The following is a 113,681-nucleotide window of genomic DNA, read 5'->3' as shown; positions in this document are numbered from 1 at the left end:
ACGGCGGGCCGGTGAAGCTGAGCGAGCCGCACGGCCTCCTCCCCGTCGCTCGCCTCGGCGACGACCTCGATCGTCTCGTCTGAACCGAGGATCGCCCGCACGCCGGCGCGAACCATCGCCTCGTCGTCGGCGAGCAGCACTCTGATGGTCACGGTGTCCCTTCGGGGTCGGGCCGGACCGAGCCGGTGGGAATCAGGTCCTTGGTCACCAGCACGCCTCGGTGGAAGCACAGCCGGTAGGCGTAGGTGATGGAGAACGGCGCGTCCGGCCGGTAGTAGCGGCAGTCCCACTCCTTCGGCTGCACCAGTCTGCCGCTCGGAGGATCGACCATCTGCATCGCCGGCAGCCGCTGCTCGACCTGGTCGGCGGGCTGCCCCAGCCGGATCGCGTCGAAGTCCGCCGGCCGCAGGATCGAGCTGTACCCGACGACCATGTAGTAGCCGAGAGCAACCAATCCGACGACGACGCCGATCACTGCCGGTGCGGCCAGGGCGGTGATCAACCCGCGCCGCGCGTTCCGCCGTACGGTCGCGCGCTCGTCGGCGGTGGCAGACTCGACCGCCGCCTCCACCCGTCCACCGGCTCGCGGAATCCTGGCCACCACCTCGAAGCCGCCGGTACTGCGAGCCTCGGCAGTCAGGACACCACCCACGAGCCGAACCCGCTCAGCCAACCCCGCCAGGCCTCTCCCGCCTGAACCGCCGCCGGTCGGCGCAGCGTCGGCCGTTCCAGCAGCACCGGGTCGAGCAGCACCGCCGGCCCGAGAGGCAGCGCCGGGCCGAGAGGCAGCGCCGGGCCGAATAGCCAAGGAGGTCCGAGCCGCGTCGCCACTTCGAGCAGCATCGGCATTGCCAGGTGAACGGTGTTCGGTCATGCGCCCCACCGTGGCCGCCTGACCCTCGCTCCCGCCCGTCCGAACTTCACCCACGGCTGCGCTGTTCGCCACCCGCACGACGACCTCATCGCCCGGATGCGAAACCGCGACGGTAACCTCGGCGCCAGGCGCGTGCTTGCTGGCATTGGTGAGCGACTCCTGCACCACTCGATGAACAGCACGATCCACCATCGGCGACAGCTCGGCGGTCCCTTCCTGCACGAGCTTGACGGCCAGCCCCGAAGCGGCCGCCCGGTCGACCAGTTCGGCCACGGTCTCCAGCGCCGGTACGACCGAGGCTTCACCCTCCCGCAGTACGCCGATGATCTCGCCGAGCCGTTCGGTGGCAGTCGCCGCTGCCTCCCGCAGTTCGGTGGCGGCGCGGCGATGACGTTCGGGCAGCTTCGCGTCGACCTCCAGCGCGGCGGCCCGCAACGCGATCAGACTCAGCTCGTGACCGACCGAGTCGTGCATGTCCTCGGCGATCCGGGAGCGCTCTCTGAGTCGCTCCTGCGCGATCTCCAGCCGGTGCTCACGCTCGATCCGCTCGGCGCGATCCCAGCCGGCGGTGGCCAGCAGCGCCTGCTGCGCGCGGTACCGGCCGACCAGCCAGGGCAGGACGACGACCAGGAGCGAGAGCAGCAGGACCAGCAGCCAGTTGAGCACGGCCTCGGCGGCCGGGACATCGGGATGGAGCACCAGGCCGAGGACCAGCAGCCCGGAGAGCTGCGCGCAGGACATCAGTACGAACTGCCGCAACTGCGTCTCGCGCCGCCCGGAAACGTAGCTCAGCAACGAGATCGCGGGGACCAGCGCGATCGGAACGCCGAGCGTCGTGTCGAGACTGAGGGCCAGGATCACCACCTCGGTGGCGATCACCAGACTCAGGCCGAGCACCGGCCGCGAACGCCGGTTCAGCACGGCCAGGCCGATGACCGCGACGCAGATCGCCTGCATCCAGACCGGGTCGCGCCGTGCCCCGCTCTCCAGGAGCACCAGCACGGAGAGGCCGGCCCACAGGCCGAGATCTCCCGCACGGGTCCAGTTCACACTCCGACGCTACACAGAGAGCGCTCCCCGCAGTACTGCCGAAAGTCAGGTTCCGTTGCGATCGGCATCGACCAGCTCGAACGGGACCAGTGAGACCTTCGGCACCGACTCGCCGCGCAACTGGGCGAGCAACAGGTCGACGGCCTGCCGGCCCATCTCGCGCTGGTTCTGCCGGACGTGCAGGAACGGCGGACCGGCAATTGGGTCGCCCGGTGAGTCGAAACAGCTGATCACCAGCTCACGCGGCCGGCCGAGTGCCCGGTCCAGCATCCGGGCCAGGTTGTACTCGCAGGCCACGAACGCGGTGACGCCGGGGAAACGGTGCCGGAAGGCGCGGATCAGTTCGAGGTCCGAGCGAACGCTCTCCGGCGTGAACGAGCCGGGCAGCGTACTGCGCAACTCCGTCAGGTGATGTGCGTGATAGCTGCCAGGCTTCTGCTCGGCGAAGGCCGACCGGAAGCCTTCCAGCCGGTCCTCGATACTCGAGGTGTTCAACGGTGGCGGAGAAACGAAGGCGATCTGCCGGTGCCCGCGATCGAGCAGACGTTGGGTCAGGGCACGGGAGGCGGCCACGTTGTCGGTGTGCACGGCGGACACCGGAATGCCGGACAGGTGCCGGTCGACCAGGACAATCGGGAACCCGTCCAGCACCTGGCGCAGCAGACTCGCGTTGTAGAAGTCGCCGTGCACCGGGAAGACGATCAGTCCGTCCACCTCGCCGGACGCGACCAGCGACTCGACTGCCTGTTCCTCGTCCGCCTGGCGGCCGCGCGTACGCCGTACGATCAGGTTCGCGCCCGCCGCCGCGCTGCTCTCCTCGATCGACTGCAGCAACTCCAGCCCGTAGGCCTCCGAGACATCCGGTATGAGAAGGGCGATCGTCCCAGGGACGTTGCCGCGGCGAGCAGGCCGTAGTGCGCCCTTGAGCGGCGTGGTCACGCCCTCCAGATCCGGCAGATGCTTCACCACGAACGAGCCCTTGCCGCGGATCCGCTCGATCAGCCCGGCTTCCCGCAGTACCTCCAAGGCCCGCTTGGACGTGATCCGGCTGACCTCGAACTGCGCCGCCAGCTCCATCTCGGACGCCACCCGGTCCCCCGGTCCGAGCACGCCGCTGCGGATCTCCTCGAGCACGTGCGTGCTGATCCGCTCGTACAGCGACTCCACCGTTCCCCTTCCGCTCGACCGAGTTGGTATACCAAACCAGTCCAGTGCCGCTCAGGCAAGCGACCTGCCGCTGCCGGACCGCTACCACGTTCGAAGGCCTTTCCGGGACGGTCGCGGACTGACAACATGCCGCCATGGAGCGTCCTGGGGTGGGATTCGCGACCCGGCCGGTGATCGGTGTCGCGGCGGTACTGGCAGTGGTTCTGACGGTGCTGTCCGGCCGCTACGGCTTCCACCGCGACGAGCTGTACTTCCTCGCGGCAGCCGACCACCTCGCCTGGGGCTACATCGATCAGCCTCCGCTGACACCGCTGCTGGTCCGCCTCTCGACAGCCGTCTTCGGCGAGACCCCGATGGGCGTGCGCGTCATCTCCACCCTCACCAGCGCGGCCACCGTGGTCGTGGTCGCCTTGATCGCCCGGGAGTTCTCCGCGGATCGCCGAGCTCAGCTCCTGGCGGCCGTTTGCGCCGCTGTCTCCGGCTTTCTGCTGGGCGTCGGGCACCTGGCCTCCACCGCGACGTACGACCTGCTCGCGTGGATGGTCATCTTCCTGCTGGCCGTCAGGCTCCTCCGCACCGGCAACCCTCGCTGGTGGGTCGCACTAGGTCTGGCCACGGGCATCGCCCTGCAGAACAAGTACCTCGTGGTGCTGCCGCTAGCTGCCCTGCTGATCGCGGTACTGATCACAGGCCCCCGCTCGGTACTGCGAACCTGGTGGCTACCCGCCGGCGTCGCGCTCGCCGCCTTGATCGCCGCGCCCAATCTGATCTGGCAGGCCACCCACGACTGGCCCCAGCTGACAGTGGCCGGCGGCATCAGTGAGGACGACGGCACCGAGAACCGGGTCATGTTCATCCCGCTGCAGATCCTGCAGCTCTCGCCGTTCCTGGTCCCCATCTGGGTGGCGGGCTTCCGTCGTCTCTGGCGCACCCAGTGGGCTCGCCCGGTTGCACTCGCCTACCCGGTGCTGTGCGCCGTAGTACTGGCGCTTGGTGGCAAGTCGTACTACGCCCTGCCGCTCCTTCTGGTGCTACTGGCCGCTGGGGCCCAGCCCACCATCGACTGGCTCACCACGACTGGCCGCCGCGTCGCGCTGGCTAGCGGGCTGGTCCTGGCAGGTCTGACCTCAGTGGTCTTCACCCTCCCGGTACTGCCGGCTTCAGCCGTCAACGTCGTCCTCCCAGTCAACAAGGAGCAAGGAGAGCAGCTCGGCTGGCCGGAACTCACTAGTGCGGTCGCGGACGCTTGGCGGCAACTGCCTGACGACCAGCGCGCCCGTGCAGTCATCCTCACTACCAACTACGGCCAGGCCGGCGCCCTCCTCCAGTACGGCCCGGCCCACGGCCTTCCGAAGCCCTACTCCAACCACATGAGCTTTCACGACTGGTCCCGCCCCAGCGACATGCAGGACGGCCCAGTCCTGCTGGTGGAACAGGAACGCGACCCCGCCTTCGAAAATCACTTCACCAACTGCACTCAAGTCGGCAAGGTGGACAACGGCATCGACGCCGACAACGAAGAACAAGGCACAGCGACCGTCCTCTGCACCGGCACGAAGACCCCTTGGTCGCAACTCTGGCCGACGCTGCGCCGCCACTACTGAAGGCAGCCCCCATGGCGAAACGCAACTACCTCGTCGAAGGCGGCTCCGGCACCGGCAAGAGCTCGGTCTGCCGCGAACTCCGCAGACGCGGCTACCAAGCCGTCGACGGCGACAACGAACTCGCCTACCAAGGCGACCCCGAGACCGGCGCCCGAACCGAAGGCCCCGGCCGCCACGAGAACCACCTCTGGGACGTCGACCGGGTCCGCGAACTCGCCGCGGACACCACCCACGAAGTCACCTTCTTCTGCGGCGGCTCAAGAAACTTCCCCAAGTTCCTGTCCGTCTTCGACCAGGTACTCGTCCTGGACGTCGACACCGAAACCCTCGAGCGACGACTGGCCGACCGAGCCACCGACGACTGGGGCGGCACCGACGAGCAGAAACAACACATCCTCCGCCTGCACGCCACCAAGGAAGACCTCCCACCCGGCACGGCGATCGACACCGCCCGACCGCTCACCGAAGTGGTGGACGCCATCCTCGAAGCCACCAATACCTAGGCCGACAGAAAAGCCGTGGCGGCGGGTGCGCGGGCGTAGTACGCGAAAAGCCGGTTCCCAGGGGAACCGGCTTCGGATCTCGGGTGGGCGATACTGGGTTCGAACCAGTGACCTCTTCGGTGTGAACGAAGCGCGCTACCACTGCGCCAATCGCCCGGATCTGCTTGCGCCGTACTGTGTTGCGGGTGAAACCATAGCGCATTGATCCGCGACGTACGAATCGGGCCGGGCTACTCTTGCTGCAAGACGGAGACCCCGTCGCGTTGGAGACGTGATTGTGACTTTTTCGCACGACACCGAGCACGCGCTCGGCACGCTGGTCCGGCTGGTGAACACGCTGCCCGGGCCGAACAGCCAGGTCGACACGATGGAAACGCTCGAGGACCTGGAGAAGTTCGTCCACGACCGCGAGTTCAGCGCGGTGGGCCATCTGACCGAGACCGATCTGCAGGACGTGCGGGGACTGCGGCCGCTGTTCGCGCCGGTGTTCACCACCGCGTCGGACGCCGAAGCGGCCGCGATGATCAACGCGATCGTCGCGAGCGGCACCACCACGCCCCGGCTGACCAACCACGACGGTCACCCCTGGCACATCCACTACTCCCGGGACGGTTCGTCGCTGCGGTGCCGGATCACCGTCGAGTGCGGGATCGCGCTCGCCCAAGTGATCTCGGCCGGCGAGCGGGAACGACTGCGCCGCTGCGAGGCACCGGACTGCGACGACGCCCTGATCGACCTGTCGCGGAACCGCTCCAAGCGGTACTGCGACGCCCGCACCTGCGGCAACCGGCTGCACGTCGCGGCCTACCGCGAGCGCCGCAAGTCCGCAGGCGAGTAGCAGCGACAGAGCGACCGGAGTCCGAGGACTCCGGTCGCTGACGTTTCACCACGAACTGCTGCGCGACCTAAGGGTCGAGATCCTCCGCCGAACGCTCGGCGAACACCTTCGCCACCGCCGCGGTCACCTCACCCGGTACTGCGAGGTCGCGGTCGTCCGCCCGGTGGATCGCCTGGACGTCGCGCGTGGTCGAGGTGAGGAAGATCTCATCCGCCTCGGCCAGCCGGCTCAACGGCACATCGCGCTCGACTCCCCCGAACCAGGCCAGCACCAGATTGCGGGTCACGCCGGACAGCGCACCCGACCGCAGGGTCGGCGTGACGAGCTCGCCGTCGAAGACGCAGAAGATGTTCGTGCCGGTGCCCTCGCACAGGTCGCCGACCGTGTTGGCGAAGATCGCCTCACTTCCGCCGCGCGCCTTGGCGTAGGCGAGAGCGCGGACGTTCTCGGCGTACGACGTGGTCTTGAGCCCGGCGACCGCGCTGCGCTCGTTCCGCACCCACGGCACCGTCACGATGGCCGAGGTCGGCGCTGGACGCTCGATCGCCTCCGCCGCGATGACCAGCGTCGCGCCCGACGTACCGCGGTCCGACGACAGCGGCGAGACACCGCCGGTGTAGGTGATCCGCAACCGGCCGAACTCGATGTCCGGGTCGGCCTTCACGACCGTCGCGATCGCGTCGCGGATCTGTCCGAGGTCGGGCTCCGGCAGGCCGAGGCCGGTCGCCGAGACGACCAGGCGGTTCAGATGCCGGGTGACCGCGAACGGCTGTCCGTTCACGATCTTCAGAGTCTCGAAGACCCCGTCGCCCGTGGTCAGGCCGTGGTCCAGCGGCGAGACGGTGGCGGATTCGTCGCCGAGAGCGCCGTTCAGCCAGATGATCATGCGTGCTCCTTCCAACCGGAGACACCTTATGCCGCAGGGTTTCCGGGGCCCGTCACGGCGTCCGTGAGTGACCGGCCGATGACCACTGGTGGGCCGGCTGGTGACCCCCGTTTTTGAACTCCGGCGCAGGTGCGCTAATGTTCTTCTCGCACCGAGGGGAACGAAAAGCCCGGTTGCAACGCGAACGTAGCTCAGTTGGTAGAGCGCAACCTTGCCAAGGTTGAGGTCGCCGGTTCGAACCCGGTCGTTCGCTCGGAGAGGGCCATTTTCTTGGTCATGGAGTCGGTAGGCCAGCATCCTCTCATTGGTGGAGTGGCCGAGAGGCGAGGCAACGGCCTGCAAAGCCGTGTACACGGGTTCGAATCCCGTCTCCACCTCGAAACAGCCTGACTGAGCAGCACCCAGCTTGGACGATTGGCGCAGCGGTAGCGCGCTTCCCTGACACGGAAGAGGTCACTGGTTCGATCCCAGTATCGTCCACGAGAGCGATGAGCGATCTGTGTCCGCCAGAGGTAGGCGGAGCGGGTCGCTCTCGTCATTTGTGCGGCTGCGCTTCGCTTGCCGCGGGCGGGGGCTTCGCCACCCGCACCCCCCTTTGCGGGGGCTGGCTAGGCGGTCGGCTGACCGGCGGGGGTTGAGCTGGGCGGTTCGCTGACCGGCGGGGGTTGGGTTGGGCGGTCGGCTGGTCGGCGGGGTTGGGCTGGGTGGTCGGCTGACCGGCTGCGGCTCGGGTTGTTCGTGGTGAGTGATGATGCTGACGTCAGCTGGCCAGCCAGTTGCCTCCTGTCATGAGGTCTCTTGTCTTGAGTTCGTTGACCTCTCTCCATGCCTGGATTTTGGTGGGCGTGATTCTGAAGAACGGGTAGCCGGCGGGGCGGGGGTCGAAGCCGGCCTTCTTCGCGAACTCGTCACCTGTTTCGGTGGCGACTTCTTCGAGCAGCTCCGCGGTGCCGGTGATCAGTACTACGTCGCGGGTTTCTCCGATCGACAGGTGGACCAGGGGCTCGCTTGGAGGTTGAGGCTGGTCGGGTTGGTGCGGGCGGTGGAGAGTAGGAGGGTCTCCTCGGTCCATAGGAACGACAGCGGCATCAGGTACGGCGTACCGTCGGCTGAGGCGGTGGCTACCCAGGCGTCGACGTCGGTGTGCAGGCGGTGGAGGGTGTCGGCCTTGCGGACGTCGGGCGGGCGGGGCGGCAGGGTCATGCTGGGTCCTCCTTGGTGGATCGGCTGTTCACATTTTGCTGCTTCGTGGGGGCCTGAGAGAGGTCTCGCCAACTTGAGAACTAGTGAAACGGGTGGGACTGGTGGGGTCGAAACTGGGCTCAAGTAGGTGACTCGGCAGCGGCCCGCTATTGATTTCGAACTTCGCCAAAAGTGCGCTACTGTTCTGCTCTCGCACCGAGCAGGTCGAAGAAGTTCGAACAGCTCGGAGCGATGCGAACGTAGCTCAGTTGGTAGAGCGCAACCTTGCCAAGGTTGAGGTCGCCGGTTCGAACCCGGTCGTTCGCTCGGTACAGGTCAGTAGGCTGAGACTCTGTGGTGGAGTGGCCGAGAGGCGAGGCAACGGCCTGCAAAGCCGTGTACACGGGTTCGAATCCCGTCTCCACCTCGAAACACCCTTGTGAATATGGACGATTGGCGCAGCGGTAGCGCGCTTCCCTGACACGGAAGAGGTCACTGGTTCGATCCCAGTATCGTCCACGAGAGCGATGAGCGATCTGTGTCCGCCAGAGGTAGGCGGAGCGGGTCGCTCTCGTTGTTTGTGCGGCTGCGCTTCGCTTGCCGCGGGCGGGGGCTTCGCCACCCGCACCCCCTTTGCGGGGGTTGGGTTGGGCGGTTCGCTGGCCGGCGGGGATTGGGCTGGGCGGTCGGCTGACCGGTGGGGGTTGGGTTGGGCGGTTCGCTGGCCGGCGGGGATTGGGCTGGGCGGTCGGCTGACCCGTGGGTATTGGGTTGGGCGGTTCGCTGACCAGCTGGTGCTGGGCTTGGCCGTTGACTGACCGGCTGAGCTGAGCTTTGCGTTTTGCTCGCTTGCTGTGCGTTGCGTTGAGTCTGAGGGGGTTACATCCTCAGGTGGGAGCCTCCGTTGAAGTCCAGGACTGTGCCGGTGGCGAACTCGGCCTGGGGGGATGCCAGGTAGAGGATTGCTGCTGCCACTTCTTCGGGGGCGGCGACTCGTTCGAGGGGGCTTTCGAGGCGTCTGCGGTCGTAGCCGTCTCCGGAGAGCGCTTTTGCGGCCATGTCGGTGGTGGTCCAGCCGGGGGCTATGGCGGTGACGGCTATGCCTTCTGGGCCGAGGGATCTGGCCAGGGACTGGGTCAGGGAGACCAGGGCTGCTTTGCTGGCGCCGTACGCCGGCTGGTTGGGTTCGCCTCGGAAGGCGCCGCGCGAGGAGACGTTGACGATGCGGCCGCCTCGGGACATGTGGCGAATGGCGCACCACGCGGTGTTGGCGGGGCCGAGAAGGTTCACGCCGAGAGCTTCTGCCCAGGCTGCTTGCCAGTCCTCGTAGGAGGTCTCACGGATCGGGTGGGGACCGTAGACGCCGGCGTTGTTCACCAGGACGTCGAGGCCGCCGAGAGCTGAAGCTGCGTCGTCGACCATTCGCTGGACGGCTGCCGGGTCTGCCAGGTCTGCGTGGGCGAGGACGTGTCCCTCCCCCGGCAAGGCGTCCAGCACTGCCTGGGCGGCGACCGGTGAGGAGCTGTAGTGGACGGCGACTCGGTCGCCTTCAGCGGCGAAGGCTTTCGCGGTGGCGGCGCCGATGCCGCGGGAGGCGCCGGTCACCAAGACAGAACGATCCATGAGAGCGAGTCTTGCACTGCGCCCAATGGCTCACGGCCGGGGTTTGACGTCCCGCCGGTAGTCCTTTGTCTGCCGGACCCACGCCTTGCGGGCCTCGGCTTGCAGCCGGCTGTCCGCGCGACGAGCCATGTACGCCGCCTCGCGCTGCAACCTCACCCAGCTCTCGTACCGCCTGACCGCCAGCGTCCCGTCGTCCAGCGCCTGCCGTACTGCGCAGCCCGGCTCTGTCACGTGCACACAGTCCTTGAAGCGGCACTGGTCAGCCAGGGCGGTCACGTCCGGGAAGGCAGCCGACAGTCCCCCGCCAGCCTCCTGCAGCCCGATCCCCCGCAGCCCTGGCGTGTCGATGACGACTCCCCCGCCGGGCAGCACGATCAACTCCCGGCGTACCGACGTGTGCCGGCCTTTGCCGTCCTCCCGGATCGCCTGAACGTCCAGGAGCTGCACGCCGGCCAGCGCGTTCACCAAGGACGACTTGCCGGCTCCGCTCGTACCGAGGAGAGCCATGGTCGCATCGCCGTCCAGCAGCGCCCTGACGTCCTCCAGCCCCTCCCCTGTCGTCGCGCTGCAGACCAGTACGTCCGCACCGGGGGCGGCAGTCGCCACGTCCTCGGCGACTGTGTCCGCGTCGATCACCAGGTCGGCCTTGGTCAGTACGACGACCGGCCGGGCGCCGCTCTCCCAAGCGAGGGCGAGGAAGCGCTCTATCCGGCCGATGTTGGGCTCGGGGTGCAGACCGACCACGACGGCGACCACGTCGATGTTGGACGCCAGAACTTGGCCGCGCGAACTACCGCCGACTTCGGCCCGCACGATCGCAGTACTGCGTGGGGCGACCGCCTCGATGGTGACTCGGTCGTCGGGCCACTGCCGCAGGGCGACCCAGTCGCCGGTGCACGGTGTCGCCTGAGGGTCGGTGGCGATGGCGGCCAGTACTGCGCCGGACCAGCTGGCGCGGACCGGGCCGTCTTCGGTCAGGACGGTCGAGAGTCCCTTGTCGACGCGGGCAACTCGGCCCGGTACGAGCTCGTCGGAGAGGGTTGCGAGGTAGTCGGCCGTTGGGGTGTCGAGGCCCAGGGCCCGGAGTTCTGCTGACATCGTGCGACGAACCTTTCGGGAGGTCCGGCCGCGAGTTCAGCTCAGCGGACGGACGAAGCGGGAGAGCAGCGGCCCGAGGGCCTGATCAGAGGTCATGCGGGGTCATCTCCCTTCCTTGGTTTGGTCGCTGTCGCGATGGGTTCAGCGTAGGTCGTCGGGGTCGGGCGGCGCACCGGGTTTTCCTACCGGGGTTGGTGTCCGTCGCTCTTCGCCGGGTGAGGCGGATGGTTCCGCTGGTGCTGGTGCCGGGGTGGCCGGCGTGGTGGTGGCTGGGGTTGCGGGTGCACCGCCAACGGAATTGGCCGGCCCCGATGCGGGTGCGGCGGCGCGGTCGCTGGACGTCGTGGTCTTCGGCGGGGTGACGGCCGGTGAGGTCTCGACTCGTGGGGACTGGGGCGACGTGCTGGCCGGTGGGGGCTTCGGTGAGGTGTCGACCGGTGGTGGGTCGGTGGGTGTTGCGGGGGTGTCAGGCTGCTGTGGTTTGGGCTGGCCGAGGGCTTCGATCGCCTTGGCCATCTTCACCTCGGGGCGTTCATCGTCCGGCGCCTGGTCTTCTTCGTGGTGGGCCTTCGAGTCCGCCTTCATCACCGGCTCGGAGAGGTCCGCCGCGTCTTTGCGCGCCTTGTGCGGCCACATTCGGTCGACCACCGCGTTCAGCGCGGCCCCGATCAGTACTGCGATCGCCGTCAGGTACAGCCACAGCAACACCGCGATCGGTGCCGCCAGCGGTCCGTAGATCGACGTTCCGCCGACGGTGGTCTGCAGCGTCCAGCGCAGCAGGAAGCTTCCGAGGATCCACAGCGACAGCGCCAGGAACGAGCCCGGCAGGTCCGACACCCACGGGGTCCGGACCGGCACCGACAGGTGGTAGAGCGTGTTCAGGAAGCCGGCCGAGAGGATCGTGACCACGGGCCAGTACAGCTGATTCAGGAAGTCCACCCGAGCCGGCAGCAGTGCGTCGACCGCGCTCGGTCCAGCCAGCACCAGCGGCAGCACGATCACGCCGATGATCAGCGCGACGCAGTACAGGGTGAACGACAGCGCCCGGGTCTTGACGATGCCGCGGCGGCCGCCCATCCCGTACATGATCGTGATGGTGTCGACGAAGACGTTGAGGGCGCGGCTGCCCGACCACAGGGCCAGCAGGAAACCGATCGAGATCACGTCGAACCGGCCACCGCTGCCGAGAACGTCGTCCAGCGTCGGCACGATCACCTGCTGCACCGAGTCGGCGGTCAGTGCCCGCTCGGCCAGCTGGATGATCTGGATCTTGACGTCCTCGATCGTCTCCAGGTTGAACTGGTTCGCGATGAAACCGATGCTGCCGGCCAGCCCGAAGATCAGCGGCGGCAGCGACAGGATCGCGAAGAACGCCGCCTCCGCGGCCAGACCCGTGACCCGGTAGCGCAGACAGGTGCCGACCGTCTGGGTCAGCAGCCGCCACGTCGTACCGGGAAGTCGTCGGGCCCATACGAATGAGACGGAGGTCTCGGACCCAGAGCGTGCCATACCGCTTACCGTACTGACATGGCGGACCCAAACGCTGCAACGAATCAGGCTCCCCCACTGCAAGGGGTGAACTTCTTCACGCGGGACACCGCACTTGGTGACTCTCTGCGTCCGTTCGCTGACCTGAACGACCATCCCGGCCTGACTGCCATCGGTGAACTGGCCGGCAGCCAGGAAGCGCTCTCTCAGGCCCTGCCTGCCAACCAGAACTCCCCCGTACTGCGGACGCACGACCGCTACGGTCACCGGATCGACGAGGTCGAGTTCCATCCGTCGTGGCACTGGCTGGATGGAGAAGGCCGTCGGATTCGGCCTTCAGGCAGCGCCTTGGACCAGTGACCAACAGTCACCACACCTCACCCGCGCGGCCGGCTTCTACCTCTGGTCTCAGGTCGAGCCGGGCCACGGCTGCCCGATCTCCATGACGTACGCCGCCGTCCCGGCACTCCGCGCGGACCCGAAACTCGCAGATGAGTGGATCCCGCGACTCGCCGCCACGCAGTACGACGCCCGCCGGCTGCCAGCTGCTGAGAAGGCGGGAGCCCTGGCCGGGATGGGAATGACCGAGAAGCAGGGCGGTTCCGACGTCCGGGCCAATCTCACCACCGCCACCCCGACCGGGTCTGACGGCGAGTACCTGCTCAACGGGCACAAGTGGTTCTGCTCCGCGCCACAGGTCGACGTCTTCCTCGTCCTGGCCCAGGCTGCGGACGGCCTGACCTGTTTCGTCGTTCCCCGGGTCCTTGCCGACGGCAAGCGCAACGCGTTTGCCCTGCAGCGGTTGAAGGACAAGCTCGGCAACCGGTCGAACGCGTCCAGCGAGGTCGAGTTCGACGGCACGATCGGCTATCGGCTCGGCGACGAGGGGGCCGGCGTCCGGACGATCATCGAAATGGTCGCCGCAACTCGGCTCGACTGCGTGCTCGGGTCGGCCGCGTTGATGCGTCGCGCGCTGGTCGAGGCGACCTGGCACACCGCACACCGCAGCGCGTTCGGCAGCCTGCTGAAGGACAAGCCCGCGATGCGGAACGTACTGGCCGATCTCGCCATCGAGAGCGAGGCAGCAACCGCTCTCTCGATGCGTCTGGCCGCGGCGGTCGACGCCTCGCTGGCCGGGGACCAGCAAGCTGCGGCGTTCCGTCGGATCGCGCTGCCGCTGGCCAAGTTCTGGGTCTGCAAACGGACGTCGTTCACGGTGGCCGAGGCGCTGGAGTGTCTCGGCGGCAACGGGTACGTCGAAGAGAGCGGTCTCCCGCTGTTGTTCCGGGAGTCTCCGCTGAACTCGATCTGGGAAGGCTCCGGCACGGTCAACGCCCTCGACGTACTGCGTGCGCTCCGCCGTCCCGAGTCGCTGGAAGCCTGGCTGCTGGAGGTCGGTGCCGCCCAAGGCGCCGATCATCGCCTGGACGCGGCGGTGACCGACGTACTGGAAGCGCTCTCTGACCTGGAGGGTGCCGAAGCGGGTGCCCGGCGGCTGGCCGCCCGGATGGCCGCGTGCCTGCAGGCATCGCTGCTGGTCCGGCATTCGACGCCCGAGGTGGCCGACGCGTTCGTCGCGTCCCGGCTGGCCGGCGACTGGGGTGGGGTGTTCGGAACGCTGCCGCGCACCACGCCGCACGGTCCGATCCTCGACCGCATCCTCTGACGCCCGCCGCACACGCTAGGGTTACCAAGTCGCGACTGGCGCTGAGGTGGGATCGACCACCGGGGAGCGAAGAGACCGCCGGCACCGTGCGCCTGGGTGCCGCGACCTTGTCACAGGGAAACCCTGTGCGACCTCAGGAGAGAGACGAAGATGACTCAACCCTCCGACGCCGCGACGGCGTCGGCCGCGTACCGCAACGCGCTCGAGGTGATCGGTGCGGTGGAACCCACCATCGCCGGCGCGATCAGGGCCGAACTGGCCGACCAGCGCTCCTCGCTCAAGCTGATCGCGAGTGAGAACTACGCCTCCCCCGCGACCCTGCTGACGATGGGCAACTGGCTCTCGGACAAGTACGCCGAGGGCACCGTCGGGCACCGCTTCTACGCCGGCTGCCAGAACGTCGACACCGTCGAGCAGACCGCCGCCGACCACGCCAAGGCGCTGTTCGGCGCCCCGCACGCCTACGTCCAGCCGCACTCCGGCATCGACGCGAACCTGGTCGCCTTCTGGGCGATCCTGGCGCACCGGATCGAGTCGCCCGCGCTCGCCGAGGTCGGCGCCAAGCACGTCAACGACCTCTCCGACGAGGACTGGGCCAAGCTCCGCAAGGCGCTCGGCGACCAGAAGATGCTCGGCATGTCGCTGGACGCCGGCGGTCACCTGACCCACGGCTTCCGGCCGAACATCTCCGGCAAGATGTTCCACCAGAGCTCCTACGGCACCGACCCCGAGACCGGCCTGCTGGACTACGACAAGGTCGCCGCGACCGCTCGTGAGTTCAAGCCGCTGATCCTGATCGCGGGCTACTCGGCGTACCCGCGCAAGGTGAACTTCGCCAAGATGCGCGAGATCGCCGACGAGGTCGGCGCCACCTTCATGGTCGACATGGCGCACTTCGCCGGACTCGTGGCCGGCAAGGTCTTCACCGGCGACTACGACCCGGTGCCACACGCCCACGTCACCACCACCACCACGCACAAGTCGCTCCGCGGCCCGCGCGGTGGCATGGTGCTGTGCCAGCCGGAGTACGCCGACGCCGTCGACCGCGGCTGCCCGATGGTGCTCGGTGGCCCGCTCAGCCAGGTGATGGCAGCCAAGGCCGTCGCGCTGGCCGAGGCCCGCCGCCCCGAGTTCCAGACCTACGCGCAAAACGTCGCCGACAACGCGGTCACGCTGGCCGAGGGCCTGATGAAGCGCGGCGTCAAGCTGGTCACCGACGGCACCGAGAACCACCTGGTGCTGCTGGACGTCTCGTCGTACGGGATCACCGGCCGGCAGGCCGAGTCGGCGCTGCTCGACGCCGGCATCGTCACCAACCGCAACGCGATCCCGCGCGACCCGAACGGCGCCTGGTACACCTCCGGCGTCCGGATCGGTACGCCGGCGCTCACCACGCGCGGGTTCGGCGGGGACGAGTTCGACAAGGTCGCGGAACTGATGGTTGACGTGCTTTCCAGCGTCACCCCGACCACCACGGCGGCCGGCGCGCCGTCCAAGGCGAAGTACGTGCTCGCCGACGGGGTGGCCGACAAGGTCCGCGCCGCCTCCGCCGAACTGCTCGACAAGCACCCGCTGTACCCGGGTCTCGACCTGAACTGAGCATGACCGAAGCGCCCGCCCTGGCTCCTCTTGGGCGGGCGCTTTCTCTTCCCACGCCGCTCCTCCGTCGCGGCTCCCGCCCACCCCTGGGTCGCGGCTCCTTCGTCGCCGCTCGACTGCAGCTGAGCCCGCTGGGGATTGCCATCGGTGGTTGGTGGTTCCCGTTGGTGGCTGGCGCATTGAGCGCGATGCAGGTGGCCGACGCCCCTGGCGGAGATGCTGGTAGCCGGAGCTTCTCGTCCGGGTGAACCGGTCACCGAGCCGCTGCGGCAACTCCCGTGCCTCGCCGCCTCACTCGCGACTCCTCCGTCGCCGCCCAACTCCAGGTTGACCCGCGGGAATCGTCATCGGCGAGTGGTGCTCGCCGGTTCGCGCTGAAGGGTGGGTATTGGCTCGATGCAGTTGGCGGATTTGACGCCCGCTGGGTACGGCGTGCACCAGCGGCAGGTCGGCGAACTGCAGACCGATTCAAGTCAGCCTTGAAGACACCTACCGCAGTTCAGCGCCCACCCCGCCACCGCTGAGCGGCGGCGAAGGAGCCGCGACCCAGGGGTGGGCGTGGGAAGAAAACTCAGCGAGTCAACGCATAAACAGCAATAGCAGCAAAGTCATCCGCAGGCTCCGACGCCTGCCATGACCGCACATCATCGACGTACCGCGACCCACGCCCCGTGAACTGCTCGAAGGTATCCACCCCATCGGCAGGGCACGGCTTCATGTTGTCCAGGTTGTCCCCCAGGCCGTCGGTGAAGAGGTCCGCGGAGTTGGGGCCGTTCACCACGCCGCCGGTGAGCGGGCGGCCGACGATGTTGGCGATCTGGTGGTGGGGGCAGCGCTCGGTGGCTTCGCCGACGCCGACCATGAAGGAGACGCCCCACGGGTTGGCGCCGAAGTTCCAGTTGAGTTGGCCGGTGCCGAAGCCGTCGTAGCGGCGATCGCCGGTCACGGTGCGGTACAGGCGCGCGGTCGCGGCCAAGCCGAAGGCGTGCGGGACGGCGTCGAAGTTGTCGTACTGCGCCCCGGCGCCGAAGGGGTCCGTCGCGGCTCGCTTCGTCCCGATTTCCAGCTGAGCCCGCAGATCGTCCTCGAGCGCCTTCACGTTGACCGGCACGCGACGGTCGGCGCGGGCGGCGCGGATCAGGTCCGCGTGTGCGAGAGCGCTCACGTCGTACAGGTTGAGGGTGTCGCCGCCGGCTTCGTGCTTGCGGTACTCGCCCGACCAGTACTCCGCAGTCTTCAACCAGCCCCGCGCCCTGGGATCGCGCAGCTTCTGGGCCGCCAGCGCGAGTTCCGCGGCGCCGAGCTCGAGGTCGTCGCGCCAGTTGCTTTCCGGGTAGAACGCGAACGGCAACGAGGTGACCAGTTGCTTCACGTCAGTTGTCCGGGCCTGGGCGAAGATGGCCGCCGCGGTCTCCAGATGACGCCGGGCCCGGGCGGGCGAAGTACGGGCTTCGACCTGCGCGGCGAGCGCGAAGGCGGCGGCAGTGCGGCCGGCGAGGTTCGGGCTGATCGGCTGACCCGGTGCGGCCGCGCGGAAGACCGGGCGGTTCTTGATCAAGTGATGACCAGGGGCGTTGTCGAGGTCGTCCGCCTCGGGCAGCCGCCAGATGTCGTGGTCGCCGATGAAGGTGCCCTCGACGTTCCCGGTGCCCGCGCCGACCTGGATGTAGAGCGTCTTGGTCCGCTCGTCCCACATCTTGTCCAGCCATGCCAGACCGTGCCGGGCTTCCTTCACCAGCGTGGGATCCGGCCACCGGCCGTCGCGAGCCGATGCCCAGAGCAACGAGTCCGAGTACGCCGCGATATGCGTGAACTTGAGGTAGTCGCCCGCGTCGTACCAGCCGCCCTCGACGTCCACCGGTCCGCCGATCTTGCGCAGTTCTCCGACGCTCTGATCGGTGTCGGGACCGGCGAAGACCGGCCAGTCGTAGACCGACGCGGCGCGGTCGGTCAGGTGAGCCGGCTTGCGGTTAAGGGAGCCGGGCACGACGTCGGCGCCGTCGCGCTGCTCGGTGAAGAAGTTGACGGCCTTGTCCTTGGCGCCGTTGAGCAGCCGCCGGTCCGAGCCGACTTCGAAAGCCGGTGAGGTGGGCGCTCCGGCCACCTTCACGCGGTAGGTTCCCGGCCGCCACAGCGCCGACAGATCCAGCTTGTACACGTGCTTGTAGGTGTCGTTCCAGGTCCCCGTGTCCTGCCCAGCGCGCCCGCTGAGCACTCGGCGACCACGACTGTCGACGACCTCGAACCGCGTTCCGGGCGCTGCCTGCGACGTCATCAGGTACGCCGATTGGCCGGGCGCGCCGGTGTAGCCGAGTTGGTTCACCCGGATCAGCGCCGTACCGGCGGCAGACCCAGTACCGGCCTCGGCGGCAGCGATCGGAGTCACCGCCAATCCGGCGGCCAGGGTGAACGAGATGACGCGGCGGAACGTCCCCATTGCGGGCTCCTCAGGTGATAACCGTTAGGAAACCTTCCTATTGGTTGGCGGACACGGTAGCGCAGCCGCGCGGCGGAGTACACGGTCTAAGGAGCGCCCGATACTCACACCGGCCCTCACGGCTTCGCCGGCACCGCGTGAGCGAACACGAACACCCGCTCCACACCCTCGCCATCACCAGGAGCCTCGACATACTCCTGGATCAAGGTCTGCAGGCGCTCAGACAGCTCATCGAGCCGCTCAGGTGTCACTGTGACCCAACTCTCGATCGCGAAAGCAGCGTCCAGCCAGGCCTCGTCGTACTCCGCGCGATCCTCGAACCACGCGCGCACTTTCGAGGCGTGACGGACCAACTCGGCCTCCTCGGCGGAGGTCGCGACCAGGTCGGCGGCCGGGCCGCCGGAGGTAGCAGCAGACGACTGCGGGTACGACGCGTGCGCAGTACGCCACCACCGCTCGCGACGACTCTTGGCCAACTCGGGCGCCTCCACGATCACGCCTGCCGCAGCGAGAACCTTCAGGTGGTGACTGATGTTTCCGACCAGTTCCCCCGTCGCCTCGGCCAGCCGGGACGCCGTTGCTGGACCCTCCACGGCGATCAGATCGATCAGCCGTCGGCGGAGCGGGTGATGGACGGCGGCGATCACCGAAGCGTCGGCCGTACGGCGGTTCGCGGGGCTCATACTGCCGAGGGTAACTTCGACAAGATTCCTTGCACAAGAGTTCTTGCTAGTTATCTTCCACGCCTGAAACAATCAGCAGCAACCTGGTCGACATAACCACATTCTGAGATCGCATCTCACGATGCAGGAATGGGAGTTGATTTACCGGCCGATCGCGCTGAGCATTAACACCATGCTCGCTGCCCGCTCGACTCATCTCGTAGGTCGGATTCACGTCGACCTCGGTCGTATGCGCAGCGCCATCTGTCGTCCTTCGATGCTCTGACAGCCACCCCGCTCGAACATCTGCTGGGTGCGCACCGCGCAGACCAGATCGAATCGATGACGCTTCGAGCTAGCTCTCGCGGACGCACCTGTCTCTAGGACAAGGACACCGTTCCGGATGACTGGCGCCTCCCCCCGGGAAACCGGCACCACCCGCAAGCCCGCCCGCCCCCGCAAGGGCAAGGGCGAAGGCCAGTGGGCGCTCGGCTATCGCGAGCCACTGAACAAGAACGAAGAGAACAAGAAGAACGACGACGGCCTGAACGTCCGGGCCCGGATCGAGAACGTCTACGCCCACGGCGGGTTCGACTCGATCGACCCGGCCGACCTGCGCGGCCGGTTCCGCTGGTGGGGGCTCTACACGCAGCGCAAGCCCGGGATCGACGGCGGCAAGACCGCCACCCTGGAGCCCGAAGAGCTGGACGACAAGTTCTTCATGCTCCGGATCCGGATCGAGGGCGGCCAGCTCAGCGCCGAACAACTGCGGGTGATCGCCGAGATCTCCAGCACCTACGCTCGCGACACCGCCGACATCACCGACCGGCAGAACATCCAGCTGCACTGGATCCGGGTCGAGGACATCCCGGCCATCTGGCAGAAGCTGGAGGCGGTCGGGCTCTACACCACCGAGGCCTGTGGCGACGTACCGCGGGTGATCATCTCCAGCCCGGTCGCCGGGATCGCCGCGGACGAGATCATCGACCCGACCCCGGCCATCGACGACATCGTCGAGCGTTACATCGGCACCACCGAGTTCTCCAACCTGCCGCGCAAGTTCAAGACCGCGATGACCGGCCACCCGTCGCACGACGTGGTACCGGAGGTCAACGACATCAGCTTCGTCGGCGTCGTCCACCCCGAACACGGTCCGGGCTTCGACGTCTGGGTCGGCGGCGGCCTGTCCACCACGCCGATGCTGGCGCAGCGCGTCGGCGCCTGGGTCCCGCTGGACGAGGTGCACCTGGTCTGGAAGGGCGTCGTCGGGATCTTCCGCGACTACGGCTACCGCCGGCTGCGCAACCGCGCCCGGCTGAAGTACCTGATCGCCGACTGGGGCATGGACAAGTTCCGCGAGATCCTGGAGAGCGACCAGTACCTCGGCTACCGGCTGATCGACGGCCCCGCGCCGGAAATCCCTGCTGTGCAAGGCGATCACGTCGGCGTTCACCAGCAGAAGGACGGCCGGTACTACGTGGGCGTCGCGCCGGTCGTCGGCCGGGTCTCCGGCAGCTCGCTGGCGAAGGTCGCCGAGGTCGTCGCCGCGCACGGGTCGGACCGGATCCGGACCACCGCGCAGCAGAAGTTCATCGTGCTGGACGTCGAGGAGTCGAAGGTCGAGTCACTCGTGACCGCGCTGGCCGACCTCGGCTACCAGGCCCGGCCGTCGGCCTGGCGGCGCAACACGATGGCCTGCACCGGGATCGAGTTCTGCAAGCTGGCGATCGTCGAGACCAAGGCCCGGGCGGCCGAGCTGATCACCGAACTCGAGGAGCGGATCCCCGACCTCGACGTACCGATCACGGTCAACGTCAACGGCTGCCCGAACTCCTGCGCCCGGATCCAGGTCGCCGACATCGGCCTCAAGGGCCAGCTGGTACTGGATGCCGAGGGCAACCAGGTGCCGGGCTACCAGGTGCACCTCGGCGGCGGGCTCGGGCTGGACGCCGGCTTCGGGCGCAAGCTGCGCGGTCACAAGGTCACCTCGACCGGTCTCACCGACTACGTCGAACGCGTCACCCAGAACTACCTGAAAGAGCGGTCCGAGGGCGAGCGCTTCGCCCAGTGGGTCGTCCGGGCCGAGGAAGGAGCACTTCAGTGAGTGAGCGCGCTGCACCGTTGTACTGCCCTTACTGCGGAGACGAGGATCTTCGTCCTTCGGAAGAAGGCCATGGCGCTTGGGAGTGCCGGCCTTGTGCACGGGTCTTTCAGCTGAAGATGATCGGACTGCGGGTGAGCGTCGAATGAGCGGTTTGAAGGAACTCGCCGAAGAGGCGAACGAACGACTGGCCGACGCGTCGGCGCTGGAGGTGCTGGCCTGGGCGCGGGAGACCTTCGGCGACGAGCTGGTGGTGACGGCGTCGATGGCCGATGGAGCGCTCCCCCACCTGGCGGCCGAGGCGGCGCCCGGTGTCGACGTCCTGTTCCTCGACACCGGCTACCACTTCGCCGAGACCATCGGGACCCGCGACGCGGTCGCCGCGACCCTGCCGATCAACCTGATCAACGCCATCCCGAAGCAGACCGTCGCCGAGCAGGACGCGGAGTACGGCAAGGACCTGTTCGCCCGCGAGCCCGACAAGTGCTGCGCGCTGCGCAAGGTCGAGCCGCTGAACCGGGTGCTGTCCGGCTACAAGGCCTGGGTCACCGGCGTACGCCGGGAAGAAGCGCCGACCCGCGCCAACACCCAGATCGTCGAGTACGACGAGAAGCGCGACATGGTGAAGCTCAACCCGATCGCCCCCTGGACCCAGGACGACCTGGACGGCTACATCAACGACAACGGCGTCCTGGTCAACCTGCTGCAGTACGACGGCTACCCGTCGATCGGCTGCCAGCCGTGCACCAAGCAGGTCGCCCCGGGCGAGGATCCCCGCAGTGGCCGCTGGTCCGGCCAGGGCAAGATCGAATGCGGGCTGCACACATGACCGCGGCGATCGAAGCACCCATGGTGACCGAGCTGGACGCCCTGGAGAGCGAGTCGATCTTCGTTTTCCGTGAGGTGGCGGCGGAGTTCGAGCGGCCGGTGATCCTGTTCTCGGGCGGCAAGGACTCGATCGTGATGCTGCACCTGGCCCGCAAGGCGTTCGCGCCGGCGCCGGTACCGTTCACGTTGCTGCACGTCGACACCGGTCACAACTTCACCGAGGTCCTCGACTACCGCGACCAGACCGTCGCTGCTCTCGGGCTGCGGCTCGAGGTCGCGAAGGTCGAGGACTACCTGGCCGACGGCCGGCTCAGAGAGCGCTCCGACGGCACCCGCAACCAGCTCCAGACCATTCCGTTGCTCGACGCAATCAACGGGCACCGGTTCGACGCCGTCTTCGGCGGCGGCCGCCGCGACGAGGAACGCGCTCGCGCCAAGGAACGGATCTACAGCCTCCGCGACGAGTTCGGCCAGTGGGACCCGCGCAACCAGCGACCCGAACTGTGGTCGCTCTACAACGGCAAACACAAACCGGGCGAACACGTCCGGGTGTTCCCGCTGTCGAACTGGACCGAGCTGGACATCTGGAACTACATCGCCCGCGAACAGATCCCGCTGCCGAGCATCTACTACGCCCACGAACGCGACGTGTTCGAACGCGACGGCATGCTGCTTGCCGTCGGCCCCTACTCCCAACCACGCACCGGCGAAACCGCCGAGAAAAGGCTGGTCCGCTACCGGACCGTCGGCGACATGTCCTGCACCGGCGCCGTCACCTCGACCGCCACATCGGCCGAACAAGTCGTGATCGAGGTCGCCGCCAGCGAGATCACCGAACGCGGCGCCACCAGAGCCGACGACCGGGCCAGCGAGGCCGCCATGGAAGACCGCAAACGAGAGGGGTACTTCTGATGAGCACCCCGATCCAGCGGCAACTCCTCCGGCTGGCCACCGCCGGCTCCGTCGACGACGGCAAGTCCACCCTGGTCGGGCGGCTGCTGCACGACTGCAAAGCGATCCTCGCCGACCAGATCGCGCACGTCCAGCACGTCTCCTCCAGCCGCGGCACCGGCGACTTCGACTTCGCTCTGCTCACCGACGGCCTGCGCGCCGAACGCGAACAAGGCATCACCATCGACGTCGCCTACCGGTACTTCGCCACCGAGAAGCGCTCCTTCATCCTGGCCGACTGCCCCGGCCACGTGCAGTACACCCGCAACACCGTCACCGGCGCCTCCACCGCCGACGTCGTCATCATCCTGGTCGACGCACGGCACGGAGTACTGGAACAGACCCGGCGCCACCTCGCCGTGGCCGGCCTGCTCCGGGTGCCGCACGTCGTCCTCGCGGTCAACAAGATCGACCTCGTCGGCTACGACGAAGCCGTCTTCAAAGGCATCGCCAAGGACGTCTCACAACTGGCCAACCAGCTCAACATCAGCGACGTCCAGGCCATCCCCGTCTCCGCGCTCGTCGGCGACAACATCGTGGAGCGCTCTCCAGCCACCGCCTGGTACGACGGGCCGACCCTGCTCGACTACCTGGAAAGCGCAACCGGCCGCGACGACACCTCCAGCCGGCCACTGCGCTTCCCCGTCCAATACGTCATCCGCCCCCAAACCGACGACCAGTACCGCGACTACCGCGGCTACACCGGCACCGTTGCCTCCGGCACCGTTTCTGTCGGCGACGAGGTCATTGTGCTACCGGCCGGCCGGCGTACCTCGGTCTCCGGCATCGACCGCGCCGTCATCAGCGCTACCGGTACGGCGGTCGCGGAGCGGCCCTCTGCGGTCGCCGGTGAAGCCGTCACCGTCCGGCTCGCCGACGACCTCGACGTCGCCCGCGGATCAGTCATCGTCGCCGCCAACTCCTCCCCCGGCACCCGCCGGGAACTCCTCGCCACCGTGTGCTGGCTGTCGGACCGCCCACTGACCGTGGGCGCCCGGCTGCTGATCAAGCACACCACCACCACTGCCCAGGCGATCGTCACCAAGATCAACGGTGCGCTCGATCTGGACACGCTCGGAGTCATCGACGCCACCGGGCTCGAACTGAACGACATCGGCAAGGTGCAGCTCAAGATCGCCGCACCACTGGCCGCTGACCCGTACTCCAGCAACAACATCACCGGATCATTCCTGCTGATCGACGCCCACGACGGATGGACCCTCGCGGCAGGAATGATCGACGACGAAGAAGGGGAACTGCTGTGACCGCACCAGCGCTCGTAGTCCTCGCCCACGGCAGCCGCGATCCGCGATCGGCCGCCACCGTCCACTCGCTGGTCAAGTGCCTGCGCGAGATGCGGGACGACCTGCGGATCGAAGCCTCCTTCCTCGACCACTGCCCGCCGACGCCGTACCAAGTGATCGGCAAGCTCGCCGCCGAGGGAGTCGAGGAGGTCGTGATCCTGCCGCTGCTGCTGTCCAGCGCCTTCCACGCCCGGATCGACATCCCGGCCGTGCTGGACGAGGTCCGCAGCCGGTTCCCGGACCTGCGGATCATCACCTCCGACGTCCTCGGGTACGACGACACGCTGCTCGACGTACTCGACCGCCGGATGCGCGCCGAGCTCAAGGACGGCCGGGTCCGCGAACTGGACGCGCTCGTCCTGGCCTGCGCCGGCTCGAGCGACGCTCAGGCGAACGCGGCCATCACCCGGCTCGCCAGGCTCTGGGGCCAGCGTCACAAGCTGCCGGTCACCGCTGCCTTCACCACGGCCGCCACCCCGAGTCCGGCCGAAGCCGTTCTCCAGTGGCGTCTCGAAGGCCGTCGCCACGTCGCGGTCGGCTCGTTCTTCCTGGCCCCCGGCATCCTGCCGGACCGGGCCGAATCGACCGCCCGCAAGGCCGGCGCCGTCGCCGTCTCGCGCCCGCTCGGCGTGAGCGCGGAAGTGGCCCGGCTGGTCCTCCTCCGTTACGGCGTGGCCGGTCTGGACCTGCTCACCCTGGAGCCGGCCCCTCGTCCGGTCCTGCTCCGCCCGGAGTTGGTCCGCACCGCCTGATCGAACGACTCGGAACCCCGCCGGAATGCACGTCGTCCGGCGGGGTTCCGGCGTCTTCAGCAGGTCAGGTCGCGGCCAGCCGGCCTTTCTCGGCCTCCACGTCGAAGTCGGCGGCCGGCCACTGCGGGTCGAGGTCCTTGAGCGTCTCGAGCAGCAGCGTGGTGACTGCCCAGTTCCGGTACCACTTGCGGTCGCTGGGAATCACGTACCACGGCGTCGCGGCGTCGTTGCACTTCTCCAGCGCCGCCTGGTACGCCTCGGCGTAGTCGGGCCACAGCTGGCGCTCGTCGACGTCACCGGGGTTGTACTTCCAGTGCTTCGTCGGGTTGTCGAGGCGCTCCTGGAGGCGAATTTTCTGCTCCTCCGGCGAGATGTGCAGGAAGCACTTGAGCACGGTCACGCCGCTCGCGGCCAGCCCGGCCTCGAACTCGTTGATCTGCTCGTAGCGGCGGTTCCAGACCGGCGGCGCGACCAGCGTGCGGACCCGCGCGATCAGCACGTCCTCGTAGTGCGAGCGGTCGAAGATACCGATCAGGCCTGGTTCGGGCAGTGCCTGGCGGATCCGCCAGAGGAAGCCGCGCCGCTTCTCCGCCGGGGTCGGCGCCTTGAAGGACGTGATCCGCAGGCCTTGCGGGTCCATCAGCCCCGCACCGTGCCGGATGACGCCGCCCTTGCCCGAGGTGTCCATTCCCTGCAGGACCAGCAGCACACTGCGCTCGCCACCCTTGCGTCCTTCGGCGAACAACCGCTCCTGCCAGTCCGAGACCTCGGGCCCCAGCGCGTCCAGCGCGAGCTTGCCCTCGTCCTTGGTGCCGGTGAAACCGGTGGTCGCCCGGGTGTCCCAGTTGCTCAGGTCGACCGGCCCCTGCGGAACCCGCAACTGGTCCAGCAATCTGCCGCCGGCCACGTCGTCCGGCTTCGGAATCTTGTTCTTCGCCATTCGCACATCCTGCCTCATCACCGACCCCCAGCAGGGCGAGGACACCGGCTGCCTGGCCCGGGACCGATCGGCGCTCGTGACTGCTCATGCCTCAGAACCACGACGCTGGGCCGCCGGACCGAGCAGGACCACTCAAACCGGCTGGTCCATCCCGACGTTCGCCAGCGCGATCAGCCGGGAGAGCGCTCGCAGGTACTTCTTCCGGTACCCGCCCTTCAGCATCTCCGCGGTGAACATCCGGTCGAGCGGCACTCCCCCGGCGATCAGCGGGATGTCGCGGTCGTACATCCGGTCCGCGAGCACGACCACCCGGAGCGCGACGTTCTCGTCGGACAGTTCGCGGATGTCCGTGATCCCCACCGTCGTCACCCCGTCGAGCAGAGCGCCGTACTTGCTCGGATGCAACTGAGCCAACTGGCGATACAGATCGACGAAGTGGTCGCACGATGCACCCGATCGCTCGGCCGCGGCCTGCTCCACCCGCTCGTCGGGCCAAGGCTCCGGCGCGACAGGCAATCCGCGATGGCGGTAGTCGGGACCGTCGATCCGCCGTACGTCGAAGTGGCCCGCCAGCCCCTGGATCTCCCGAAGGAAGTCGGTCGCCTGGAACCGTCCCTCGCCCAGCTTGCCCGGCAGCGTGTTCGACGTCGCCGCCAGCTCGACCCCGGCCTCGACCAACTGGCCGAGCAGCCGCGAGATCAGCACGGTGTCGCCCGGATCGTCCAGCTCGAACTCGTCGATGCAGATCAGCCGGTACGCCGACAACGCCTCGACCGCGGTCCGCAGACCGAGCGCACCGACCAGGTTGGTCAGCTCCACGAACGTGCAGTACATCTTCGGCCCGGCCGACTCGTGCCACAGCGAGGCGAGCAGGTGGGTCTTGCCGACGCCGAAGCCGCCGTCGAGATAGAACCCCGGTTTGCGCTCAGGGAGCGCTCTCCCGCCGCCCAGCCTTGCCCACGCGGAGCGCTTCCTGCGCGGTTCCGAGAGCGCCAGCCCGCGCTTTCGCAGTACGGCCAGAGCTTCCGCCTGGCTCGGCTCGGCCGGATTCGGGCGGTACGTGTCGAAGCGGACGTCGGCGAACCGCGGGGGTGGCACGCACTCGGACAGCAACCGGTCCGGGCTCACCTCCGGCCGGCGCTCGCTGAGTCGGATCGGCATGCCCTCACCCTACGAGAGGCCTTGACCTCAACTTCTCTTGAGGTCATAGCTTCGGCTCACCAACGGTCGACTGAGGAGAGCTGATGTACGCCGTACGACTGCACGAGTTCGGTCCCGCCGAGAATCTGACCTACGAGGAGGTGCCGGATCCGGTCCCGGTGGCCGGCCAGGTCAGGATCTCGGTCGAGGCGGCCGGTGTGCACTTGATAGACACGGCATTGCGCGCCGGCACAGCAGGCGGCGGACCGGTCGCACCGCCGGTGTTGCCGACCATCCCCGGGCGGGAGGTGGCAGGCACGGTGGAGTCGGCCGGGCCGGGCGTCGACGAGTCGTGGATCGGGAAGCGCGTCGTCGTACACCTCGGACAGGCACCAGGCGGGTACGCCGAACTGGCGGTGGCCAAGGTCGAGTCCCTGCACGAGATCCCCGACCATCTGGACGGCGCGGCCGCTGTCGCCACCATCGGCACGGGGCGTACGGCCGCCGGCGTTCTGGAGCAGGCAGCGCTGGACGCCGACGACGTCGTACTGATCACCTCAGCAGCCGGCGGCATGGGCAGCCTCTTCGTCCAGGCAGCGCGCAACGCGGGCGCCTACGTGGTTGGCCTCGCGGGTGGAGCGGACAAGACCAAGCTGGTGCGCGACCTTGGTGCACAACTGGCGATCGACTACACCAGGACGGGTTGGCCCGGGCAGGTCGAGGACGAACTCGATGGGCGGGAGGTGACCGTCGTACTGGACGGAGTGGGTGGTGAGAACGGCCGGCAGGCCTTCCAGCTGCTCGGCATCGGTGGGCGGGTGCTCATGTTCGGCTGGTCCGGCGGTGGTCCGATCCAGCTCACTACGGAGGACCTGATGGCGCGCGGCCTTAGCGCGACGTGGGCGATCGGCCCGAAGCTGATGCGCAAGCTCCGCGCCTTGGAGACCGCCGCGCTCCAGGAGTCGATCGAGGGGCGGTGGGCTCCCCTGCTGACGAAGTACCCGCTGACCAAGGCCGCCGACGCGCACCGCGCCCTCGAGAACCGCGAGACCGTCGGCAAAGTCGTGCTGATCCCCGCTTGACCTTCACACCGTGTCAAGCCTCAGGGTGGAGCCATGTTCACCATCGGAGACTTCGCCGCCTTCGGCAGAGTGTCGGCGCGGATGCTGCGGCACTACGACGCGATCGGGCTGCTGCGGCCGGCCGGCGTCGACGCCGTCACCGGCTACCGGCACTACACGGCCGACCAGCTCAGCCGCCTGAACCGGATCGTCGCGCTCAAGGACCTCGGGTTCACTCTCGAACAGGTCGGCGACATCGTCGACGCGAAGGTCGGTCCGGAGGAGCTGCGCGGCATGCTGCGGCTGCGCCGGGCCCAGTTGGAGGCCCGGCTGTCGGCCGACGCCATCCGCCTCGATGCCGTCGAGGCGAGGCTCCGGATCATCGAGAAGGAGGGGTTCATGTCCACCGAAGACGTGGTGCTGAAGGAGATTCCGTCCGTCCGGGTGGCGGAGCTGTCCGCCGTCGCCGCCAGCTACGAGGGCGTCGACATCGGCCCGGTCATCCAGCCGCTCTACGGGCAGATCTGGGAGCGGATGGGCGCTGCCGGAGTACAGGCGGCCGGTCTGCCCATCGCGTACTACGAACAGGGTGACGGCGAGAGCGTGCTGGTTCATGCAGCCGTGACGGTCAGCGCCGATCAGATGGCCGGTCCTGACTTCCAGGTCGTCGACCTGCCCGCGTTGCCGACCGCGGCGACGATCGTGCACCGGGGGGCGATGAGTGAGGCCGACCAGACCATGCAGATCCTGGCCCGCTGGATCGACGACGGCGGCTACCGCAGCGTCGGCTACGCCCGGGAGGTGTGCCTGGCGTTCGACCCGGAGGACGAGTCGAAGTGGGTGCACGAGTTCCAGATCGAGGTCAGCCGCCCGTAGCGGGAGCTGACGGACGCAGAGCGCCCCGGACCGCCTGGTGGACGGTCCGGGGCGCTCTGCCGCTGGCTACTTACCAGATCGTGTACGCGAAAGTGGCACGTCCTGTCGCTCCGCCACTGTCGGTTCCGGTCACTGTCGCCGTGTAAGAGCCGCGAACCGCCGGCGTACCCGAGATCACTCCGGCCGCGCTGATCGACAAGCCCGCAGGCAGGCCTGTCGCCCGGAAGGTGATCGGTTTGCCGGCGCTCGAGGTGGCGCGGATCTGCAGCGGGAAGGACGAGAAGCCGACGAACCCGTACTGCGAACCCGGGTTCTGCACGGTCACGGTCCCGGTCGAGGAGCCCGTCACCGTCAAGCTGTACGTCGCTTCGTGGCTGACCGCGCCCGTTCCCTTCACGACCACCTGGTACGTACCGGCCGGAGTCGAGGCCGTCGTTGCCAGAGTGAGCGTGGAGGAGCTGCCCGACTGCACCGTCGACGGTGAGAAGCTCGCCGTCGCCCCAGCCGGCAGCCCGCTCGCCGACAACTGGACGGACTGCGCGTCACCGCTGGTGGTCGTCGTACCGACCGTCGACTGCACCGAGCTGCCCGGGGCAACCGACCCCGAGGCCGGGCTCAGCGAGACCGAGAAGTCGCTACCGGTCGGCGGGACATCGCCGACCGCGAGCTTCCACAGTCCGTACGCCGCGGCGTCGGCGCTCCGGTCGAGCACCGTGGCCGAGATGTTGGCCGGGTACTTGTCACAGGACGCGTGGTAGCACGGGTCGTACGCCGAGTTGGCGGTGCCGCCCCACTTCTGCGCCTGCGCGGTGGTCTTGCGGGCACTCGCACCCGCGGCGACACCGCTGGTCGGGATGCCCGCGTTCTTGAACGAGGCGTCGTCGGACCGGCCGGCGCCCTCGGTGTTCTCCTCCGGCTGCAGGTTCAGGCCGTCGTAGAAGGCCTTCAGCACCTTGCCGGTCTCGCTGGTGATGTTGTTGACGAAGTACCCGGCGTTGGTCGAGCCGACCATGTCGAAGTTGAAGTACGCCTTGATCTTCGACCGGTCCGCCGAGGCCAGCTGGTTGACGTAGAACTCCGACCCGTTCAGGCCCTGCTCCTCGTCGGTCCACCAGCCGAACCGGACGTGCTTGACCAGCGACGGCTTGTCCTGGGCGAGCCGCAGGGCGACCTCCAGGATGGCGGCCGAGCCGGACGCGTTGTCGTTGCTGCCGGCACCGGAACTGACGCTGTCCAGGTGCGCCCCGAGCATGATCACCTGGTTGGTGTCACCGCCGGGGAAGTCGGCGATCAGGTTGTCCGACGGGTACTGGCAGTTGGTGCAGCGCTGCTTGACGACCGTGTAGCCGGCGTCGCGCAGCTTCTGCTCGATGTAGCTGACCGACGCGGTGTAGCCCGCGCTGCCGGCCCGGCGGTTACCGCCGTTGTTGTCGGCCGCCTGCTGGAGCGCGACCAGGTGGGCCTTGACCTTCTCCACGTCGATGTCCGGTACGCCGGCGGGCGGGGTGGTACCGCCGACGGTGAGCCGGTACGTCGCGGTCTTGTCCACGTCCGTGCCGTCACCGGTGATCGTCACGTTGTACGTGCCGGTCGCGGTGCTGGACGTGGTGGCGATCCGGAGCGTCGAGGAGTTGCCCGACTGGACCGAGCTCGGGTCGAAGGTCGCCGTCGCGCCGGTGGGCAGACCGGTCGCGGTGAACCGGACCGTCTGGGCCGAGCCGCTGCCGATCACGGTGTTCAGCGTGGCCGACACGGCCTCGCCGGGCTTGACCGAACCGCTGGCCGGGGACACCGACAGGGTGAAGTCGCTGCCGCTCTGGATGCAGGTCGCCTCGTTCGACTGGGCCGCGACGGAGACGGCGTCCCAGGCGGCCTTCACCTTGCCGTGCAGGGCGCAGGTGCTGTCCAGGTTCTTGGCGGCGTTCAGCGTGGTCGAACGCCACTTGCCGTACGACATCCCGGACGTCTTGCTCAGCATGGCGTTGTAGAACACCTTGCCGGCTTCCTTGATGCCGATGCCCGTCAACGTGGTGTTGTTGCAGGTCGGGCTGGTCGGCTGGCCGTTGGTCGGGTTGGTGCCCTCGGCCAGCAGGTAGAACCAGTGGTTCATCGGGCCGGCGGCGGCGTGCACCGACGACGGCAGGCTGCTGGAGTTGCAGTTCGGGTGACCCGAGACCTTGGACGGGTTGTACATGTACCGGATCGGGCCGGCGCCGGTCAGGTTGATCGTCTCGCCGACCTCGTAGTCCGGCTTGTCGTTCGGGTTGTTCAGGTAGGACTCGGTCAACGCCCCCCAGATGTCGGCGACCGCTTCCTGTGACGGGTGACCCGAGATGCCACCCGGCGTGTACGCGTCCAGACCGTGGCCGTACTCGTGGGCCACCACATCGGTCGCGGTGATCCAGTTGCGGGCGTTGTTGTAGCCGAAGACGACACCGTCGGTGTTCGACCCCGCGCCCCAGTAGGCGTTGGTCTCGTTCAGCCCGACGAGCGCGTCGGCCCACTTGCCCTGGCCGTCGAGCCCGTTGCGCCCGTACCAGTTCTTCAGCATGTCCCACTCGCCGGCGGCGGTGTACATGACGTCGGTGCAACCGGCTTCCTTGTCGGTCTTCGACGTGCTGCCCCACACGTCGTCCGCGCCGGAGAAGGTGGCACCGTTGGAGTGGTCGCCGCAGCGCAGGCTGGGGCGGGCCGGGTCGGTCATCGTGTAGGTCGAGCCCGACCGGGTGGTGCCGATGGTCAGGTTCGACCCGTTCCAGATTCCGGTGCCGGTACCGGACGCGGTCTGCTCGATCGAGTGCACGACCTTGCCGGTGCGGGCGTCGACGTACACCTTCTGCCGGCTCGCGTGGTCGTCGTGCCGACCTTCCACGATCGCTTCCCAGGCGAGTACTGCCTTCTTGCCTCCGGCGTACACGACCAGGGTCGGGTCGCCGGGAGCCGGCTTGCCGTGGTCGACGGACTTGAGGGCCGCCTTCTTCGCGGCGGCCTTGGTGACGACCGGCGTACGGTCGACCTTGATGACATCTTGCTGAGCCACGGTCAGGCTCTTGGCGTTGCCCTGGGCATCGGTCGTGACGACGAAGTCGCCGCCGATCACGGCCAGGTCCTGGTACGTCCGCTGGTAGCTCACGTACTGCAGGCCCCACGGGGTACTGATCTCCTGCTGGCGGACGAACTGGTCGTCCGGGCTCGCCTTGAGTTCGGCGACCCGGCCCTGGACCAGCTTGTCGGCGGTCTTGACCGCCGCCGCTCTGGGATTGACGGGCGGTTGGGCTTGTTGAGCGTCGGCCGCGGGCATCTTCATGGCAACGACCGCGGTGGCGGCGGCTGCCAGGCTCAGCACGCAACCGGCTGCGACAGTGCGCAGGGCTGTGCTCTTCACTCGGACACTTCCTCACTGAGGGGGCGGGTGCCCCCGCCACCGGCCGGGGGGCTGCAATCCACAGCCGGACGATGGCGGGGGCGAGGATGCCTGGGTCCGCTGGGCAGGTGGATGAACTCCTGGCGTCCTCTGTGGGAAGAGATTGACACCTGCGAGTTATGGCTGTGATATCCCAGCAGGGCATAACCTCACCGCTATGGAGCTGGAACTTCGTCATCTGCGAGTGGTCTGCCGCCTTGCCGACACCGGCAGCGTGTCGAAGGCCGCGGCCGGGCTGGGCGTCTCACAGCCGTCTTTGACCGCCCAGCTGCACAGAATCGAGGACGCGATCGGCGGCATCCTGTTCGAACGCGGCCCGTACGGCGTGGTCGCGACACCGCTCGGGAAGCACGTTCTGGGCCGCGCGCGGGCGATGCTGGCCGACATGGACGAGCTGGTCGGCAGCAGCCGGCGTTATACGTCCACGTCCGCCGTACTCCGTCTTGGCGCTGTGCGCACGGTGATGTTCGGAGCGTGGCTGTCCCGCCTGGAAGAGCTGCTCCCCGACCGCCAACTCGCCACCCAGGTGGACGCCTCGTGCGCAGTACTGACGGACCTGCTGGCCGCGGACGTGGTCGACGTGGTCATGCTCGGCCGGTGCGACGACGCGTACGCGCCACCGTGCCCACCCGGAATCCGTGAGCAGACGATGGTCTGGCCGGAGCCCTTCGCGGTCGCCCTCCCCGCCGACCACCGGCTGGCCGGCAAGGAAGCGGTGGCGCTCGCAGATCTCGCCGACGACATCTGGATCTGCCCGCCGGCCGGCAAGGAGGACGGCGACCTCGCCTACCTCCGCAGCATCTGCGAGTCGGCCGGCTTCACCCCCGAGTTCCGCTACGCCAACCTCGACACCTCCGAGATCGAACAGTTAATAGGTGCCGGCCGAGGCATCAGCCTCTGCGCCCCCACCGTCCGCGAGATCCCCAACACCGTCGTCCTCCCCATCACCGGCCACCCACTGCTCTGGCGCCGGGCCCTCCGCTGGCGCGCCGACAGCACCCCCCAGGAAGACATAGACCGAATCCACCAGGCCTTCGTCGACGTCTACACCCGAACCATCGCCACCCACGCCGCCGCCCGCCCCTGGTGGTCCGCCAATCCAGGCGCCCACCCGACGGTCCACCAGCCGTAACCCTGTGGACAACCTCCCCCGGCTCCGGCAGCCGGCGCCCTAGAATCCCCCCGTGGAGATCCTGCCAAGCCAGTCCGAGGTGTTCCTGCTCGCCGACACCGACCGCCGCGTCACTCCCGACGGCCCAGCACTGATCGGACGCAACGGCAACCGGCGGGAGATCCCCCAGAAGGTCGCCGAAGCGATGGAGTTCGTCGAAGCCGCCATGCAAGCCGGCTTCGCCGTGCAGATCACGGCACTGCGCCACGAACTTCCCATCGACGAGGCAGCGGACGCTGTGTCGCTGGGGCGCGACGAGCTACGTCTGCTGGTCAGCCAGGGTGAGATCCCGTTCCGCTCGTCGGAGTACGTGGACTGGGTACGACTGGCCGACGTACTGGCTCTGAGCGCTCGCCTGGACGCCGATCGCGAGAAGATGCTGCAGTCCTTCGCCGAGGAGGAGCCGTGGGACGACGACGGCTCGCCGAGCAACGGCTGACCTCGATGGCCACTGTTCGTACTGCCTTCCTCGACGCGAACGTCGTCCGCGGCCAGCTCACCACCGACATCATGCTGACGCTGGCGGCGGAGCGCCTCTACCGCCCGAAGTGGTCGCCGGAGGTGCAGGCCGAAGCCATCCGCAACAAGCCGCCCGGAGCCAGCGAGCAAGCGGTCACCGGCCGGTTCGCGCAGATGGACAAGGTGTTCCCCGCCGCGATGACGACCGGGTACGACGAACTGACGCCGCAGATGCGGGCCGACGAGAAGGACAAGCACGTCCTCGCCGCCGCCGTCCACAGCAAGGCCGACGTCCTGGTCACCGAGAACACGAAGGACTTCGACCCACCGCGCAGCGGAAGTCACGCGATGAAGGTCGAACGAACCTCCGAGTTCCTGAACCAGGTGCTCGACGACAACCCGGACAAGGTCGTGCGCAGCCTGCAGAAGATGGTCGCCCGCAACCGTCGTACTCCGCAGACGATGCCCGAACTCATCGACAAGATGGCGACCCAACAGGACCTCGAGGGGTTCGCGCACAAACTCAACGGCATCGTCCCGCCCGAACAACGCGGAACCCACCCGAACCTGCAGACGACACAAGCCGCCAAGGCTGCGCTCGACGGGGTCGCGTCACCCACCAAGGCGGCCGAGAAACCTGGGTCTGCACCTCAGGCACGTAAGGCCGGCGCGAGCGGACCGGAGAAGTCGGCCGACAAGGAGCTGTAGCGGCAGGATCAGATGGGTGGTTCTCGGTCGGGTGCCGTCGCGACGGGGATGTGGATAACCTCCGGCCTGCGAGATGGCTGGCGCTCTAGGATCAGCCCATGGACGTCATGCCGAGCCGGACCGAGGTCTTTCTGCTGACCGAGGATGAGCGTGATCTCGTGCGCGATGGCGCGGCGCTGGTGAGCCCGGATGGGACACGGCAGGACATCCCGCCGAAAGTGCACGAGGTGATGGCGTTCGTTGAGGCTGCGCTCCGGCAGGGGTATGCCCTCCAGATCACTCCGCTGCGGCAGGAAGTGCCGGTGGATCAGGCCGCAGACGCTATCTCGATGTCCCGTCGGCAGTTCCGGCAGCACGTCGGGAAGGGCGAGATCCCGTTTCGCACCAGTGAGTACGTCGATTGGGTGAAGCTGTCCGATGTGCTCGCCTTCGATGCCCGGCTGAAGGCGCAGCGTGAGGAGGCGCTCCAGGCGCTGGCGGACGAGGAGCCCTGGGACGACGAGCCGCCGACAGTTCGCTGATCTCCGATGGCGAATCCTCCTGTCGCGTTCCTCGATGCCAATGTGCTTCGCGGTCAGCTCACGACGGACGTGATGCTCAGCGTTGCTGACAGCAAGCTCTTCGAACCGCAGTGGTCCGCCGAGGTACTGGATGAGGTGAAGCGCAACCGTCCCGCCGGTGTGACCGCCGAGCGTGCCGACGGCCGGCTAGCTCAGATGGCGAAAGCTTTTCCCGAAGCGTTGATCACCGACTATCAACACCGGATGTCTGACATGCGAGCGGACGAGAAGGACAAACACGTCCTCGCCGCCGCCGTTCACGGTGAAGCGGACGTCCTGGTGACGGACAACGTGAAGGACTTCGACCCGCCGGCCACAGGCTCGAACGCCATGCCGGTCGAACGCACCTCGGAGTTCCTCGGCCGGCTCCTCGCCGAAGAACCGCAGCTCGTGGTCGACTCGATGGAGAAAATGGTCGCCCGCAACCGCCGAGCGCCGCGGACGATGCCTGAGCTGATCGACAAGATGGTGACCCAGCAGGATCTCAAGGAGTTTGCGCACAAGCTCAACGGGATCGTCCGGCCTGAGCAGCGTGGGAGTCATCCTGATCTGCAGGCGGTGCGGGCTGCCAAGGTGGCGCTTGATGGGCTTTCGGCGCCAACGCGGACTGCTGGTGAGACCGGAGTGGCATCGGAGGGTCGCAGAGGTGGCGGCAAAGGGACGGAGAAGTCACCGGGTGCGGAGCTCTGACGGGGGCCGGACGCCGTGGTGAGGCGGCCGTCGCCAGAGAGGCTGACGATCCCGGACGTACGCCGGTGTCGCGTTCGCGAGAGCTAGCTCGGGTCGGTCCAAGTCAGGTGGTAGGTGACTGCGCCGAAGCGGATGTGGTCGCCGGGGCGGACTTGGACGGGGGTGGTGATGCGGAGGCCGTTGAGGTGGGTGCCGTTCATGGAGCCGAGGTCTCGGAGGAGCCAGCCGTTGTCGGTGGGGCGGAGTTCGGCGTGGAAGCGGGAGACGGAGAGGTCGGCGAGGCGGAGGGTGGCGCCGGGGACTCGGCCGATGCGGACTGTCGGGGAGCCGGGTGGGGGCAGGGCCAGGCCTTGGGGGCGGACGGGCGTTGCCGCGGGGCGGAGCGCGAGGGTCAGGCGGGGGACGCGGGCGAGCAGGCGGTTGAGGAGCTGGATCGCTCGGGGCTCGGTGCCGGGGAGGTCGTGGGTGGCGTTGGCGAGTTCGCGGCGGCTCTGAGCCCGGAGTACGAAGTTCATCCGGCGGATGAAGGTGTCGTGGGAGAGGCGGCCGGAGCCGGCGCCGTCGCGGAGGATCGCCAGGGCGCGGTCACGCTCGGCGTCCGAGGGACGCGCCAGCTCGATCCGTTCCGCCGTCATCTCTGGATTGTCCGCGCCCCCGGGTTCACCTGTCCAGCACGGTCAGCCGGCGGACGCCTCCGGGCGGGCGGTCAGTACGTCGGCGAGGTCGAACTTGATCGGCTCCTCGAGCTGCTCGTAGGTGCACGACTCCGGCGTACGGTCCTCGCGCCACTGCACGAACTGCGCGGTGTGCCGAAAGCGCACGCCTTCCATGTGGTCGTACTTGACCTCGACCACCCGCTCGGGACGCAGCGGTACGAAGCTGAGGTCCTTGCCCGCCTGCCACCTGCTTCCTTCGGCGTTGCGTGGAGTCCGGTTGCCCTCTTCCTGCTTGGCCCAGGCCCACGGGTGGTTGTCGAAGTCGGTGACGTACTCCTGCATCTCCACGAACAACTCCTCGCGCCGCGCCATCGGGAACGCGCCGATGACGCCGACGCTCGCGAGCACCCCCTCGGAGTTGTAGAGCCCGAGCAGCAGCGACCCGATCCGGTTGTCGCCGCTCTTGTGCAGCCGGTAGCCGGCCACGACACAGTCGGCGGTCCGGACGTGCTTGATCTTGAACATCGTCCGCTTGTCCGGCTCGTACAACCCGTCGAGCGGTTTCGCGATCACGCCGTCCAGCCCGGCGCCCTCGAACTGGTGGAACCACTCCGTCGCGGTCGCCTGGTCAGTGGTCGTCCGGGTCAGGTGGATCGGCGCCGCGGCCTCGGCCAGCGCCTGCTCCAACGCCTCACGCCGCTCGGCGAACGGCCGCTCGGTGTAGTCGGTGTCCCCCAGCGCGAGCAGGTCGAACGCGACGAAGCGCGCCGGCGTCGTCTCCGACAGCATTTTGACCCGGGAGGCCGCGGGATGGATCCGCTGTTGCAGCGCCTCGAAGTCGAGCCGGTCCCCCGACGCGCCGACCACGACGATCTCGCCGTCGATCACGCACCGGTCGGGCAGGTTCGCCTTGAGCGCCTCGACCAGCTCCGGGAAGTACCGCGTCATCGGCTTCTCGTTGCGGCTGCCGATCTCCACCTCGTCACCGTCGCGGAAGATGATCGAGCGGAAACCGTCCCATTTCGGCTCGAAGCTGACGTTTCCGTCCGGGATCTGCTTGATCGGCTTCGCCAGCATCGGCGGGACCGGCGGCATCACGGGGAGCAACATGACGCCATTCTGCCCCCAAGTCGCTCATTGCGGGGGCATGATGGGGGCATACCGACTGGTTCGAACCGGAGGTACCGAGATGTATGACGTCGTGCTGCTCGTGGAGCAGGAACTGACCGAACCCGATGCCCGCCGCGTGGTGGAGCTCCATCAGGACCTGCCCGAGCCGGTGAAGTACCACGTGGTGGTGCCGTGTCACAACGCCGAGGCCGGCGTGGAGGCGTCCATCAGCGCGCTCGGGACGGCCGATCTCTACGGGCCGGGACTCGCCGACCAGCGTCAGGATCTGGCCGAGGCGCAGAAGGCGATCGACAGCGAGGCCAAGGACTGCACTGGCCGCAGCGTCCAGCGGCTGCGCGATCTCGGTCAGCAGGCCGACGGCGGGATCTCGCACGACCGCCCGATCGAGGCGCTCACCTCGACGGTCGAGAAGGTCGGCGGCCGCGAGGTCATCATCCTCACCCGGCCGCACATCGTCGCCGAGTTCTTCCATCTCGACTGGACCAACTCGGCCCGCCGCCACCTCGGCGTACCGGTTCTCCACTTGCTCGAACAGGACGAGAAGCGCAAGAGCTAACACCTCGTACTGCGCGCCGCCGCGCTGAGGCCGGCTGCGTCAGTGCAGGAGGAGGGCCGCGTAGGTGCAGCCCGCGGCGAGGGCGGCGAACAGCAGAGCGAGTGTCGTTCTGAGGCGGTGCTGGCCGACCTTGCCGTAGTGGCGGCCGTCCTCGGAGTGGTATGCCAGCTTGTAGCCCGTGTAGCCGGCGGCCAGTACGAGCGCGAGCTTGATCACTCGGCAACCCTCCCTGACGACCTCACACGGACAACCTCAGACGCCTGCTGCTGAACCCGACTGGGCGAACTGGGTGTGGTACAGATCCGCGTACTCGCCGTCGAGGGCGAGCAGCTCGTCGTGGGTGCCGCGCTCGACGATGTTGCCGTGGTCAACGACCAGGATCTGGTCCGCGTTGCGCACGGTCGACAGCCGGTGCGCGATCACCAGTGACGTCCGGCCTTCGAGGGCAGTGTCGAGCGCCTGCTGGACCGCCACCTCCGACTCGGAGTCGAGGTGAGCCGTCGCCTCGTCCAGTACGACGACGTGCGGTGCCTTCAGCAACAACCTCGCGATCGCCAGGCGTTGCCGCTCGCCACCGGAGAGCCGGTGACCGCGATCGCCGACCACCGTGTCCAGACCGTCCGGCAACGACGAGACCAGCTCCCAGACCTGCGCCGAGCGGAGTGCCTCCACCATCTCCTCGTCGGTCGCGCCCGGTTTGGCGTAGGCCAGGTTGGACCGGATGGTGTCATGGAACATGTGCGCGTCCTGGGTGACATAGCCGATCGTGTCGTGCAGCGACTGCAGCGTCACCTCGCGGACGTCGTGACCGCCGATCTTCACCGAGCCACCGGTCACGTCGTACAACCGGGCGACCAGGTTGGTGATGGTCGTCTTGCCCGCGCCGGACGGACCGACCAGGGCGACCATCTGGCCGGGCTCGACCTCGAAGCTGATGTCCTCGATCACCTGCGCGGAGGCTCGCTTGTCGAGCACCGCGACGGACTCCAGGCTCGCCAGCGACACCTGGTCCGCGGTCGGATAGGCGAACGACACCTTGTCGAAGCTGACCGAGGCGGCGTTGTCCGGTAGCGGCCGGGCGTCCGGAGCGTCCTGGATCATCGGCTTCAGGTCGAGCACCTCGAAGACGCGCTCGAAGGAGACCAGGGCGGTCATCACGTCGACGCGTACGTTCGACAGGGCGGTCAGCGGGCCGTAGAGGCGCCCGAGCAACGCGACGAGCGCGAGCAGAGTGCCGACCGTCAGCGTCTCCCGGACGGCGAGGTTGCCGCCCACGCCGTACACGAGCGCGGTTGCCAGCGCCGCGACCAGGGTGAGCGCGGTGAAGAAGACCCGCCCCAGCATCGCGATCCGGATCCCCAGATCCCGAACCCGCCCCGACTGCACGCTGAACCGCGCGTTCTCCAGCTCCGGCTTGCCGAACAGCGTCACCAGCAGCGCGCCGCCGACGGAGAACCGCTCGGTCATCGCCGTCGACATGTCCGCGTTGAGCTGCATCTGCTCGCGCGTCATCGCGGCCAGCCGGCGGCCGAGATACCGCGCCGGCAACAGGAAGACCGGCAGCAGCAGGATCGCCACCACGGTCAGCTGCCAGCTCAGCAGCAGCATCGCGCCGACCACGAGGATCAGGCTGATCACGTTGGACACGACGCCGGACAAGGTCGAGGTGAAGGCCTGCTGTGCGCCGATGACATCGGTGTTGAGCCGGGAGACCAGGGCGCCGGTCTGCGTCCTGGTGAAGAACGCGATCGGCATCCGCTGCACGTGGGCGAAGACCTGCGTCCGCAGGTCGTAGATCAGGCCCTCACCGATCCGCGCCGAGAACCAGCGCTGCATCAGTCCGAGGGCGGCCTCGATGACGGCCAGCAGAGCGACCACCAGCGCCAGCGAGGTGACCAGACCGCCGTTGCCCTTGATGATGCCGTCGTCGACGATCTTCTTGAACAGCAGCGGCGAGGCGATCACCAGGACCGCCGAGACCACCACCAGCAGCAGGAAGAAGGTGATGTGCAGCTTGAACGGTTTCGCGAACCGCAGGATGCGCCGCAGCGTGCCCTTGGCCAGCTTGCGATCCACCACCGACGCGTCCTGCCGCCGCCAGCCCATCGCACCGCCGGTGCCGCCACCCATTCGCATCCCTGAAGACATCCGGTCCCCTCCCCGCAATCAACTCGTCAACCTTGACAACACTTGAGGTCGTCCGAAACTTCCCGCCCGGCGCCGGTCAGCCGAACTGGGCGATGAGCTCCTTCAGCCGCCGCGTCTGCGCCTCGCGCTCGGCAGTCAGCTGTTCGTCGTACGAACGATCGGCGGCGCCCAGCAGCAGCGCCTTGGTCTCCCGCACCGCGCCGACCAGCGGCGACAGCACCGCCTCCGACAGGTCCTTCACCGTCCCAGCCAACTCCTCGCCCGGTACCACGATGTTCGCCAGCCCCAGCTGGAGCGCCTCGTCGGCCTCGACCCAGCGCGACGTCACGCAGATCTCCAACGCCCGCGAGTACCCGACCAGTTGGACCAGCGGTTGCGTCCCGCCCAGATCAGGCACCAGCCCGAGCGCCGGCTCACGCATGCTGAACTTCGCGTCCGGAGTAATGACTCTCAGATCGCACGCGAGCGCCAGCTGGAAACCGGCTCCAACCGCGTGACCCTGCACCGCGGCAATGCTGATGATCTCCGGCCTGCGCAGCCAGGAGAAGCCCGCTTGGAAGTGCGAGATCAGCTCTTGCAACTCCGGATCGGGTTTCTTCCCGAGCGTAAGCAGCGGCTCCTGACCGTCGACCGGCTCGCCCATCATCAGGTTGCGGTCGAGCCCGGCCGAGAACGACTGCCCCTCCCCCGACACGACCACCACCCGCACGTCGCCGGACAGCGACGCGCCGAAGTCCGACAAGGCCGCCCACATCGCCGGAGTCTGCGCGTTGCGCACCTCCGGCCGGTCCAGCACCACCCGGGCAACAGGCCCGTCCACCGTCAACCGCAGTCCGAGATCGCTCATGCCAGTGAACATACGGCACCTCGCCGCGGTTTCGGTGCGGCGATCGTCACCTGTGGAAAAGCCCCTAGGCGAGCGACACCAGGTCGGCGTAGTCGTTGGTCCAGAGGTCCTCGACGCCGTCCGGCAGCAGCAGGACACGCTCGGGCTCGAGCGCCGCGACGGCACCCTCGTCGTGGGTGACCAGCACGATGGCGCCGGCGTACGAGCGGATCGCGTTCAGTACTTCGGTGCGCGACGCGGGGTCCAGGTTGTTGGTGGGCTCGTCGAGCAGCAGCACGTTCGCCGCCGAGACGACGAGCGTGGCCAGCGCGAGCCGGGTCTTCTCGCCGCCCGACAACACACTGGCCGGCTTGTCCGCGTCGTCGCCGCTGAACAGGAACGAGCCGAGCACCGACCGGGCCTGGGTCTCGTTGAGGTCCGGCGCCGCGGTCTTCATGTTCTCCAGCACGGTCCGGTTGACGTCGAGGGTCTCGTGCTCCTGCGCGTAGTACCCGAGCTTGAGGCCGTGGCCGTCGATCACCTCACCGGTGTCGGACTTCTCGATCCCGGAAAGCACCCGCAGCAGGGTGGTCTTGCCGGCGCCGTTCAGACCCAGGACGACGACCCGCGAGCCGCGGTCGATCGCCAGGTCGACGTCGGTGAAGATCTCCAGCGACCCGTACGACTTCGACAGCTCCCTGGCCATCAGCGGGGTCTTGCCACACGCGGCCGGGGTCGGGAAGGTGATCTTCGCCACCCGGTCCGAGGAGCGCTCGGCCTCGAGCGAGGACATCAGCTTCTCGGCCCGCTTCAGCATCTGCTGCGCACCCGCGGCCTTGGTCGCCTTGGCGCGCATCTTGTTCGCCTGGTCGACCAGCTGGGTGGCCTTCTTCTCGGCGTTGGCGCGCTCGCGCTTCCGCCGCCGGGCGTCGGTCTCGCGCTGGGTCAGGTAGGCCTTCCAGCCGACGTTGTAGACGTCCATCTCGGCTCGGTTGGCATCCAGGTGGAAGACCCGGGTGACGGTGTCCTCCAGCAGGTTCACGTCGTGGCTGATCATGATCACGCCACCGGGATAGCTTTTCAGGAAGTCGCGCAGCCAGACGATCGAGTCGGCGTCCAGGTGGTTGGTCGGCTCGTCCAGCAGCAGCGTCTCCGCCTGGGCGAACAGGATCCGGGCCAGCTCTACCCGGCGCCGCTGACCACCCGACAGGGTGCCCAGTGGCTGCCCCAGCACCCGATCGGGCAGGCCGAGGTTGGCGGAGATGCGGGCCGCTTCGGACTCGGCGGCGTACCCACCGGCGGCGTGCAGGTCGGCCTCGGCGCGCTCGTAGCGCCGCATCCCCTTCTCGCGCGTCTTCTCGTCCGCGCTGGCCATCGCCTTCTCCGCGTTGCGCATCCGCCGGACCACCTCGTCCAGTCCGCGCGCGGACAGGATCCGGTCGCGAGCCAGGATCTCGAGGTCACCGGTCCGCGGGTCCTGCGGCAGGTAGCCGATCTCACCCGACGACGAGACCGAACCGCCGGCCGGCAGACCCTCGCCGGCCAGGATCTTGGTCAGCGTCGTCTTCCCGGCGCCGTTCCGACCGACCAAGCCGACCTTGTCCCCCGGGTTGACGCGGAAAGAGGCAGGCGAAAGGAGTTGCCTGGCCCCGACACGTACCTCGAGGTTGGAGACAGTGATCATGGCGGCGCAGGTGTCCTCAGGTCGGGGGTCCAGCACATCGGGTCGGCTGAACGGAAGCAGGCCGGCAGGGACGCGTCACAAGGCGCCCTCTTGCAGCGACGAGGTCTAGTGTATGCGGTGTGAAATTCAACCCTGACGCCGACTTGGACACCAGTGGCGTGGAAGACACCCGCGGCAGCGGTGGCGGAGGCGGCCGGCTCCCCGGCGGCATGGGCATTCCGGTCGGTGGTGGCATCGGCGGCGTCGTCCTGCTGATCATCGTCCTGCTCCTGAACGGCGGCCTCCCCGGTGGGGGCGGCGGCGCCGACGAACCGGCCGTCCAGAACACGGCGGCAGGCAACCTCGACTCCTGCAAGAAGGGCTCGGACCTCACCTCCAACAAGGACTGCCGGTTCGTCTTCTACCAGAACTCGATCCAGAACTTCTGGGCCGCCGAGCTGCCCCGCCGGGGCAAGAAGTACGTTCCGGCGCCGATGCGCGTCTTCGACAACTCGGTGAACACCGGTTGCGGCCCCGCGACGGCGGCGGTCGGCCCGTTCTACTGCCCGCCCGACAAGCGGGTCTACCTGGAGCTCGGGTTCTTCAAGACCCTGCAGACCGACCTCGGGGCCCGGGGCGGCGACTTCGCCGAGGCGTACGTCGTGGCGCACGAGTACGGCCACCACATCCAGAACCTCTACGGCATCCTCGGCAAGATCAAGTCCCGCGAGGGACCGGAGTCGGACTCGGTCCGCTCCGAGCTGCAGGCCGACTGCCTGGCCGGCATCTGGACCAACCACGCGACCAAGGTGCCCAGCAGCGGCGGCAAGCCACTGATCACCGAACTCTCCGAGGACGACATCGCTCGCGGCCTGGACGCTGCCGCGTCCGTCGGGGACGACCGCATCCAGGAGAAGACCCAGGGTCAGGTCAACCCGGAGAGCTTCAGCCACGGCACCGCCGAGCAGCGGATGAAGTGGTTCAAGATCGGCATGGACTCCGGTGACATGACCACCTGCGACACCTGGTCCGCCAGTTCGCTCTGATCCATCCAACAGAAACCGCCCCGAGAGGAGATCCTCTCGGGGCGGTTCTCGTTGGTGCCGGTACTACGCGACCGCGGCGGGGCGGTGGTAGCCCGGTAGGAGCTCGTCGACCAGGGCGTCGGTCTCGGGCTCGGCGCCGCGGGGGCCGCCGTGCTTGGCGAGGGCCGAGTACATCTGGCCGGCGACGTTGGAGACGTCGTTCGTCGTACCGAAGTGCGCGGCCAGGCGCAGGGTGGCTCGCCACAGGTCCTCGGAGGCCGGTGAGAAGCTCAGGCCGGTCTGCAGCGCCGTACGGGCCAGGTTGCCGTCGTTGTGGCTCAGGCCCGCTTCTGCCAGCTTCAGTGCCGCGTCGACGACTGCCTCGGCCATCTTGCGCTCGATGCCGGAAGCAGCGAGCCAGGAGTAGCGTCCGGCGGGCAGGTTCGACCAGGACTGCCCGTGCACCAGGCTCAGAGCCGTCGACAGCGGAGCGCGCGGGTCGTCCATCAGCGACGCCTGCTTGGCCAGCGTGCGGAAGACGTCCCAGTCGACCCGGACGATGCTGCGGTTGAGCAGCCAGCGGCCGGACTCGTCGGCGTACATGGCGTCGACGCCCACCCACTTGCGGGTGTGCTCCAGCGCCGCGTTGCGCAGCTCGTCGCTGATCCCGCGCGGCCAGATCGCTCCGGCCAGCACGTTCGGGTGTACGCCGTAGTCCTGGCTGGCCAGGAACGCCACGATCTCCGTCGACAGCGCGACCCGACCCGGGTCGAGCTCGCCACTGGCGTCCACCTCGACCGGACCGAGCAGATCGACCTCGACCGGCGCCGGACGGGTCAGGTCGGCCTGGGAGAACTCGTACGCCGGCAGGTCCTGGTCGCCGCGCCGCTTGTCCAGCGCCTCCGACTCGGCCACACCGAACAGCGCGACCAGATCCGCGAACTGGGACGGGTTGATGCTGTGGGCATCGACCTCGAGCCCGAGCAGCCGGCAGACGGCCTGGTTCTTCTCGTCCACCACGAACCGCCACGGTGAACTCATCACGTCACCGACGACGACCACCGCGACACAGCGCTTCGGGTCGTTGGCCAGCCGGGCGAGCTGCTGCTCCTCCTCCGGCGACGGCGGCGCCGACATGAAGATGATCTCCGGACCCCACAGCATCGGGTCCGGGTGAGCCAGCCGGGCGTCGGCGACGCTGGTGGCGTCCCGCCGCTCGCAGGCCTGCACCTGGGCGTCCGTCCGGCGCGTCACCTCGCGCAACGCGTCGTCCAGTCGCACCCAGTAGCTCAAGCGGCTCGGCGCCAGCGTCGACAGGTCGTCGCCGAAGCCGATCATGCTGACGTGGGCGCCTTCGGACCACAGGTTCGTGGCCAGCTCGGCCGCGAGCGAACCGACGACGTCCCGGGAGGCGTTCGTGACGCCGCCGAAGCTGACGATGCCGTCGGCCGTGTCGAGATCGACCAGCACGGTCGCCCCGTCGGCGTTGCGGCCGAGGGTGACCAGAGTCGGGTACGGCGCGGGCGCGTCCACGTCGCCCTCCGGCGCGTAGGCGCGGCGCAGTACCCAGCGGGTGCCGTCGGCGATGGCCTGCCACGGGCCCGGAGGTGCCGCCGGGGACTCCCCCGGCTCCAGCACGAGCGTCAGCGCGCGATCGGTGACCAGAGCAGCCACCACGGTCGGCATCACGCGGTTGTCGCTGGTCAGTGTCGCGCCGAGTGAACGCAGAGCGTTGTCGACGAAACGAGCAGTCGGTACGTCGGACGCCAGGCGCAGGCCGATCTCGGTCTGCCGATGCCCGGCCGCCTTCGGACCGGGGCCCTGGGCCCAGCCCCGACGACGCCTCAGCGCGAGGGCGAGACCAGCGGCGAGCAACGTGGCGCCGAAGCCGTAGATGCCGGCCTGAGTGGTGTCGAACCCGGCGTCCTCGACCGGGGTCCCGGCCTGCACCGGCTCATCCTGCTCGGCGGACGCCTTCTCGCCCGCGCCCGTCTCGGAACCCTGCTGACCGGTCTTGGCGGTCGGGTCGTTCGCGGCGCTGCCGATCCCGATCGACGAACCCGCCTCGGCCTGCTGCTGCTCGAACCAGCGGCTGCCGGTCGCGTTCGTGCCCTGCTCGGCGGTCCGCGTTTCGCTCGACGCGTTGGCCTTCGCGGTCGGCTTGGCGCTGGGCCTCGCGGTCGGCGACGTCTTGGTCGCCGCCTTGTGGTCCACGTTGACGAGCACGGTGTGCACCCCGGCGCCCTTGGCGTCGGCCGGCAACCGCACCTGCCAGCCCGGCATGATCAGATCCGGGTTGGTCAGCCGGCGCCCGTCGGGCTGCAGCTTGTTCTTGTTGAGCTCGTAGATCTCCTTGTACCGCCGGCCTTCGCCGAGGTAGCGCTCCGCGATGTCCCACAGGCAGTCGTAGTTGCGGCCCTGCGGCGGCTTGACCTCGGTGTACTTCACGACCTGACCGGCCTGGTCGTTGTTCGTCCGTACGCCGGTGTGCGTGCGCTTCACCGACGGCGCGCCGACCTGGACCGTGCTGCGCGGCTCGTTCTGCCGGAACGCGTCCTGGGCGGCGCTGCTGTCGTTGCCCTGGGAAACACTCACCGAGGACGGGTTGCCGAGCGGCGCGGAGGTGACCGCGGTGGCGGCCGGCAGCGTGACGCTGGCGGCCCCCGCGATCAGCACGACGCCCGAGATCAGCCGGCGGGCCAGCGTCTGCGAACCGCCACCCAGCGGCACCCGCGGCGACAGCCCGTGCCCCTTGATCTCGGCGATCGCCTCCGCGACCAGGCAGACGACGAAGTGCAGCCAGGCCAGCCAGACGAAGAAGGTGATGATGCCGATGATCGTCTCGGCGGTCAGCTGGTTGACCAGGAAGTCCCGGTCCGGCACCTGGTCCGGCCACGGCGTACCGAAGAACCGGAGCAGCACGTACGGAACGCCACCCACGATCGCGACGATCGCCAGCAGCGAAGCCAGCCCCTTGAGCCGCTCCCCCGCCCCACCGCTCGACCGCTGCGGCAGCCGCGCGTTGCGCACCGGCTCACCCGTCTTCACCATCGTCGTGCCTCCCTTACCCACCGATGGACTGCAATTCCTGCACAGGCAGGCGTTGTACCGCGTTGATGTCGGCGGTGCCGACCGGGATCCAGTTCGGCCCGCCCTTCCAGTAGGCGACCGTCCAGGTGATCGTCAGCTTCACCGTGTACATCCCGTCGGGCTGGTTCGCGCTCGACCGCTTGTACTTGTGCGAGCAGGTGCTCATCTGGGAGAACGGGTCGGCCTTCTCGTCGTAGCCGTCGAAGTTGTCGTCGAGCTTCCCGACGCCCATCCGGCACTCGAAAGGCGGCGTTCCGTCACCCGGATCGACCTTCATCATCGTCACCAGACCGCGCATGGTGAGGTTGTGGGTGAGGTCGTAGAAGGCACTGTCCAGCTCCGGGTCACCCTGGGTGTTCTTCAGGATCATGGAGCTTTCCCGCGTCAGCGAGAAGTACGCCGGGACGTTGACCCGCGGGGTGTAGGTCGGCTTCACCTGCAGCGCCGGGTCCGGGTAGGTGCTGCCGAACTCGGCCCAGAACGGTTCCATGTAGTCGGTTCTGCGGCACTGCTGCCGCTCGTCACCGGACACCGGGACGATCGCTCGCTCCAGGTGGACGCCCGTACCGCCATTGACCGTGTCGAGGTCGTAGTCCTCGATCGTTACCCGGAGGACCCAGGTCTTGCCCTCCGGCGGTGGCCCGAGCTTGATGCCTCGGGGAACGTCGAAGTCGCGGCAGGGGATGAAGATGTTGTTGCCGAGCCGTTGCTTCCAGGTCGGCGGCGGGGGGCCATCACCGAAGTAGGCGGCGCCGGAACTGCAGAAGGCACCGAAGCCCACGGAGTTGACGTACATGCTGCAGACCTTGTCGCCCGAGGTGATCGTGTCCGCCGAGGCGGTCGACGTCGGGTAGACCGCCAGTAGTGCGACCACTGTGGTGAGGGCGATCAGCCCTCGGCTCACTCGGTTGCGCATCCTCACTCCAGAGTCTTGTCCTACTGGCAGGTTATCTTCGACCAGGGGCATCATGCCCGGTGAATTGTGTCCCGTCACGCGTTTCTGTCAACGATTCTGTTTCGATCTAGGCCGGAAAACGCACCTTTGCGCAATTCACGCCGGTTGACGGTGCCAACTGGTAAGGCAACCAGCCCAGGCCGGTACGGATCATGTCGATCACCTGCGGTGCACCCTTCGCGGCTACGACCCAACTCTTACTGCCGGGATTCCAGTACTGCGTGGTCTGGGAGCGGCACAGCTTCACCCTGATCACGTCGGGCGGCTGCGGCGAGGTGCCCATCACCACCACGCTGCCCGGTGGTTTCATCACCCAGCCGTTGCGCTTGGCTTCGTCGATGCCCTGCTGGACATCGGCGTAGAAATAGGCCGGGAAATTGTTCTTGATGATGTCGGCGTCCCGGGCGACCAGTGCACTGAAATAGACCGGGTAGCTCTTCACGAGGCCTTGGACGGCGGGGTTGCTCGCGAAGTTCCCGGCGACGACGGTCACCTGCCCCTTGGCCGGGGGCGGCGGAGCGGCAGTGGTCACCGGGGCTGACGGCTTCTTCGTCGGGGCGGCGGTGGGCTGCGCGCTCGGCGTACCGCTGAGGGTGATGGTGGGAGCGTCGCCGCCTTCGACCGGCACCGGCATCCCGCCGTCCTCCGAACTGCCACCGCAGGCGGACAGCAGCAGGGCCGCGGACAGCAGGGCGGCTGGGATGGCTGTACGTCGCACGACGGAGGCTCCTAGGCGGTCGGGGCGGATCATCAGTTGGCTGCCGGGGGCACGGAGTTTTGCGGTACTCCGACGGGCGCGCCACCGCCAGGCGGTTTGGTCGGCTTGGTCGAGACCGGAGGTTTGGTCGAGCCCGGCGGCTTGGACGGACTCTTCGTCGGCACCGATCTCGTCGGCGCCGTCGTCTCGGTGTCGTCGGAGTCGGTCGGCGACGGGGTGATGCTGGGGGTACAACTCCTCGGCAGCGGGAACGGGAGCGTCCATGGCGGGGTCGAGGCGCCGATGGTCCAGTTCGACGGGCACGGAATGTCCAGTGTCGGCGGGACCGCCGTGCTGGTGACCGGGATCTGTCCCGGACCGTCGGTTCGGGTGCCGATCACGATCGGCGGGATCTTCGGGCTGTCGTCGGCCTTGGTGACACCTTGCTCCGGGTGGGCTTCGCCGCTCCCGCTGGCGTTCAGGTTGCCGATGCCGACCATGCCGAGGAAGGTGGTCTTGTTGCCGATCACGACCTCGACCTTGACGGCGTCGTCGGTGAGTTCGGTGGTGCCGCACTTCTGGACGGCCTTGTCGTTGGAGACGATCTGGGCGCAGAAGGCCGAGACCGCGGTGCCGGCCTTGAGGGTGTCGATCCTGGCTTCGGCGCTGTTGAAGACGATGGTGGCCGCGCCGACCCGGGCGGCTTCCTGGGCGTAGCCGATGGCGCGGGACTTGGCGCCGAGCTGGCGGCCGCCGTCGATGACGAGGCCGGCCAGGGTGAAGATCATCACCGCGAGGATCGCGACCGCGGGGCTGAGCGCGCCGCGGTGGTTGCCGGGGGCATCGATTCGGACGAAGGCGGCGAGCTGCCGCCAGGGTGCGGACCGCCGAGCGCGGGGGCGGGCCGGCGTACCGGCCGCGCCGGGGTCAGGGCTGGCTGCCATCGCGGACACCTCGATAGGGGTCGACGGACGAGCTGAACCGCTTGGTGATGGTGGTGTTGCCACCGATGCCGAGCAGGCCGAGGTCGTGGTAGTTGATCGTGCAGGTCACCTCGACCGACAGCGCCGTACCGGCCGCGAAGCCGGTGGTGATGGTGCCGCCGGCCGAGTCCTGGCAGGACTTCACCGCCTGGGCCATCGTGCGGGTGACCGCGGCGTCGACCTGGCCCTGGGCGTCGCCCAGGGAGCGGGACTGGCTGGCGGACCGGGCGCCGTCGCGAGCGGCGTTCTCGAGCAGGGACGACGTCTGGAAGTAGCGTCCGCAGGCCAGCAGGAACATGAACAGGACCAGCAGGAGAGGCGCCAGAATCACCATCTCCAAAGCCATCGTCCCGCGTTCACCGCGGCGGGTCCCCAGGGTGGTCATGCCTCACTCACTTGTCGTCTGCTTCGAAGACTTCGATCGGGCCGGTGGCGGTCCGGCTGACGGTCAGTTTCAGGCCGGGGACCAGGGAGATGGTCTCACCGGTGACCGTGAACGACACCATTCCCTCGGGGCTGTTGTAAGCGGGCGGCAGCACCACGGCCTTGCCGAGGCTGTTGCCGCCCAGCTGGGACGCGTACGCCTCGATGTCGGCGCGGACCTTCTCCCCGATCGCGCCGGTGTAGAGCGGCGGCTGGACGAGTCTCAGCCGGGAGACCCCTTCCTGGGCCGCGTTCAGCGCGACCGACCGGCCGTAGAGCCACAGCGCGGTCTGGATGGAGACGAAGATCAGCGCCAGGATCGACGGCGCCAGGATCGCCAGCTCGAGCGAGGAGGCTCCTCGCTCCGAGCGGACCCGGCGCCGTTGACGAGAGCGTGACCGCGGCAACTCCTCAGCCGTTCTGGATCTCACCGGTGCGCTTGGTGATCACGTTCTTGACCACGACACCGATCGCCAGCGCGGCGGCCACCAGGATGGCCGAGATGATCGCCCACTCCAGCGCGGAGGCACCGAGCTCGGTGCGGGCGCCGCGGGCCCGGGCGTCGCGGCCACGGGCGCGTTGGGTGTGGGCCCGAGCCAGCGCGTAGCCGACCATCGCGCGCAAGAACTGCGTTTCCACGTTCATCCGGTAAACCCTCCGAAACTCGTTGTGTCACTCCTGAGCCCGATGCGAGCCTCAGTATGCCTGGTACGACGGACGAAAACGCCGGACGGATCCTTGTTCCCCGTCAGCACCGTCCCTAACTTCCCAGCTCGACTGCCCAGCTCAACTGCCCAGGATCGCCGCGCCCGCGGGATAACCGAGGAACAGCATGAACGCCGCGCACATCACCAGCTGCGCGACCAGCATCGACTGCGACCGCTCACCGGCCTTGCCCTCGACGTCGGCCAGCTCCTTGCGCCGCAGCGACGCGGCCCGGGCCAGCAGCGAGGAGCGGATCTTGGCGCCCTCGTCACCGGCCAGCGCTAGCGCGGAGGCCAGGTCCCGCATCTCCTCCACGCCGAGGTCCTCGCCGAGCCGGGCCATCGCGTCCCACGGCGTGATGCCGATCAGCCGCGCGTTCGCCAGCGCCTGCCGGATCCTCGCCATCGCCCAGTGGTCGCCGATGGTGGAGGCCGTCATCAGCGCCTCCGGCAGTCCCCGGCCACCGGCCAGGTTCATCGCGACCAGGTCCAGGAAGCTGCCGACCACGTGCCGGAAGTCGCGCCGGCGCGCCTCCGCCTCCTGGCGCAGCGCCAGGTCCGGCAGGAAGAACGCGAACGCCATCGCGCCGAGGGTGACGACCGCGGGGGTCGCGCCCGGCGGCGCGAACCCGAGCATCGCGAACATGACCAGGACGAACGGGATGAAGATCAGCGCGCCGAGGGCGAAGAAGACCTTGGTGGCCAGCATCGCGGCGAACGGCTGGTTCATCACCGCGAGGTCGCGGCGCAACCGCCCGAAGGCCCAGCCGCGCGCGTTCGCCTCGGCCTCCAGCCGTTGCCCGAGCGTGCTCCGGGCCCGGTCGATGCCGCCGAGCACCCGCTCCCCCGCGGCGCTGGCGGTGGCGGCACTGACGTACCCCGCCCGGCCGGCGTCGATCCGCGCGATCGTCGAGAGCACGTTGGCCCGCGGCCGGATCAGCAACCGGATCAGCAGGTAGACGCCCGCGCCGACCAGACCACCCGCGATGAAAGCGCCGGTCATCCGCCCACCACCTCCATCCGCTCGTCGCCGCTGCGCTGGGCCCGCCGGTCGTCACTGCGGATCAGGAACCGCTCCGGTACCTCGATCTTGGCCAGCTTGCGCAGCCAGACCAGGCCGACGGCGTACAGGGCGATCACGATGAACAGCACGAACTGCCCGACGAAACTCGTGTACGGCGAGACGTAGGCCGGGTTGAACAGGATCAGCGCGGCAGCCACCAGCAGCGTGATCGCCACCACCACCTGGACGCTGCGCCGGGTGGACCGTCGCTCCGCCGCCACCTTGCGCCGTACGTCGAGCTCCTCGCGGGCCGAGTCGGCCAAGGCGCTCAGCACCTCGCGCAGACCCGGACCGCGCAGCCGGGCGTTCAGCACCAGGGCGGCCACGATCAGGTCCGCGGACGGGTCGTTCAGGTCGTCGGCGAACCGCATCAGTGCCGAGGGCAACGGTTCGCGGATCCGCAACCGGTCGACCAGCAGGTTGAGGCTGGGCTTGATCGCGGGGGCCGCGTTGACCGCGGTGGCCGGGATCGCCTGCTCCAGACCGACCGCGCCGGCGATCGTGTCGCGGAGCGCCTCGGTCCAGGTGGCCAGCGCTTCCAGCCGCTCGATCGCGCGGCGTTCCTCGCCCGTGCCACCGAAGAACCGGTCGGCCAGCGCTGCGAGCAGCCCGAGCGCCGCCGCCAGCACCAGCCAGCGGGTGACGACGAGGACGATCAGGCCGACCGCGACGCCGGTACCGAGGCGGATCAGCTGTTTGCGGCCGTCGACGCTGCCGCCGCGCTGGAACAGCGACGGGGTCGACTCACGCGGCTCGGTACCGCGGATCGCGACCACCAGCAGCAGGATCGCGCCGCCGACGACGGCGCCGCACAGCAGAGACAACAGGGTCTGGCTGTCCATCACGTCCACCGGCCGTGCACGAGCGGCTGGTAGCCGAAGTGTTCGAGCTCGTCCATACAGGCGATCGGCGCGTGCGGCTGGGCCCGTCCGTCGGCGCCGGGAGCGAACACCTCGCCGGACAGCACCCGGCCGTCCCAGCCGGTCACCTCGCGGATGCTCTCGACGTAGCGGCTCATCGTGCCGCCGTGCTGGTAGTCGTTGTGCTTGCGGACGAACACGACGAAGTCGAGCGCGCCCGAGATCAGCATCTGGGTGGCCTCCATCGGCAGCCGCTCGGTCGCCTGGATGGCGTAGGTGCTGATCCGGTTGAACACCTCCATCGAGCTGTTCGAGTGGATCGTCGACAGCGAGCCGTCGTTGCCCTGGCTCATCGCGTTCAGCATCGTCACGATCTCGTCGCCGAGCACCTCACCGACGATCACCCGGCTGGGGTTCATCCGCAGCGAGCGGCGGACCAGGTCGGCCATGCTGACCTCGCCGACGCCCTCGGAGTTCGGCAGCCGCTCCTCGAACGCGACCACGTTCGGGTGCAGGTCCTTGAACTCCCCCAAGCCCAGCTCGAGCGAGCGCTCGACGGTGATCAGGCGCTCGTGCGGCTGGATCTCGTTGGCCAGGGCCCGCAGCAGCGTGGTCTTGCCGGAGTTGGTGGCGCCCGCGATCATCACGTTCTTGCGGGCCGCGACGGCGGCCTTGAGGAAGGAGGCGATGTCGGCGGACATGGTGCCGTTGGCCACCAGGTCCTGCAGGAACACCTTGCCGAGCCGGGATCGCCGGATCGAGACGGCCGGCCGTGACGTCACGCCCATCACGGCCGACAACCGCGATCCGTCGGGCAGTCGCAGGTCGAGCTGGGGGTTGGCCGAGTCGAACGGGCGGCTGGTCAGACCCGCGTGGGCGGCGAGGACCTGGATCAGCTCGATCAGTTCCTCGTCGTTGTCGGCCACCGGGCCGGGCCGTTCCTCCCGGCCGTCGCCGTACTGGATGAAGACCTGGTCGCAGCCGTTGATGTCGATGTTCTCGACTTCGAGGTCGTCGATGAGCGGCTGCAGCCGGCCGACTCCGAACAGCGCGGAGTGGATCGCGCCGGCGATCTGCGCGTCGTCGTCGGGGGTGGGCGGCGTACGCCCCTCGGCCAGTTCGTACCGGGCGTGGTCCTCGAGCACCTGGACGATCAGGGATCGCGCGTACTCCCGCTCGTCCTCGGCACTCATCGGCTGTACGCCGTTGGCCTGGTCGCGCCGGCGCTGCTCGTTCAGCCGCTCCGCCACCTGCACCCGGAGCTTGCGGACGAGTTCCTGATCGGCGCTCATCGGCCCTCCCAGGCGCCGTCCGGCGGGAACGCCGCCTGGGCCATGTCGAAGTCGTGCTGGGTCGGCATGGCGACCGCCGCCGCCATCTCGGCGGCTATGTCGGTCGCTGTCCGGATCAGCGGCGTACGGTCCAGGCGGCCGTGCCCACGGCCGTCGAAGAACGCGGCGCCGGCCGGGTCGTGGGCCAGATGCCAGCGGTACTGCACCGGCACGGCCATCGCGTCCAGCACGGACCAGACCTGCTTCACGCCGTCGCGCCGCTTGGGGTCGGCGATCACGATGACGCCGAGCTTGGCGTCGACGTGGTGCACGAGCTGGCCGAGCCGTTCCCGCAGGTGCGCCACCGAGGAACCGGTCGCGGTGCAGACCATCACGACCAGCCGAGCAGCCTGGACCACCGGCAACTGCGGTGAGGCCGGTCCGATCCGGCCACAGTCGGCGATGACGTCGGCGCTGAACATCTGGTTGAAGGTGATCCCGAGCGGCTCCCACAGGCCGCCCATGCCACCGATCTGCTCGGGCGAACGCACCCCGACCATCACGTCCAGGCCGCCGTTGAGCTGCTGGCTGTGCGCCAGGATGACGTCGTCGTCGAGGCCCTTGCGGCCCGCGGCCGCCAGGCTGACCAGGCCGCGGTCGGAGTTCAGCGGCTGGCCACCGGGTGCCGTCATCCGGATCGCCACGTCACTGCCGGCCGGGTCGCACTCGGCCAGCAGCACCTGCCGCGGCCAGAGCGCGCCGAGCACCAGGCTGGTGGTGGTCACCCCGGGCGAGCCCTTCGCGCTCGCCAGTGCGACGAGTGCCATCAGCGGGCTCCGTCGATCGGGACCTCGGTCGGCGTGTCGGCCGACAACTGAACCAGTACGAGGGTCTTGGAAGCGGCGGCCGAGGCGACCCCGACCGCCTTCGCGGTCGGCACCTCGATGGTCACGTTCAGCGTGGTGTTCGCGTTCGTCGTCTTGTCGGAGATCCCGCCCGACACGTCGATCACCCGGGCCGCGGTGACCAGCGTGGAGGAGGTGCCGCCGGGCTGGTTGGCGGCCGGCACCTGGATCACCTGGACGATGGCGCCACCGGCGAACCCACCGGCCGGTGCGCGGCCGCCCTCGAGGGTGACGCCGACCAAAGCTCCGCCGGCCGGGATCCGGTCGCGCGTGACGCTGTCCTTGCTGAGGTACTGACCGGGGTAGAGGTAGCTGGTCGCGTACTTACCCTCCACCGACTTCCACTCGGAGTACTTGACCAGGCCGCCGGTCTTGCCGGCCAGGTCTCCCCTGGCCAGCATCTTCGCCGTGATCTGCTGCCCGGGCTGGATCGTGGTGTTGGCAGCGACCGCGACATAGTCCTGCCGATCGCCGCTGCGCAGCGCGATCAAGGCGGACCCGGCGGCGCCGAGCAGGATCAGGATCACCGCCAGGGCGGCCAGCGCGGGGCGGCGCTCACGGCTGCTGGGAAGTCGGTTGGAGCCACCGACCGGAGCCTTGGAACCGCGGGCACCGGAGGGCGAGGGATGCGTGGGGGACGAGAAACTCACGCGCCTACCGTAATGGTCCATAGGGACCAAATGGACCGGACGGGCACGCCGTTACCTCTTCGGTGCGCGTTGGGCGACGTGATTGCGCTCATCCGGTCCGAGCAGTTCAGCGAATGCGCCCGGCCCTCCGTGCAACTGGTCCAGATACGAATAGAGGCCCTGTAGCGCTCGCCCGAGCTCTCCCTGCCAGTCCTCGGCGCCCGCCAGTTCCGCGGCCAGCCCACGTCCCTGGGCCAGCGTCACGGCCGCGTTCACGGGCTGGTCGAGCCGCACCAGCGTGTCGTAAACCGGATCGGCGTCCGGCGTCGCCAGATCGACCGGTACGCCGTCGTCGTCCAGCAGCACCGAGCCCGTCCGGGCCTTCCCGAGCACGCGCTGAATCGCTGCGCCCAGCTCAGCCCGCTCCGGCTCTGGCAGCAACTGGTCGAACCCGGCCCCGCCGTACAGCTCGTCCAGGTAGCCGCAGAGAGCCGTGAACAGCTCGATGCCGTCATAGGCCTCGCCCTCGGCCAGTTGGCGCAGCTGCGCTATCAGGCTGCGCGCCTCGGGAACCGTCCACTGGGAAGGAGAGAGTTTCACGTTCATCGCGTCCACCCTGACACGGCACCGGCCGAAACTCAGCACCCTCAACCGGAAGCCGGATTGAAATCTTTTACCGGTTGCCCGGGGGAACCCGGGAGGCTACTTTGCGGTCACACTCACGTCACCGACGAAGGAGCCGACCGGATGAGCACCCCTGGGCAGGGCGACCTGGCAGAGGCCCGCGCGCGGGAGGCTCTCGGCATCGCGCTGGGCGTAGTCGCGCCCTCAGGCGTCCGGCTACGCGACGGGCGGTTCCGGCTGGACGCGAAAGAGGTGCTGCCCGCCGAAGCAGTCACCGGGCTCGACACCCGACTCCGTCGCCGGGCCGCTGACCGAGCCAGCGACGAGCGACTGCTGGCGGAATCGGTGGCGCTGGTCGGTGCCGAGATCGCGCGAATCCGCGGGCTGGAGCCGGCGGATGGCGCGATCGCCGCACTCGATCGCCTGCTGCACATTCCCGGTCTGCAGGAGGCGCGGCGGGTCGAAGCCGAGGCAATGTTGCGGAGCGTCCTGGAGAGCGCGGCCGTGCACTCCGAGACCGCTGCGGCCCGCCTGGCCACCCTGCCGGGCCAATCTCGTCAGGTCGGACCCAGAGACCTGGTTTCGGCCGCCCGCCAGATTCAGCGTGGCGCCCAACTGCTGAGCCACCAACCGGCCGCTGTGGCAGCACAATCCACCGGTACCGCGCTGCCGATCACGCCACCGCCCCGCTCTGCCGGGCGGCACCGAGCGCAGGTCGGCGCCAGACATCGCCGCGGGCCGGACGCGCGAACCACGACCCCTCAGGTCCGCGGCTCCGGACTCGTCACCGGGATCGGCGGCCGGCCGGCCCTGGATCCCGACCTGACCGAAGGCAGCGCTCTCGCGGCCCTGCGGCAACTCGGCCAGGCGGAGCTGGGCGGGATGATCACGAGCAGGCCGGCGATCGATGCCCAGGCGCGGCTCGCGGTGCTCGACACGGCGGTCAGCGACGCGCCTCAACACGTCCGGGTCGAGATCCTGCCCACCGGCCGCGGCCTCGCGGCCGAAGGCCGGCTCCGGTCCGGCACCCAGAACGACCCGCACATCCTCCGTCTCTCACCGCGGCTCGCCGATGAGCAACTGGCCCAGGTCTGGGTCCATCAGCTCAGCCAGCTGACCCAGCAGCTCGACCCGACGAACGCCGGGCAGCGGACCGGCGTACTGAGCAAGCTCCGGTCGGTTCTCGGTCACGAGAAGCGGGACCGCGGCCTGAACGCCGACTATGCGTCGTACCGTTTCCTGACCGCCTCGTGGCACCGGGCACGAGCGCAGGTCGCCGCCAACGGGCGGCCCGCCGGCCCGCACAGCGTGGCCGATCTGGAACGCGATCTCGAAGCCCTCGCGACCTCGATCCGCAAACGAGGCGGTGTCGCCCCCGCACTTCCCTGGGCAGCTGACGCGATCCACGTGCCCGGCGCTGCCGCGGCCGGAACGGTGGCAGCCCTCGCTGTCCGGGCGGAGGCGACCGCGCTGGCGCCGTACACGCCGGCCGCGTTGCGACTGCAGGTTGCCGATGCCGTCAGCGGCTTGCAGTCGGAGGTTCAGGAACTCGAGGGACTGGCCACCGCGAAGGAAGACAGCTCGACCGCGGCCGGAACCGAGGCTCTGACCCTGACGGCCGATGCAGCGATCGAGCGGACCTTCAAGGACAAAGGTGCGCCCGAACGAGCCCGTGTCATCGAAGGCAAGGCCTCGGGTGCCGCGCGGAAGACTGTTCGCCATACGCAGCTTGCCGAGGGTTACCGCAACGCTTCGGTCGCCGCTGCGGAAGCCCTTGCCAGTCAGCGGAATCTGCTGGCAGAGCTCGATGCTGCGATCGCCGATCCGAACCGGCCTCAGGCCGCGATCGCCACGCTGGCCAAGACGGCTGTGGAGAGGGCGGACGCGTACCGCACTGCCGCCGACGAGGCATTGCCGGTCAAGGACGTGCTGCACACCGGCGTACCGGGTGGGCGGCCGCCCGCTCTGCCGGTCAGTGAGATCGACCAGGTACTTGGCGCCCACGGCATCTCAGCGCGGCTCGCCGACGGCACTGGACCTTTGCCGCTGCCGGACGCGGCGTACCGGCGGGTGCTTTCACCCGAAGGGATCGAGTTCACGGTCGGGGGCAGTCCGGACTCCGATGTCACCGAGCTGGCGCAGGTCCGGCTCAGGCTGAAGCCCCGCGACATCCGCGAGAACCTGGATCGCGACTACGAGCTGGCCGAGCAGATGTCGGGCACCATCGGCGACGGTGGGCAGAGCATCTCGACTACCGCCGCACACTCGGCCAGTGCCGGCTTCGGCGTGAACGCGAAGCCGGTGATGGAGCTCGCACCGCCCGGCAGCACGGTCCAGTTGCTGTCCCAGGTCGCCGCGCCGCGCGTCGACGTGTCGTCGGGATGGGCTCACAGCGAGTCGAGCAGTTCCAGCTCGCACGACAAGCAGGGCGCGGTCGACGACGACCGGGGCGAGTCGGTCCAGGTCGGCTGGACCGGTGAGTGGGAGATCGAGGTCCGCGCGTCCGCGACCGATCCGTGGCGGCCGGCCCAGACCTTCGACGCGGGCAAGCAGCTCACCTGGGTGTCTGCCGCCTACACCGTCAAGCCGCCCGCAGAAACCGTCACCTTGGCCGAGCTCGGCCGGGCCGACGAGATCGAACCGGCCTTCCCGCGCCACACGGTCACCCACATCGACGGCCTGAACTCCGTCCGGGACCGGTTGGTAGCGGGCGGCCGGGAACGGTTCGGCCCGATCGACAAGGTCGCGTACGAGCAGATCAACGGCCTGGTGACCGAGAACGTGAACCGGCTGCTGCGGCAGACCAGCAGACCAGGTGGGTACGGCCGGGAGATCGTCAGCGCCGGGGAAGGCGCCTATCACGTGCAACTCGAGCTCGAGCCGATCTGGAGTACGGCGAAGCTCAGCGGCGAGGCCAGTCCTGATCTCTGGCAGGAAGAGGTCCAGGTCGGCTTCAACAGCGTCAGCGCGAGTCAGGGCTTCAGTTCGTCGGCCTCAGCGTCGCTGGGCGTCAGTGGAGGTTTCAAGGATCTGGGCGCCACCTCGCTGGATCTCGGCCCGAGCGTCTCGGCCGGCCGCGCCGTTTCCCGGCAAGGCGGGCTGAACGTCAGCGCGACCTCGATCACCCCGGTGGTGCATCGCAACCAGGGCCCGACCCAGGGAGTGGTCGTCGGCTTCGGCGTACGGGCGACGCTGCGCAAGCTCGGCGACCCCAAGGCCGAGCCGGTGGTTGTCAGCGACTTCTGCGACGCCAGGCTGCGGGTCCCGGAGAGCGACCTGCTGCGCGCAGGTGGTCGGGTCGACAAAGCCGCCGTACTGCGCAACGCGGACGGCACGCCGCGCCTGAACCAGGACGGCAAGTTGTTGCTGCGAGGCGACCCCGAGCCGGCCACCGGCGTCCAGACACTGCCGCCCGTGATCGGCGCTGGCGAGAGGCAACTGCGCGGCGCCGGCCAGGCCCTCGTGCAGGACTTCACCGGTGACCGCGAAGCACTGGAGCAGACGCTGGCCAACCTGAGCCGCGAAGGCCTCGTGCCCCCGCTCGACCGGAACTTCCAGCCTGTCCTCGACCAGAACGTCAAGCCCGCGTACGGCGCGCATCCGTCCGACCGGCGGCTGCGGTCGGGGCAACTGACCAACTACGACCGGGTGATCCAGCACCTCTCGGCCGAGCGGCTCGAAGCCGGCTACAACCAGGCTGCGCAGAGCGGCATCCCGATGGTTCTGATCGACCAGCGGACCGGCCGGGCGCCGCAGTACCGGACGTTCCGGATCGCTGTCGTCCAGGACTTCCAGGACGTCAACGGCGAAGGCACCAGTACGACGGACAACGTCGTACGACTCGGTATCGCCTCCGATGCCAGTGGCCGCTCAGGTGGCCGATCGAGAGGCGTGCCGCTGTCAGGCGGAGCGGGCGTCGGCGATGGCCCGGAGGAGGGAGTTCGCGGCCTGGCCGGCCGGATCGGTCTCAAGCTCAGCCGGAACGCGCTCGGACGCAGTTTCAGCTGGTCGGCCGGACGCCGGGTCAACCGTGTTTCGCTGACCGAGAGCACCGGGCCGGTGGACAAGTTGCGCACCGGGCATCGCATCCTCGTCACCGAGATCACCCGCGACGGTGACTCCGCCGCCCTGGCCGACGCGCGCGGCAGTGCCAAGCTCTTGATCGACAGCGCACTGACCCGCGCCGCCGAGCCCGCCCACGCCGCCCAGCCCAAGGCGCCGAGTGCGGCCGCGGTCAAACAGTCGATGCCGGTGCACGTCGATGCCGGCAACCCGGTCGACCGGATCGCCTCCGCGGTCGACGCGCTCGAGCTGGGATCGAGCAGCTACCTCGAGCTGCACGCGATGCTCGCACCGGACAGCCTGGTCGCGCACAACGAGTGGATGAACGGCGAGTACCGGCTCCCGCTGACGATCGTTCCGCCGGCCGGGAACCCGGTCGACGCGGTCCGGCAGGGCACCGTACTCCCCCGCGGCTACAGCGTGGTGGTGCGCGGCGAGGCGATCGACCGGACCTTCGTCGCGGTCACCGAGCAGAACTCCGGCGACATCAACTTCACGATGAAGGACACCAGCTTCACCTCGGGCCGGTCCGCCTCGGGCGGGGTCGGAGCCGACGGTGGTGGTGGCCCGGTCCGGGCGGACGGCGCTTCGGTGGCCGGCAGCGCGAGCGTCGCCCGCAGCGGCGGGCGGGCCCAGTCGACCACCAACAGTCAGACGATGGGCGAAGAAGGCCTGCTCGTCAATGTCGGTACGCACTACCAGTCGCTCGATCGCTATCGGCTGGTGGCCGAGATCTCGGATGCCGAGGGCAACCTTGTCCACAGCGTCCCACTGCAGGACGCGAAGGCGCTGACCACGACGCCAGAACGTCGCGCGCTGCGGCTCTACGGGCAACGCGAGCTGGATCTGCCGTTCCCGGTCGTCGAGGATGCCGCCGAGCGGTACCTGGCCGGCAAGCTCAAGATCAGCCCGCGGGACGCCGCTGCCTTCGTCCGCCGCTACAAGCAGGAGAAGGCCGGGGTGTCGACCGGTCTGGCGGCCGAGCACACCGACGAACGGCTCTCCGAAAGAGTCCTCGACCACGCCAAGGGCGAACAGACCCCGGCGCCGCCCGCGGCGCTGCGCCTCGACGAAACGCTCAGCGACGTCGAGCAGACCGCCGGCCGGCAACGCGAGATGACCCTGCCCCCGCAGTACGACGTGGGCTTGGCTTCGAGCCAGATCGAGGACATCAGCCCGCCCGGGCGGCCAGGCGAGCAGGTCGACCTGCTCAACCCGGCCCTGCGCCAGGTGGAGGAGCTCGCGCCCGGCCTGCTGGCGACGAACTCGATGCTGCGGTCCGCGCTCACCAGCGACCTCGGCACCGACGGGTGGCACGGCCACCTCAACGACATGTACGGCGTGCGTGGTTTCGTCGCCGAGATCGAGGTCCCCGTCGCCGGCCAGCCGAACCCGGACCTGATCGTGGTCCGCGTCAACGGCCGGTACGCCGGTCCGATCCTGGTCGACGGCACCCCGGAGCTGCCCGAGGTCGACGCGATCGGCCTGAAGCAGAACTACGACTACGTCGGCGAGGACCAGTCGGTCTCGCACACGACGACCTACTCGGCCGGCGCGGAGGTCAAGGGCTCGATCGACACCTCGCTCTCCGCCGGCGCCTCCACCGCGCGGACCCGCACCGTCGCCGCCAAGCGGGGCAGGCTGAACACGCATCTGGATCGCACCGGACACTTCCAGCAGGCGGAGATCCAGCGCGACGCCACCTTCGAAGTCCAGGTCTCCCGTGTCCACAACGCGGGCGCGGCGACGATGGCCGGATTGCGCTGGCGGATCAACCGGACGCTGCCGTCCGAACAGACTGTTCATGCCACCCCGGCGACGGTTCAGGCGCGGATGACGCTGATGGTGCCGCGCGAGCTGCTCAAGCCGGCCGACCCGGACCAGGTGGCGCAGCCGCAGCAGTCGGTCGTCGAGATCAGCCCCGATCACCGCTCGTCCTCGTTCCGGTTCCCCGACGGCGCCGCGGCGGAGGCGATGATCCCGCACGGCAAGGGCCGCCCGGCCGGTGACCAGCTCTACCAGCAGATCCGGGCGGCGATGGTCGAGCGGATCGGCGAAGCGGCGATGCGCGACCAGCAGGTCGCTCTGGAGGGTCAGCTGAGCCCGACTGCGCTCTGCGCGGCGGTCAAGCGGCTGACCGGCGACCGGGGTCTGCAACTGACCCCGATCGCCGACCGGGGCAACGGACGCACGGCGTACGTCGTGGTCGTGAAGGCCAGGCCGCAGAGCTGGGAGCTGCAGGACAACCCGCTGCCGGGCGGCCAGAGCGGTCAGGTCGCGCGCAGCCAGCACAGCACCGGAGTCACGACGACCGGCAACCAGTTGATGGCCACCGGGAACGGTGGCGCGGGCGGCGGCCCGTTCAACGTCGGTGGCTCGGTCGGCAAGGAACTCAAGGAGCAGGGCTCGGACTCCCACGGCACCCGCTTGGAGACCAGCCGTTTCAGCGAGGGCGACCTGGCCACCGTCGAGGCGTCGATGGCCTACAGCGTGACGGTTTACGAGGTGGCCGACACCGGCCGCGGCGTACCGAAGGTCAAGGACACCGAACAGCTGCCGGAGCAGGCCGAGGCCGTCTACTGGCTCAAGATGCTGCAGCACGAGGCGCTGGACGGGATTCGCCAGCTCGAGACCGGCGCCACGGTCACCCCGCAGCTCGCGGCGGTGACTCCCACTCCGGCCCGGGCCGAGCTGCGGCAGACGGAGTACGGGGTGGATGCCGCTGGCAACAATGTCCACCAGCCCTACCGTCCGTTGCTGACCGCGCTGAACAAAGCGGTCGCCGAGAAGCGGACGGTGACGCTGGCCGTCCAGGAAGCTGACGGGGCCGAGCGCAACTATCTGGCCGGCAAGGACGGGACGCTGCGTGAGGTCGGTGACGGCAGCGGCTATGCCGAGGCGTTCTCGACGTTGCACCCCACGATCGCGCTGATGTGTGAGGGCCGGGTCGACCTGCGGGCGCTCCACAACAGTCTGCCGAGGACCGAGTCGTTCAACGGCAAGGTGACCGAGGCGCTCGAACGAAGCGGCGTACCGCTGTCGATGCTGAAGGGTCTCGATCACTCGGCGACCGTCCGGCACCTGGCTGCGAAGCCAGGGCAGGGCGAACGTCAACCGATCGGCGGTGCCGCGACCGGCCGGGCCGCAGCGGCTCCCGGGCACGGGCCCTCGCTGGCCGGTCCGTGAGGCGAGCAGCGGGCATGATGGTGCGAGACGACGAGAGGGACGGTATGGCGTTCGCGGTGGCACGCACGAGGGACGAGGCTCACCTCTACCTCGAGCTGCAGCCCTGCCCGGACTGCGGTTCGGCCGAGGCACCCTGGGAACACGCCCTGGTCGAGATCGACGGTGAGCTGACCATCAGCTACGCGGCGACCTGTCCCGGCTGCGCTGCCGAACGGGAGTACCTGTTCGGGCTGCCTGCCACGGAGACGCCGACGGGGTCCTGGCCGACCTTCGGTGGGCCCGAGCCGTCGGAGCTGCTCGACGCCGGTCAATGGCTGGCCGTCGCGGACCAGGCGGCCGGGGCGGTGCCAACCGACCCCACGGCGGCCGGGCAGGCGCTGGCGATCGCGCGAGCGGCGGTGGAGGAAGTCATCAAGTTCGTCCCGCCCGGGCAGGACGTCGTACCGGCGGACGAGTTTTGGACCGGCACCGGGCGGCAGGTGTTCGAGGCCGAACCCGGTAGGTTCCGGCTGGTCCGCCTGCTGGTGGTGCGTGACACCTATCACGAACTCGGCCGAGAAACAGGAGCGAGATAACCGATGCTGACCGCAAGGACCCTGACCGAGGCGCAGACCTACGTGAGCCTGCTGACCGCGGCCGACGAGACCGCGCCGGCCACCGCCCCGGACCCGATCGAGCCTGGCCCGAACGTGACCCAGGGCCCGGACGCCTGGCTGCTGGCCACGACGGCGGGCGAGATCGCGGTGCCATACGCCTCGGAGGACGCGGCCCGCAAGATCGGCGCGCGCTTCGGCCTCGGGGTCTCTTCGCTGATCGACGCCGCGCAGTGGGCCTTGGTGGCGGCATCCTTCGCCCGCCGGGCGCTCACCGCTGACCTCGCCTACACCGGCGAGCCGGACCAGGACCGGACCAGCGTCGAGCTGAACTGGGAGTTCGCCGCCGACGCGGTCGGCGAAGCGCTGAAGTTCCTGCCGGAGGGCGCCGAGGACGCGCCGGAGTCGGCCGTCTGGTCGGAGCTCGGTACACAAGCCCGCGCTCAGAGCCCCGAGCTGGTGACCCGCGGGAAGCTGGTCGACGACCTGGAGTACTACCGCGGCACCCTCGCGGACTTCCGGGCGCTCTACGGCCCAGCCGTCTGACGCCGGCCGGGTCCCGCTCAGCCGGGCCCCGCTCAGCCGGGCCCGGTCAGGCCGGGTCCGGGTCCGGGTCGGTGAGCTCGATCCGGATGGCGCGAGCGTCCACGCCGGCCTGCTCCAGCACCTTCTGCCGGGGATCTGCCACCCCCAGAAACGGCGGCCGGACCAGCGGCCGGAGCGCCTTCAGCCGCGGGTCCTCCAGCACGGTGTCGATCGCCTTGCGGTCTCCCCCGCACACCAGTACGTCGAGCTTGGCCGGCGCCAGGATCCGTACGGCGACCTCGGTGGCGGCGTTGAACGCCTCCCGCGCCTGGTTGTCCCGGCGCCGCGCGAATCGCTGCTGCGACCAGCCGCCTGCCTTGGTGGTCCCCTGGACGTGCCGCGACCCGACCTTGGAGTCCACCAGCTTGCTGCCGTCGAAAACACCGGCGCCGTAGCCGCCGCGGCGTACCAGGAGGAGGCCCAGGCGGCGATCGGTGAGAACGTGCGCGACCAGACCGGCCGGCGTCAGCTCTTCCAGCGGGCCGAACGGTACGTCGATGTCGGCGCGCGACCCGTCCTCGGCCAGCGCGGTCAGCTTCGACGGCGTCACGGAGTACGCCGTGTCGCCGTGGCGCTCCGCGAAGCCCGCCAGCCAGCGTTCGAGCCGCTCAGGGCCGATGGAGACGATTCGGGTCACCCGGCGACGCTAGCGCATCCGGGCAGGCGAAAGCCCGGGCCACCTGACCCGGGCTTCCACGGCTTCCGCAGTTGACCTCAGACGTTGAAGCCGAGGGCGCGCAGCTGCTCGCGGCCGTCGTCGGTGATCTTCTCCGGGCCCCACGGCGGCATCCAGACCCAGTTGATCCGGAAGTCGTTGACCAGGCCCTCCAGCGACATCCGGGTCTGGTCCTCGATCACGTCGGTCAGCGGGCAGGCCGCCGACGTCAGGGTCATGTCGATGATCGCGGTGTTCGCGTCGTCCACGGTCACGCCGTAGATCAGGCCGAGGTCGACGACGTTGATCCCCAGCTCGGGGTCGACGACGTCCTTGAGCGCCTCGGTCACGTCCTCGACCGCCACCGGGGTGGTGCCGGCCGTCTTGCCGCCGGCACCGGCAGCGGCCGCTTCGAGGTCGACCTCGGGCAGCTCGATCTTCTCGTCGGTCTGGTCAGACATTGGTGGCTCCTTCTTTGTTCGCCTCGGCCTTGGCCAGCGCCTGGGCGGTGGCGTCGCGCCAGGCCGACCAGCCCAGCAGCGCGCACTTCACTCTTGCCGGGAACTGCGCGACACCCGCGAAGGCGACGCCGTCTTCCAGAACCTCTTCGTCGGGCTCCACGTTCCCGCGGCCCTGCATCAGCTCCAGGAACTTCTCGTAGGCCGCCATCCCCTCGGCGACCGGCTTGCCGATCACCAGGTCCGTCATCACCGAGGTGGAGGCCTGGCTGATCGAGCAGCCGACGCTCGCGTGCGTCACGCCGGTCACCGTCTCGCCGTCCAGCTCGACGCGCAGCGTGACCTCGTCCCCGCAGGACGGGTTCACGTGGTGCACCTCCACGTCGTACGGGTCGGTCAGGCCCGCGTGGTGCGGGCTGCGGTAGTGATCCAGGATGATCTCTTGGTACAGGCTGTCGAGCTGCATATATCAGTCCACCTTGAAGAACGAACGGACGAAGCCGAGGCCGTCGACGAGCGCGTCGATCTCGCCGGGCGTCGTGTACAGGTAGAAAGACGCTCTGGTCGACGACTGCATTCCGAACCGCTCGTGCACCGGGCGCGCGCAGTGGTGCCCGGCGCGGACCGCGATACCCCGGGTGTCCAGCACGGTGGAGATGTCGTGCGGGTGCACACCGGCCAGTTCGAAGCTGATCGCGCCACCCCGGTCGACGTTGTCGGTCGGACCGAGGATCTTCAGCCCCGGCACGGTCTGCAGGCCTTCCAGCGCGTACGCCGTGATCGCCTGCTCGTGGGCCGCCACCTTGTCCATCCCGATCCCGGCCAGGTAGTTCAGGGCCGCGCCGAGCCCGACCGCCTGCGCGATCGGCGGCGTACCGGCCTCGAACCGGGCCGGCGGCGGGGCGTAGGTCGAGCCGGTCATCCGGACGACCTCGATCATCTCGCCCCCGCCGAGGAACGGCGGCAGCTGAGCGAGCAGGTCGTAGCGGCCCCAGAGCACCCCGATGCCGGTCGGGCCGACGGTCTTGTGACCGGTGAAGGCCAGCAGGTCCGCGCCCAGCGTGGAGACGTCGACCGGGAACTGCGGCACCGCCTGGGAGGCGTCGACCACGACCGTCGCGCCGACCGCGTGGGCCTTCGCGGCGATCTCCCTGATCGGGTTGATCGTGCCGAGCGCGTTCGAGACCCAGGTCAGCGAGACCACCTTGGTGCGCTCGGTCAGCAGTTCCTCGATGTTGCTCAGGTCGAGGCGGCCCTCGTCGGTGACGCCGAACCACTTCAGCGTCGCGCCGGTCCGCTCGCAGGCCAGCTGCCACGGGACGATGTTGCTGTGGTGCTCCATCTCGCTGATGAGCACCTCGTCCCCCGGCTTCAGCGCGGCCCCGAGGCTGTAGGCGGCCAGGTTGAGCGCCTCGGAGGCGTTCTTGGTGAAGACGATCTCATCACGGTTGGCCGCGCCGATGAAGGCCGCGACCTGGTCCCGGCCGCCCTCGTACGCCGCCGTCGCCTCCGCGCCGAGCTGGTGCATGGCGCGGGCGACGTTGGCGTTGTGCAGCAGGTAGTGCTCCTCGATCGCCTTGACCACCTGGGCCGGCTTCTGCGAGGAGTTCGCCGAGTCGAGGTAGATCAGCGGGAAGCCGTTCGCCAGCTCCCGCGCGAGGATCGGGAAGTCCGCCCGGACCGAGTTCAGGTCCAGCGGACTGCTGAAGGTCCGGGCGTCCGTCATGCCTTGGCGCCTGTCTTCAGGAAGCGCTCGTAGCCGTTGGCCTCCAGCTCGTCGGCCAGTTCCGGGCCGCCCTCTTCGGCGACCTTGCCGTCGACGAACACGTGCACGAAGTCCGGCTTGATGTAGCGCAGGATCCGGGTGTAGTGGGTGATCAGCAGAACACCCTTGTCACCCTTCTCGGCGAACCGGTTGACGCCGGTGGAGACGATCTTCAGCGCGTCGATGTCCAGGCCGGAGTCGGTCTCGTCCAGGATCGCGATCTTCGGGTCGAGCAGCTCCAGCTGGACGATCTCGTGCCGCTTCTTCTCACCACCGGAGAAGCCCTCGTTCACGTTCCGGGTGCCGAAGTCGGCGTCCATGTCCAGGTCGGCGAGCGCCTTGTTGACGTCCTTGACCCAGGTACGCAGCTTCGGTGCCTCGCCGTCGATCGCGGTCTTGGCGGTGCGCAGGAAGTTCGACACCGACACCCCGGGGACCTCGACCGGGTACTGCATGGCCAGGAACAGGCCGGCCCGGGCGCGCTCGTCGACGGCCATCTCCAGGACGTCCTCGCCGTCCAGCGTCACGGTGCCGCTGGTGACGTTGTACTTCGGGTGGCCGGCGATCGAGTACGCCAGCGTGGACTTGCCGGAACCGTTCGGGCCCATGATCGCGTGCGTCTGACCACCGGCGATGGTCAGGTCGACGCCGCGCAGGATCTCCTTCGGGCCGTTCTCGGTGTCGACCGACACGTGCAGGTCGCGGATCTCGAGTGTCGCCATGAGGTTTCTTCTATCTCCGTCTTTACTAGGAAGCTGTTAACTGGCGCTGTTCAAGGGGTTTTTGACGTCGACCAGCAGATCGTCGCCGTCGACGCGGACCGGGTAGACCGGCACCGGGTCGTAGGCCGGCAGGCTGAGCGGCTCGCCGGTCTTCAGACTGAAGCGCGAACCGTGCAGCCAGCACTCGATCTCGCAGTTGCCGACATCACCTTCGGACAGCTGGATCTGCGCGTGCGAGCACTCGTCGCGAATCGCGAAGTACTGGCCTTCGCTCTTCACGACCGCCACCTCGACGCCGCCCACCTCGGCCGCGAAGACTCCTTCGTCGGAGAGGTCGGCGACGGCGCAGGCGCGTTCGAACGAGTCACTCATGATCAGGCCTTGGCCGCCGCGCTCAGCTCGGCCGTCCGGGCCAGCTTCTGCTCGATCGCCTCGTGCAGGTGCTCGACCACCTCGGTGACGCCGATCCGGCCGATGATGTCGTTGAAGAAGCCGGACACCACCAGTCGCCGGGCCACGTCCTCGGGGATGCCGCGGGCCTGCAGGTAGAACAGCTGCTCGTCGTCGAACCGGCCGGTCGCCGACGCGTGGCCGGCTCCTTCGATCTCGCCGGTCTCGATCTCCAGGTTCGGCACCGAGTCGGCGCGGGCGCCGTCGGTGAGCACCAGGTTGCGGTTGAGCTCGTAGGTGTTGGTGCCCTCGGCCGCCGCGCGGATCAGCACGTCGCCGATCCAGACCGAGCGGGCGTCGTCACCGGCGAGCGCGCCCTTGTAGAGCACGTTGCTCTTGCAGTTGATCGCCTCGTGGTCGACGAAGAGCCGGTTCTCGTGGTGCTGACCGGACTCGGCGAAGTACACCCCGAGCAGTTCGGCGTCGCCACCGGGACCGGCGTACCGGACGTTGGTGGAGAGCCGGACGATCTTGCCGCCGAGGGTGACGGCGACGTGGCTGAGCTTGGCGTCGCGGCCGACCACGGCGTCGTGCTGGCCGACGTGGACCGACTCGGAGTCGCCCTGCTGGATCGAGACGACCCGCAGGTCGGCGCCGTCACCGACGACGATCTCGACGTTGGCGCCGTACTCGCCGCTGCCGGTGTGGTCGATGATCACGGTCGCCCGGCTGTGCCGGCCGGCCTCGATCACCAGGTGACCGTAGCCACGGCCGCCCAGGCTCGCGACGTTCACGTGCACCGGCTCGGACAGCTCGGCCTCGACCGGGATCCGGACGGCGGTCGCGCCGTCGGCGTGCGCCCAGGCGACGGCCGCGATCCGGTCCTGCGGGGTGAGCGCCTTGACCGCGTCGGCGGCGAGGCTCTCGATCACGACGCCTTCGGGGCCGCGCGCGTCGATCTTCGGGGTCTCGGTACCGGCCTCGTCGGCGAACAGCGCCTTGAGGGCCTTGATCGGGGTGAAGCGCCACTCCTCTTCACGGCCGTTCGGCACCGGGAAGTCGGCCACGTCGTACGACGTGGTCCGCTCGCTCCGGGCCTGCAACGGCACCGGGGAGCCCGGCCCGTGGGAGTGCGCCTGGTTGCCGGTGGCGACCAGGGTTTCGGTGGCTGACATCAGCCGACGGCCCCTTCCATCTGCAGCTCGATCAGTCGGTTCAGTTCCAGCGCGTACTCCATCGGGAGCTCGCGGGCGATCGGCTCGATGAAGCCGCGGACGATCATCGCCATCGCCTCGTCCTCGGCCATCCCGCGGCTCATCAGGTAGAAGAGCTGGTCGTCGCTGACCTTGGAGACGGTCGCCTCGTGCCCCATCGCGACGTCGTCCTCGCGGACGTCGACGTACGGGTAGGTGTCGGAGCGGCTGATGGTGTCGACCAGCAGCGCGTCACAGCGCACCGTGGACTTGCTGTGGTGCGCGCCCGGCGCGACCTCGACCAGACCGCGGTACGAGGTCCGGCCGCCACCGCGGGCCACCGACTTCGAGACGATCGAGCTCGACGTGTACGGCGCGTTGTGCACCATCTTGGAGCCGGCGTCCTGGTGCTGGCCCTCGCCCGCGAACGCGACCGACAGGGTCTCGCCCTTGGCGTGCTCACCCATCAGGTAGACGGCCGGGTACTTCATCGTCACCTTGGAGCCGATGTTGCCGTCGATCCACTCCATCGTCGCGCCGGCCTCACAGGTGGCGCGCTTGGTGACCAGGTTGTAGACGTTGTTCGACCAGTTCTGGATCGTCGTGTAGCGGCAACGGGCGCCCTTCTTCACGATGATCTCGACCACGGCGGAGTGCAGCGAGTCCGACTTGTAGATCGGCGCGGTGCAGCCCTCGACGTAGTGGACGTAGGCGTCCTCGTCGACGATGATCAGGGTCCGCTCGAACTGGCCCATGTTCTCGGTGTTGATCCGGAAGTAGGCCTGCAGCGGGATGTCCACCTTGACGCCCTTGGGCACGTAGATGAACGAGCCGCCGGACCAGACCGCCGTGTTCAGCGCGGCGAACTTGTTGTCGCCGACCGGGATGACGGAGCCGAAGTACTCCTGGAACAGCTCCGGGTACTCGCGCAGGCCGGTGTCGGTGTCGACGAAGATGACGCCCTGCTCCTCCAGGTCCTCGCGGATCTGGTGGTAGACGACCTCGGACTCGTACTGCGCGGCGACGCCGGCGACCAGGCGCTGCTTCTCCGCCTCCGGGATGCCGAGCCGGTCGTAGGTGTTCTTGATGTCCTCGGGCAGTTCTTCCCAGCTGGTCGCCTGCTTCTCGGTGGAGCGGACGAAGTACTTGATGTTGTCGAAGTCGATGCCGGACAGGTCGGCACCCCACGACGGCATCGGCTTGCGGTCGAAGAGCTTCAGGCCCTTCATCCGCAGGTCCAGCATCCACTCCGGCTCGTTCTTCAGCGTGGAGATGCCGCGCACCACGTCGGTGCTGAGGCCACGCTTGGCGATCGAGCCGGCAGCGTCACTGTCGGACCAGCCGAACTTGTACGTGCCGAGCCCGTCGAGCTCGGGGTGAGCGGTTTGCGTCATCTTGCAGTCCTCGCAGATTCGCTGTCGGAAACAGGAGAAACCGGCACCGGGGCACCGGGGATGTGAGTGGTACAGACACCGTCGCCGTGGGCGATGGTGGCCAGCCGCTGCACGTGACGGCCGAGAAGCCGGGAGAACACCTCGGTCTCGGCCTCGCACAGCTGGGGGAACTGCTCGGCCACGTGCGCGACCGGGCAGTGGTGCTGGCACAGCTGCTCGCCGGCACCGGCTTGCTGGGTGGACGCGGCGTAACCGTCCGCGCTGAGGGCGTTGGCCAGGGTCTGCGCCTTCTCCCCCTCGGGCACCGCGGCCAGCAACTCGCGGTACCGGTCCTCCACCTCGGCCACCCGTCGCCGGGCGAACTCCACGACGGCCTCGTCGCCACCGGACTCCGCGATGAAGCGGAGGGCGGTCGCGGCCAGGTCGTCGTAGGCCTGGTGGAAGTCGTGCCGGCCGGTGTCGGTCAGCACGAAGACCTTGGCGGGGCGGCCCCGGCCACGGGGACCGTAGACACGCTCCTCACGGCTCTCGACCAGGCCCGCTTCGAGCAGGTGGTCGAGGTGCCGGCGGACCGCCGCCGGGGTCAGCGCGAGTCGCTCGGCCAGCACCGCGGCGCTGGACGGCCCGTTGGTCAGGATCGAGCGGGCGACCCGGTCCCGGGTGGACTCGTCCCGCGCGACAGCGGTGCCCGAGGGCGCCGTACCGAGCTGTGCGGGAGTTTTCACAACATCAGTGTCACCTAATTGCCGGAGCCCTTCAAATAAGGCTGCCCTAACCGGTTCGCAGCTCCCAGGCGGGCGCGGCGGCGCTTGGAGGGTGACCGTGAGCAGCGTCACGTCGGGGCGTTGACTACCCTGCACATGTGCCAGTCGCGGTGGAGATCGACAACCTCGTCGTCCGGTACGGCGAGAAGGCCGCTGTGGACGGGCTCAGTCTCACCGTAACCGGCGGAACAGTGACGTCCGTGCTCGGCCCCAACGGAGCCGGCAAGACGACCACGGTGGAGAGCTGTGAGGGCTTCCGCCGGCCCGACTCGGGTACGGTCCGGGTGCTCGGGCTCGACCCGATCGCCGACCACGACGAGCTGATGCCCCGGATCGGGGTCATGCTGCAGGAGGGTGGCGCCTGGTCGGGCGTCCGCGCGCTGGAGATGCTCCGGTACGTCGCCTCGCTGCACGCCCATCCCCTGGACCTGCCGGGGCTGATCGAGCGGCTGGACCTCGGGACGTGCGGGCGTACGCCGTACCGGCGACTGTCGGGCGGCCAGAAGCAGCGGCTGTCGCTGGCGATGGCGATCGTCGGGCGGCCGGAGATCGTGTTCCTGGACGAGCCGACCACCGGCCTGGACCCGCACGGCCGCCGGGAGATCTGGCAGCTGATCCGGGACCTGCGCGACGACGGCGTGACGGTCGTGCTGACCACCCACGCGATGGACGAGGCAGAGCAACTGTCCGACCAGGTGCACGTGGTGTCGGCCGGCAAGGTGATCGCCTCCGGCAGTCCCGACGTACTGACCGAGCACGGCGCCAAGTCGCTCGAAGATGTCTACCTGGCGCTGACGGCTCGGGAGAGTAAGTGAGTACGGACCAAGTGACCACTACCTACGTACCGCGCCCAGGTTCGGCTTCTTGGCCCCGCAAGGTCTACTCGCACGCAGTGATGGAGTTCCGGCTCCTGCTGCGCAACGGGGAGCAGCTACTGCTCGCTCTGGTGATCCCGCTGGGCCTGCTGCTGCTCCTGGGTGGCACTGGGCTGGGCGATCGGCTGCCGCTCGGCAATGGCCCGACCGTGGATCTCGCAGTACCGCGGGTGCTTGCTCTGGCCGTGCTGTCGACGTCCTTTACCTCACTGGCCATCGCGACTGGCTTCGAACGCCGGTACGGCGTCATCAAACGACTCGGCGCCTCTCCCCTGTCCCGGACCGGTCTGCTGGCCGGGAAGATCGGCTCGGTCCTGGCGATCCAGGTGGTCCAGCTGGCCGTACTGATCGCGGCCGGCTTCGCCTTGGGCTGGAAGCCGGTCGGTGGAGTTGCAGCCGCTTTCGGCGTACTGCTGATGGTGCTGTGTGGCACTGCGGCCTTCGCTTCGCTCGGGCTGCTGATGGCCGGAGTACTGCGCGCCGAAGCGACGCTGGCCGCCGCGAACCTGCTCTACCTGCTGCTGTTGGTGGGCGGCGCGATCATGACGCCTGTCGAGGAGTATCCGGAGGGCATGCAAGGCGTAGTACGGCTCCTGCCGAGCGCCGCCCTCGCCAACGGGCTGGCGAACGCCACCCTGGAAGGCGTCGTACCGTGGGCCGCCGCACTCTCCCTGGCGTTGTGGGCAGCAGTGCTGGGCTACCTGGTGTCAAGGACCTTCCGATGGGATTGAGCAGCGACTTCTCTAGAGTGTGCCGGTGACTACGGAAGCCCCCACCCACCCCACTGAGCCCGTCACCGGATTCTGGCGACTGGTGCCAGAGCCGAGCCTGGACGTCGTACGACGCTGGGGCTGGGCCTCTGTCGTCGTCAACATCGGCATCGTGGTGACCGGCGGGCTGGTGCGGCTCACCGGGTCGGGATTGGGCTGCCCCACCTGGCCGCAGTGCACGGACGAGTCGTATGTCCCGCACGGCGAGCTGGGAATCCACGGCGCCATCGAGTTCGGCAACCGGCTCCTCGGGTTCGTCGTAGCGGCGGTCGCGATCTGCACCTGGCTCGTCGTGATGCGCTACCGGCCCCGCCGTACGGACCTGCGCCGACTGGCGACCGCGGCGGCCCTCGGAGTTCCCCTGCAGGCCGGTATCGGCGGGGTGAGCGTGCTGACCGGGTTGAACCCCTGGATCGTCGCCACGCACTTCCTGGTCTCGTGCCTCATCATCGCGTTGACAGTCGCGATGATGAGGCGATCTCGCACCAGCCCCTATCCACACACTCCCCCGGTGGTCCGCGCGCTCGCGACCGCTTCGGTGGTGGCAGTCTGGCTGGCCGTTGCCCTAGGCACCCTTGTCACCGGCGCCGGCCCGCACTCCGGCGACCCCGAAACCGGCCGCAACGGCCTGAACGAGACCGTGATCAGCCAGTTGCATGCTGACGTCGTGTTCGCCTTGCTGGGCGTCACTGTCGCGCTGGTCATCGCCACTCGCGTCACGGCCACCTCCCGCACCCTCCGCAAACTCGCCGCCTGGCTGCTGGCCGCCGAACTGCTGCAGGGTGTGGTCGGCTTCACGCAGTTCTTCACCGGCCTGCCGTGGGTGCTGGTGCTGATCCACATGTTCTTCGCCGCCCTGCTGATCGCGCTGGTGACCGCGGTGTACGGCGAACGCGGTACGCCGGCTACCTGATCCGGTACTACGGCCCGCCTCGCGCCTCCTCGGTCGCCGCTTGGCGTCGACGCGGCGGTGGTCGCGGTGGACGGGCTGGCTCAGTGGCGGTTGAGAAAGCCGGAGTGGCTGCCTGGAACGTCAAGCCTGCAACCAGATGCGGACACGGAAGCCGCGAGCACAACTGCAAGAAGCAATCACCGCAGACAACCGCGTTGCGGAGTGTCGGAGCATGAGGCTCAAGCACTTGTGCCTGCATGGACTACCCCACACCGAGACGCGACGCAGGAGTGACCGGACTCCGCTCCGAGGCGCGACGCAGGAGCGGCGAAACCCGCAACGAGGCGCGACGCAGGAGCGACGAGCCCACCGCCCCGCGCGCCACCTAACAGTCGCACCTTGCCCCGCACCCACCCACCGCGACGCAGGAGCGGCAACCCCAAGGGCGGGCGGGGGTAGAGCGCCGACGGAGGAGGCGCGACGTGGGCGGGCTACCTGAGCAGCGGATCGATAGCAGCAGCGATGAACAGCAGCGCCAGATAGATGTTCGAGAAGTGGAACAACCGCATCGGCCGCAGGGCCGGGCCGTCGGCGCCGGTGTTGGCTCGGGCCAGCAGGCCGAAGGCTTCGCGGAGGAAGACGACGCCCAGGATCACCGCGGCCAGCGGGTAGACCCAGCCGGTGTTGCCGACCGGCCAGAGTGCGAGCGAGGTGATCACCATGACGATCGAGTACGCCAGGATCTGCCGGGCGGTCTGGACCGGGGTCGCGACCACGGGCAGCATCGGGACGTCGACCGAGGCGTAGTCCTCGCGGTAGCGCATCGCCAGCGCCCAGGTGTGCGGCGGCGTCCAGAAGAACACCACGCCGAACAGCACCAGCGGGGTCCAGGCCAGCTCGTTGGTGACCGAGGTCCAGCCGATCAGGGTCGGGAAGCAGCCGGCGATCCCGCCCCAGACGATGTTCTGCACGGTCCGGCGCTTCAGGATCATCGTGTAGCCGAAGACGTAGAACGCGTTCGCCGCCAGCGCCAGCAGCGAGGACAGCCAGTTGACGAAGAAGCCGAGCTCCAGCGTCGCCAGGACGCCCAGCACGACACCGAAGGCGGTCGCCGAGCGCGGGCTGACCGCGTGCCGGGGCAGCGGGCGACGGCGGGTGCGGCGCATCTGCTCGTCGATGTCGCGGTCGAGCACGCAGTTGATCGTGTTCGCGCTGCCGGCGGCCAGGATGCCGCCGATCAGCGTGGCGGCGACGACACCCAGCCCGGGGACTCCCCCGGCGGCCAGGAACATCACCGGCACGGTGGTGATCAGCAGCAGCTCGATGATGCGCGGCTTGGTCAGTCCGACGTACGCCTTCACCACGTCGCGCACCGACGGACCGGGCATCTCAGGGGATGGGTCCATCGGGAGCGGCGCCGGGTACGACGTCGTCGCGGCTGGACGCGGGTCGACGGCCGTCACGAACACCTCGAAAACTCATGGTTGACGCCGGGGACCGGCGCTGACGGTTCGACAGTCTACGACGCCCCGTAGGACTGCTCTGCACCCACCCGTACCCGGGTGTCGCCCGGGGTACCGGACGGGACGTGGGAGACGCCCGGGACCGGCGGGAACAACGACAGGCCGGTTCGAGTTGCGGAGGTATGAAGGGCACCGGGCGCCTGGGCGAGTAGGCTCGCTCACGGTGACGCACGGGGCGCGACGGCCTGTGGACGCTAGCGTCCGGCCGGACCCTCGAGCGCCATTACCGCAGTGTTCGCAGCCATCGAGAGGAGCGCCGCCGGCGTGACGGAGAAGACCAGCCCCAAGCTTGACTGGACCGAGCTCGACAAGCGCGCGGTCGACACCGTGCGGGTCCTCGCGCTGGACGCGGTGGAGAAGGTCGGCAACGGCCACCCCGGTACCGCGATGAGTCTCGCCCCCGCGGCGTACCTGCTGTTCCAGAAGGTGATGCGGCACAACCCCGCCGATCCGCACTGGGCCGGCCGTGACAGGTTCGTGCTGTCGGCCGGGCACTCCAGCCTGACGCTCTACATCCAGCTCTACCTGAACGGTTTCGGCCTCGAGCTCGACGACCTCAAGTCGCTGCGCACCTGGGGCAGCGCGACCCCGGGCCACCCGGAGTACAGCCACACCCCCGGCGTCGAGACCACCACCGGTCCGCTCGGCCAGGGTGTCGGCAACGCCGTCGGGATGGCGATGGCGGCCCGCCGTGAGCGCGGCCTGCTCGACCCGGAGACGGCCAGGGGCGAGAGCCTGTTCGACCACCACATCTACGTGATCGCCTCCGACGGCGACCTGCAGGAGGGTGTCTCCTCGGAGGCCTCCTCGCTGGCCGGTCACCAGCAGCTCGGCAACCTGACGCTGATCTACGACGACAACAAGATCTCGATCGAGGACGACACCAACATCGCGTTCTCCGAGGACGTCGCCGCCCGCTACGCGGCGTACGGCTGGGACGTCCGCGACGTCGACTGGACCAACGGCGGCACCGGCTACGAAGAAGACGTGCAGGCCCTGTACGACGCGATCCAGGCCGGCAACGCGGTCACCGACAAGCCGAGCTTCATCCGGCTCCGCACGATCATCGGCTGGCCCGCCCCGAACGCGCAGAACACCGGCAAGATCCACGGGTCGGCCGCCGGCGCCGACGAGGTCGCCGCGACCAAGTCGATCCTCGGCTTCGACCCCGAGCAGAGCTTCGAGGTCGCCGACGAGGTGATCGCCCACACCCGCGGCGCGGTCGACCGCGGCCAGGCGCTGCAGGCCGAGTGGACCACCCAGTACGACGGGTGGCGCACCGCCTCCCCCGAGCAGGCCGCGATCTTCGACCGGCTCGACCAGCACGAGCTGCCGGCCGGCTGGAAGGACGCCCTGCCGAGCTGGGAGGCGAGCGAGAAGGGTGTCGCCACCCGCTCCGCCTCCGGTGAGGTGCTGACCAAGATCGCGCCGGAGCTGCCCGAGCTGTGGGGCGGTTCGGCCGACCTGGCCGGCTCGAACAACACCACCCCCAAGGGCCAGCCGTCCTTCATCCCGGCCGAGCACGCCACCAAGGAGTTCCAGGGCGACGAGTACGGCCGCGTCCTGCACTTCGGCATCCGCGAGCACGGCATGGGCGCGGTCCTGAACGGCATCGCCCTGCACGGCGGCACCCGCCCGTACGGCGGCACCTTCCTGGTCTTCAGCGACTACATGCGCCCGTCGGTCCGGCTGGCCGCGCTGATGAAGCTGCCCGTCACCTACGTCTGGACCCACGACTCGATCGGCCTCGGCGAGGACGGCCCGACCCACCAGCCGGTGGAGCACCTGGCTGCCCTGCGCGCGATCCCGGGTCTCGACGTCGTCCGCCCGGCCGACGCGAACGAGACGGCCGCCGCTTGGGCCACCATCCTCGAGCACACCGACCGTCCGGCCGGCCTGGTGCTGACCCGTCAGAACGTGCCGGTCTACCCGCGCGGTACCGACGGCTTCGCGACCACGGAGAACGTGCACAAGGGTGGGTACACGCTGCTCGACACGGACGGCACGCCCGACGTGATCCTGATCGGCACCGGCTCCGAGCTCCAGCTCGCCGTCGAGGCGAGCAAGACACTGGCCGCCGAGGGCATCAAGGCCCGCGTCGTCTCGCTGGTGTCGCGCGAGTGGTTCGACGAGCAGGACGACGCCTACCGCGACTCGGTCATCCCGGCCGGTGTCCGCGCCCGCGTCTCGGTGGAGGCCGGCATCAAGCTCGGCTGGCGTGAGCTGGTCGGTGACGCCGGGCGCAGCGTGAGCCTGGAGCACTACGGCGCCTCGGCCGACTACAAGCGCCTGTACTCCGAGTTCGGCATCACCGCCGAAGCCGTCGTCCAGGCCGCCAAGGACAGCATCGCCGCGGCAGCCGAGCTCGGTGGCAACGGTGTGCCGGCAGGACGGGCGGCGGCCGGACCGGTCGGACCGGCCGACACCTACGCCGCCCCCAAGAACTGAACACCCCACAACAGAACATTCGGAGGGCTTCGGACATGACCGATCGTTTGAAAGACCTCGCCGACGCCGGCGTATCCATCTGGCTCGACGACCTGTCCCGGCAGCGGCTGACCAGCGGCAGCCTGGCGTCCCTGATCCACGACCAGCACGTCAGCGGGGTGACCACCAACCCGACGATCTTCGCCAAGGCCATCTCGGACAAGAACGCCTACGCCGAGCAGGTCGCGACGCTGGCCGCCGAGAACATCTCGACCGACGAGGCGATCCGGGCCATCACCACCGACGACGTGCGCGACGCCGCCGATCTGTTCAAGCCGGTGTACGACGACACCGACGGGGTGGACGGCCGGGTCTCGATCGAGGTCGAGCCCGGTTTCGCCCGCGACACCGAGAAGACCATCGCCCAGGCCAAGGAGCTGTGGGAGACCGTCGGCCGGGAGAACGTCTTCGTCAAGATCCCGGCCACCAAGGAGGGCATCCCGGCGATCACCGAGACGCTGGCCGCCGGGATCAGCGTGAACGTGACGCTGATCTTCTCGCTGGACCGCTACAAGGCCGTCGCGGACGCGTTCCTGACCGGCCTGGAGAAGGCGATCGACAACGGCCACGACGTGACCAAGCTCGCCAGCGTGTCGTCCTTCTTCGTCAGCCGGGTCGACACCGAGATCGACAAGCGGCTCGACGCGCTCGGCACCGACGAGGCCGAGGCGCTCAAGGGCAAGGCCGCGATCGCCAACGCGCGGCTCGCCTTCGAGGCGTACGAGGAGATCTTCTCCTCCGACCGCTGGCGCGAGCTCGAGACGGCCGGCGCCAAGCCGCAGCGCCCGCTGTGGGCATCGACGGGAGTCAAGGACCCGGCGTACAAGAGCACCCTGTACGTCGAGGAACTGGTCACCGCCGGGGTCGTCAACACGATGCCCGAGGCAACGATGAAGGCCTTCGCCGAGGAAGGCGAGGTGCGGGGCGACACCGTCCGCGCCGACTACGACGCCGACCGCAAGGTGATCGCCGACCTGGAGCAGCTCGGCATCTCCTACGACGAGGTGGTCCAGGTGCTCGAGGACGAGGGCGTCAGCAAGTTCGACGTCTCCTGGACCGAGCTGCAGGACACCGTCACCGCGGCCCTGAAGGCGGCGGCCAAGTGACCGAACCGCTCGCAGTCAAGGCGTACGGCGAAGGCTGGCGCGAGGTCGTCGACCGGCTGGTCGAGGAGAAGATCGCTTCCCGGATCGCGGCCAAGGACGCCACCACGTGGGGTCCCGAGGCCGAGGCGGAGTCGGCGATCCGGCTCAGCTGGGTCGACCTGTACGACTCGTCCCGGCCGCTGCTGGCCGAGATCGAGGCGCTGCAGGCCGATCTGCGGGCCGAGGGCCTGGACCGGATCGTGCTGTGCGGGATGGGCGGTTCGTCGCTGGCTCCCGAGGTGATCACCCGGACCGCCGGCGTCGAGCTGGTCGTGCTGGACTCGACCAACCCGAACGTCGTCGCCCGCGCGCTGGCCGGTGACCTGCAGCGCACGGTCGTCGTGGTCTCCAGCAAGTCGGGCGGCACGGTCGAGACCGACTCCCAGCGTCGCGCCTTCGTGAAGGCGTTCGACGACGCGGGCATCGACTCCTCGAGCCGGATCGTGGTCGTCACCGATCCCGGATCGCCGTTCCAGAAGCTGTCCGAGGACGAGGGCTACCGCAAGACCTTCCTCGCCGACCCGAACGTGGGCGGCCGCTACAGCGCGCTGACCGCGTTCGGCCTGGTCCCGTCGGCACTCGCCGGCGCCGACGTCGCCGAGCTGCTCGACCAGGCCGCCGAGGCCGCTCCTGCTCTGCAGGCGGACGACGCGGACAACCCCGCCCTCATCCTGGCCGCTGTGCTGGCCGCGAGCCCGGGCCGCGACAAGGCGATCATCGCCGCAGGCGGTTCGTCCATCGTGGGCTTCCCGGACTGGGCCGAGCAGCTGATCGCCGAGAGCACCGGTAAGAACGGCACGGGTGTCCTGCCGGTCGCGGTCAAGGGCAACCACGCACCGGAGCTGCACAGCGGCGCGGGCGACCTCGTCCACGCACTGCTGGCCGCCGACACCAGCTCGGCCAGCGTCTCCCAGGGTCCGCCGACCGTCGTCACCAGCGGCTCGCTCGGCGCGCAGCTCCTGCTGTGGGAGACGGCGACCGCGGTCGCCGGCTACCTGCTCGGGATCAACCCGTTCGACCAGCCCGACGTCGAGAGCGCCAAGAACGCCGCTCGCGGTTTGCTGGACGCGCAGCCCGAGCCGGAGGCAGCAGCCTTCGTCGACGGCGCGATCGAGGTCCGCGGAACCGACGGCCTGCTCGACGGTGCCGACACCGTCGGGGCTGCCCTCGACTCGCTGCTCGGCCAGCTGGCCGACGACGGCTACGTCGCCGTGATGGCCTACCTGGACTCCGAGCGCGACGAGAACCTGATGGCCATCCGGCCGGCGCTGGCCGACCGGACCCAGCGGCCGGTCACCTTCGGCTGGGGACCGCGCTTCCTGCACTCCACCGGGCAGTACCACAAGGGTGGCCACCCGCAGGGTGTCTTCCTGCAGATCACCGGGTCCGAGTCGGCCGACGTCGAGATCCCGGACCGCCCGTTCAGCTTCGGCACGCTCATCTCGGCCCAGGCCGCGGGCGACGCCGGCGTACTGGCGGAGCGCGGCCGGCCGGTACTGCGGTTGCACCTCACCGACCCCGCCACCGGTGTCGAGCAGCTGATCTCCCTACTCAATGCAACTGACAAATCGGAGGACGGCGGCGCATGACCGCAGAGCTCGACGAGGAGTCGGCCGGCCCGGTGAACCCGCTGCGGGATCCCCAGGATCGTCGGCTCCCGAGGATCGCCGGGCCTTGCAGCCTGGTGATCTTCGGCGTCACCGGTGACCTGGCCCGCAAGAAGCTGATGCCGGCGGTGTACGACCTGGCGAACCGGGGCCTGTTGCCGCCCGGTTTCGCCCTGGTCGGCTTCGCCCGGCGTGACTTCAGCAACCAGGACTTCGCCCAGATCGTGCACGACTCGGTCAAGGAGCACGCCCGGACCCCGTTCCGCGAGGAGGTCTGGCAGCAGCTGGCCGAGGGCTTCCGGTTCGTTCCGGGTGACCTGACCGACGACGAGGCGTTCAAGAAGCTGCGGGAGACCGTCGACGAACTCGACGTCAACCGCGGTACCGGTGGCAACCACGCGTTCTACCTGTCCATCCCACCGGGGCTCTTCCCGCAGGTCGTGCAGCAGCTGAACGAGCACGGCCTGACCAAGGAGACCCCGGGATCGTGGCGCCGGGTGGTGATCGAGAAGCCGTTCGGGCACAACCTGCAGAGCGCGCGCGAGCTCAACCGCGTCGTCGAGTCGGTCTTCCCGCCCGAGGCGGTCTTCCGGATCGACCACTACCTGGGCAAGGAGACCGTCCAGAACATGCTGGCGCTGCGGTTCGCCAACGCCATGTTCGAGCCGGTCTGGAACAGCCACTACGTCGACCACGTGCAGATCACGATGGCCGAGGACATCGGCATCGGTGGCCGCGCCGGGTACTACGACGGCATCGGCGCCGCCCGTGACGTGATCCAGAACCACCTGCTCCAGCTGCTCGCGCTGATCGCGATGGAGGAGCCGGTCAGCTTCGACGCGTGGTCGCTGCGGCAGGAGAAGAAGAAGGTGCTCGCGGCGGTCAGACTGCCGGAGGACCTCAGCCTGCACACCGCCCGCGGTCAGTACTCGGCCGGCTGGGCCGGTGGCACCAAGGTCAAGGGCTACCTGCAGGAGGACGGCATTCCCGCCGACTCGGCGACCGAGACGTTCGCCGCGCTGCGCGTGGACGTCGACACCCGCCGCTGGGCCGGGGTCCCGTTCTACCTGCGGACCGGTAAGCGTCTCGGCCGCCGGGTCACCGAGGTGGCGGTGATGTTCAAGCGCGCGCCGCACCTGCCGTTCACCAAGACGGAGACCGAGGAGCTCGGCCAGAACGCCCTGGTGATGCGGATCCAGCCCGACGAGGGCATCACGATGCGGTTCGGCGCCAAGGTGCCCGGCACCATGATGGAGATCCGCGACGTCAACATGGACTTCGCCTACGGCGGCTCGTTCACCGAGTCGTCGCCGGAGGCCTACGAGCGGCTGATCCTGGACGTGCTGCTCGGCGACCCGCCGCTGTTCCCGCAGCACACCGAGGTGGAGCTGGGCTGGAAGATCCTCGACCCGGTGATCAACTACTGGGCCGAGAACGGCCACCCGGAGCAGTACGACTCCGGCGCCTGGGGCCCGGACTCCGCCCACGAGATGCTCGCCCGCGACGGACGCGCCTGGAGGCGGCCATGATCATCGACCTCACCGGTACGACGTCGAGCGAGATCGCGTCGGCACTGTTGCGCGCCCGCCGGAACGCCGGTTCGCCGGCGATGGGCATGGTCGGCACCATCGTGGTGGTCGTCGACGAGTCGTCCCACCACGACGCCATGAAGGCGGCCAACGAGGCCGGCCGCGAGCATCCCTCCCGGGTGCTGGTGGCCATCCTGCGTCCCGGCCGGGGCGCGGGCGGTCTGGACGCCGAAGTACGGGTCGGTGAAGGGGTTCCCGGGGAAGCGGTGCTGCTGCGGCTGCACGGCGACCTCGCCAGGGTGCCCGAATCCGTCATCACGCCGCTGCTGCTGCCGGACTCCCCCGTCATCGTCTGGTGGCCGGGTGGCGGGCCCAAGGTTCCGCACGAGGACCCGCTGGGTGCGCTCGGCCGTCGCCGGGTGACCGACGCGGCAGCGACCCGCCGGGCCGCTGTCGACTTCCCTGCGCGGGCTGCCGGCTACGCGCCGGGCGACACGGACTTCGCGTGGGCGCGGTTGACGCCGTGGCGGGCCTTGATGGCTGCTGCGCTCGACCAGTACCCGACCAAGGTCAGCGGCGCCGAGGTGGTCTCCGCCAAGGGCAACGCGAGTGCGGATCTGATGGCCGCCTGGCTGCAGTGCCGCCTCGGAGTACCGGTGGAGCAGCGGAACTCGCGCGGTCCGGGCATCACCGCGGTCCGGATGTTCACTCCGGCGGGCCCGATCTCGTTGACCCGGCCGGACGGCTCGGTCGCGACGTTCAGCATTCCCGGTCAGCCTGACCGGCCGGTGGCGCTGAAGCGACGCAGTACCTCGGAGCTGCTGAGCGAGGAGCTGCGGCGGCTCGATCCGGACGACGTCTACGCGCAAACGCTGGCGTGCATGGTCAAGCGAGACACCATGCCCGAGTCGTCCAAGGTCGTGAGCGAGGCCGATCGGCGATCCGCGCAGAATGCCGCTGAGAAGGCTGCCTACCGGACGGCGAAGGCGCCGGGCAAGGCGGCTTCATCGGAGCTGGAGGCCAAGGCGGCCGGTTCTGGGCGGAAGGCCGCGGCGTCCAAGAAGGCAGCCGGGAAGAAGTCGCCGGCCGTCAAGAAGGCGAGTGCGGCGGCCAAGTCGGCGCGCAAGTCGGTCGCGGTCAAGAAGGCTGCGTCGGCCGCTGCTCCGGCGAAGAAGGCTGCGGCGGCGTCGAAGACGGCTGTGGCGAAGAAAACGGCCAAGAAGGCCACCGGCAAGAGGGTGGCCGGGCGTTCATGAGCGAGCCGTCGATCCTGATCAACCGCGACGCCGAGGGCCTCGCCCACGCCGTCGCGGCCAGGCTGATCACCAAGCTGGTCGACGTCCAGAGCAGTGGCGGGGTCGCGCAGGTCGTGCTGACCGGCGGCCGCGTCGCTGCGGTCGTCTATCGGGCAGTGGCCGAGTCTCCTGCCCGGAGCGCGATCGACTGGCGCCGGGTCGAGTTCTGGTGGGGTGACGAGCGTTTCCTGCCCGAGGGAGACCCCGAGCGCAACGAGACGCAGGCGTGGGACGCCTTGCTGTCCCACGTCGATGTCGACCCCGCGCTGGTGCACGCGATGCCGGCCGACACCGGCCAGGGAGCCGAAGCCGCCGCGGCGGCGTACGCGGAGACTCTCGCGGCGACGGCCGGGGTGGAGGACGGCGACGGCGTACCGGCGTTCGACGTGCTGATGCTGGGCGTCGGGCCGGACGGGCATGTCGCATCGCTGTTCCCGGAGAACCCGGCACGGGTCGTCGTGGAGACATCGACGGTCGCGGTGTACGACTCCCCCAAGCCGCCACCGACCCGGGTGTCGCTGACCTTCCCGGCGCTGGCGAACTCGCGGGAGACCTGGTTCGTCGTCTCCGGCGAGGACAAGGCCGAGGCGGTCGCCGATGCCCTGTCCGGCACCAGTGACCTTCCCGCCGCGATCCCGACGGGGATCGACCGGACGTTGTGGATCCTCGACGAGGCAGCCGCCTCGCGACTCTCGCGCGGCTGACTCGGCAGGTCGGACCGCCACCACACCTCAACCTGCGGAACGTGCCCGCCAGCACACCCGTGGACGCTCCGCAGACAGCAAGCGGCCGAGGTTGGTGTGTGGCGGCGGTCCGGGCTCGCCGCCCTCAATCGGGCTGGCAGGATGACGGCTATGACGACCTTCGGAGATCTGCACACCCGGACCAGCGGCTTCGTGATGCCGAACGCCTGGGACGCCGGGAGCGCCGTGCTGCTGGCCGAGGCCGGCTTCCCGGCGATCGCGACCACGAGCGCCGGGATCGCCTTCTCACTGGCCAAGGGCGATCACACCCTGCCCGACGGCGCGCCATCGGTCTCGCGGGAGCAGATGTTCGAGCGGATCAAGCAGCTCACCGAGGCTTCCGGCGTACCGGTGAACGGTGATCTCGAGGACGGGTACGGTGAACACCCCGAGCGGGTCGCCGACACCATCACCCTGGCCCGCGAGGCAGGCCTGGCCGGCGGCAACATCGAGGACTACGACGGCCACACCCTGTACGCCGAAGCGCTGTCCGTCGAGCGGATCGTCGCCGCCAGGGAAGCAGCCGGCCCCGACTTCGTCCTGACTGCCCGGACCGACGGTCAACTGCTCAGATCACCTACCACACTGGCGGATTCGATCCAGCGCGCCAACCTGTACCGCCAGGCCGGCGCCGACTGTCTCTACGTCCCCGGGGTGAACGACCTGGCTGCGATCACCACCCTGGTCCGGGAGATCGACGGCCCGCTCAACGTCGTACTCGGCCTCGGCAGCAGCGACCTCACCACCCACGACCTGCTGGCGGCGGGCGTCACCCGCATCAGTCTCGGCGGCAGCATCGCCCGAGCGGCGCTCGGGTTCGTCCGCGCCGCGGCCCAGGAACTGCTCGGCCCAGGCACCATCGGGTTCGCGGCACAGCAGATCCCTCAGAACGAATTGAACGAGCTCTTCGCGGCGCGTTCACGCTGACGCGAACCGGCCCGCGGCGATCGAGGATCAGCGGGGGCCGGTCTACGCGGTACCGGAGTCAGAAGATGACGTCGCCGCGGGCACGGCGGGCGCGGAGCTTCTGCAGCGCCTCGTCCAGGATCTCCGCGGCTTCGGTCTCGCTGCGGCGCTCCTTCACGTACGCGAGGTGCGTCTTGTACGGCTCGATCTTGGTGGGGGGCGGCGGATTGTTGACGTCGGTGCTGGTCGGCAGACCGCACCTCGGACAGTCCCAAGCCTCCGGGACAGCCGCCTCCACCGCGAACACCGTCGCGGTCTCGTGCCCGTTGGCACAGAAGAAGACGACCCGCTGGCGGGGCGCGGTGTCGCCGCGCTCCGCCTCACCCATCGGTCCGGCACCTACCCGGCTGCCACGAATAGCACTGCCACCACCAGCCACGGGAGCTACTCCCCTCTCAGCCGAGCTTGTACAGCAGGCCGAGCCCGACGATGGCCGCGAACCAGATCAGGCCGACGCCGATCGTGATCCGGTCCAGGTTCCGTTCGGCCACCGACGACCCGCCCATGTTGGACGAGACACCGCCTCCGAACAGGTCGGAAAGGCCACCACCGCGGCCTTTGTGCAGCAGCACCAGGCCCGTGAGGATCAGGCTGCAGATGACGACGACGATCGAGAAAGCGAGAATCACGAGGAGTAGCCTAACTGAAGGTCCAGGTAACGGCAGATACCGGCGAACTCGTCCACCTTGAGGCTTGCTCCGCCCACCAGGCAGCCGTCGACATCCGGCTGGGCCATGATGCCACCTGCGCTGGCCATCTTGACCGATCCGCCGTAAAGAATCCGTACCGAGTCGGCCACTGCCGGCGAAATCTCCTCCAGCCGGCCCCGGATCGCGGCGCACACCTCCTGCGCGTCCTCGGGAGTCGCCACCTCGCCGGTGCCGATCGCCCAGACCGGCTCGTAGGCGACGACGACCTTGCGGACGTCGTCCGGCTTCAGCCCGGCCAGCGCGCCGTCGAGCTGGGCCAGCGTGTACTCGACCTGCTCGCCGGCCTTGCGGACCTCGAGACCCTCACCGACGCAGACGATCGGGGTGATCCCGGCCGCCAGCGCCTTGGTGGTCTTCGCGTTGACCACCGCGTCGTCCTCGCCGTGGTACTGCCGGCGCTCGGAGTGCCCGGCGAGCACGTAGGTGACGCCGAGCTTGGTCAGCATCGCCGCCGAGATCTCACCGGTGTAGGCGCCCTCGTCGTGCACGGAGAGGTCCTGCGCGCCGTAGACGATCTTCATCCGGTCACCGTCGACGAGCGTCTGCACGCTGCGGATGTCGGTGAACGGCGGCAGCACCGCCACCTCGACCCGCTCGAAGTCGTGCTTCTTGTCCTGCAGCGTCCAGCTCAGCTTCTGCAGCAGGTGCACGGCCTCGACGTGGTTGACGTTCATCTTCCAGTTGCCCGCCATCAACGGCGTACGGGCAGCCGAAACCTCAGAGCCAGCCATTCCTTGTTACTCCTCTTCCAGAACAGCGAGACCCGGGAGCTCTTTGCCCTCCAGGTATTCCAGCGACGCACCGCCACCGGTCGAGATGTGCCCGAACTGGTCGTCGGCGAAGCCCAGCTGCCGGACCGCGGCCGCCGAGTCACCGCCACCGACCACACTCAGCCCATCCACCTCGGTCAACGCCTGCGCGACAGCCTTGGTTCCACCGGCGAAGGCCGCCATCTCGAAGACCCCCATCGGGCCGTTCCAGAACACCGTCTTCGCCGCCGCGATCTCGGCGGCGAACGCCTTGCCGGAGTCCGGGCCGATGTCGAGGCCGAGCTGGTCGGCCGGGATCGCGTCCGCGGCGACGACCGTTGCCGGGCTGTCGGCCTTGAACTCGGGCGCGACCACGATGTCGGTCGGCAGCACGATCTCGACGCCCTTGGCCTTCGCGGTCTCCAGGTAGCCCTTGACCACGTCGAGCTGGTCGTCCTCGAGCAGGCTCTTGCCGACCTCGTGGCCCTGCGCCTTCAGGAAGGTGAAGACCATCCCGCCGCCGATCAGCAGCTTGTCGGCCTTGGCCAGCAGGTTGTCGATCACGGCGAGCTTGTCGGAGACCTTCGCGCCACCCAGTACGACGACGTACGGGCGGGCCGGCTCCTCGGTCAGCTTCTTCAGCACCTCGACCTCGGCCAGCACCAGGCCGCCGGCGGCGTGCGGCAGCTTGCCGGCCACGTCGTACACGCTGGCCTGCTTGCGGTGCACGACCCCGAAACCGTCACTGACGAACACGTCGGCCAGCCCGGCCAGCTCCTCGGCCAGCACCGCGCGCTCGGCGTCGTCCTTGCTCTCCTCGCGGGCGTCGTACCGGACGTTCTCGAGCAGCAGTACCTCGCCCTCGTCGAGCTCCTGGACGGCCGCCTGCGCGCTCTCACCGGTGACGTCGGTGGCGAAGTGCACCTTGACGCCCTCGGACTCGAGCAGCTCACCGAGCCGCTTGGCCACCGGGGCCAGCGTGAACTCGGGGTTCGGCTTGCCCTTGGGGCGGCCGAGGTGGGCGGTCACGATCACCTTGGCGCCGGCCTTGGCCAGCTTCAGCAGGGTCGGCACGCTGGCCCGGATCCGGCCGTCGTCGCCGATCTCGTCACCCTTGATCGGCACGTTCAGGTCGGAGCGCACCAGCATCCGCAGGCCGGCCACGTCCCCGAGATCTTCGATCGTCTTCACAGTTTCAGCTGTCCTGTCTCGAAACAGGCTTGCGCCCGAAGGAGGACACCAGGGTCACCTTCGGACGCAAGCTGTGGAAAAAGAACGTCAGAGCGAGGCGCCGACGTAGTTGACCAGGTCGACGAGGCGGTTGGAGTAGCCCCACTCGTTGTCGTACCAGCCGACGACCTTGACCTGGTTGCCCAGGACCTTGGTCAGGCCGGCGTCGAAGATGCAGGAGGCCGGGTCGGTGACGATGTCGCTCGACACGATCGGGTCCTCGGTGTAGCGCAGGAAGCCCTTGAGCGCACCCTCGGCAGCGGCCTTGACGGCGGCGTTGACCTCTTCGACCGAGGTCTCCCGGCCGACCGTGATGGTCAGGTCGGTGGCGGAGCCTGTCGGCACCGGAACGCGCAGCGCGTAGCCGTCCAGCTTGCCCTTGAGCTCGGGCAGGACCAGGCCGATCGCCTTGGCGGCACCGGTCGAGGTCGGCACGATGTTGATCGCCGCGGCGCGGGCACGACGCAGGTCGGAGTGCGGACCGTCCTGCAGGTTCTGGTCCTGGGTGTAGGCGTGGATCGTGGTCATCAGGCCCTGCTGGATGACGAACTCGTCGTGGATGGCCTTGGCCATCGGGGCGAGGCAGTTCGTGGTGCAGGACGCGTTCGAGATGACGGTGTGCTTGTCGGCGTCGTACAGGTGGTGGTTCACACCCATCACGACGGTCAGGTCCTCGTTCTTCGCCGGGGCGGAGATGATGACCTTCTTGGCGCCGTTGTCGGCGTGCGTCTTGGCCTTGGTGGCGTCGGTGAAGAAGCCGGTCGACTCGATCACGACGTCGGCGCCCACATCAGACCACTTCAGGTTCGCGGGGTCGCGCTCGGCGAACGCCTTGAAGCTGTGGTCACCGACCGAGATGTCGGTCTCGGTGGCCGACACGTCGCCGGGGAAACGGCCCAGGATCGAGTCGTACTTGAGCAGGTGGGCCAGGGTCTGGTTGTCGGTCAAGTCGTTGACGGCGACGACCTCGATGTCGGCACCGGACGCCTGCACGGCGCGGAAGAAGTTACGGCCGATCCGGCCGAAGCCGTTGATACCTACGCGTACGGTCACGGGACTACGTCTCCTCAAACTAGCTTTTGAGCACTGCCGCTATGCCCGAAACACTAGCCCAACAGCCCACTCGACTCACTGGTACCGTCCACATCAGACCACCGCAACCCGCCGGCAGCCCTCCGGGCAGACCACTGAGAACGTGCGACGGCCCCCGGTCGTTCGACCGGAGGCCATCGGCAGGTAAGGGTTTTCGGGCGGTCGGACGGGCCGGATCAGGCCGGGTCAAGCATGTCCGGGGTGAGGTTGGCCTCGGTGTTCGGGATGCCGAGGTCGGAGGCGCGCTTGTCGGCCATCGCCAGCAACCGGCGGATCCGGCCGGCCACCGCGTCCTTGGTCAGGGCCGGCTCGTGCAGCTGGCCGAGTTCCTCGAGACTGGCCTGCTTGTGCTCCAGCCGGAGCTTGCCGGCCACCTGCAGGTGATCCGGTACGTCGTCGCCGAGAATCTCCAGCGCCCGCTCCACCCGCGCCCCCGCCGCGACCGCCGCCCGGGCGGAACGGCGCAGGTTGGCGTCGTCGAAGTTGGCCAGCCGGTTCGCGGTGGCGCGGACCTCGCGCCGCATCCGCCGCTCCTCCCAGGCCAGCACCGACTCGTGCGCGCCCAGGCGGGTCAGCAGGGCGCCGATCGCGTCACCGTCGCGGATCACCACCCGGTCCACGTTGCGCACCTCGCGGGCCTTCGAGCCGATCCCGAGCCGGCGCGCGGCACCCACCAGGGCGAGCGCGGCCTCCGGCCCGGGGCAGGTCACCTCGAGCGACGAGGAGCGGCCGGGCTCGGTCAGCGAGCCGTGCGCCAGGAACGCGCCCCGCCAGGCCGCCACGGCGTCGCAGGACGCTCCGGAAACCACTGCCGGGGGAAGACCCCGGACGGGCCGCCCGCGGTTGTCCACGAGGCCTGTCTGCCGCGCCAGCGCGTCGCCGTCGCGGACGACGCGGACGACGTACTTGGTCTGCTTGCGGATCCCGGACGGGGAGATCACCACCACGTCCGACGGGTGCCCGAAGATCTCGGCGATGTCCTTGCGCAGCCGCCGGGCCGCCGCACCGCTGTCGAGCTCGGCCTCCACGACGATCCGGCCGGACACGATGTGCAGACCGCCCGCGAACCGCAGGACGGAGGACACCTCGGCCTTGCGGCAACAGGGTTTCGTGACCTGGATGCTGGTCAGTTCGGACTTCACCTGTGCTGTCATCGCCATGTAGGGAATCCTCCCACTGCTGTCAAAGACCCTCGCGTCACTTGGTGTCCAACTGTCAGAAGTGGCCGGTGTTACGAATCTCGGCAACCTTTCCCGTCCTCGGCGTCGTTACCGCACCCGGACGGCGCCGGCACGATCGACGACCGGCAACTGGTGATCGCTGCTCTGGCAGGAATCCCGGCCGGCCAGCGAGCCTGCGTCGTACTGCAAGCAGTACGACGGCGAGTACGTCCGGTACAAGCTGCCCCAAGCTACCGACGACCAGCAGCCACAGGCGGTCCTGGCGCACGTTCGTGTGCCCGTCGCAGGCGCCACCCAGGTGCTGGTGGATCTGCTCGGTGAGAGCAAGCCGCGGCTTGCCTTGGTCGGCCCTGACGGCTTCAGGTCCCGGACGGAGTCGCGCAGCTCGTCGTGGACCTGCCGAAAGACCGGACCGGTCGAGGCGCTGATCTCCAACGGCTACTTCAGCTCGGGCCTGACTGGCGGGAACTCCGACATTCAGAACGTCCCGGTCCGGGGCTACGACGCGCAGGGCAAGAAGGTGTACGACGCCAAGCACGCCGTCGACGCCGGTGCCGGCGGCCGCTAGCCGAAGATGTCGCGGTAGACCTTGGCGAGTTTGTCCGGGGCGTGGTGGAGGTGGCGGTCGTCGTCGGCGATGTCGGCGATGACCAGCTCCGCGCCGAGAGCATCCGCCGTACGGCGTAAGGACGCCGGGTCGGGGACGTGCTCCTCGTCGGCCAGCACCACGTCGATGCGCAGGTCGGGGGCGTGGGCGGCCAGCACTTCGAGATGCGTCTCCGGGGAGAAGCCGGCTGTCTCGCCCTTTTGCTCACCGAGGTTGAGGGTGAGCAGGCGGCGGGCGCCGGTCTCCTGGAGACCACGCGCCAGCGCGGGGACCAGCAGGTTCGGGATGACCGAGGTGAACCACGAGCCCGGGCCGACGACGACCCAGTCGGCCTCGGCGATCGCGACCAGCGCCTCGGGGCAGGCCGGCGGATCGGCCGGGTCGAGGGAGACGTCGACGACCTGGCCTTCGGTGGTGGCGACCTCCGCCTGGCCACGGACCTCGGTGATCAGCTCGGGATGCAAGGGATCGAGGCCGAGGACCCGGGCCGTGATGTCGAGCGGCACGGCCGACATCGGCAGTACGCGCCCCTGCGCACCGAGTAGGCGGGCCACCCAGTCGAGTCCGTCGACCGCCTCGCCCAGCAACTCCCAGAGCGCGACGATCAGCAGATTGCCGACCGCGTGGTCGTGCAGGCCGCCGTCGCTGCGGAACCGATGCTGCAGCACGTCGGCCCACGTGCGGCCCCACTCGTCGTCGCGGCACAACGCGGCCAGCGCCATCCGCAGATCGCCGGGCGGCAGGACCCCGAGCTCAGTGCGCAGCCGGCCGGACGAGCCGCCGTTGTCGGCGACCGTGACGACCGCGGTCAGCTGGTCGGTGACCTGCCGCAACGCGGACAGCGAGGCGGCCAGGCCGTGCCCGCCGCCCAGCGCGACGACGTGTGGGGCTCTCGTCACTCCCGCCCCAGATCCCGGTGGACTACCAAGGTCGGTGACCCCTTCTCACGCAGCCGTTTCGCGATCTCCTCGGCCATCGCGACGCTCCGGTGCTTTCCACCGGTGCAGCCGATCGCGACCGTGACGAACCGCTTGCCCTCGTTCAGATAACCGGTCCGCAGGGTGTCCAGCACGTCCACGTAGTTCTGGATGAACTGCTGGGCCAGCGGATGACCGAGCACGAAGTCTGACACAGGCTTGTCCTGCCCCGTCATCGGGCGCAGGTCGGGCTGCCAGTACGGGTTCGGCACGAACCGCATGTCGGCCACCACGTCGGCGTCGACCGGGATGCCGTACTTGAAGCCGAACGACACCACGGTGGCCCGCAGCTCGGCGTTCTCCTCGTCCCCGAAGCCGTTCACGATCTTCGCGGCGAGCTGGTGGATGTTCAGGTTGGAGGTGTCGATCACCATGTCGGCGCCGGCCCGGATGTCGCCCAGCAGTTCGCGTTCGCGCTGGATCCCGGTGAGCAGCCGGCCCTCGCCCTGCAGCGGGTGCGGCCGCCGGACGCTCTCCTGCCGGCGCACGATCACGTCGTCGGACGCCTCCAGGAACAGGGTGACCGGACGGTACCCCTTGGTCTTCAGGTCCTCGATCGCCGCGCCGAGCTCGTCGAAGAACATCCCGGTCCGGACGTCCACCACGATCGCCAGCCGCGGCGACGCACCGGTACCGACCACCTGCTCGACGATCGTGGTCAGGAACATCGGCGGCAGGTTGTCGACCACGAACCAGCCGAGGTCCTCCAGCACGTCCGCGACCGAGCTCCGTCCCGCCCCGGACATGCCGGACACGATGATGAGATTGCCGCTCGACTCGTCCATCAGTTCTCAGTTCTCCCCGTTCGGTCCCCGTCGGGCGTACCGGAGAGCTCCGGTACGTCGTCCTCCAGTATCTCGCCCGTCGCGGTGTTGACCGACGGCGCGCGGCCCGTGTCGGCCTTCGTTGCGGCGGAGTTCACCGCCAGTACGACGGACTCGGCCGTCCGCCGCCCGAATCCGGGCAGTTCGGCGACCTCTTCGATCGAGGCCTGCCGCAGCTTCTTCAATGAGCCGAAGTGCTTGAGCAGCGTCTTGCGGCGCACGTCCCCGAGCCCGGAGACCTCGTCCAGCACGCTCTCGACCATCGACTTGGACCGCCGGTTGCGGTGATGGGTGATGGCGAACCGGTGCGCCTCGTCCCGCAGCCGCTGCAGCAGGTAGAGGCCCTCCGAAGTGCGGGAGAAGATGACCGGGTCCTCGTCGTCGGGCAGCCAGACCTCCTCCAGCCGTTTGGCCAGACCGCAGACCGGGATGTCGCCGAGGCCCAGCTCGTCCATCGCCTGCCGGGCGGCCGCGACCTGCGGCGGGCCACCGTCGACGACCACCAGACTCGGCGTGTACGCGAACTTCTTCGCCCGGCCGGTGTCCGGATCGATCAGGTACGCCGTCGGGTCCTCGCCCTCGGGGATCCCGGCCCGGTCCTCGATCATCCGCTTGAACCGCCGGGTCAGCACCTCGGCGATCGAGGCGACGTCGTTCTGCCCCTCGACGCCCTTGATCACGAACCGCCGGTACTCGCTCTTGCGCGGCAGCCCGTCCTCGAAGACCACCATCGAGGCGACCACCTCGGTGCCCTGCAGGTTCGAGACGTCGTAGCACTCCATCCGCAACGGCACCTCGGGCAGGTCGAGCGCCGCCTGGATCTCCTCCAGTGCGAGGTTGCGAGTGGTCAGATCGCTGGCCCGCTTGGTCTTGTGCATCGTCAGCGTCTGCAGCGCGTTGCGCTCGACGGTGGCCATCAGATCCTTCTTGTCACCTCGCTGCGGCACCCGGATCGAGACTCGCGAGCCGCGGAACTCCGACAGCCACTCGATCAGGGCCTCCTCGCCCGCGGGCAGGGTCGGCACCAGGATCTCCCGGGGGATCGTGTCGGCGCCGTCACCGGCGTAGGTCTGCTGGATGAACCGCTCGACCAGGTCGGCCGTGGTCGCGTCGCCGTCGGCCTTGTCCGCGATCCAGCCGCGCTGACCGCGGATCCGGCCGCCCCGGACGTAGAAGATCTGCACGGCGACCTCGAGCGGGTCCTCCGACAACGCGATCACGTCGGTGTCGGTGTCGTCGCCGAGCACCACCGCGTTCTTGGCGAGCGCCTTGTCCAGCGCGCCCAGGTCGTCGCGGATCTTCGCGGCCCGCTCGTACTCCAGCTCGGCCGCCGCGGCCTTCATCTCCTTCTCCAGCCGGCGCACGTACGTCGTGGTCTGGCCGGACAGGAACGCGGAGAAGTCCTCGACGATCTTGCGGTGCTCCTCCTGGCTGACCTGACCGATGCAGGGCGCGGCGCACTTGCCGATGTAGCCGAGCAGACAGGGGCGGCCCATCTGGCGGTGCCGGTTGAACACGCCCTTGCTGCAGGACCGCATCGGGAACACCCGCAGCAGCAGGTCGACCGTCTCGCGGATCGCCCAGGCGTGGCTGTACGGGCCGAAGTACCGGACGCCCTTCTTCTTCGGGCCGCGGCCGACCATCACCCGCGGATACTCCTCGTTCAGCGTGATCGCGAGCCACGGGTAGGACTTGTCGTCGCGGTACTTCACGTTGAAGCGCGGGTCGTACTCCTTGATCCAGGAGTACTCCAGCTGCAGGGACTCGACCTCGTTGGCCACCACCGTCCAGTCGACCTTGGCCGCGGTGGTCACCATCGTCTGGGTCCGGGTGTGCAGGTTCACCAGGTCCTGGAAGTACGACGACAGCCGGGCCCGCAGGTTCTTCGCCTTGCCGACATAGATCACCCGCCCGGCGGCGTCGCTGAAGCGGTACACACCAGGTGAGTCGGGAATCGACCCGGGAGCGGGACGGTAGGAGGAGGGATCAGCCACCCAACCAGCCTAGTTCGCTCCACCGACAGGTTCTGACACACCTAACGATCGGGCGGAGATCTTGTTGCGGCTTGCCTCATACCGCCCGTTTGATCCCCAGCTGGGATGGGCGCGATCCGTAACTTGTCACTGAGGGTTGTCCTGCGAGATCCGAAGCGTGAGGCAACCGGGCCCGCGCAAACTCGAGGGAGTTCCGCCCATGTCCCCAGTGACAACACCCCGTCGGTTGAGGACCGCAGTCGGTGCGACTGCCGCCGCCGCGATCGCGGCGGCCGGCCTGGTCGCAACGGCGTCAGCCAGCAGCGCCAGTGAGGTCGCGCCCGAGAAATCCACGGTCACGGTCCGCGGCGCCGGGAGCTCGACTGCAATCCCCGGCAGCTATGTGGTCGTGCTGCAGGGCCAGCGGTCCTCCGCGCAGACCAGAGCGACCACGCACAGCCTGGCCTCGGCGTACGACGCGGACGTGCGCAAGCAGTTCAGTGCGTCGATCAAGGGCTTCTCCGCCACCATGTCGCCCGAGCAGGCGCAGAAGATGGCCGGTGACGAGCGGGTCGCGTTCGTGCAGCAGAACCAGAAGTTCAGCGCGAACCAGGACAACCCGCCGTGGGGCCTCGACCGGGCCGACCAGCGCGACCTGCCGCTGAACCAGAAGTTCGAGCCGACGGCCACCGCCGAGAACGTCAACGTCTATGTCATCGACACCGGGATCTACGCCGCCCACAAGGACTTCGGCGACCGGGCGTCGGTCGGCACCGACACCATCGGCGACGGCCAGAACGGCGTCGACTGCATGGGCCACGGCACGCACGTGGCCGGCACCGTCGCCGGCACCAGTTTCGGGGTGGCCAAGGGCGCGAAGATCTTCGGCGTCCGGGTGCTCGACTGCAACGGTGCCGGCTCGACCGAGAGCGTCGTGGCCGGGATCGAGTGGGTGACGGCGAACGCGAAGAAGCCCGCGGTCGCCAACATGAGCCTCGGCGGCGGCGCCGACGCGGCGCTCGACGCGGCCCTGAAGGCCTCGGTGGACTCCGGCGTCACCTATGCCGTTGCTGCAGGCAACGAGTCTTCCGATGCCTGCGACACCTCACCGGCCAAGGAGCCGTCGGCCATCACGGTCGGCGCGACCGACGACAAGGACGCGAAGGCGAGCTTCTCCAACTGGGGCAAGTGCGTCGACCTGTTCGGGCCGGGCGTGGACATCGCGTCGGCCGGCATCACCGACCCGGACTCGACCACCAAGATGAGCGGTACGTCGATGGCGACGCCGCACGTCGCCGGTGGCATCGCGCTCTACCTGAGCGCCAACCCCGAGGCCAAGCCCGCTGACGTGGCCACCGCGCTGCTCGGCGCGAGCACGCCGGACAAGATCGGCGAGCCGGGCACCGGTTCGCCGAACAAGCTGTTGTTCGTCGGCAAGGTCGACCCGGCGCAGAAGTAGCCCGGTACGACCAGCGAGGCCCGGCCGGGTCGGCCGGGCCTCGCTGTCTGTCCGCTGCCGAAGCTCAGGCGGGGCCGAGGATGTTGCCACCCTGGACGGTCACCTGGACCGCCGGAAGCGCCGACTTGGCCGGGCCGGCCGTGACGCTGCCGTCGGTGAGGCTGAACTTGCTGCCGTGGCACAGGCAGTTGATGGTGTTGTTCTCGATGGTCTTCACCGGGCAGCCGGCGTGCGTACAGATCGCCGAGAAGCCCTTGTACTCACCGGCGGTCGGCTGGGTGACGACGATCTTGTCGTTGTAGATCTTGCCGCCTCCCACCGGTACGTCGCCGACCGGACCGAGCACCGCTCCCCCACTGGGCGGTGTGCCGGCCGAGGTGGGAGCCGAACTCGGCGCCGACGTCGGAGCCGAGCTGGGCGCGGCGGTGGTGCCGCCGCTCGACGGCGTACCGCCTGCTTCGTCGCCGCCACCGCAGGCGGCGAGCAACGGCACGCCGACACCGGCGAGGCCGGCCACGGCGGCGCCGCGGAGCACCGCCCGCCGGTCACGCACCGAGTCGATCACCCGGGTGAGTTCTGCCGTTCTTTCGTCGCTCATGAATCTGGACCTCCAGAGCTAGTGGCAAAAGTAGTTGAACGCTTTGCATGTTTCGTCAGTTCTAGCCGACCGCTCCAAATCGCGCGACCGGTCGGCACCTTCCTTACACGGATCAAACACGGGAACGGTTCAACCGGCCCGCAGATTCGCCGGACGGTGACCCCGAAACTCCTCCGGGGGCGTCCGCCACGAGAAACCCCCTGCCACGTCAGCCATGGCAGGGGGGCGCGCTGCTCCGAGCCGGGACTCGGGCGGTACCGCGGAGTTGTCAGGCGCGCTTGCGCGCGGCCACCTTCTTGGCGGGTGTCTTCCCGTTCTTCGCGGCGGTCGTCTTGACCGCTGCCTTCTTCACCGCGGTCTGCTGCTTCACCGCGGTCTGCTTCGGGGCGGTCTGCTTCGAGGACGGCGCGGTGACCGAAGTCTTCTTCGCCGGCGCCTTCTTGGCGACTGCCTTGCTCGCGGTCTTCTTCGCCGTCAGGACGGCCGTCTTCGCAGCCGGCTCGGCGGCCTTCTTCGCGCTCGGCTTGGCAGCACGGCCGCGCAGGATCTCGGCCAGGAACTCCCCCGTGTACGACCCCGGGTTGGCCGCGACTTCTTCCGGCGTACCCTCCGCGACCAGCGTGCCACCGCGGCGGCCACCGTCCGGGCCGAGGTCGACGATCCAGTCGGCGGTCTTGATCACGTCCAGGTTGTGCTCGATCACCAGCACCGAGTTGCCCTTGTCCACCAGGCTTCCGAGCACCCCGAGCAGCTTGCGGATGTCCTCGAAGTGCAGCCCGGTGGTCGGCTCGTCCAGCACGTAGACGGTGCGCCCGGTGGACCGCTTCTGCAGCTCGGAGGCCAGCTTCACCCGCTGCGCCTCACCGCCCGACAACGTCGGCGCCGGCTGACCGAGCCGGACATAGCCCAGTCCCACCTCGTTCAGCGTGGTCAGGTGCCGGGCGATCGCCGGGATCGCGGCGAAGAACTCGGCCGCCTCCTCGATCGGCATGTCCAGGATGTCGGACACGGTCTTGCCCTTGTAGTGCACCTCGAGCGTCTCCCGGTTGTACCTCGCACCGTGGCAGACCTCGCAGGGAACGTAGACGTCGGGCAGGAAGTTCATCTCGATCTTCAGCGTGCCGTCACCCGAGCAGGCCTCGCAGCGGCCGCCCTTGACGTTGAACGAGAACCGGCCCTGCAGATAGCCCCGGACCTTCGCCTCCGGCGTCTCCGCGAACAGCTTGCGGACGTGGTCCCAGACCCCGGTGTACGTCGCCGGGTTGGAGCGCGGCGTCCGGCCGATCGGCGACTGGTCGACGTGGATCACCTTGTCGACCAGCTCGAGCCCGGAGATCTTGGTGTGCCGGCCCGGGATCGTCTTGGCGCCGTAGATCTGCCGCGCCAGCGACGTGTAGAGGATGTCGTTGACCAGGGTCGACTTGCCGGAGCCGGAGACCCCGGTGACCGCGACGAAGACCCCGAGCGGGATCGCGACGTCGATGTCCTTCAGGTTGTGCTCGCGGGCGCCGAATACCTTCAGCTCACGGCCCTCGGTCAACGGCCGGCGGACGGCCGGGATCGGGATCTCGCGACGGCCCGAGATGTAGGCGCCGGTGATCGAGTCGGGGTGGTTGCGCAGGTCCTCGACCGTGCCGGAGACGACGACCTGGCCGCCGTGCTCGCCCGCACCCGGACCGATGTCGACCACCCAGTCGGCGTGGTCGATGGTGTCCTCGTCGTGCTCGACGACGATCAGGGTGTTGCCGAGATCCTTCAGCCGGACCAGGGTGTCGATCAGCCGCCGGTTGTCGCGCTGGTGCAGACCGATCGACGGCTCGTCCAGCACGTAGAGCACCCCGACCAGGCCGGAGCCGATCTGGGTCGCGAGCCGGATCCGCTGCGCCTCACCACCGGACAGCGACCCGGCCGGACGGTTCAGCGCCAGGTAGTCCAGACCGACGTCGAGCAGGAACTGCAGCCGCTCGCCGATCTCCTTCACCACCCGCTCGGCGATCTGCTTCTCCCGCGGCGACAGTTCCATCCCGGCCAGGAACTCGTGCACCTCGTCGATCGACATCGCGCCGATCTCGGCGATGTTCTTGCCGCCCATGGTGACCGCGAGCGAGATCGGCTTCAGCCGGGCGCCGTTGCAGGCCAGGCAGGGCACCTCACGCATGTAGCCCTCGAACCGGTCCCGGCTGGTGTCGCTGGACGCCTCGGCGTGCCGGCGCTCGACGTACGGGATGACGCCTTCGAAGGTGGTGTAGTACGACCGCTCACGGCCGTAGCGGTTCTTGTACGACACGTGCACCTGGGTGTCGTGGCCGGTCAGCAGCGACTTCTTCGCCTTCGCCGGCAGCTCCGCGAACGGAGTGGTGGTCTTGATGCCGAGATCCTTGGCCAGCGCGCCGAGCAGGCGCTCGAAGTACTGCGTGACGTTGGCGCCGGCCCACGGCTGGATGGCGCCCTCGTCGAGCGACTTCGACGGGTCCGGGACCAGCAGCTCGGGGTCCACCTCCATCCGGGTGCCGAGCCCGGAGCAGACCGGGCAGGCGCCGTACGGCGAGTTGAACGAGAACGAGCGTGGCTCCAGCTCGTCGATCGCCAGCGGGTGGTCGTTGGGGCAGGCCAGCTTCTCGGAGAAGCGGCGCTCGCGGCCCGGGTCCTTCTCCGGCAGGTCGACGAAGTCCAGCGTGACGATGCCGCCGGACAGGCCGAGCGCGGTCTCGACCGAGTCGGTCAGCCGCTGCTTCGCGCTGCCCTTGACCGCGAGCCGGTCGACCACCACGTCGATGGTGTGCTTCTTCTGCTTGTCCAGCTTCGGCGGGTCGGTCAGCTGGATCGTCTCGCCGTCCACCCGGGCCCGGGAGAAGCCCTGGCCGGTGAGCTGGCGGAAGAGGTCGAGGTACTCCCCCTTGCGGCCGCGGACCACCGGCGCGAGCACCTGGAAGCGGGTGCCCTCGTCGAGCTCCAGCACCCGGTCGACGATCTGCTGCGGGGTCTGCTTCGCGATCGCCTCACCGCACTCGGGACAGTGCGGCCGGCCGGCCCGCGCGAACAGCAGCCGCAGGTAGTCGTAGACCTCGGTGATCGTGCCGACGGTCGAGCGCGGGTTCTTCGAGGTGGACTTCTGGTCGATCGAGACGGCCGGCGACAGGCCCTCGATGAAGTCGACGTCGGGTTTGTCCATCTGGCCGAGGAACTGCCGGGCGTAGGCCGACAGCGACTCCACGTAGCGCCGCTGGCCCTCGGCGAAGATGGTGTCGAAGGCCAGGCTGGACTTGCCGGACCCGGACAGTCCGGTGAAGACGATCATGGCGTCGCGCGGCAGGTCGAGCGAGACGTCCTTCAGGTTGTGCTCACGCGCTCCACGCACGATCAGACGGTCAGACACAAGCGCACTCTCAGCCGTTCTCGAGGGAATTCTGGGGCCGTTCTGGGACACTGCGGATGCTAGCGAGGCCCACCGACAAAAAGCTTCCGCACCGGTTCCGCGGTCGCTTTCGAAAGCATATTCGATAGCATCGGCAGATGGTCGCACCGGAGCCAACGAGCCGCCTGATCGCGGAGTTACCGTCCGCGAGCCGGCGACTGCTCGACACCGTTACCCATCTACCGGACGACGCAGTACTGCGCCCGTCGCTGCTCCCCGGCTGGAGCCTGGGGCACGTGCTGACCCACGTCGCCCGGAACGCCGACGCGCTGGTCAACCTGTGCGACTGGGCTCGCACGGGTGTCCGTAAACCAATGTACGTGTCGGTGGAAGCGCGGGAGGCCGACATAGCCGACGGCGCCGCTCGCCCACTCGCGGAGCAGGTCCGCGACCTCGTCGACGCGGAGGCACGGCTGCTGGAGCGCTTCGAGGACCTACCGGCGGCCGCCTGGGCCGCAGAGGTCAGCTGGCCGAGCGGAGCAACCCGTACTGCGAACCACCTGGCCGCCGCCCGGCTGAACGAGCTGGAAGTCCACCATGTCGACCTGGGCCTCGGGTACTGGTTCAGCGACGTGCCGGCCGAGTCCCGCGCCGCGCTGCTGACCTACACGACCAGTCGGTGGCCCAGCGACTTCCCCGTAGTACTGGAGAGCACCGACACCACCTGGTCGTCGCCTCTCCGCCCTGCCGGTGCAAGGATCGTCACTGGCGGCAGCGCCGAGCTGCTGAGCTGGGTGCTCGGCAGGAGTGACGGCTCGGCCCTGGGCGACGACATGCCCGAGGCGCCGCCGTGGGGATGACCACCGGATACGAGGAGCAGGTATGACGGAGTACCACGGCAACGTTCACGTCGGCGGGCCGGCGCAGACCCACGAGCTGGCCAAGCTGATGATCACCAAGGTCGCCGTGGGACCGATGAACAACAACGCCTACCTGCTGCGCAGCCGCAGTACCGACGAGCAGGTGCTGATCGACGCCGCCAACGACGCCGGCACGCTGCTCAAGGTGATCGGCGAAGGCGGCATCAGCCGCGTCGTCACCACCCACCAGCACGGCGACCACTGGCAGGCACTCGCCGAGGTGGTCGCGCGGACGAGCGCCGTGACGGTCGCCGGCCGCGACGACGCCGAGGGCATCCCGGTCCCCACCGACGAGCCCGTCGGCGACGGCGACCGGATCCAGTTCGGCGACCTCAGCCTCGAGGTGATCCAGCTGGTCGGCCACACCCCCGGCTCGATCGCCCTCCTGTACGACGACCCGACCGGTCCGCCCCACCTCTTCACCGGCGACTCCCTCTTCCCCGGCGGCGTCGGCAACACCCGCGGCGACAAGGCGAACTTCGAGTCGCTGCTCAACGACGTCGAGACCAAACTCTTCGCCCGCCTCCCCGACGAGACCTGGGTCTACCCCGGCCACGGCGCCGACACCACCCTCGGCGCCGAACGCCCCGCCCTCCCGGAATGGCGTGCTCGCGGCTGGTAGTCGCGTCAGCGTAACCCTCGACCTGTACCAGAGGTCCAGGTCGTTCACACCTTCACCTTTGGAGATCTCTGACCGGGGCGCCGGCGTGCTGTAGCGCCGGTGCCTCAGGTCAGCAGACTCGATGCGTCACCGACGCGGTAGCGGGTGTAGTTGTGCGGATAGATCTGGACTCGTCCGGCCAGTGCGCTCATCGGAATCACATAGATGCTGCCGTCGCCGAGTACGACGAAGAACAGGTCCAGCGATCCTGGTTCGTACGGCACTTTGCGGGCCGATTTGTCCAGCACGTACGGACGGCGCCCGATGCCGATCTGCCAGCGACCCTTGCCGTCGGGCCGCGCACAACTCTTCACCTGCACCCGCTGTACGCCGGCCGCCGTGGTGACCAGAAGGTCGTACAACTGAGGCTCGACAGGTAGAGCAACCGGACAACCTCGCAACGCGAACCATGCCATCGCGATCGCAGGCGCCGCAGTGCGGAGCGCTTCCAATCGTCCTGTCTGCCAGACCGGCGGATCGCCCGCAGTTGCTGACCGCGCTGCCTCCAGGTGCTCGTAGCCGAGCCCGAGCCGCGCCGCGTGGCCTTTCACCCGGATCCGATCGGCGGCGTTGTCCTCGACCCCGAATGCGCCGAGAACCTCGGACCAGCAAGCCGAACCCGTCACAGCCGCTCGCAGCTGATCGTCGGACCACCGACGCTGATTGGTGAAGTGGGAGGTATCCAGTTGCAGCCGTGCAGCATCGCCTTTGAGCGTTCGCACCACACTGGCAGAAGTTGCCTTCAACCCCAATGTCCGCGCGACCGCCCGCCACGTCCGGCTGGCCGCTACGGCCTTGCGCAGTTGAGTATTGGGCTCGTCTTCCACTGTCATGCCGCAACACTAGAAAGAGGCACCGACAATGTCGGTGCCTCTCTGCTCGGTCGGGCTGACAGGATTTGAACCTGCGGCCCCCTGGCCCCCAGCCAGGTGCGCTACCAAACTGCGCCACAGCCCGAACGGTCGTCCCTCGCGGGGCGACCGGGGTAAACCTTACCCCATTCCCAGACCAGTTCTGACCAAGGGGGCTAGCGTTTCAGCTTCTTCACGCGGGGGCGGATCTGGACGTGCACGGGGCTGCCGACGAAGCCGAAATCTTCGCGCAGGCGGCGCTCGATGAAGCGCTGGTACGACGACTCGAAGGCGCCGGAGGTGAAGATCGCGAAGGTCGGCGGCATGGTGGTCGCCTGGGTGCCGAACAGGATCTTCGGTTGCTTGCCGCTGCGCACCGGGTGCGGGTGGGCGGCGACCAGGCGGCCCAGGAAGGCGTTGAGCTGGCCGGTCGGGACGCGGGTCTGCCAGCCGTCCAGGGCGGCCTCGATCGCGGGCACCAGCTTCTCCATGTGGCGGCCGGTCATCGCGCTGATGTTGACCCGGGGGGCCCAGCGGAACTGCACCAGGTCGCGGTCGATCTCGCGCTCCAGGTAGTACCGGCGGTCCTCGTCGACCAGGTCCCACTTGTTGTACGCGATGACGAGTGCCTTGCCGGCTTCCTCGACCGTGTTCATGATCCGCAGGTCCTGCTCGGTCATCGGCTCGGAGGCGTCGACGACGACCACGACCACCTCGGCCCGCTCGATCGCGCTGTTCGTCCGCAGGCTGGCGTAGTACTCGTGGCCCTGCACGTTCTTGACCTTGCGCCGGATGCCGGCGGTGTCGATGAAGCGCCACTGCTTGCCGCCGAGCACGATCTCCTCGTCGACCGGGTCGACCGTGGTGCCGGAGACCTCGCTGACGACGACCCGGTCCTCCTTGGCGACCTTGTTGAGCAGCGACGACTTGCCCACGTTCGGCTTGCCGACGATCGCGACCCGGCGCGGCCCGCCGAGCTGCGCGTCACGCTCCGGGGGCGCCTCGGGCAACGCGGCCAGTACGGCGTCCAGCATGTCGCCGGTGCCGCGGCCGTGCATCGCCGAGATCGGGAACGGCTCGCCGATGCCCAGGCTCCACAGGTTCATCGCCTCGGCCTCGACGCGGGCGTCGTCGACCTTGTTGGCGGCCAGTACGACGGGCTTGCCGGCCTTGCGCAGAACCCGTACGACGGCCTCGTCGGCGTCGGTGATGCCGACCGTCGCGTCGACCACGAACAGCACCGCGTCGGCGGCGTTGATCGCGACCTCGGCCTGGGCGGCCACCAGCGCGGCCATGCCGACGGCGTCGGGGTCCCAGCCGCCGGTGTCGACCAGCGTGAAGCCGCGGCCGGCCCAGTTCGCGTCGTACGAGACGCGGTCGCGGGTGACACCGGGGGTGTCCTCGACCACTGCCTCGCGGCGGCCGATGATCCGGTTCACCAGCGTCGACTTGCCGACGTTCGGCCGGCCGACGATCGCCACCACCGGCAGTGGGCCGGTGTCCTCGCGGTCGTGGCTCGGCTCCGCGTCGAACTCGTAGCCGGTGGGCAGGTCACTCATCAGGATCCTTCTGGTCTGGCACGCCCGGGAGCGGGTGGCCGGTGGCTTCGACGGCCGCCTGCACATGGGCTCGCAACACGTCGCCGATCTGGTCGGCAACCGCGCGTACGTCGACCTGCCTCCGGGGAAATGATACGCGGTCCACCGTGAAGGTCTCGCCATATACCACGTCGACCCGGCTCCCCCGGGGCGGATACACCTCGATATCGCCGTCCGGGAGCCGCGTACCGAGCAGCGCGACCGGCAGGATCGGGGCACCGGTGACCATGGCCAGGTAGGCAACTCCGCTGCGCACCACCCGGAAGTCGCCGGGACCACGGGTCCCTTCGGGGTACACGCTCAGCACCCGGCCGGTGCGCAGGATCTGGATCGCCCGGCGGATCGCCCGTACGTCGTACTGCGAACGGTCGACCGCGATCTGGCCCGACCTGTGCAGCAGCAGCCCCTGCAGCCCGTGGAACGCCTCGACCTTGCCGAGCTGGTGCATCATCCGCGGCGCGGTGGACCCGAGCAATGGACCGTCGAGCAGACCGAGGTGGTTGGGAGCGACCAGTACCGGCCCGGACAGCGGGAACCGGTGCTCGTGGTGGACGGTCAGGTCGTACCGCCAGCGCACGTACGGCTCGACCAGGTGGCGCAGGACACTGCCGAGCCGGTGCGGTACGGCGGGCAGGTCGTCGGTCCGGGGCAGATCCTGCTGCCCGGTCAGTTCAGCGGCAGTCATGAAGTCCGGTCGCTCGGCACGGCCTCGGCCTCCTTCGCCAGTCGGCAGATCACGTCGACCACCTCTTCCAGCGTCAGGTGGGTCGAGTCGATCTCCACCGCGCCGTCGGAGGCGACCTGGAACTGCGAGACCGTCGAGTCGTCGGCGTCGCGCCGGACGATCTGGTCCAGCAACTGCTCCGCGGTCACCGATCCCGCGGCCAGCTCGGCCTTGCGGCGGGCCATCCGGGCGTCCTGGTCGGCGGTGAGCAGCACCTTCAGCTCCGCCTGCGGCGCCACCACGGTGGCGATGTCGCGGCCTTCGACCACCGCGCCACCGGTCGGCTGCGCGGCGGCGATCAGCTCGCGCTGCCGCCGGATCAGCTCGGCCCGTACTTCGAGGTTGGTGGCGATCTTGCTGACACTGGCGCTGATCCGCGGATCCCGGATCGCCTCGGTGACGTCCACCCCGTCGGCGGTGAACCGCCCCCGCTCGGGGTCGGTACTGATCGACAGCTCGACCGCGCGGGCCCGCTCGGCGACCGCCGTGACGTCGTCCAGGTCGAGCCCGTGCTCCAGCGCCGACCAGGTCACCGCCCGGTACATCGCGCCGGTGTCCAGGTACCGCAGGCCGAGCCGGGTCGCGACTCCGCGGGCCGTGCTCGACTTACCGGACCCGCTCGGGCCGTCAACAGCGATGATCATGGCCCGAAGATTACCGGTGGACGGACCAGCCCCGCTCGGTCAGTACCCCGACCAGCTGATCGACCGACGCCGGCTTGACCGACAACTCGACCTCACCGACCGGGCGGCCCGGGCTGTGATCGATCCGGAGATCCTCGACGTTGGCCCCGGAGGCGGCTGCGTCCGCGAACAACCTGGCCAGCTGGCCAGGACGGTCGGGGATGGTGACGAGGACCGGAACCAGCTCGATGTGCGGGGCGCCGTGCTTGCCCGGCACCCGGATCGCGCCGGAGACCCCACGGTTGAGTACGGCGGTCAGCTCGTCGGTCGCCTCTTGCTTGCCCAGGGCAATGAGAAGCCGGTCGAGCTCGTCGCGGATGCCTTCCAGCAGGCCGCTCAGCGCGGGTGAGTTGGCCGCGACGATCTGGGTCCACAGGCCCGGATCGCCGGCCGCGATCCGGGTGACGTCGCGGACGCCCTGACCGGACAGCTCGAGGTGGGCGGCGGGCGCGTCGACCAGCGTGCCGGCGGCCAGGGACGACATCAGTTGCGGGAGGTGCGAGACGCGAGCCACCGCGAGGTCGTGGTCGGCGACGGACAGCTCGACCGTCCGGGCGCCCGCGGCCTCGGCGAGGCGGCGGACCAGCTCGACCGCGTCGGGATCGCTGGTCTCGTGCGGGGTGATCGCCCAGGTCGCGCCCTCGAACAGGTCGGCCCGGCCGGCCAGTGGGCCGCTCCGCTCGGAGCCTGCCATCGGGTGGCTGCCGACGTACCGGGAGAGCTCCTCGGGGTTCGAGGCCAGGGCGCGCGCGTCGAGGAGCGGCTTCGACTTCACACTCGCCGCGTCGGTGACGATCGCGTCGGTCTGCTGGAGCTGCTCGACGATCACCGCGCCGACATGGTCGGGCGGGACCGCGACGACCACCAGCTGAGGCTCGATCTGGACCAGGCGCGAGCCGGCCCCGATCCGCTCGGCCATCAACGCGTTGTCGGGATCGGCGTCGACGAGCTCCACCACGACTCCGAGCCGGCCGAGCGCCAGGCCGATCGACGTCCCGATCAGGCCGGTGCCGACGATCCGGACCGGACCCCGCAGCTCGGTCACTGGGCACCGGTCAGGTCGGGGCGCAGACTGACGGCGCCGTGCAGGTAGACGTGCTGGATCTTGTCCCGGGACAACTGCGACTCGGCGTGCACCATCATCCGGACCACCCGCGGCAACGCGTGCGGGACGCTGATCTCCTGCATGCACATCAGCGGTACGTCGGTCAGCCCGATCTGCCGGCCGGCCACCGCCGGGAACTCCGACCGCAGGTCCGGAGTGACGGTGAACAAGATGCTGATCAGGTCGTCGGAGGCCACGTCGTTGGCCTCCAGCACGGCCCTGACCAGCTCCGCGGACCGCTCGAGCAGATGCTCGCGCTCGTCCACCTCGAGCTGGGTGGCCCCGCGGATCGCCCGTACCGCCACAGCAACTGCCTCCTACTTCGATGATCACCGGTTGTCTCAACACTAGGACAGATGGTCCACCGCGTGCGTCACCGTCTCGGATTCTGCGCCTCGGCCGCGTCGACTGTCTGCTCCAGCAGCAAAGCGATCGTCATCGGCCCCACGCCACCAGGCACCGGGGTGATCAGGCTCGCCACCTGCGCGGCCTCCTCGAAGTGCACGTCACCGACGTTGCCTTCGTTGTATCCGGCATCGATCACGACCGCGCCGGGCTTCAGCCAGTCACCGCGGACGAAGTTGGCCCGGCCGACCGCGGCGACGACCAGGTCCGCCGTCCGGACGATGCCGGCCAGATCACGCGTCCTCGAGTGCGTGTAGGTGACGGTCGCGTTCGATGCCAGCAGCAACATTCCGGCGGGCTTGCCGAGGATCGGGCTGCGGCCGATCACGACGGCGTGCGCGCCCTCCAGCGGGACGTCGTACGCCTGCAGCAACCGGAGGATGCCGCCCGGCGTACAGGAGACGAAGCCGGGTTCGCCGAACGCCATCGCGGCGAACCCGTGCATGGTGACTCCGTCGACGTCCTTGGCGGGAGCGATCGCCTCGAAGGCGGCCCGCTCGTCGATCTGCGCCGGCACCGGGTGCTGCAGCAGGATGCCGTGCACGTCGGGGTCGTTGGACAGCTTGTGTAGCTCGGCAACCAGTTCCTCGGTCGTGGTCGTGGCCGGCAGTACGACGCTGCGCGAGCCGATCCCGGCCTTCTTGCTGCGGTTCTGCTTCATCCGGACGTAGGTGGCCGAGGCGGGGTCGTCCCCGACCAGCACGGTCGCCAGACACGGCTGGACGCCGGTCTCGTCCCGCAACTTCCTGGCCCGCTCCCCCGCGTTGCTCACCAGCTCGGCGGCAAGGTCGGTACCGATCATCAGCTTCGCACTCATCAGCGCACTCCTCTGGACAGAAGACTCAATGCCCAGGCGCGCGGCTCGGCCGATCCGATCGGCAGACCGTTCCCCGGTGGTGACCCACCTCAACGCCAGTTGCGGTCCATCGAGCAGTTTACTGCCCGCCGACGAGACCCCTGCGCTGCTTCAACCCGTCAACGTGACGAAGCCGACCAGATCGCCGGACGACTGCTTTCACAGCAGGCCGGCGTGGTCCAGGGCGAAGTACGCCGCGTCGGTGCCGGTCATCGTGCCGGGGGTGCGGAGGTCGGCCAAGAACTCGGAAGTGCTGAGCTCGGCCGGGACGCAGTCCTCGAACTCGTCGAGGGACTGCTTGCCGTCCGGCCGGCAGCCGCGGGCGATCGCGACGTACTTGCGGAAGACCGAGGACGAGCCCGACCAGAGCCAGCCGACCACCTCGATCGAGTCGCAGGTGTAGCCGGTCTCCTCCTCCAGCTCACGCCGGCCCGCGTCGGCGGGATCCTCACCCGGGTCGATCAGGCCGCCGGGGAGGTTGGTGACGACGCGGTCAGGACCCGCGCGGAACATCCGCACGGTGACGATACGGCCGTCAGGAGTCAACGGAAGTACGGCGACGCCACCATTGACCCCGGCGTTCATCGCGGGGCCGAAGACGTCCCAGTCGGCTTCTCGGCCGTTCGCCATCCGGTAGCGCCGGCGGCGTACCGTCAGGAAGCCGTCGTACCCCGGCTCTTCGCCGAGCAGCACCCACGGCTGCGGATCCCCCGGACGTACGCCGTCCGCCCCGGACGGGTCCGGGGCGGACGGATCGGAGTTCGTCACAGCGGGCGGTCGGTGTCCGGGTCTTCCGGCGGGGCAATGGGAGTGTCGTCGGCGGGCGGCGCCACCGGGGCGTCTCCGGTCGATTCGCTCTCGTAGTTGCCGCCGTTGGCCTGGTCGGCCGCTTCGGCATGGGTCGCCGGCTCGGACGGGGAGGTGTCCGGGCGGGACTCGGCCAGGATCCGGGCCAGCGTCTCGTCCGAGATCCGCTTGAACTTGCGCACCTGGGTGCGGGTCCGGTCCAGGATCGCGACCTCGATCTGGTCCGGCTCGAGCTGCCGTACGTCGGTGCCGTCGTGCCCGAGGGCGTCCACCGCCAGGCGCAGCGCGCCCGCCAGCGAGATGCCCTCGGAGTAGTGCTCTCCGACGTACTCCGCGACCTGCTCGGCCGGGCCACCCATCACGGCGTAACCACGGACGTCCGCGATCGAGCCGTCGTAGGTGAGCCGGTAGATCGTGTCCTCGGCGGTGCTGGCGCCGACCTCGGCGACCAGGATCTCGACCTCGAGCGGCTTCTCACCACCGGAGGAGAAGATCGCGCCGAGCGTCTGGGCGTAGGCGTTGGCCAGCGCCCGGCCGGTGACGTCGCGCCGGTCGTAGGAGTACCCGCGCATGTCGGCCAGGCGCACGCCGGCGATCCGCAGGTTCTCGAACTCGTTGTACCGGCCGACGGCGGCGAAGGCGAGCCGGTCGTAGATCTCGGCCACCTTGTGCAGGGCCGGGGACCGGTTCTCCGCCACGAACAGGATGCCGTCGGCGTACTGCAGGGCGATCGCGCTGCGGCCCTTGGCGATGCCCTTGCGGGCGAAGTCGGCCCGGTCCCGCATCAACTGTTCGGGCGAGACGTAGAACGGCGTACTCATCTAGGGTGTCGTCCTCTATCAGTCGATGGTGGTCAGGTGATGGGCGCGGCGGGGCCGTCGGGGCGCTCTTGCCGAGCCGCCATGACGGTGTCGACCAGCCCACCGACCTCTTCGGCCGGGAGCCGCCGGTACCCGTCGGCGGTGACCACACCGATCACCGGGAAGATCCGCCGCAGCATGTCCGGACCGCCGGTCGCCGAGTCGTCGTCGGCCGCGTCCACCAGGGACTGGATGGCCACCGTGACGGTCTCGGTCTCGGTCAGGTTCTCGCGGTAGAGCTTCTTCAGCGCGCCACGGGCGAACAGCGAGCCGGAGCCGACGCTGTGGAACGCGCGCTCCTCGTACCGCCCGCCGGTCGGATCGTAGGAGAAGATCCGGCCGCCCTTGATGTCGTGGTCGTAGCCCGCGAACAGCGGCACGACGGTCAGGCCCTGCATCGCCATCGGCAGGTTGCCGCGGATCAGCGCGGTCAGCCGGCTGGCCTTGCCGTCGAGGCTGAGCGTGGTGCCCTCGAGCTTCTCGTAGTGCTCCAGCTCGACCTGGAACAGCCGCACCATCTCGATTCCGAGGCCCGCGGTGCCGGCGAAGGCCACGCAGGAGTACTCGTCGGCCGGGAAGACCTTCTCGATGTCGCGCTGCGCGATGATGTTGCCCATCGTGGCGCGCCGGTCGCCGGCCATCACCACACCACCGTCGAAGGTGGCGGCGACGATCGTCGTACCGTGCGGGACGTCCTTGCCGAAGTCACCTGTCCCCAGGTCGCGCCGTCCGGGCAACAGGTCGGGCGCGTGCCCGGCCAGGAAGTCCATGAAGGACGAGCCACCTGGGGTCAGGAAGGCTTCCGGCAACCGGCCGGAGGCATCAAATGTCATCTAGCGGTTCACTCCCCACCCTTTTGCACGAAACCGCGGACGAACTCTTCCGCGTTCTCCTCCAGCACCTCGTCGATCTCGTCGAGGATCGAGTCCACGTCGTCGTCGAGCCGTTCCTTGCGCTCGGCCACGTCCTCGCCGGACTTGACCTCGGTGACCTCTTCCTCGGTCGACGAGCGCTTCGGCTGCTTGTGCTGCTGTCCGCCGTCTTTCGCCATGGCACACACCTCCTAGAACCGCCAAGGAGAGCCGCCCAACCGGCCCTCACTGTGACACCTATATGGCGACCCTACCCGGCAGCGCCCCCAGTAATGGTGCGAACCAGGTCACTCGCGGTGTCGCACTGGTCGAGCAAGGCTCCGACATGGGCCTTCGTACCGCGCAGCGGGTCCAGCGTCGGGATCCGCTGCAGCGATTCGCGGCCCGGCAGGTCGAAGATCACCGAGTCCCAGGAGGCGGCCGCGACCTGGCCGGCGTACTTCTGCATGCAGCGGCCGCGGAAATAGGCACGGGTGTCGGTCGGCGGATGCGAGACGGCCATCCGGATCTCCTCGTCGCTGACCAGGCGCTGCATCCGGCCGGACTTGACCAGTTTGAAGTAGAGCCCCTTGTCCGGGCGCAGGTCGGCGTACTGCAGGTCGACCAGGTGCAGCTTCGAGTCGTCCCACTCCAGCCCGTCGCGGTCGCGGTAGGACTGCAGCAGCTTGTACTTCGCGACCCAGTCGAGCTGGTCGGCCAGTTGCATCGGATCGGTCGCGAGCTGGTCGAGCACGCTCTCCCAGCGCTGCAGCACGTCCTTGGTCTGCCGGTCGGCGTCGTCGCCGTACTTGTCCTCGACGTACTTGCGGGCCTGCTCCAGATACTCCACCTGAAGCTGGACGGCGGTGATCTTGCGGCCGTCCTTGAGCGTCATCAGGTGCGTGCAGGTCGGGTCGTGGCTGACCTCGTGCAGCGCGGTGACCGGCCGGTCGACCGACAGGTCGTCGGTCAGCCAGCCGTCCTCGATCATCGCCAGCACCAGCGAGGTGGTACCGACCTTCAGGTACGTCGAGATCTCGGCCAGGTTCGCGTCGCCGATGATCACGTGCAGCCGGCGGTACCGGTCCGGGTTGGCGTGCGGCTCGTCGCGGGTGTTGATGATCGGCCGCTTCAGCGTCGTCTCCAGGCCGACCTCGACCTCGAAGTAGTCGGCCCGCTGGCTGATCTGGAAGCCGTTGGTGCTGCCGTCCTGGCCGATCCCGACCCGGCCGGCGCCGGTGACCACCTGGCGGCTGACGAAGAACGGCGTCAGGTGCCGCACGATCGACGCGAACGGCGTGGACCGGCGCATCAGGTAGTTCTCGTGCGACCCGTACGACGCGCCCTTGTTGTCGGTGTTGTTCTTGTACAGGTTCAGTTGCGGCGCGCCGGGGATCTGCCGGGCCTGCCGGGCGCCCTCCATGATCACCAGCTCGCCGGCCTTGTCCCAGACCACCACGTCGCGGGGGTTGGTGCACTCCGGCGCGGAGTACTCCGGGTGGGCGTGGTCGACGTACAACCGCGCGCCGTTGGTCAGGATGACGTTGGCCAGCCCGGTCTCCTCGTCGGTGAGCTGGCTGGAGTCGGCCACCTCCCGGCTCAGGTCGAACCCGCGCGCGTCCCTTAACGGGTGCTCCTCGTCGAAGTCCCACCGCGTTTTGCGCGCCAACGGCTGCGTCTGCGCATAGCCGTTGACCACCTGGCTCGAAGTCAGCATCGGGTTGGCCCCGGGCTGGCCAGGAACCGAGATGCCGAACTCGGTCTCGGTCCCCATGATCCGCCGAACACTCATACGATCGAGCCTACGCGGTAGGACCGACAGAAGGGGGGTGATGTGTCCACAGGGTTACCTGTGAGACTGCCCGGATGGACGAACTGGTGGCTCTTCTGGACGCCGACGGCCGAGTCTGTGGGTCCGCCCCACGGTCGGTGATGCGGCGCGACAACCTGCGGCACGGCGCGACCGGCGTACTGGTCCGGAACAGCGTCGGCGACATCTACGTGCACCGCCGTACGCCCGTGAAGGACGTCTACCCGGGCCGCTACGACTTCGCGGCAGGTGGTGTCGTCGCGGCCGGCGAGGACCCGTACGACGCTGTCGTCCGCGAACTGGACGAGGAACTCGGCATCACCGGCGTCGAGCTGACCCGGCTGCCGGAAGGCGACTACGCGGACGCCCACACCAGCTACCACGCCTACCTCTACACCTGCGTGTGGGACGGCCCGGTGAAGCACCAGCCGGAGGAAGTCGAGTGGGGCGCCTGGATGTCCCCTGCCGAGCTTGTCGCCAAGCTGGACGACCCCGCCTGGTCCTTCATGCCCGACACAGCCGCCCTCCTGGGCCCTCTGGTCCGGTCCTACGTGTGACGATCGACGACAACGGCTGGGACAGCCGCGCCTAGCTGGACGGCGACTGGCTCCACCGGGAGCCCCGCCGCGTGGTCAGCAGGTGCAACTCCAGTACTGATCGTCAGTTGCGGCCGATGAAGCGGGAGACCGAGCGTGCCAGGTTGATGCCGACCAGGCCGCCCCAGCAGATGATGATGGCGATGGTGCCTTCCTGGGCCGCGGCGATGGCAGTGATCGGGACGCCGGCGGCCACCGACACGATGGCCAGCGCGAGCCCGCCCGGATCGCCTTCCCGGCTCGGCGGTTCGATCCTCGCCGGCGGTGTGGCGAGACGCTGAGCGGCGTGCGCGTCGAGCTTCGCGAGGAACCCTTCGATCACCTCGGCCTCGTACTCCGGGCCGAGCTCCTGCCGCGCCGCGACCGCTGCGCGCAGGTCCTTGCGGATCTCATCCGTCGCCATGCCGAGAACGGTACGCCGACGGCGGCTCGCGCGGGATCAGGGGAAACCCTGACCGGCTCCCCGGCCGACGGGCTCCGGCAGCAAGGGATCCGGTGGCTCTAGGCGGCTGGCGCTGCCGACACCACGGTGATATGGCAGGTGGCCGCCACGGCGCTATGGCGGGTGGCGCGCGCACGCAGTACGGGGAGACGCCTCAGCCGCCCTGGTCGACTGGACCAGGGCGGCTGAGGTGAGTGCTACAGGTACTGACCGGTGTTGGTGGCCGTATCGATCGACCGGCCCGGCTCGGTGCCCTGCTTGCCGGAGATGAGCGTGCGGATGTAGACGATCCGCTCGCCCTTCTTGC

General features: G+C 68.9%; 104 protein-coding genes, 8 tRNA genes, 1 pseudogene and 2 riboswitches (2 of these 115 running past the window's edge). Of the genes and pseudogenes, 43 read left to right on the top strand and 70 right to left on the bottom strand.

The features are described 5' to 3' along the window. The 3 genes in view from OX958_RS17830 to OX958_RS17820 are tightly spaced (at most 45 nt apart) and all read right to left on the bottom strand, a layout consistent with a single transcriptional unit that may run on beyond the window. Positions 1–152: the 5' portion of a response regulator gene (locus tag OX958_RS17830; protein ID WP_270129861.1), read on the bottom strand. The gene continues 508 nt to the left of window position 1, outside the view; the window shows 152 of its 660 coding nt (coding positions 1–152); the start codon lies at positions 150–152; the stop codon falls past the left edge of the window. Beyond that, positions 149–1,924: a histidine kinase gene (locus tag OX958_RS17825; RefSeq protein ID WP_270129860.1), complete on the bottom strand. Its 1,776-nt coding sequence runs from the start codon at positions 1,922–1,924 to the stop codon at positions 149–151. The genes OX958_RS17830 and OX958_RS17825 overlap by 4 nt, the downstream gene beginning before the upstream one ends. A 45-nt stretch (positions 1,925–1,969) precedes the next feature. Beyond that, positions 1,970–3,091, bottom strand: a complete 1,122-nt coding sequence (locus tag OX958_RS17820; RefSeq protein ID WP_270129859.1) for a GntR family transcriptional regulator — start codon at positions 3,089–3,091, stop codon at positions 1,970–1,972. Positions 3,092–3,225: 134 nt separating this feature from the next. Between OX958_RS17820 and OX958_RS17815 the strand changes: the two genes are divergently transcribed. Both OX958_RS17815 and OX958_RS17810 read left to right on the top strand, forming a co-directional pair. Further along, positions 3,226–4,695, top strand: a complete 1,470-nt coding sequence (locus OX958_RS17815) for an ArnT family glycosyltransferase (RefSeq protein WP_270129858.1) — start codon at positions 3,226–3,228, stop codon at positions 4,693–4,695. A gap of 11 nt (positions 4,696–4,706) precedes the next feature. Then, positions 4,707–5,198 (top strand): AAA family ATPase, encoded by a 492-nt coding sequence (locus OX958_RS17810; RefSeq protein WP_270129857.1) that lies wholly within the window; start codon positions 4,707–4,709, stop codon positions 5,196–5,198. A gap of 84 nt (positions 5,199–5,282) precedes the next feature. Here OX958_RS17810 and OX958_RS17805 read toward each other — a convergent pair. Further along, positions 5,283–5,354, bottom strand: a tRNA-Val gene (locus OX958_RS17805). Positions 5,355–5,475: 121 nt separating this feature from the next. On the opposite strand from OX958_RS17805, the gene OX958_RS17800 reads away from it, so the two are divergent. Continuing rightward, positions 5,476–6,036, top strand: a complete 561-nt coding sequence (locus OX958_RS17800) for a CGNR zinc finger domain-containing protein (RefSeq protein ID WP_270129856.1) — start codon at positions 5,476–5,478, stop codon at positions 6,034–6,036. A 67-nt stretch (positions 6,037–6,103) separates the two neighbouring features. Here OX958_RS17800 and OX958_RS17795 read toward each other — a convergent pair whose 3' ends face one another. Next, positions 6,104–6,922 carry an aminotransferase class IV gene (locus OX958_RS17795; protein ID WP_270129855.1) on the bottom strand — a complete coding sequence of 273 codons (819 nt, stop codon included), beginning with the start codon at positions 6,920–6,922 and terminating at the stop codon, positions 6,104–6,106. Between the two features lie 180 nt (positions 6,923–7,102). Here OX958_RS17795 and OX958_RS17790 point away from each other — a divergent pair. From OX958_RS17790 to OX958_RS17780, 3 genes are all read left to right on the top strand, one after another. Next, positions 7,103–7,175, top strand: a tRNA-Gly gene (locus tag OX958_RS17790). Between the two features lie 53 nt (positions 7,176–7,228). After that, a tRNA-Cys gene (locus OX958_RS17785) sits at positions 7,229–7,299 on the top strand. A gap of 31 nt (positions 7,300–7,330) precedes the next feature. Beyond that, positions 7,331–7,402, top strand: a tRNA-Val gene (locus tag OX958_RS17780). A gap of 483 nt (positions 7,403–7,885) precedes the next feature. Here the strand turns inward: OX958_RS17780 and OX958_RS17775 are convergent. After that, entirely contained in the window at positions 7,886–8,125 is a 240-nt protein-coding gene (locus tag OX958_RS17775) for a hypothetical protein (RefSeq protein WP_270129854.1), read from the bottom strand. A gap of 233 nt (positions 8,126–8,358) precedes the next feature. Here OX958_RS17775 and OX958_RS17770 point away from each other — a divergent pair. From OX958_RS17770 to OX958_RS17760, 3 genes are all read left to right on the top strand, one after another. Next, a tRNA-Gly gene (locus tag OX958_RS17770) sits at positions 8,359–8,431 on the top strand. 29 nt (positions 8,432–8,460) lie between these two features. After that, positions 8,461–8,531, top strand: a tRNA-Cys gene (locus tag OX958_RS17765). Positions 8,532–8,551: 20 nt separating this feature from the next. After that, positions 8,552–8,623: transfer RNA gene (locus OX958_RS17760), tRNA-Val, on the top strand. Between the two features lie 360 nt (positions 8,624–8,983). Here OX958_RS17760 and OX958_RS17755 read toward each other — a convergent pair. The 3 genes from OX958_RS17755 to OX958_RS17745 all read right to left on the bottom strand — a co-directional run bounded on the left by OX958_RS17755 (position 8,984) and on the right by OX958_RS17745 (position 12,334). After that, positions 8,984–9,727 carry an SDR family NAD(P)-dependent oxidoreductase gene (locus tag OX958_RS17755; RefSeq protein WP_270129852.1) on the bottom strand — a complete coding sequence of 248 codons (744 nt, stop codon included), beginning with the start codon at positions 9,725–9,727 and terminating at the stop codon, positions 8,984–8,986. 30 nt (positions 9,728–9,757) lie between these two features. Continuing rightward, positions 9,758–10,825, bottom strand: coding sequence for a ribosome small subunit-dependent GTPase A (gene rsgA / locus OX958_RS17750; protein ID WP_270129850.1), 1,068 nt, complete (start codon positions 10,823–10,825; stop codon positions 9,758–9,760). A 141-nt stretch (positions 10,826–10,966) separates the two neighbouring features. Next, entirely contained in the window at positions 10,967–12,334 is a 1,368-nt protein-coding gene (locus tag OX958_RS17745) for a YhjD/YihY/BrkB family envelope integrity protein (RefSeq protein WP_270129849.1), read from the bottom strand. An 18-nt stretch (positions 12,335–12,352) separates the two neighbouring features. Between OX958_RS17745 and OX958_RS17740 the strand changes: the two are divergent. After that, positions 12,353–13,979, top strand: a pseudogene (locus OX958_RS17740) (acyl-CoA dehydrogenase family protein). A gap of 21 nt (positions 13,980–14,000) precedes the next feature. Next, positions 14,001–14,084: riboswitch (ZMP/ZTP riboswitch) on the top strand. Between the two features lie 45 nt (positions 14,085–14,129). Further along, positions 14,130–15,578, top strand: coding sequence for a glycine hydroxymethyltransferase (locus OX958_RS17735; RefSeq protein ID WP_270129848.1), 1,449 nt, complete (start codon positions 14,130–14,132; stop codon positions 15,576–15,578). A 571-nt stretch (positions 15,579–16,149) separates the two neighbouring features. Here OX958_RS17735 and OX958_RS17730 read toward each other — a convergent pair. Then, a complete protein-coding gene (locus OX958_RS17730) occupies positions 16,150–18,015 on the bottom strand; it encodes a glycoside hydrolase family 9 protein (protein WP_270129847.1) in 1,866 nt (621 codons plus the stop codon). A 116-nt stretch (positions 18,016–18,131) separates the two neighbouring features. Continuing rightward, positions 18,132–18,698, bottom strand: coding sequence for an ArsR/SmtB family transcription factor (locus tag OX958_RS17725; protein ID WP_270129846.1), 567 nt, complete (start codon positions 18,696–18,698; stop codon positions 18,132–18,134). Between the two features lie 382 nt (positions 18,699–19,080). Here OX958_RS17725 and OX958_RS17720 point away from each other — a divergent pair, with 382 nt between their 5' ends. The 5 genes from OX958_RS17720 (at position 19,081) to OX958_RS17700 (ending at position 24,613) form a co-directional block, all read left to right on the top strand. Continuing rightward, a complete protein-coding gene (locus OX958_RS17720; protein ID WP_270129845.1) occupies positions 19,081–20,781 on the top strand; it encodes a nitrite/sulfite reductase in 1,701 nt (566 codons plus the stop codon). 142 nt (positions 20,782–20,923) lie between these two features. Beyond that, positions 20,924–21,607 (top strand): phosphoadenylyl-sulfate reductase, encoded by a 684-nt coding sequence (locus tag OX958_RS17715; protein ID WP_270129844.1) that lies wholly within the window; start codon positions 20,924–20,926, stop codon positions 21,605–21,607. Continuing rightward, on the top strand, positions 21,604–22,518 hold the full coding sequence (gene cysD / locus OX958_RS17710; protein ID WP_270129842.1) for a sulfate adenylyltransferase subunit CysD: 915 nt from the start codon (positions 21,604–21,606) through the stop codon (positions 22,516–22,518). The genes OX958_RS17715 and cysD overlap by 4 nt, the downstream gene beginning before the upstream one ends. Next, positions 22,518–23,822: a sulfate adenylyltransferase subunit 1 gene (locus tag OX958_RS17705; RefSeq protein ID WP_270129841.1), complete on the top strand. Its 1,305-nt coding sequence runs from the start codon at positions 22,518–22,520 to the stop codon at positions 23,820–23,822. The genes cysD and OX958_RS17705 overlap by 1 nt, the downstream gene beginning before the upstream one ends. After that, on the top strand, positions 23,819–24,613 hold the full coding sequence (locus tag OX958_RS17700; protein ID WP_270129840.1) for a sirohydrochlorin chelatase: 795 nt from the start codon (positions 23,819–23,821) through the stop codon (positions 24,611–24,613). Before OX958_RS17705 ends, OX958_RS17700 begins: the two co-directional genes overlap by 4 nt. Before the next feature lie 64 nt (positions 24,614–24,677). Here OX958_RS17700 and OX958_RS17695 read toward each other — a convergent pair whose 3' ends face one another. Together OX958_RS17695 and zapE are read right to left on the bottom strand one after the other, a co-directional pair. Next, a complete protein-coding gene (locus tag OX958_RS17695; protein WP_270129839.1) occupies positions 24,678–25,553 on the bottom strand; it encodes a PPK2 family polyphosphate kinase in 876 nt (291 codons plus the stop codon). Between the two features lie 132 nt (positions 25,554–25,685). After that, complete coding sequence (gene zapE / locus OX958_RS17690; RefSeq protein WP_270129837.1) at positions 25,686–26,714, bottom strand: cell division protein ZapE; 1,029 nt, start codon at positions 26,712–26,714, stop codon at positions 25,686–25,688. A gap of 83 nt (positions 26,715–26,797) precedes the next feature. Here zapE and OX958_RS17685 point away from each other — a divergent pair, with 83 nt between their 5' ends. Both OX958_RS17685 and OX958_RS17680 read left to right on the top strand, forming a co-directional pair. Beyond that, on the top strand, positions 26,798–27,775 hold the full coding sequence (locus tag OX958_RS17685; RefSeq protein ID WP_270129836.1) for a zinc-binding dehydrogenase: 978 nt from the start codon (positions 26,798–26,800) through the stop codon (positions 27,773–27,775). Between the two features lie 33 nt (positions 27,776–27,808). Then, positions 27,809–28,630 carry a MerR family transcriptional regulator gene (locus OX958_RS17680; RefSeq protein WP_270129835.1) on the top strand — a complete coding sequence of 274 codons (822 nt, stop codon included), beginning with the start codon at positions 27,809–27,811 and terminating at the stop codon, positions 28,628–28,630. A gap of 70 nt (positions 28,631–28,700) precedes the next feature. Here the strand turns inward: OX958_RS17680 and OX958_RS17675 are convergent, their stop codons facing one another. Further along, positions 28,701–32,015, bottom strand: coding sequence for a M28 family peptidase (locus tag OX958_RS17675; protein WP_270129833.1), 3,315 nt, complete (start codon positions 32,013–32,015; stop codon positions 28,701–28,703). Between the two features lie 196 nt (positions 32,016–32,211). Here OX958_RS17675 and OX958_RS17670 point away from each other — a divergent pair, with 196 nt between their 5' ends. From OX958_RS17670 to OX958_RS17650, 5 genes are all read left to right on the top strand, one after another. Continuing rightward, positions 32,212–33,186 carry a LysR family transcriptional regulator gene (locus OX958_RS17670; RefSeq protein ID WP_270129832.1) on the top strand — a complete coding sequence of 325 codons (975 nt, stop codon included), beginning with the start codon at positions 32,212–32,214 and terminating at the stop codon, positions 33,184–33,186. A 52-nt stretch (positions 33,187–33,238) separates the two neighbouring features. After that, positions 33,239–33,664, top strand: coding sequence for a hypothetical protein (locus OX958_RS17665; RefSeq protein WP_270129831.1), 426 nt, complete (start codon positions 33,239–33,241; stop codon positions 33,662–33,664). After that, complete coding sequence (locus OX958_RS17660; RefSeq protein WP_270129829.1) at positions 33,631–34,392, top strand: PIN domain-containing protein; 762 nt, start codon at positions 33,631–33,633, stop codon at positions 34,390–34,392. Before OX958_RS17665 ends, OX958_RS17660 begins: the two co-directional genes overlap by 34 nt. Before the next feature lie 98 nt (positions 34,393–34,490). Next, entirely contained in the window at positions 34,491–34,913 is a 423-nt protein-coding gene (locus tag OX958_RS17655) for a hypothetical protein (RefSeq protein ID WP_270129828.1), read from the top strand. Positions 34,914–34,919: 6 nt separating this feature from the next. Continuing rightward, a complete protein-coding gene (locus OX958_RS17650) occupies positions 34,920–35,642 on the top strand; it encodes a PIN domain-containing protein (RefSeq protein WP_270129826.1) in 723 nt (240 codons plus the stop codon). An 83-nt stretch (positions 35,643–35,725) separates the two neighbouring features. On the opposite strand, the gene OX958_RS17645 is transcribed toward OX958_RS17650, so the two are convergent. Continuing rightward, positions 35,726–36,277: a DUF1707 and FHA domain-containing protein gene (locus OX958_RS17645; protein WP_270129825.1), complete on the bottom strand. Its 552-nt coding sequence runs from the start codon at positions 36,275–36,277 to the stop codon at positions 35,726–35,728. A 42-nt stretch (positions 36,278–36,319) separates the two neighbouring features. After that, on the bottom strand, positions 36,320–37,408 hold the full coding sequence (locus OX958_RS17640; protein ID WP_270129823.1) for an ATP-dependent DNA ligase: 1,089 nt from the start codon (positions 37,406–37,408) through the stop codon (positions 36,320–36,322). Positions 37,409–37,487: 79 nt separating this feature from the next. Here OX958_RS17640 and OX958_RS17635 point away from each other — a divergent pair, with 79 nt between their 5' ends. Beyond that, on the top strand, positions 37,488–37,985 hold the full coding sequence (locus OX958_RS17635) for a hypothetical protein (protein ID WP_270129822.1): 498 nt from the start codon (positions 37,488–37,490) through the stop codon (positions 37,983–37,985). Positions 37,986–38,024: 39 nt separating this feature from the next. Here OX958_RS17635 and OX958_RS17630 read toward each other — a convergent pair whose 3' ends face one another. From OX958_RS17630 to OX958_RS17615, 4 genes are all read right to left on the bottom strand, one after another. Beyond that, positions 38,025–38,201, bottom strand: a complete 177-nt coding sequence (locus OX958_RS17630; protein ID WP_270129821.1) for a hypothetical protein — start codon at positions 38,199–38,201, stop codon at positions 38,025–38,027. A gap of 36 nt (positions 38,202–38,237) precedes the next feature. Further along, complete coding sequence (locus OX958_RS17625) at positions 38,238–40,133, bottom strand: ABC transporter ATP-binding protein (RefSeq protein ID WP_270129819.1); 1,896 nt, start codon at positions 40,131–40,133, stop codon at positions 38,238–38,240. Positions 40,134–40,209: 76 nt separating this feature from the next. Continuing rightward, entirely contained in the window at positions 40,210–40,980 is a 771-nt protein-coding gene (locus tag OX958_RS17620; protein ID WP_270129818.1) for an enoyl-CoA hydratase/isomerase family protein, read from the bottom strand. Between the two features lie 64 nt (positions 40,981–41,044). Beyond that, complete coding sequence (locus tag OX958_RS17615) at positions 41,045–42,643, bottom strand: ABC-F family ATP-binding cassette domain-containing protein (protein ID WP_270129816.1); 1,599 nt, start codon at positions 42,641–42,643, stop codon at positions 41,045–41,047. Positions 42,644–42,762: 119 nt separating this feature from the next. Here OX958_RS17615 and ypfJ point away from each other — a divergent pair, with 119 nt between their 5' ends. Continuing rightward, positions 42,763–43,668: a KPN_02809 family neutral zinc metallopeptidase gene (gene ypfJ, locus OX958_RS17610; protein WP_270129814.1), complete on the top strand. Its 906-nt coding sequence runs from the start codon at positions 42,763–42,765 to the stop codon at positions 43,666–43,668. A gap of 63 nt (positions 43,669–43,731) precedes the next feature. On the opposite strand, the gene OX958_RS17605 is transcribed toward ypfJ, so the two are convergent. The 13 genes from OX958_RS17605 to OX958_RS17545 form a co-directional block, all read right to left on the bottom strand. Next, positions 43,732–46,698, bottom strand: a complete 2,967-nt coding sequence (locus OX958_RS17605; protein ID WP_270129813.1) for a hypothetical protein — start codon at positions 46,696–46,698, stop codon at positions 43,732–43,734. A 13-nt stretch (positions 46,699–46,711) separates the two neighbouring features. Then, positions 46,712–47,653: a hypothetical protein gene (locus OX958_RS17600; RefSeq protein WP_270129812.1), complete on the bottom strand. Its 942-nt coding sequence runs from the start codon at positions 47,651–47,653 to the stop codon at positions 46,712–46,714. A gap of 106 nt (positions 47,654–47,759) precedes the next feature. Continuing rightward, positions 47,760–48,410 carry a hypothetical protein gene (locus tag OX958_RS17595; RefSeq protein ID WP_270129811.1) on the bottom strand — a complete coding sequence of 217 codons (651 nt, stop codon included), beginning with the start codon at positions 48,408–48,410 and terminating at the stop codon, positions 47,760–47,762. 32 nt (positions 48,411–48,442) lie between these two features. Further along, positions 48,443–49,333, bottom strand: a complete 891-nt coding sequence (locus tag OX958_RS17590; protein WP_270129809.1) for a TadE/TadG family type IV pilus assembly protein — start codon at positions 49,331–49,333, stop codon at positions 48,443–48,445. Further along, positions 49,317–49,757, bottom strand: a complete 441-nt coding sequence (locus tag OX958_RS17585; RefSeq protein WP_270129807.1) for a TadE/TadG family type IV pilus assembly protein — start codon at positions 49,755–49,757, stop codon at positions 49,317–49,319. Before OX958_RS17585 ends, OX958_RS17590 begins: the two co-directional genes overlap by 17 nt. 7 nt (positions 49,758–49,764) lie before the next feature. Beyond that, the gene (locus OX958_RS17580) at positions 49,765–50,226 is read right to left on the bottom strand and encodes a TadE family protein (protein ID WP_270129805.1); all 462 of its coding nucleotides are present in this window, start codon (positions 50,224–50,226) and stop codon (positions 49,765–49,767) included. Further along, on the bottom strand, positions 50,207–50,440 hold the full coding sequence (locus tag OX958_RS17575) for a hypothetical protein (RefSeq protein WP_270129803.1): 234 nt from the start codon (positions 50,438–50,440) through the stop codon (positions 50,207–50,209). The genes OX958_RS17580 and OX958_RS17575 overlap by 20 nt, the downstream gene beginning before the upstream one ends. 141 nt (positions 50,441–50,581) lie before the next feature. Continuing rightward, positions 50,582–51,502, bottom strand: coding sequence for a type II secretion system F family protein (locus OX958_RS17570; protein WP_270129801.1), 921 nt, complete (start codon positions 51,500–51,502; stop codon positions 50,582–50,584). Beyond that, entirely contained in the window at positions 51,499–52,404 is a 906-nt protein-coding gene (locus OX958_RS17565) for a type II secretion system F family protein (protein ID WP_270129799.1), read from the bottom strand. The genes OX958_RS17570 and OX958_RS17565 overlap by 4 nt, the downstream gene beginning before the upstream one ends. Continuing rightward, positions 52,404–53,714, bottom strand: coding sequence for a CpaF family protein (locus OX958_RS17560; RefSeq protein ID WP_270129797.1), 1,311 nt, complete (start codon positions 53,712–53,714; stop codon positions 52,404–52,406). The genes OX958_RS17565 and OX958_RS17560 overlap by 1 nt, the downstream gene beginning before the upstream one ends. Further along, positions 53,711–54,520 carry a hypothetical protein gene (locus tag OX958_RS17555; RefSeq protein ID WP_270129795.1) on the bottom strand — a complete coding sequence of 270 codons (810 nt, stop codon included), beginning with the start codon at positions 54,518–54,520 and terminating at the stop codon, positions 53,711–53,713. The genes OX958_RS17560 and OX958_RS17555 overlap by 4 nt, the downstream gene beginning before the upstream one ends. Continuing rightward, entirely contained in the window at positions 54,520–55,248 is a 729-nt protein-coding gene (locus tag OX958_RS17550; RefSeq protein WP_270129793.1) for an SAF domain-containing protein, read from the bottom strand. Before OX958_RS17550 ends, OX958_RS17555 begins: the two co-directional genes overlap by 1 nt. Positions 55,249–55,299: 51 nt before the next feature. After that, a complete protein-coding gene (locus tag OX958_RS17545) occupies positions 55,300–55,833 on the bottom strand; it encodes a hypothetical protein (protein WP_270139082.1) in 534 nt (177 codons plus the stop codon). Positions 55,834–55,974: 141 nt separating this feature from the next. Here OX958_RS17545 and OX958_RS17540 point away from each other — a divergent pair, with 141 nt between their 5' ends. From OX958_RS17540 to OX958_RS17530, 3 genes are read left to right on the top strand one after another with little or no spacing between them, the layout of a single operon-like run. Continuing rightward, positions 55,975–63,099, top strand: coding sequence for a hypothetical protein (locus tag OX958_RS17540; protein ID WP_270129791.1), 7,125 nt, complete (start codon positions 55,975–55,977; stop codon positions 63,097–63,099). 56 nt (positions 63,100–63,155) lie between these two features. Beyond that, positions 63,156–63,674, top strand: a complete 519-nt coding sequence (locus OX958_RS17535) for a hypothetical protein (RefSeq protein ID WP_270129790.1) — start codon at positions 63,156–63,158, stop codon at positions 63,672–63,674. 3 nt (positions 63,675–63,677) lie between these two features. Then, a complete protein-coding gene (locus tag OX958_RS17530; protein WP_270129788.1) occupies positions 63,678–64,238 on the top strand; it encodes a hypothetical protein in 561 nt (186 codons plus the stop codon). Positions 64,239–64,284: 46 nt separating this feature from the next. On the opposite strand, the gene OX958_RS17525 is transcribed toward OX958_RS17530, so the two are convergent. The 9 genes from OX958_RS17525 to OX958_RS17485 all read right to left on the bottom strand — a co-directional run bounded on the left by OX958_RS17525 (position 64,285) and on the right by OX958_RS17485 (position 71,579). Continuing rightward, complete coding sequence (locus OX958_RS17525; protein ID WP_270129787.1) at positions 64,285–64,914, bottom strand: acVLRF1 family peptidyl-tRNA hydrolase; 630 nt, start codon at positions 64,912–64,914, stop codon at positions 64,285–64,287. 77 nt (positions 64,915–64,991) lie between these two features. Continuing rightward, entirely contained in the window at positions 64,992–65,393 is a 402-nt protein-coding gene (locus tag OX958_RS17520) for a metal-sulfur cluster assembly factor (protein WP_270129785.1), read from the bottom strand. Next, entirely contained in the window at positions 65,386–65,856 is a 471-nt protein-coding gene (gene sufU / locus OX958_RS17515; RefSeq protein ID WP_270129784.1) for a Fe-S cluster assembly sulfur transfer protein SufU, read from the bottom strand. Before sufU ends, OX958_RS17520 begins: the two co-directional genes overlap by 8 nt. A gap of 3 nt (positions 65,857–65,859) precedes the next feature. Continuing rightward, on the bottom strand, positions 65,860–67,116 hold the full coding sequence (locus tag OX958_RS17510; RefSeq protein WP_270129783.1) for a cysteine desulfurase: 1,257 nt from the start codon (positions 67,114–67,116) through the stop codon (positions 65,860–65,862). After that, the gene (gene sufC / locus OX958_RS17505) at positions 67,113–67,877 is read right to left on the bottom strand and encodes a Fe-S cluster assembly ATPase SufC (protein WP_270129782.1); all 765 of its coding nucleotides are present in this window, start codon (positions 67,875–67,877) and stop codon (positions 67,113–67,115) included. The genes OX958_RS17510 and sufC overlap by 4 nt, the downstream gene beginning before the upstream one ends. Before the next feature lie 36 nt (positions 67,878–67,913). Continuing rightward, on the bottom strand, positions 67,914–68,249 hold the full coding sequence (locus tag OX958_RS17500) for a non-heme iron oxygenase ferredoxin subunit (RefSeq protein ID WP_270129781.1): 336 nt from the start codon (positions 68,247–68,249) through the stop codon (positions 67,914–67,916). Positions 68,250–68,251: 2 nt separating this feature from the next. After that, positions 68,252–69,442: a Fe-S cluster assembly protein SufD gene (gene sufD / locus OX958_RS17495; RefSeq protein WP_270129780.1), complete on the bottom strand. Its 1,191-nt coding sequence runs from the start codon at positions 69,440–69,442 to the stop codon at positions 68,252–68,254. Continuing rightward, positions 69,442–70,854: a Fe-S cluster assembly protein SufB gene (gene sufB, locus OX958_RS17490; protein ID WP_270129779.1), complete on the bottom strand. Its 1,413-nt coding sequence runs from the start codon at positions 70,852–70,854 to the stop codon at positions 69,442–69,444. The genes sufD and sufB overlap by 1 nt, the downstream gene beginning before the upstream one ends. Continuing rightward, positions 70,851–71,579 carry a helix-turn-helix transcriptional regulator gene (locus OX958_RS17485; RefSeq protein ID WP_270129778.1) on the bottom strand — a complete coding sequence of 243 codons (729 nt, stop codon included), beginning with the start codon at positions 71,577–71,579 and terminating at the stop codon, positions 70,851–70,853. The genes sufB and OX958_RS17485 overlap by 4 nt, the downstream gene beginning before the upstream one ends. Positions 71,580–71,728: 149 nt before the next feature. Here OX958_RS17485 and OX958_RS17480 point away from each other — a divergent pair, with 149 nt between their 5' ends. Genes OX958_RS17480 through OX958_RS17470 form a run of 3 tightly spaced genes read left to right on the top strand, consistent with a single transcriptional unit; the run spans position 71,729 to position 74,176 of the window. After that, entirely contained in the window at positions 71,729–72,433 is a 705-nt protein-coding gene (locus tag OX958_RS17480; protein WP_270139081.1) for an ABC transporter ATP-binding protein, read from the top strand. Continuing rightward, the gene (locus OX958_RS17475; RefSeq protein ID WP_270129777.1) at positions 72,430–73,224 is read left to right on the top strand and encodes an ABC transporter permease; all 795 of its coding nucleotides are present in this window, start codon (positions 72,430–72,432) and stop codon (positions 73,222–73,224) included. Before OX958_RS17480 ends, OX958_RS17475 begins: the two co-directional genes overlap by 4 nt. 25 nt (positions 73,225–73,249) lie before the next feature. Beyond that, on the top strand, positions 73,250–74,176 hold the full coding sequence (locus tag OX958_RS17470) for a COX15/CtaA family protein (RefSeq protein ID WP_270129775.1): 927 nt from the start codon (positions 73,250–73,252) through the stop codon (positions 74,174–74,176). Between the two features lie 470 nt (positions 74,177–74,646). Here the strand turns inward: OX958_RS17470 and OX958_RS17465 are convergent, their stop codons facing one another. Continuing rightward, complete coding sequence (locus tag OX958_RS17465; protein ID WP_270139079.1) at positions 74,647–75,561, bottom strand: heme o synthase; 915 nt, start codon at positions 75,559–75,561, stop codon at positions 74,647–74,649. A gap of 381 nt (positions 75,562–75,942) precedes the next feature. Here OX958_RS17465 and tkt point away from each other — a divergent pair, with 381 nt between their 5' ends. The 7 genes from tkt to OX958_RS17430 all read left to right on the top strand — a co-directional run bounded on the left by tkt (position 75,943) and on the right by OX958_RS17430 (position 85,411). Beyond that, the gene (gene tkt / locus OX958_RS17460) at positions 75,943–78,126 is read left to right on the top strand and encodes a transketolase (RefSeq protein ID WP_270138965.1); all 2,184 of its coding nucleotides are present in this window, start codon (positions 75,943–75,945) and stop codon (positions 78,124–78,126) included. Positions 78,127–78,161: 35 nt separating this feature from the next. Continuing rightward, positions 78,162–79,271, top strand: coding sequence for a transaldolase (gene tal / locus OX958_RS17455; protein WP_270138964.1), 1,110 nt, complete (start codon positions 78,162–78,164; stop codon positions 79,269–79,271). Beyond that, entirely contained in the window at positions 79,268–80,899 is a 1,632-nt protein-coding gene (locus OX958_RS17450; protein ID WP_270138963.1) for a glucose-6-phosphate isomerase, read from the top strand. The genes tal and OX958_RS17450 overlap by 4 nt, the downstream gene beginning before the upstream one ends. Continuing rightward, positions 80,896–82,446 carry a glucose-6-phosphate dehydrogenase gene (zwf, locus tag OX958_RS17445; RefSeq protein ID WP_270138962.1) on the top strand — a complete coding sequence of 517 codons (1,551 nt, stop codon included), beginning with the start codon at positions 80,896–80,898 and terminating at the stop codon, positions 82,444–82,446. Before OX958_RS17450 ends, zwf begins: the two co-directional genes overlap by 4 nt. Then, complete coding sequence (locus OX958_RS17440) at positions 82,443–83,702, top strand: glucose-6-phosphate dehydrogenase assembly protein OpcA (RefSeq protein ID WP_270138960.1); 1,260 nt, start codon at positions 82,443–82,445, stop codon at positions 83,700–83,702. The genes zwf and OX958_RS17440 overlap by 4 nt, the downstream gene beginning before the upstream one ends. Beyond that, on the top strand, positions 83,699–84,445 hold the full coding sequence (pgl, locus tag OX958_RS17435; protein ID WP_270138958.1) for a 6-phosphogluconolactonase: 747 nt from the start codon (positions 83,699–83,701) through the stop codon (positions 84,443–84,445). Before OX958_RS17440 ends, pgl begins: the two co-directional genes overlap by 4 nt. 150 nt (positions 84,446–84,595) lie before the next feature. Then, positions 84,596–85,411, top strand: coding sequence for an isocitrate lyase/PEP mutase family protein (locus OX958_RS17430; RefSeq protein ID WP_270138956.1), 816 nt, complete (start codon positions 84,596–84,598; stop codon positions 85,409–85,411). Between the two features lie 58 nt (positions 85,412–85,469). On the opposite strand, the gene OX958_RS17425 is transcribed toward OX958_RS17430, so the two are convergent. The 7 genes from OX958_RS17425 to OX958_RS17395 all read right to left on the bottom strand — a co-directional run bounded on the left by OX958_RS17425 (position 85,470) and on the right by OX958_RS17395 (position 90,631). Then, the gene (locus OX958_RS17425; RefSeq protein ID WP_270138955.1) at positions 85,470–85,778 is read right to left on the bottom strand and encodes an RNA polymerase-binding protein RbpA; all 309 of its coding nucleotides are present in this window, start codon (positions 85,776–85,778) and stop codon (positions 85,470–85,472) included. A gap of 67 nt (positions 85,779–85,845) precedes the next feature. Beyond that, the gene (gene secG, locus OX958_RS17420; protein ID WP_270138953.1) at positions 85,846–86,079 is read right to left on the bottom strand and encodes a preprotein translocase subunit SecG; all 234 of its coding nucleotides are present in this window, start codon (positions 86,077–86,079) and stop codon (positions 85,846–85,848) included. Then, positions 86,076–86,891 (bottom strand): triose-phosphate isomerase, encoded by an 816-nt coding sequence (tpiA, locus tag OX958_RS17415; RefSeq protein WP_270138951.1) that lies wholly within the window; start codon positions 86,889–86,891, stop codon positions 86,076–86,078. The genes secG and tpiA overlap by 4 nt, the downstream gene beginning before the upstream one ends. 6 nt (positions 86,892–86,897) lie before the next feature. Continuing rightward, complete coding sequence (locus OX958_RS17410) at positions 86,898–88,100, bottom strand: phosphoglycerate kinase (RefSeq protein ID WP_270138949.1); 1,203 nt, start codon at positions 88,098–88,100, stop codon at positions 86,898–86,900. 87 nt (positions 88,101–88,187) lie between these two features. Next, positions 88,188–89,192 (bottom strand): type I glyceraldehyde-3-phosphate dehydrogenase, encoded by a 1,005-nt coding sequence (gene gap, locus OX958_RS17405; protein ID WP_270138947.1) that lies wholly within the window; start codon positions 89,190–89,192, stop codon positions 88,188–88,190. A gap of 215 nt (positions 89,193–89,407) precedes the next feature. Continuing rightward, on the bottom strand, positions 89,408–90,391 hold the full coding sequence (gene whiA / locus OX958_RS17400; RefSeq protein WP_270138945.1) for a DNA-binding protein WhiA: 984 nt from the start codon (positions 90,389–90,391) through the stop codon (positions 89,408–89,410). Between the two features lie 108 nt (positions 90,392–90,499). Next, complete coding sequence (locus OX958_RS17395; protein WP_270138944.1) at positions 90,500–90,631, bottom strand: hypothetical protein; 132 nt, start codon at positions 90,629–90,631, stop codon at positions 90,500–90,502. 55 nt (positions 90,632–90,686) lie between these two features. Between OX958_RS17395 and OX958_RS17390 the strand changes: the two genes are divergently transcribed. Next, positions 90,687–90,980 (top strand): hypothetical protein, encoded by a 294-nt coding sequence (locus tag OX958_RS17390; protein WP_270138942.1) that lies wholly within the window; start codon positions 90,687–90,689, stop codon positions 90,978–90,980. Here the strand turns inward: OX958_RS17390 and OX958_RS17385 are convergent. From OX958_RS17385 to uvrC, 3 genes are read right to left on the bottom strand one after another with little or no spacing between them, the layout of a single operon-like run. Continuing rightward, a complete protein-coding gene (locus OX958_RS17385; protein WP_270138940.1) occupies positions 90,977–91,918 on the bottom strand; it encodes a gluconeogenesis factor YvcK family protein in 942 nt (313 codons plus the stop codon). The genes OX958_RS17390 and OX958_RS17385 overlap by 4 nt on opposite strands. Then, entirely contained in the window at positions 91,915–92,781 is an 867-nt protein-coding gene (rapZ, locus tag OX958_RS17380) for an RNase adapter RapZ (RefSeq protein ID WP_270138938.1), read from the bottom strand. The genes OX958_RS17385 and rapZ overlap by 4 nt, the downstream gene beginning before the upstream one ends. Continuing rightward, entirely contained in the window at positions 92,781–94,814 is a 2,034-nt protein-coding gene (gene uvrC / locus OX958_RS17375; protein WP_270138937.1) for an excinuclease ABC subunit UvrC, read from the bottom strand. The genes rapZ and uvrC overlap by 1 nt, the downstream gene beginning before the upstream one ends. Positions 94,815–95,040: 226 nt before the next feature. Between uvrC and OX958_RS17370 the strand changes: the two genes are divergently transcribed. Then, positions 95,041–96,252: a S8 family peptidase gene (locus tag OX958_RS17370; RefSeq protein ID WP_270138936.1), complete on the top strand. Its 1,212-nt coding sequence runs from the start codon at positions 95,041–95,043 to the stop codon at positions 96,250–96,252. A gap of 64 nt (positions 96,253–96,316) precedes the next feature. On the opposite strand, the gene OX958_RS17365 is transcribed toward OX958_RS17370, so the two are convergent. Beyond that, positions 96,317–96,850, bottom strand: a complete 534-nt coding sequence (locus OX958_RS17365; RefSeq protein WP_270138935.1) for a Rieske (2Fe-2S) protein — start codon at positions 96,848–96,850, stop codon at positions 96,317–96,319. Between the two features lie 268 nt (positions 96,851–97,118). After that, positions 97,119–100,226: an excinuclease ABC subunit UvrA gene (uvrA, locus tag OX958_RS17360; RefSeq protein WP_270138933.1), complete on the bottom strand. Its 3,108-nt coding sequence runs from the start codon at positions 100,224–100,226 to the stop codon at positions 97,119–97,121. A 137-nt stretch (positions 100,227–100,363) separates the two neighbouring features. On the opposite strand from uvrA, the gene OX958_RS17355 reads away from it, so the two are divergent. After that, complete coding sequence (locus OX958_RS17355) at positions 100,364–101,065, top strand: maleylpyruvate isomerase family mycothiol-dependent enzyme (RefSeq protein WP_270138931.1); 702 nt, start codon at positions 100,364–100,366, stop codon at positions 101,063–101,065. Positions 101,066–101,087: 22 nt separating this feature from the next. Next, a complete protein-coding gene (locus OX958_RS17350) occupies positions 101,088–101,747 on the top strand; it encodes an MBL fold metallo-hydrolase (protein ID WP_270138929.1) in 660 nt (219 codons plus the stop codon). Between the two features lie 104 nt (positions 101,748–101,851). Here the strand turns inward: OX958_RS17350 and OX958_RS17345 are convergent, their stop codons facing one another. From OX958_RS17345 to dop, 13 genes are all read right to left on the bottom strand, one after another. Beyond that, the gene (locus OX958_RS17345) at positions 101,852–102,619 is read right to left on the bottom strand and encodes a hypothetical protein (RefSeq protein WP_270138927.1); all 768 of its coding nucleotides are present in this window, start codon (positions 102,617–102,619) and stop codon (positions 101,852–101,854) included. Positions 102,620–102,669: 50 nt separating this feature from the next. Next, a tRNA-Pro gene (locus OX958_RS17340) sits at positions 102,670–102,743 on the bottom strand. Positions 102,744–102,813: 70 nt separating this feature from the next. Continuing rightward, positions 102,814–104,196, bottom strand: coding sequence for a ribosome biogenesis GTPase Der (gene der, locus OX958_RS17335; protein WP_270138925.1), 1,383 nt, complete (start codon positions 104,194–104,196; stop codon positions 102,814–102,816). Then, a complete protein-coding gene (locus OX958_RS17330; RefSeq protein ID WP_270138924.1) occupies positions 104,189–104,920 on the bottom strand; it encodes a lysophospholipid acyltransferase family protein in 732 nt (243 codons plus the stop codon). The genes der and OX958_RS17330 overlap by 8 nt, the downstream gene beginning before the upstream one ends. Beyond that, positions 104,917–105,603 (bottom strand): (d)CMP kinase, encoded by a 687-nt coding sequence (cmk, locus tag OX958_RS17325; protein WP_270138922.1) that lies wholly within the window; start codon positions 105,601–105,603, stop codon positions 104,917–104,919. Before cmk ends, OX958_RS17330 begins: the two co-directional genes overlap by 4 nt. 10 nt (positions 105,604–105,613) lie before the next feature. Further along, on the bottom strand, positions 105,614–106,687 hold the full coding sequence (locus OX958_RS17320; RefSeq protein WP_270138920.1) for a prephenate dehydrogenase: 1,074 nt from the start codon (positions 106,685–106,687) through the stop codon (positions 105,614–105,616). Further along, positions 106,684–107,052, bottom strand: coding sequence for a chorismate mutase (aroH, locus tag OX958_RS17315; RefSeq protein WP_270138919.1), 369 nt, complete (start codon positions 107,050–107,052; stop codon positions 106,684–106,686). The genes OX958_RS17320 and aroH overlap by 4 nt, the downstream gene beginning before the upstream one ends. Before the next feature lie 68 nt (positions 107,053–107,120). Beyond that, on the bottom strand, positions 107,121–107,969 hold the full coding sequence (locus tag OX958_RS17310; RefSeq protein ID WP_270138917.1) for a bifunctional 5,10-methylenetetrahydrofolate dehydrogenase/5,10-methenyltetrahydrofolate cyclohydrolase: 849 nt from the start codon (positions 107,967–107,969) through the stop codon (positions 107,121–107,123). A 23-nt stretch (positions 107,970–107,992) separates the two neighbouring features. Continuing rightward, positions 107,993–108,082: riboswitch (ZMP/ZTP riboswitch) on the bottom strand. A gap of 85 nt (positions 108,083–108,167) precedes the next feature. Next, on the bottom strand, positions 108,168–108,776 hold the full coding sequence (locus OX958_RS17305; RefSeq protein WP_270138915.1) for an NUDIX hydrolase: 609 nt from the start codon (positions 108,774–108,776) through the stop codon (positions 108,168–108,170). Beyond that, the gene (gene prcA / locus OX958_RS17300) at positions 108,773–109,636 is read right to left on the bottom strand and encodes a proteasome subunit alpha (RefSeq protein ID WP_270138913.1); all 864 of its coding nucleotides are present in this window, start codon (positions 109,634–109,636) and stop codon (positions 108,773–108,775) included. The genes OX958_RS17305 and prcA overlap by 4 nt, the downstream gene beginning before the upstream one ends. A gap of 32 nt (positions 109,637–109,668) precedes the next feature. Then, positions 109,669–110,508 carry a proteasome subunit beta gene (prcB, locus tag OX958_RS17295; protein ID WP_270138911.1) on the bottom strand — a complete coding sequence of 280 codons (840 nt, stop codon included), beginning with the start codon at positions 110,506–110,508 and terminating at the stop codon, positions 109,669–109,671. Positions 110,509–110,516: 8 nt separating this feature from the next. Further along, positions 110,517–110,726: a ubiquitin-like protein Pup gene (locus OX958_RS17290; RefSeq protein ID WP_164593993.1), complete on the bottom strand. Its 210-nt coding sequence runs from the start codon at positions 110,724–110,726 to the stop codon at positions 110,517–110,519. 71 nt (positions 110,727–110,797) lie between these two features. After that, positions 110,798–112,318, bottom strand: coding sequence for a depupylase/deamidase Dop (gene dop, locus OX958_RS17285; RefSeq protein WP_270138908.1), 1,521 nt, complete (start codon positions 112,316–112,318; stop codon positions 110,798–110,800). A gap of 74 nt (positions 112,319–112,392) precedes the next feature. On the opposite strand from dop, the gene OX958_RS17280 reads away from it, so the two are divergent. Further along, positions 112,393–112,893, top strand: coding sequence for an NUDIX hydrolase (locus OX958_RS17280; RefSeq protein ID WP_270138906.1), 501 nt, complete (start codon positions 112,393–112,395; stop codon positions 112,891–112,893). Positions 112,894–112,996: 103 nt separating this feature from the next. On the opposite strand, the gene OX958_RS17275 is transcribed toward OX958_RS17280, so the two are convergent. Beyond that, positions 112,997–113,335: a hypothetical protein gene (locus tag OX958_RS17275; protein ID WP_270138904.1), complete on the bottom strand. Its 339-nt coding sequence runs from the start codon at positions 113,333–113,335 to the stop codon at positions 112,997–112,999. A gap of 236 nt (positions 113,336–113,571) precedes the next feature. Beyond that, a protein-coding gene (gene arc, locus OX958_RS17270; RefSeq protein ID WP_270138902.1) for a proteasome ATPase crosses the window boundary here: on the bottom strand, positions 113,572–113,681 show its end. Its footprint extends 1,636 nt past the window's final position; 110 of the gene's 1,746 nt are visible here — the last part of the coding sequence; the start codon falls outside the window, past its right edge; its stop codon occupies positions 113,572–113,574.

It is taken from the genome of Kribbella sp. CA-293567, assembly GCF_027627575.1.
Classification (GTDB): Bacteria; Actinomycetota; Actinomycetes; order Propionibacteriales; family Kribbellaceae; genus Kribbella.
The sequence above is the reverse complement of the archived record's forward strand: the minus strand, read 5'-3'. Positions and strand labels throughout refer to the sequence as shown.

Excerpts from the sequence above, each read along its gene's own strand:
- OX958_RS17815 (WP_270129858.1), top strand. The coding sequence starts at position 3,226 with ATGGAGCGTCCTGGGGTGGGATTCGCGACCCGGCCGGTGATCGGTGTC.
- OX958_RS17810 (WP_270129857.1), top strand. The coding sequence starts at position 4,707 with ATGGCGAAACGCAACTACCTCGTCGAAGGCGGCTCCGGCACCGGCAAG.
- OX958_RS17795 (WP_270129855.1), bottom strand. The coding sequence starts at position 6,922 with ATGATCATCTGGCTGAACGGCGCTCTCGGCGACGAATCCGCCACCGTC.
- OX958_RS17775 (WP_270129854.1), bottom strand. The coding sequence starts at position 8,125 with ATGACCCTGCCGCCCCGCCCGCCCGACGTCCGCAAGGCCGACACCCTC.
- OX958_RS17755 (WP_270129852.1), bottom strand. The coding sequence starts at position 9,727 with ATGGATCGTTCTGTCTTGGTGACCGGCGCCTCCCGCGGCATCGGCGCC.
- rsgA (WP_270129850.1), bottom strand. The coding sequence starts at position 10,825 with ATGTCAGCAGAACTCCGGGCCCTGGGCCTCGACACCCCAACGGCCGAC.
- OX958_RS17745 (WP_270129849.1), bottom strand. The coding sequence starts at position 12,334 with ATGGCACGCTCTGGGTCCGAGACCTCCGTCTCATTCGTATGGGCCCGA.
- OX958_RS17735 (WP_270129848.1), top strand. The coding sequence starts at position 14,130 with ATGACTCAACCCTCCGACGCCGCGACGGCGTCGGCCGCGTACCGCAAC.
- OX958_RS17730 (WP_270129847.1), bottom strand. The coding sequence starts at position 18,015 with ATGGGGACGTTCCGCCGCGTCATCTCGTTCACCCTGGCCGCCGGATTG.
- OX958_RS17725 (WP_270129846.1), bottom strand. The coding sequence starts at position 18,698 with ATGAGCCCCGCGAACCGCCGTACGGCCGACGCTTCGGTGATCGCCGCC.
- OX958_RS17720 (WP_270129845.1), top strand. The coding sequence starts at position 19,081 with ATGACTGGCGCCTCCCCCCGGGAAACCGGCACCACCCGCAAGCCCGCC.
- OX958_RS17715 (WP_270129844.1), top strand. The coding sequence starts at position 20,924 with ATGAGCGGTTTGAAGGAACTCGCCGAAGAGGCGAACGAACGACTGGCC.
- cysD (WP_270129842.1), top strand. The coding sequence starts at position 21,604 with ATGACCGCGGCGATCGAAGCACCCATGGTGACCGAGCTGGACGCCCTG.
- OX958_RS17705 (WP_270129841.1), top strand. The coding sequence starts at position 22,518 with ATGAGCACCCCGATCCAGCGGCAACTCCTCCGGCTGGCCACCGCCGGC.
- OX958_RS17695 (WP_270129839.1), bottom strand. The coding sequence starts at position 25,553 with ATGGCGAAGAACAAGATTCCGAAGCCGGACGACGTGGCCGGCGGCAGA.
- zapE (WP_270129837.1), bottom strand. The coding sequence starts at position 26,714 with ATGCCGATCCGACTCAGCGAGCGCCGGCCGGAGGTGAGCCCGGACCGG.
- OX958_RS17685 (WP_270129836.1), top strand. The coding sequence starts at position 26,798 with ATGTACGCCGTACGACTGCACGAGTTCGGTCCCGCCGAGAATCTGACC.
- OX958_RS17680 (WP_270129835.1), top strand. The coding sequence starts at position 27,809 with ATGTTCACCATCGGAGACTTCGCCGCCTTCGGCAGAGTGTCGGCGCGG.
- OX958_RS17670 (WP_270129832.1), top strand. The coding sequence starts at position 32,212 with ATGGAGCTGGAACTTCGTCATCTGCGAGTGGTCTGCCGCCTTGCCGAC.
- OX958_RS17655 (WP_270129828.1), top strand. The coding sequence starts at position 34,491 with ATGGACGTCATGCCGAGCCGGACCGAGGTCTTTCTGCTGACCGAGGAT.
- OX958_RS17650 (WP_270129826.1), top strand. The coding sequence starts at position 34,920 with ATGGCGAATCCTCCTGTCGCGTTCCTCGATGCCAATGTGCTTCGCGGT.
- OX958_RS17645 (WP_270129825.1), bottom strand. The coding sequence starts at position 36,277 with ATGACGGCGGAACGGATCGAGCTGGCGCGTCCCTCGGACGCCGAGCGT.
- OX958_RS17640 (WP_270129823.1), bottom strand. The coding sequence starts at position 37,408 with ATGTTGCTCCCCGTGATGCCGCCGGTCCCGCCGATGCTGGCGAAGCCG.
- OX958_RS17635 (WP_270129822.1), top strand. The coding sequence starts at position 37,488 with ATGTATGACGTCGTGCTGCTCGTGGAGCAGGAACTGACCGAACCCGAT.
- OX958_RS17625 (WP_270129819.1), bottom strand. The coding sequence starts at position 40,133 with ATGTCTTCAGGGATGCGAATGGGTGGCGGCACCGGCGGTGCGATGGGC.
- OX958_RS17620 (WP_270129818.1), bottom strand. The coding sequence starts at position 40,980 with ATGAGCGATCTCGGACTGCGGTTGACGGTGGACGGGCCTGTTGCCCGG.
- OX958_RS17615 (WP_270129816.1), bottom strand. The coding sequence starts at position 42,643 with ATGATCACTGTCTCCAACCTCGAGGTACGTGTCGGGGCCAGGCAACTC.
- OX958_RS17605 (WP_270129813.1), bottom strand. The coding sequence starts at position 46,698 with ATGGTGAAGACGGGTGAGCCGGTGCGCAACGCGCGGCTGCCGCAGCGG.
- OX958_RS17600 (WP_270129812.1), bottom strand. The coding sequence starts at position 47,653 with ATGCGCAACCGAGTGAGCCGAGGGCTGATCGCCCTCACCACAGTGGTC.
- OX958_RS17590 (WP_270129809.1), bottom strand. The coding sequence starts at position 49,333 with ATGGCAGCCAGCCCTGACCCCGGCGCGGCCGGTACGCCGGCCCGCCCC.
- OX958_RS17585 (WP_270129807.1), bottom strand. The coding sequence starts at position 49,757 with ATGACCACCCTGGGGACCCGCCGCGGTGAACGCGGGACGATGGCTTTG.
- OX958_RS17575 (WP_270129803.1), bottom strand. The coding sequence starts at position 50,440 with ATGAACGTGGAAACGCAGTTCTTGCGCGCGATGGTCGGCTACGCGCTG.
- OX958_RS17570 (WP_270129801.1), bottom strand. The coding sequence starts at position 51,502 with ATGACCGGCGCTTTCATCGCGGGTGGTCTGGTCGGCGCGGGCGTCTAC.
- OX958_RS17565 (WP_270129799.1), bottom strand. The coding sequence starts at position 52,404 with ATGGACAGCCAGACCCTGTTGTCTCTGCTGTGCGGCGCCGTCGTCGGC.
- OX958_RS17560 (WP_270129797.1), bottom strand. The coding sequence starts at position 53,714 with ATGAGCGCCGATCAGGAACTCGTCCGCAAGCTCCGGGTGCAGGTGGCG.
- OX958_RS17555 (WP_270129795.1), bottom strand. The coding sequence starts at position 54,520 with ATGGCACTCGTCGCACTGGCGAGCGCGAAGGGCTCGCCCGGGGTGACC.
- OX958_RS17545 (WP_270139082.1), bottom strand. The coding sequence starts at position 55,833 with ATGAACGTGAAACTCTCTCCTTCCCAGTGGACGGTTCCCGAGGCGCGC.
- OX958_RS17540 (WP_270129791.1), top strand. The coding sequence starts at position 55,975 with ATGAGCACCCCTGGGCAGGGCGACCTGGCAGAGGCCCGCGCGCGGGAG.
- OX958_RS17530 (WP_270129788.1), top strand. The coding sequence starts at position 63,678 with ATGCTGACCGCAAGGACCCTGACCGAGGCGCAGACCTACGTGAGCCTG.
- OX958_RS17520 (WP_270129785.1), bottom strand. The coding sequence starts at position 65,393 with ATGTCTGACCAGACCGACGAGAAGATCGAGCTGCCCGAGGTCGACCTC.
- sufU (WP_270129784.1), bottom strand. The coding sequence starts at position 65,856 with ATGCAGCTCGACAGCCTGTACCAAGAGATCATCCTGGATCACTACCGC.
- OX958_RS17510 (WP_270129783.1), bottom strand. The coding sequence starts at position 67,116 with ATGACGGACGCCCGGACCTTCAGCAGTCCGCTGGACCTGAACTCGGTC.
- sufC (WP_270129782.1), bottom strand. The coding sequence starts at position 67,877 with ATGGCGACACTCGAGATCCGCGACCTGCACGTGTCGGTCGACACCGAG.
- OX958_RS17500 (WP_270129781.1), bottom strand. The coding sequence starts at position 68,249 with ATGAGTGACTCGTTCGAACGCGCCTGCGCCGTCGCCGACCTCTCCGAC.
- sufD (WP_270129780.1), bottom strand. The coding sequence starts at position 69,442 with ATGTCAGCCACCGAAACCCTGGTCGCCACCGGCAACCAGGCGCACTCC.
- sufB (WP_270129779.1), bottom strand. The coding sequence starts at position 70,854 with ATGACGCAAACCGCTCACCCCGAGCTCGACGGGCTCGGCACGTACAAG.
- OX958_RS17465 (WP_270139079.1), bottom strand. The coding sequence starts at position 75,561 with ATGGACCCATCCCCTGAGATGCCCGGTCCGTCGGTGCGCGACGTGGTG.
- tal (WP_270138964.1), top strand. The coding sequence starts at position 78,162 with ATGACCGATCGTTTGAAAGACCTCGCCGACGCCGGCGTATCCATCTGG.
- zwf (WP_270138962.1), top strand. The coding sequence starts at position 80,896 with ATGACCGCAGAGCTCGACGAGGAGTCGGCCGGCCCGGTGAACCCGCTG.
- OX958_RS17440 (WP_270138960.1), top strand. The coding sequence starts at position 82,443 with ATGATCATCGACCTCACCGGTACGACGTCGAGCGAGATCGCGTCGGCA.
- pgl (WP_270138958.1), top strand. The coding sequence starts at position 83,699 with ATGAGCGAGCCGTCGATCCTGATCAACCGCGACGCCGAGGGCCTCGCC.
- OX958_RS17430 (WP_270138956.1), top strand. The coding sequence starts at position 84,596 with ATGACGACCTTCGGAGATCTGCACACCCGGACCAGCGGCTTCGTGATG.
- OX958_RS17425 (WP_270138955.1), bottom strand. The coding sequence starts at position 85,778 with ATGGGTGAGGCGGAGCGCGGCGACACCGCGCCCCGCCAGCGGGTCGTC.
- tpiA (WP_270138951.1), bottom strand. The coding sequence starts at position 86,891 with ATGGCTGGCTCTGAGGTTTCGGCTGCCCGTACGCCGTTGATGGCGGGC.
- whiA (WP_270138945.1), bottom strand. The coding sequence starts at position 90,391 with ATGGCGATGACAGCACAGGTGAAGTCCGAACTGACCAGCATCCAGGTC.
- rapZ (WP_270138938.1), bottom strand. The coding sequence starts at position 92,781 with ATGGACGAGTCGAGCGGCAATCTCATCATCGTGTCCGGCATGTCCGGG.
- OX958_RS17365 (WP_270138935.1), bottom strand. The coding sequence starts at position 96,850 with ATGAGCGACGAAAGAACGGCAGAACTCACCCGGGTGATCGACTCGGTG.
- OX958_RS17355 (WP_270138931.1), top strand. The coding sequence starts at position 100,364 with ATGGTCGCACCGGAGCCAACGAGCCGCCTGATCGCGGAGTTACCGTCC.
- OX958_RS17350 (WP_270138929.1), top strand. The coding sequence starts at position 101,088 with ATGACGGAGTACCACGGCAACGTTCACGTCGGCGGGCCGGCGCAGACC.
- OX958_RS17345 (WP_270138927.1), bottom strand. The coding sequence starts at position 102,619 with ATGACAGTGGAAGACGAGCCCAATACTCAACTGCGCAAGGCCGTAGCG.
- der (WP_270138925.1), bottom strand. The coding sequence starts at position 104,196 with ATGAGTGACCTGCCCACCGGCTACGAGTTCGACGCGGAGCCGAGCCAC.
- OX958_RS17330 (WP_270138924.1), bottom strand. The coding sequence starts at position 104,920 with ATGACTGCCGCTGAACTGACCGGGCAGCAGGATCTGCCCCGGACCGAC.
- cmk (WP_270138922.1), bottom strand. The coding sequence starts at position 105,603 with ATGATCATCGCTGTTGACGGCCCGAGCGGGTCCGGTAAGTCGAGCACG.
- OX958_RS17310 (WP_270138917.1), bottom strand. The coding sequence starts at position 107,969 with ATGAGTGCGAAGCTGATGATCGGTACCGACCTTGCCGCCGAGCTGGTG.
- prcA (WP_270138913.1), bottom strand. The coding sequence starts at position 109,636 with ATGAGTACGCCGTTCTACGTCTCGCCCGAACAGTTGATGCGGGACCGG.
- prcB (WP_270138911.1), bottom strand. The coding sequence starts at position 110,508 with ATGACATTTGATGCCTCCGGCCGGTTGCCGGAAGCCTTCCTGACCCCA.
- OX958_RS17290 (WP_164593993.1), bottom strand. The coding sequence starts at position 110,726 with ATGGCGAAAGACGGCGGACAGCAGCACAAGCAGCCGAAGCGCTCGTCG.
- dop (WP_270138908.1), bottom strand. The coding sequence starts at position 112,318 with ATGAGTGTTCGGCGGATCATGGGGACCGAGACCGAGTTCGGCATCTCG.
- OX958_RS17280 (WP_270138906.1), top strand. The coding sequence starts at position 112,393 with ATGGACGAACTGGTGGCTCTTCTGGACGCCGACGGCCGAGTCTGTGGG.
- OX958_RS17275 (WP_270138904.1), bottom strand. The coding sequence starts at position 113,335 with ATGGCGACGGATGAGATCCGCAAGGACCTGCGCGCAGCGGTCGCGGCG.